General features: G+C 37.5%; 86 protein-coding genes and 1 pseudogene. 29 read left to right on the top strand and 58 right to left on the bottom strand.

What is annotated here, in order from left to right:
* Positions 1 to 422 precede the first annotated feature (422 nt).
* The 9 genes from spoVIF to D1953_RS15935 all read right to left on the bottom strand — a co-directional run bounded on the left by spoVIF (position 423) and on the right by D1953_RS15935 (position 5,014).
* On the bottom strand, positions 423 to 677 hold the full coding sequence (gene spoVIF / locus D1953_RS15975) for a sporulation-specific transcription regulator SpoVIF (RefSeq protein WP_119118179.1): 255 nt from the start codon (positions 675 to 677) through the stop codon (positions 423 to 425).
* Between the two features lie 111 nt (positions 678 to 788).
* Positions 789 to 932 carry a YjcZ family sporulation protein gene (locus D1953_RS15970; protein ID WP_119118178.1) on the bottom strand — a complete coding sequence of 48 codons (144 nt, stop codon included), beginning with the start codon at positions 930 to 932 and terminating at the stop codon, positions 789 to 791.
* Positions 933 to 1,030: 98 nt separating this feature from the next.
* Positions 1,031 to 1,387 carry a stage V sporulation protein AE gene (gene spoVAE / locus D1953_RS15965; protein ID WP_119118177.1) on the bottom strand — a complete coding sequence of 119 codons (357 nt, stop codon included), beginning with the start codon at positions 1,385 to 1,387 and terminating at the stop codon, positions 1,031 to 1,033.
* An 18-nt stretch (positions 1,388 to 1,405) separates the two neighbouring features.
* Complete coding sequence (gene spoVAD, locus D1953_RS15960; protein ID WP_119118176.1) at positions 1,406 to 2,431, bottom strand: stage V sporulation protein AD; 1,026 nt, start codon at positions 2,429 to 2,431, stop codon at positions 1,406 to 1,408.
* A 3-nt stretch (positions 2,432 to 2,434) separates the two neighbouring features.
* Positions 2,435 to 2,902 carry a stage V sporulation protein AC gene (gene spoVAC, locus D1953_RS15955; RefSeq protein WP_119118175.1) on the bottom strand — a complete coding sequence of 156 codons (468 nt, stop codon included), beginning with the start codon at positions 2,900 to 2,902 and terminating at the stop codon, positions 2,435 to 2,437.
* A gap of 22 nt (positions 2,903 to 2,924) precedes the next feature.
* Complete coding sequence (locus D1953_RS15950; RefSeq protein WP_245980189.1) at positions 2,925 to 3,419, bottom strand: YhcN/YlaJ family sporulation lipoprotein; 495 nt, start codon at positions 3,417 to 3,419, stop codon at positions 2,925 to 2,927.
* Positions 3,420 to 3,785: 366 nt separating this feature from the next.
* On the bottom strand, positions 3,786 to 4,151 hold the full coding sequence (locus tag D1953_RS15945) for a DUF1360 domain-containing protein (protein WP_119118174.1): 366 nt from the start codon (positions 4,149 to 4,151) through the stop codon (positions 3,786 to 3,788).
* 4 nt (positions 4,152 to 4,155) lie between these two features.
* A complete protein-coding gene (locus tag D1953_RS15940) occupies positions 4,156 to 4,725 on the bottom strand; it encodes a hypothetical protein (protein ID WP_119118173.1) in 570 nt (189 codons plus the stop codon).
* Between the two features lie 10 nt (positions 4,726 to 4,735).
* On the bottom strand, positions 4,736 to 5,014 hold the full coding sequence (locus tag D1953_RS15935; protein WP_119118172.1) for a hypothetical protein: 279 nt from the start codon (positions 5,012 to 5,014) through the stop codon (positions 4,736 to 4,738).
* A 171-nt stretch (positions 5,015 to 5,185) separates the two neighbouring features.
* On the opposite strand from D1953_RS15935, the gene D1953_RS15930 reads away from it, so the two are divergent.
* Genes D1953_RS15930 through D1953_RS15920 form a run of 3 tightly spaced genes read left to right on the top strand, consistent with a single transcriptional unit; the run spans position 5,186 to position 8,989 of the window.
* Complete coding sequence (locus D1953_RS15930; RefSeq protein ID WP_119118171.1) at positions 5,186 to 6,307, top strand: GerAB/ArcD/ProY family transporter; 1,122 nt, start codon at positions 5,186 to 5,188, stop codon at positions 6,305 to 6,307.
* On the top strand, positions 6,276 to 7,826 hold the full coding sequence (locus D1953_RS15925) for a spore germination protein (protein WP_119118170.1): 1,551 nt from the start codon (positions 6,276 to 6,278) through the stop codon (positions 7,824 to 7,826). The genes D1953_RS15930 and D1953_RS15925 overlap by 32 nt, the downstream gene beginning before the upstream one ends.
* Entirely contained in the window at positions 7,826 to 8,989 is a 1,164-nt protein-coding gene (locus tag D1953_RS15920) for a Ger(x)C family spore germination protein (protein WP_119118169.1), read from the top strand. Before D1953_RS15925 ends, D1953_RS15920 begins: the two co-directional genes overlap by 1 nt.
* Positions 8,990 to 9,076: 87 nt before the next feature.
* Here the strand turns inward: D1953_RS15920 and fabI are convergent, their stop codons facing one another.
* On the bottom strand, positions 9,077 to 9,850 hold the full coding sequence (fabI, locus tag D1953_RS15915) for an enoyl-ACP reductase FabI (protein WP_119118168.1): 774 nt from the start codon (positions 9,848 to 9,850) through the stop codon (positions 9,077 to 9,079).
* 182 nt (positions 9,851 to 10,032) lie between these two features.
* Positions 10,033 to 11,409: a magnesium transporter gene (gene mgtE, locus D1953_RS15910; RefSeq protein ID WP_119118167.1), complete on the bottom strand. Its 1,377-nt coding sequence runs from the start codon at positions 11,407 to 11,409 to the stop codon at positions 10,033 to 10,035.
* Between the two features lie 108 nt (positions 11,410 to 11,517).
* On the opposite strand from mgtE, the gene prpE reads away from it, so the two are divergent.
* Positions 11,518 to 12,261, top strand: coding sequence for a bis(5'-nucleosyl)-tetraphosphatase PrpE (gene prpE, locus D1953_RS15905; protein ID WP_119118166.1), 744 nt, complete (start codon positions 11,518 to 11,520; stop codon positions 12,259 to 12,261).
* Positions 12,262 to 12,348: 87 nt separating this feature from the next.
* Here prpE and D1953_RS15900 read toward each other — a convergent pair whose 3' ends face one another.
* Genes D1953_RS15900 through yjbM form a run of 3 tightly spaced genes read right to left on the bottom strand, consistent with a single transcriptional unit; the run spans position 12,349 to position 14,731 of the window.
* Positions 12,349 to 13,251 carry an RluA family pseudouridine synthase gene (locus tag D1953_RS15900; protein WP_119118165.1) on the bottom strand — a complete coding sequence of 301 codons (903 nt, stop codon included), beginning with the start codon at positions 13,249 to 13,251 and terminating at the stop codon, positions 12,349 to 12,351.
* A 15-nt stretch (positions 13,252 to 13,266) separates the two neighbouring features.
* A complete protein-coding gene (locus D1953_RS15895) occupies positions 13,267 to 14,061 on the bottom strand; it encodes an NAD kinase (protein WP_119118164.1) in 795 nt (264 codons plus the stop codon).
* Between the two features lie 40 nt (positions 14,062 to 14,101).
* The gene (gene yjbM, locus D1953_RS15890; RefSeq protein WP_119118163.1) at positions 14,102 to 14,731 is read right to left on the bottom strand and encodes a GTP diphosphokinase; all 630 of its coding nucleotides are present in this window, start codon (positions 14,729 to 14,731) and stop codon (positions 14,102 to 14,104) included.
* Between the two features lie 323 nt (positions 14,732 to 15,054).
* On the opposite strand from yjbM, the gene D1953_RS15885 reads away from it, so the two are divergent.
* The 5 genes from D1953_RS15885 to D1953_RS21400 all read left to right on the top strand — a co-directional run bounded on the left by D1953_RS15885 (position 15,055) and on the right by D1953_RS21400 (position 18,598).
* Positions 15,055 to 15,633, top strand: coding sequence for a CYTH domain-containing protein (locus tag D1953_RS15885; protein ID WP_119118162.1), 579 nt, complete (start codon positions 15,055 to 15,057; stop codon positions 15,631 to 15,633).
* A 28-nt stretch (positions 15,634 to 15,661) separates the two neighbouring features.
* A complete protein-coding gene (locus D1953_RS15880) occupies positions 15,662 to 16,285 on the top strand; it encodes a lytic transglycosylase domain-containing protein (protein ID WP_119118161.1) in 624 nt (207 codons plus the stop codon).
* Positions 16,286 to 16,562: 277 nt separating this feature from the next.
* The gene (locus D1953_RS15875) at positions 16,563 to 16,967 is read left to right on the top strand and encodes a globin domain-containing protein (protein WP_119118160.1); all 405 of its coding nucleotides are present in this window, start codon (positions 16,563 to 16,565) and stop codon (positions 16,965 to 16,967) included.
* On the top strand, positions 16,964 to 17,863 hold the full coding sequence (locus D1953_RS15870; protein ID WP_119118159.1) for a ClpXP adapter SpxH family protein: 900 nt from the start codon (positions 16,964 to 16,966) through the stop codon (positions 17,861 to 17,863). The genes D1953_RS15875 and D1953_RS15870 overlap by 4 nt, the downstream gene beginning before the upstream one ends.
* Before the next feature lie 567 nt (positions 17,864 to 18,430).
* Positions 18,431 to 18,598 (top strand): hypothetical protein, encoded by a 168-nt coding sequence (locus D1953_RS21400; protein WP_182480650.1) that lies wholly within the window; start codon positions 18,431 to 18,433, stop codon positions 18,596 to 18,598.
* Positions 18,599 to 18,649: 51 nt separating this feature from the next.
* Here D1953_RS21400 and pepF read toward each other — a convergent pair whose 3' ends face one another.
* From pepF to D1953_RS15855, 3 genes are all read right to left on the bottom strand, one after another.
* Complete coding sequence (pepF, locus tag D1953_RS15865; RefSeq protein ID WP_119118158.1) at positions 18,650 to 20,455, bottom strand: oligoendopeptidase F; 1,806 nt, start codon at positions 20,453 to 20,455, stop codon at positions 18,650 to 18,652.
* Positions 20,456 to 20,582: 127 nt separating this feature from the next.
* Positions 20,583 to 21,794 carry a competence protein CoiA gene (locus D1953_RS15860; RefSeq protein ID WP_119118157.1) on the bottom strand — a complete coding sequence of 404 codons (1,212 nt, stop codon included), beginning with the start codon at positions 21,792 to 21,794 and terminating at the stop codon, positions 20,583 to 20,585.
* 381 nt (positions 21,795 to 22,175) lie between these two features.
* Entirely contained in the window at positions 22,176 to 23,003 is an 828-nt protein-coding gene (locus tag D1953_RS15855; protein WP_119118156.1) for a TrmB family transcriptional regulator, read from the bottom strand.
* Between the two features lie 141 nt (positions 23,004 to 23,144).
* Here D1953_RS15855 and D1953_RS15850 point away from each other — a divergent pair, with 141 nt between their 5' ends.
* Entirely contained in the window at positions 23,145 to 23,774 is a 630-nt protein-coding gene (locus D1953_RS15850; protein ID WP_119118155.1) for a homoserine/threonine efflux transporter, read from the top strand.
* Positions 23,775 to 23,916: 142 nt separating this feature from the next.
* Here the strand turns inward: D1953_RS15850 and D1953_RS15845 are convergent, their stop codons facing one another.
* From D1953_RS15845 to D1953_RS15820, 6 genes are all read right to left on the bottom strand, one after another.
* Positions 23,917 to 24,153, bottom strand: a complete 237-nt coding sequence (locus D1953_RS15845; protein WP_119118154.1) for a hypothetical protein — start codon at positions 24,151 to 24,153, stop codon at positions 23,917 to 23,919.
* 22 nt (positions 24,154 to 24,175) lie between these two features.
* Entirely contained in the window at positions 24,176 to 25,648 is a 1,473-nt protein-coding gene (locus tag D1953_RS15840) for an NCS1 family transporter (protein ID WP_119118153.1), read from the bottom strand.
* 90 nt (positions 25,649 to 25,738) lie between these two features.
* Positions 25,739 to 27,025 (bottom strand): NAD-dependent dihydropyrimidine dehydrogenase subunit PreA, encoded by a 1,287-nt coding sequence (gene preA, locus D1953_RS15835; protein ID WP_119118152.1) that lies wholly within the window; start codon positions 27,023 to 27,025, stop codon positions 25,739 to 25,741.
* 22 nt (positions 27,026 to 27,047) lie between these two features.
* The gene (locus D1953_RS15830) at positions 27,048 to 28,421 is read right to left on the bottom strand and encodes an NAD(P)-dependent oxidoreductase (RefSeq protein WP_119118151.1); all 1,374 of its coding nucleotides are present in this window, start codon (positions 28,419 to 28,421) and stop codon (positions 27,048 to 27,050) included.
* 52 nt (positions 28,422 to 28,473) lie between these two features.
* Entirely contained in the window at positions 28,474 to 29,892 is a 1,419-nt protein-coding gene (hydA, locus tag D1953_RS15825; RefSeq protein ID WP_119118150.1) for a dihydropyrimidinase, read from the bottom strand.
* Positions 29,893 to 29,946: 54 nt separating this feature from the next.
* On the bottom strand, positions 29,947 to 31,188 hold the full coding sequence (locus D1953_RS15820) for a Zn-dependent hydrolase (RefSeq protein ID WP_119118149.1): 1,242 nt from the start codon (positions 31,186 to 31,188) through the stop codon (positions 29,947 to 29,949).
* A 147-nt stretch (positions 31,189 to 31,335) separates the two neighbouring features.
* On the opposite strand from D1953_RS15820, the gene D1953_RS15815 reads away from it, so the two are divergent.
* The 3 genes from D1953_RS15815 to D1953_RS15805 all read left to right on the top strand — a co-directional run bounded on the left by D1953_RS15815 (position 31,336) and on the right by D1953_RS15805 (position 35,202).
* On the top strand, positions 31,336 to 32,502 hold the full coding sequence (locus tag D1953_RS15815) for a PucR family transcriptional regulator (RefSeq protein ID WP_119118148.1): 1,167 nt from the start codon (positions 31,336 to 31,338) through the stop codon (positions 32,500 to 32,502).
* A gap of 119 nt (positions 32,503 to 32,621) precedes the next feature.
* On the top strand, positions 32,622 to 33,989 hold the full coding sequence (locus tag D1953_RS15810) for an aminotransferase class III-fold pyridoxal phosphate-dependent enzyme (protein ID WP_119118147.1): 1,368 nt from the start codon (positions 32,622 to 32,624) through the stop codon (positions 33,987 to 33,989).
* Positions 33,990 to 34,071: 82 nt separating this feature from the next.
* Positions 34,072 to 35,202, top strand: a complete 1,131-nt coding sequence (locus D1953_RS15805; RefSeq protein WP_119118146.1) for an iron-containing alcohol dehydrogenase family protein — start codon at positions 34,072 to 34,074, stop codon at positions 35,200 to 35,202.
* Between the two features lie 95 nt (positions 35,203 to 35,297).
* Here D1953_RS15805 and mecA read toward each other — a convergent pair whose 3' ends face one another.
* Entirely contained in the window at positions 35,298 to 35,966 is a 669-nt protein-coding gene (gene mecA, locus D1953_RS15800) for an adaptor protein MecA (RefSeq protein WP_119118145.1), read from the bottom strand.
* A gap of 383 nt (positions 35,967 to 36,349) precedes the next feature.
* Positions 36,350 to 36,745 carry a transcriptional regulator SpxA gene (gene spxA, locus D1953_RS15795; RefSeq protein WP_119118144.1) on the bottom strand — a complete coding sequence of 132 codons (396 nt, stop codon included), beginning with the start codon at positions 36,743 to 36,745 and terminating at the stop codon, positions 36,350 to 36,352.
* A 497-nt stretch (positions 36,746 to 37,242) separates the two neighbouring features.
* Here spxA and D1953_RS15790 point away from each other — a divergent pair, with 497 nt between their 5' ends.
* Positions 37,243 to 37,437, top strand: a complete 195-nt coding sequence (locus D1953_RS15790; protein WP_119118143.1) for a hypothetical protein — start codon at positions 37,243 to 37,245, stop codon at positions 37,435 to 37,437.
* 142 nt (positions 37,438 to 37,579) lie between these two features.
* Positions 37,580 to 38,569: a tryptophan--tRNA ligase gene (gene trpS, locus D1953_RS15785; protein WP_119118142.1), complete on the top strand. Its 990-nt coding sequence runs from the start codon at positions 37,580 to 37,582 to the stop codon at positions 38,567 to 38,569.
* Between the two features lie 71 nt (positions 38,570 to 38,640).
* Here the strand turns inward: trpS and D1953_RS21395 are convergent, their stop codons facing one another.
* The 8 genes from D1953_RS21395 to D1953_RS15750 all read right to left on the bottom strand — a co-directional run bounded on the left by D1953_RS21395 (position 38,641) and on the right by D1953_RS15750 (position 45,136).
* Positions 38,641 to 38,793 carry a YfhD family protein gene (locus D1953_RS21395; protein ID WP_182480648.1) on the bottom strand — a complete coding sequence of 51 codons (153 nt, stop codon included), beginning with the start codon at positions 38,791 to 38,793 and terminating at the stop codon, positions 38,641 to 38,643.
* A gap of 142 nt (positions 38,794 to 38,935) precedes the next feature.
* Positions 38,936 to 39,691 (bottom strand): YjbA family protein, encoded by a 756-nt coding sequence (locus D1953_RS15780; protein ID WP_119118141.1) that lies wholly within the window; start codon positions 39,689 to 39,691, stop codon positions 38,936 to 38,938.
* Positions 39,692 to 39,801: 110 nt separating this feature from the next.
* Positions 39,802 to 40,566, bottom strand: a complete 765-nt coding sequence (locus D1953_RS15775; protein WP_182480647.1) for a DUF2268 domain-containing putative Zn-dependent protease — start codon at positions 40,564 to 40,566, stop codon at positions 39,802 to 39,804.
* Positions 40,567 to 40,866: 300 nt separating this feature from the next.
* Complete coding sequence (fabF, locus tag D1953_RS15770; protein ID WP_119118139.1) at positions 40,867 to 42,105, bottom strand: beta-ketoacyl-ACP synthase II; 1,239 nt, start codon at positions 42,103 to 42,105, stop codon at positions 40,867 to 40,869.
* Positions 42,106 to 42,150: 45 nt separating this feature from the next.
* A complete protein-coding gene (locus tag D1953_RS15765) occupies positions 42,151 to 43,086 on the bottom strand; it encodes a beta-ketoacyl-ACP synthase III (RefSeq protein WP_119118138.1) in 936 nt (311 codons plus the stop codon).
* A gap of 190 nt (positions 43,087 to 43,276) precedes the next feature.
* Positions 43,277 to 43,459: a ComZ family protein gene (locus tag D1953_RS15760; protein WP_119118137.1), complete on the bottom strand. Its 183-nt coding sequence runs from the start codon at positions 43,457 to 43,459 to the stop codon at positions 43,277 to 43,279.
* Positions 43,460 to 43,532: 73 nt separating this feature from the next.
* Positions 43,533 to 44,345 carry a hypothetical protein gene (locus D1953_RS15755; RefSeq protein ID WP_119118136.1) on the bottom strand — a complete coding sequence of 271 codons (813 nt, stop codon included), beginning with the start codon at positions 44,343 to 44,345 and terminating at the stop codon, positions 43,533 to 43,535.
* 71 nt (positions 44,346 to 44,416) lie between these two features.
* Positions 44,417 to 45,136, bottom strand: a complete 720-nt coding sequence (locus D1953_RS15750; protein ID WP_119118135.1) for a hydrolase — start codon at positions 45,134 to 45,136, stop codon at positions 44,417 to 44,419.
* A gap of 231 nt (positions 45,137 to 45,367) precedes the next feature.
* Between D1953_RS15750 and D1953_RS15745 the strand changes: the two genes are divergently transcribed.
* Positions 45,368 to 45,556 (top strand): YjzD family protein, encoded by a 189-nt coding sequence (locus tag D1953_RS15745; protein ID WP_119118134.1) that lies wholly within the window; start codon positions 45,368 to 45,370, stop codon positions 45,554 to 45,556.
* 48 nt (positions 45,557 to 45,604) lie between these two features.
* Here D1953_RS15745 and clpB read toward each other — a convergent pair whose 3' ends face one another.
* The 5 genes from clpB to D1953_RS15720 form a co-directional block, all read right to left on the bottom strand.
* Positions 45,605 to 48,196, bottom strand: coding sequence for an ATP-dependent chaperone ClpB (clpB, locus tag D1953_RS15740; RefSeq protein ID WP_119118133.1), 2,592 nt, complete (start codon positions 48,194 to 48,196; stop codon positions 45,605 to 45,607).
* Between the two features lie 219 nt (positions 48,197 to 48,415).
* Entirely contained in the window at positions 48,416 to 48,595 is a 180-nt protein-coding gene (locus tag D1953_RS15735; protein ID WP_119118132.1) for a YjzC family protein, read from the bottom strand.
* A gap of 81 nt (positions 48,596 to 48,676) precedes the next feature.
* Positions 48,677 to 49,534, bottom strand: a complete 858-nt coding sequence (locus D1953_RS15730; protein ID WP_119118131.1) for a hypothetical protein — start codon at positions 49,532 to 49,534, stop codon at positions 48,677 to 48,679.
* An 82-nt stretch (positions 49,535 to 49,616) separates the two neighbouring features.
* Positions 49,617 to 50,231 (bottom strand): nucleotidyltransferase family protein, encoded by a 615-nt coding sequence (locus D1953_RS15725; protein WP_119118130.1) that lies wholly within the window; start codon positions 50,229 to 50,231, stop codon positions 49,617 to 49,619.
* Complete coding sequence (locus tag D1953_RS15720) at positions 50,224 to 51,276, bottom strand: XdhC family protein (protein ID WP_119118129.1); 1,053 nt, start codon at positions 51,274 to 51,276, stop codon at positions 50,224 to 50,226. The genes D1953_RS15725 and D1953_RS15720 overlap by 8 nt, the downstream gene beginning before the upstream one ends.
* Positions 51,277 to 51,422: 146 nt before the next feature.
* Here D1953_RS15720 and D1953_RS15715 point away from each other — a divergent pair, with 146 nt between their 5' ends.
* Entirely contained in the window at positions 51,423 to 52,190 is a 768-nt protein-coding gene (locus tag D1953_RS15715) for an SH3 domain-containing protein (RefSeq protein WP_119118128.1), read from the top strand.
* Positions 52,191 to 53,090: 900 nt separating this feature from the next.
* Here D1953_RS15715 and D1953_RS15710 read toward each other — a convergent pair.
* Positions 53,091 to 53,858, bottom strand: coding sequence for a TSUP family transporter (locus D1953_RS15710; protein ID WP_119118127.1), 768 nt, complete (start codon positions 53,856 to 53,858; stop codon positions 53,091 to 53,093).
* 110 nt (positions 53,859 to 53,968) lie between these two features.
* Here D1953_RS15710 and D1953_RS15705 point away from each other — a divergent pair, with 110 nt between their 5' ends.
* The 3 genes from D1953_RS15705 (at position 53,969) to D1953_RS21390 (ending at position 55,363) form a co-directional block, all read left to right on the top strand.
* Positions 53,969 to 54,754, top strand: a complete 786-nt coding sequence (locus D1953_RS15705; protein ID WP_119118126.1) for a TrmB family transcriptional regulator — start codon at positions 53,969 to 53,971, stop codon at positions 54,752 to 54,754.
* Positions 54,755 to 54,914: 160 nt separating this feature from the next.
* On the top strand, positions 54,915 to 55,082 hold the full coding sequence (locus tag D1953_RS15700; protein ID WP_119118125.1) for a XapX domain-containing protein: 168 nt from the start codon (positions 54,915 to 54,917) through the stop codon (positions 55,080 to 55,082).
* Between the two features lie 122 nt (positions 55,083 to 55,204).
* Complete coding sequence (locus tag D1953_RS21390) at positions 55,205 to 55,363, top strand: hypothetical protein (protein ID WP_182480646.1); 159 nt, start codon at positions 55,205 to 55,207, stop codon at positions 55,361 to 55,363.
* Between the two features lie 183 nt (positions 55,364 to 55,546).
* Here the strand turns inward: D1953_RS21390 and D1953_RS15695 are convergent, their stop codons facing one another.
* Positions 55,547 to 56,749, bottom strand: coding sequence for a YhgE/Pip domain-containing protein (locus D1953_RS15695; protein WP_119118124.1), 1,203 nt, complete (start codon positions 56,747 to 56,749; stop codon positions 55,547 to 55,549).
* 166 nt (positions 56,750 to 56,915) lie between these two features.
* On the opposite strand from D1953_RS15695, the gene D1953_RS15690 reads away from it, so the two are divergent.
* Complete coding sequence (locus tag D1953_RS15690; RefSeq protein WP_119118123.1) at positions 56,916 to 57,533, top strand: TetR/AcrR family transcriptional regulator; 618 nt, start codon at positions 56,916 to 56,918, stop codon at positions 57,531 to 57,533.
* Positions 57,534 to 57,746: 213 nt separating this feature from the next.
* Here D1953_RS15690 and D1953_RS15685 read toward each other — a convergent pair whose 3' ends face one another.
* The 3 genes from D1953_RS15685 to D1953_RS15675 all read right to left on the bottom strand — a co-directional run bounded on the left by D1953_RS15685 (position 57,747) and on the right by D1953_RS15675 (position 60,160).
* Positions 57,747 to 58,562: a glycerophosphodiester phosphodiesterase gene (locus D1953_RS15685; RefSeq protein ID WP_425454285.1), complete on the bottom strand. Its 816-nt coding sequence runs from the start codon at positions 58,560 to 58,562 to the stop codon at positions 57,747 to 57,749.
* A gap of 183 nt (positions 58,563 to 58,745) precedes the next feature.
* Positions 58,746 to 59,711 carry a 2-hydroxyacid dehydrogenase gene (locus D1953_RS15680; protein ID WP_119118121.1) on the bottom strand — a complete coding sequence of 322 codons (966 nt, stop codon included), beginning with the start codon at positions 59,709 to 59,711 and terminating at the stop codon, positions 58,746 to 58,748.
* Positions 59,712 to 59,743: 32 nt separating this feature from the next.
* A complete protein-coding gene (locus D1953_RS15675) occupies positions 59,744 to 60,160 on the bottom strand; it encodes a PH domain-containing protein (protein ID WP_119118120.1) in 417 nt (138 codons plus the stop codon).
* A 282-nt stretch (positions 60,161 to 60,442) separates the two neighbouring features.
* Here D1953_RS15675 and D1953_RS15670 point away from each other — a divergent pair, with 282 nt between their 5' ends.
* Positions 60,443 to 61,141, top strand: coding sequence for a pirin family protein (locus tag D1953_RS15670; protein WP_119118119.1), 699 nt, complete (start codon positions 60,443 to 60,445; stop codon positions 61,139 to 61,141).
* A gap of 240 nt (positions 61,142 to 61,381) precedes the next feature.
* Here D1953_RS15670 and D1953_RS22230 read toward each other — a convergent pair whose 3' ends face one another.
* The 4 genes from D1953_RS22230 to allD all read right to left on the bottom strand — a co-directional run bounded on the left by D1953_RS22230 (position 61,382) and on the right by allD (position 64,650).
* On the bottom strand, positions 61,382 to 61,924 hold the full coding sequence (locus D1953_RS22230; RefSeq protein WP_119118118.1) for a CBO0543 family protein: 543 nt from the start codon (positions 61,922 to 61,924) through the stop codon (positions 61,382 to 61,384).
* A 275-nt stretch (positions 61,925 to 62,199) separates the two neighbouring features.
* Complete coding sequence (hxlB, locus tag D1953_RS15660) at positions 62,200 to 62,748, bottom strand: 6-phospho-3-hexuloisomerase (protein ID WP_119118117.1); 549 nt, start codon at positions 62,746 to 62,748, stop codon at positions 62,200 to 62,202.
* Positions 62,749 to 62,764: 16 nt separating this feature from the next.
* A complete protein-coding gene (gene hxlA, locus D1953_RS15655) occupies positions 62,765 to 63,382 on the bottom strand; it encodes a 3-hexulose-6-phosphate synthase (RefSeq protein ID WP_119118116.1) in 618 nt (205 codons plus the stop codon).
* Positions 63,383 to 63,639: 257 nt separating this feature from the next.
* On the bottom strand, positions 63,640 to 64,650 hold the full coding sequence (gene allD / locus D1953_RS15650; protein ID WP_119118115.1) for an ureidoglycolate dehydrogenase: 1,011 nt from the start codon (positions 64,648 to 64,650) through the stop codon (positions 63,640 to 63,642).
* Positions 64,651 to 65,361: 711 nt separating this feature from the next.
* Between allD and D1953_RS15645 the strand changes: the two genes are divergently transcribed.
* The 4 genes from D1953_RS15645 (at position 65,362) to D1953_RS21385 (ending at position 68,000) form a co-directional block, all read left to right on the top strand.
* Positions 65,362 to 66,051: a GntR family transcriptional regulator gene (locus tag D1953_RS15645; RefSeq protein WP_119118114.1), complete on the top strand. Its 690-nt coding sequence runs from the start codon at positions 65,362 to 65,364 to the stop codon at positions 66,049 to 66,051.
* 280 nt (positions 66,052 to 66,331) lie between these two features.
* Positions 66,332 to 67,267, top strand: a complete 936-nt coding sequence (locus D1953_RS15640) for a hypothetical protein (RefSeq protein ID WP_142920458.1) — start codon at positions 66,332 to 66,334, stop codon at positions 67,265 to 67,267.
* A gap of 130 nt (positions 67,268 to 67,397) precedes the next feature.
* Positions 67,398 to 67,829, top strand: coding sequence for a MarR family winged helix-turn-helix transcriptional regulator (locus tag D1953_RS15635; protein WP_182480644.1), 432 nt, complete (start codon positions 67,398 to 67,400; stop codon positions 67,827 to 67,829).
* A gap of 3 nt (positions 67,830 to 67,832) precedes the next feature.
* Positions 67,833 to 68,000 carry a hypothetical protein gene (locus D1953_RS21385; protein WP_182480643.1) on the top strand — a complete coding sequence of 56 codons (168 nt, stop codon included), beginning with the start codon at positions 67,833 to 67,835 and terminating at the stop codon, positions 67,998 to 68,000.
* A 34-nt stretch (positions 68,001 to 68,034) separates the two neighbouring features.
* On the opposite strand, the gene D1953_RS15630 is transcribed toward D1953_RS21385, so the two are convergent.
* The 3 genes from D1953_RS15630 to D1953_RS15620 all read right to left on the bottom strand — a co-directional run bounded on the left by D1953_RS15630 (position 68,035) and on the right by D1953_RS15620 (position 70,601).
* A complete protein-coding gene (locus D1953_RS15630; protein WP_119118111.1) occupies positions 68,035 to 68,724 on the bottom strand; it encodes a DUF421 domain-containing protein in 690 nt (229 codons plus the stop codon).
* A gap of 110 nt (positions 68,725 to 68,834) precedes the next feature.
* Positions 68,835 to 69,668: a hypothetical protein gene (locus tag D1953_RS15625; RefSeq protein ID WP_119118110.1), complete on the bottom strand. Its 834-nt coding sequence runs from the start codon at positions 69,666 to 69,668 to the stop codon at positions 68,835 to 68,837.
* 96 nt (positions 69,669 to 69,764) lie between these two features.
* A complete protein-coding gene (locus D1953_RS15620) occupies positions 69,765 to 70,601 on the bottom strand; it encodes a protein-glutamine gamma-glutamyltransferase (RefSeq protein ID WP_119118109.1) in 837 nt (278 codons plus the stop codon).
* A gap of 210 nt (positions 70,602 to 70,811) precedes the next feature.
* Here D1953_RS15620 and D1953_RS15615 point away from each other — a divergent pair, with 210 nt between their 5' ends.
* The gene (locus D1953_RS15615; protein ID WP_119118108.1) at positions 70,812 to 71,207 is read left to right on the top strand and encodes a (deoxy)nucleoside triphosphate pyrophosphohydrolase; all 396 of its coding nucleotides are present in this window, start codon (positions 70,812 to 70,814) and stop codon (positions 71,205 to 71,207) included.
* 29 nt (positions 71,208 to 71,236) lie between these two features.
* On the opposite strand, the gene D1953_RS15610 is transcribed toward D1953_RS15615, so the two are convergent.
* The 6 genes from D1953_RS15610 to D1953_RS21380 all read right to left on the bottom strand — a co-directional run bounded on the left by D1953_RS15610 (position 71,237) and on the right by D1953_RS21380 (position 79,836).
* Complete coding sequence (locus D1953_RS15610; RefSeq protein WP_119118107.1) at positions 71,237 to 74,047, bottom strand: DEAD/DEAH box helicase; 2,811 nt, start codon at positions 74,045 to 74,047, stop codon at positions 71,237 to 71,239.
* Between the two features lie 132 nt (positions 74,048 to 74,179).
* Complete coding sequence (locus D1953_RS15605) at positions 74,180 to 74,545, bottom strand: hypothetical protein (protein ID WP_119118106.1); 366 nt, start codon at positions 74,543 to 74,545, stop codon at positions 74,180 to 74,182.
* Positions 74,546 to 74,807: 262 nt separating this feature from the next.
* Positions 74,808 to 77,228, bottom strand: coding sequence for a DEAD/DEAH box helicase family protein (locus tag D1953_RS15600; RefSeq protein WP_119118105.1), 2,421 nt, complete (start codon positions 77,226 to 77,228; stop codon positions 74,808 to 74,810).
* 2 nt (positions 77,229 to 77,230) lie between these two features.
* A complete protein-coding gene (locus D1953_RS15595) occupies positions 77,231 to 77,554 on the bottom strand; it encodes a nucleoside triphosphate pyrophosphohydrolase (RefSeq protein ID WP_119118104.1) in 324 nt (107 codons plus the stop codon).
* A 165-nt stretch (positions 77,555 to 77,719) separates the two neighbouring features.
* Positions 77,720 to 79,516, bottom strand: a complete 1,797-nt coding sequence (locus D1953_RS15590) for a GmrSD restriction endonuclease domain-containing protein (RefSeq protein WP_119118103.1) — start codon at positions 79,514 to 79,516, stop codon at positions 77,720 to 77,722.
* Between the two features lie 170 nt (positions 79,517 to 79,686).
* On the bottom strand, positions 79,687 to 79,836 hold the full coding sequence (locus tag D1953_RS21380) for a hypothetical protein (RefSeq protein WP_182480642.1): 150 nt from the start codon (positions 79,834 to 79,836) through the stop codon (positions 79,687 to 79,689).
* 740 nt (positions 79,837 to 80,576) lie between these two features.
* Here D1953_RS21380 and D1953_RS15585 point away from each other — a divergent pair.
* On the top strand, positions 80,577 to 80,849 hold the full coding sequence (locus D1953_RS15585) for a hypothetical protein (protein ID WP_119118102.1): 273 nt from the start codon (positions 80,577 to 80,579) through the stop codon (positions 80,847 to 80,849).
* Positions 80,850 to 80,986: 137 nt separating this feature from the next.
* On the opposite strand, the gene D1953_RS15580 is transcribed toward D1953_RS15585, so the two are convergent.
* Together D1953_RS15580 and D1953_RS15575 are read right to left on the bottom strand one after the other, a co-directional pair.
* Positions 80,987 to 82,666: a putative bifunctional diguanylate cyclase/phosphodiesterase gene (locus D1953_RS15580; protein ID WP_119118101.1), complete on the bottom strand. Its 1,680-nt coding sequence runs from the start codon at positions 82,664 to 82,666 to the stop codon at positions 80,987 to 80,989.
* A 517-nt stretch (positions 82,667 to 83,183) separates the two neighbouring features.
* Positions 83,184 to 83,546 (bottom strand): hypothetical protein, encoded by a 363-nt coding sequence (locus tag D1953_RS15575; RefSeq protein WP_119118100.1) that lies wholly within the window; start codon positions 83,544 to 83,546, stop codon positions 83,184 to 83,186.
* A 293-nt stretch (positions 83,547 to 83,839) separates the two neighbouring features.
* On the opposite strand from D1953_RS15575, the pseudogene D1953_RS15570 reads away from it, so the two are divergent.
* Positions 83,840 to 84,173, top strand: a pseudogene (locus D1953_RS15570) (DUF1259 domain-containing protein); the annotation flags it as partial.

Here is an 84,173-nt window from a genome sequence, read left to right as displayed (position 1 = left end):
TTCCCGACTGGATTCCTCCTTTTGGGCCTTCATAACCCCGATGAACGACTTTTCCCTAGCAGGATTTCTCCTTTTGGGCCTTCATAACTCCAATGAACGACTTTTCCCTGGCTAGTTTCCTCCCTTTTGCCCTTCAACACACTTTAAAGACCGCCAAAAAGGCATTATGTAACGAAAATGATTGTTCAACTAAACAGAGGGGCTATCCTAAAAGTCATTTTTCATGACTTTTAGGATAGCCCCGTTTTTGTGAACGAACTATAAAATTTGCGATATATTTGGCGCCTTCCGCTTTTCTTATTGTCTAGCTTCAGGCGCCATCGGCTCGAGGTCATAAATTAATCGCTTCGGAAGGCAAAGAACGCCTTCTGTCAGCGCTCACCTTATGCTTGTCGCCGATAAGTGGGCACCCTCCACTTTTCTTATTTTTTATTAATCATTTGCGAAATCGTGCTGAAATCCAGTTGTTTTCCATCTGCGATAATAGATTGAACAATTTTGTCTTCCATTTCTTGATTAACCGGTTTATTCGCTATTTGAGAAACACGTTTAATGACATTTCGTACCGTTGCTTCATCCTTAAAATTTGCACCTTGAAGAGAGCTAGCTAATTCAAAGATATCCTTCATGTTCACACCTGTTTTACTTTCAATGTTCTTAAAGAGATTTTGATCCATTCTTTAAGACCTCCTTTTCTGTACCTATCCTATGATATCCAGAAAAAAAGGTGCTTGAACTTCTTATGTAATCACAAAAAGGAATAGGCTATCTACCTATTCCTTTAGGTGTTAACAAAATGATGCACCAACAATGATTAAAAGGATAAACAACACAACAATTAAAACAAATGTAGAGCCTCCGCTGAATCCGCCGCCATATCCATAACCTTGGCATCCATATCCAGCGCCACCACCCCAACCGTAACCGAACATATTCATTCACCTCGCTTCTCGCGTAGCTTATCAATAACATATGAGGAGAATAAGAATATGTATGGGCTTAGTCACTAACGAGGCCGGCCTATTTCGATTTAACCTTTTGGTTTAAACAGTAATGCGCCAATAAAACCAAAAACAATGGCGGCTGAAATTCCTGAACTTGTTACTTCAAACATACCTGTTAATACGCCGATAAGCCCATGCTGCTCCGCCTCTTGCAGCGCTCCATGTACGAGGGAGTTACCGAATGAAGTAATCGGAATCGTTGCACCAGCTCCGGCAAAATCAATAAATGGTTCATATAAACCGACTCCATCTAATATAGCCCCGATAACAACGAACAAACTTAAAGTATGGGCAGGAGTTAACTTGGCTACATCAAAAAGCAATTGTCCAATAACGCAAATAAGTCCCCCAACGACAAACGCCCAAAAAAACATCGCTAGCATTTATGTAGCTCCTTTCATTTAGCAAACTGTTCCATATTCAATAGCAACTGCATGCGCAATGCATGGAATGCTATCTTTTTGCTGAACGGACAGCGGTGATAAAAGCGCTCCCGTGGCAACAACTAATATTTTCTGATACTTGCCTTTCTTCATCTCATTTAAAAGATGACCATATAAAACAACGGCAGAGCAGCCAGCACCGCTTCCACCGGCTAGAACAGGCTGATCAGGCTTAAAAATAAGTAATCCGCAATCTTGAAACTTTTCCTTATCCATCAAGCATCCTTGTTGCTGCAATAAGTCATAAGCTGTTTCTCTTCCTACTTCCCCTAAATCTCCTGTTACAATTAAATCGTAATCATCCGGTGTTAGACCTGTATCCTCAAAATGAGCCAAAATCGTATCCACAGCAGCTGGAGCCATTGCTCCCCCCATATTAAAGGGGTCCTTCAACCCCATGTCGATGACTTTTCCAATCGTCGCTGATACCGCATAGGGAAACTGACCGGTAAGCCCCTCTGAACGAGCGACAAGCGCAACTCCCGCTCCTGTAATCGTCCATTGAGCGGTCGGCGGCTTTTGCCCTCCATATTCAGTCGGATAACGAAACTGCCTTTCAGCCGCTGCATTATGACTGGATGCACCTGTTAATACCTGATGGGCTCCTTTATAATTAACGATAAATGATGCTAGTGCCAGCCCTTCCATCGACGTTGAACAAGCTCCATATAATCCGAAATATGGAATCGCATTCGTTCTTGCTGCAAAGCTTGTCGGCGTAATTTGATTCGTTAAATCACCCGCAAGAAAGAATTGGATATCTTCTTTTTGTATGTTTCCTTTTTGCAGAACAATCTCGACTGCCTTTTCCATTAAGAGCCGATGTGCCTTCTCATAAGAATCCTGCGCCATCCATAAGTCATCATATAAAAGATCAAAATCTTCCGGAAGGGCACCATTGGATTCAAACGGTCCTCCCGTCACGCCTGTTTCAAGAATAACGGGTTTATTCTGAAACACCCATGACTGTTTTCCAATTAGCATCGTTTACCCTCCAACTATATTTAGATAAATCGTTTTAATAAGCGCAACGACAAAGGCTGAAAAGACCCCAAATAAAATAACTGAGCCGGCTAACTTAAATATATTCCCCCCGACGCCTAATACCAGGCCCTCGGTACGATGCTCAATTGCAGCTGATATAACAGAATTTCCAAACCCTGTCACAGGAACAGCACTGCCTGCACCAGCAAATTGACCGATATGGTCATATACACCAAATCCTGTTAATAAAAGAGAAAGAAAGACCATCGTAGCAACCGTAGGATTTCCGGCTGTCTGCTCAGTGAAATCAAAATAATAAATGTAGAAGTACGTAATCGCTTGTCCAATTAGACAAAACGTTCCCCCTACTAGGAACGCCTTTACACAGTTTTTAAAAACAGGCCGCTTCAGCTCATGCTTGCTTTGCAACTTTTGATAGGTTTCCTGTTTAGCTGTTTGATCTTTTGACACAGTAACGCCTTCCTTCTGACACTTATGTTAATTCCTCATGCAATTTAACAATTTCCTCATATTTTTTCTTTGCTTTTTTCTCAGGAACATCTTTTGCTTTCAACATTTCATTTAAACGATATAATTCTAAGAAGATTTTATAGTCGCTAGACACAATAAAATGAAAATCTGGATACTTATCGTTTAACTGTTTTTTCACTTTCTTTTCAATCTTTTTCATATGAAATCGTTTCATATGCTTCACTTTATACGCTACTAAAACGTCTTTGTCCTTTTTCACAACAATTACATCATAGATTTCTTCATCCTTTGCTATGATTTTCTTAATATCGGTAATTAGCCCTTCATTAGGATTTTCTTTCCCATAGTCGTCGTTGTCCATCCCATAAATAACATCCATCGGCTTTGGATTTGTTCGTTCTATTAAGACTAACTCGTCCTTCTTTCCTCCCTCCTTATTGGCACATCCCGTTATCATTAATAAAACAGCAATCCAAACCATGACTATCTTCTTCATCCTGTCACTTCCTAAATCATCATTCTATCTATTATTTTCTTGTTTATAACGCATTTTATGAATGGTAGGATTCGGTAATTAGAACAGGTTAGCAAAAGCATGGAGCAAATGAAGAGAACTGCTTTGAGACACAAATAAAAAAGGCTGCTCCAAAATTCATTGTTGGAACAACCTTTTATTATTTAGTACGTTTGTTTTTTGTTTTTATTTTTATTACATCCGCAATCCTTCTTGATTTTGGTCGGTTCTGCCTTTTTTATTGGTTTTGCATAGGTCCATACTTCCGGTCTATTCGTGTTCAACAAAAACGCCTCCTTTTCTTTACCTATACCCTCATACTATGAAAAGGGAGACAAGTTGGTCTCGTCAATCACCTAGCCATTTCGAAACAAGAACTTCGAGAATTGAAGCAACGGCAGCTATGGCTAGAATTAAAATGATAAATTCCCCTGCCGGCCACTTACTCATATACAGACTAAATAGCAATATGCTCATCCATACACCTGTGCACCAATAGCAAGCTAATAATTCACCAATCCAACCTCGAATTCCCCGCTCTTTAGGAACTAAATAAACGACAACGTTCCCTTCTTCATCTTTTTCCTTCACTTCATTAAAGAAGGGGCGCCGCATAGGCTCTGTGATTTTGTCAAACACAATTAATCGTGTTAATCGAAATGCTGCTAATCCTAATATAAGAAGAACTGCAATCCCTATCTCATGCAACAGCATCCATTCACCTCTTTATGACTTTGACTGATTTCAGATCCGACAGCCTAATAATGCGCACGCGGTGACCGATTCTAATTTTGACCATTTCTCCGCGTATCCCTAATACTTCAAACTCTCTTTCTTCACCGAATAAATGAGCCACACACGTCGGTCTTGGTTCTTCCCTTGAATGAGCCAGTCGAGTAATCGTCTCAGCGACCGATTCTTGTTTTTGTTTTGGTTTTGGTTTTGGTCTTCTCTTCTTCTTTTTACTTACTACTTCTTCTACAACAGGCTGTTCTTCCTGTATCACCTGCGGCTCGGGTTGTTTTGGTTCACGATAAGGTTCAACCCATTGTGAAGCAGTACGAATTTCTCTTTCTATTTCCGCCATCGCCTCATATACACCGAATTCACGTTTAATTTTTTCGATTTTTTCCTCTTTATTTAACGTCTGCTCTTGCTCACTCTCTTCTCGTTGTTCTTGCTCCTGCAAACGATTTTCTTGATTTGAAAATACTTGTTTTGTACTCTCTGGCCGTACATCATAAATAAGCGGCTTCGCTTGATTATTACCTTTCTCGTTATTTAACATATGACCACCCCTATAAATGTAGAATATCAATTGCCTGCAGCTTCTCCATCTTATATGGTATGGCCTTTTTCCCAAAACGGTGTTTAATAAAGAGAGTCGATTGCTGTTTATGAACAAGCCTGCCAACGAGTATTTGACCTTCAATCGTGAATTTACATACCGGTTGTCGTGCATATTTCGATAGTCGTAGTAACAACTCAATCATCTCTTCATTACTAAAGCGCTGCTGTTTCCTATTCACTGTTTGCACTCCATCGGTAACAGAAGAACTTTCCTTATTACCGTCCATGATGTCCCTCCTCAGATGATGTGAAATCAAGTCAGAAGCAAACAGATTTCTTATCTCTCTCTACTATGTATCAAATGTATGCTCCATTTCTTTCCTTAATGACAAAATTGGATAATCATACTCGCTTTGGATAGGCTAGAAAATAATGATGAACAAGGGAGTATTTTAGCAATGAAAAGATATGATACCATTTCAATTCTCCAAGTTTCTTTTTTATTTATGACCGCTATTGGCTTAAAAAATCATGTGACCGTCATCCCCCATTTAGTAAGTGCAGGTAAAAGAGACGCTTGGATGTCTGTCGTATTCGCTGCCCTATGTATCCTGATTTGGGGTTTTCTACTCAGATATATTTATAAAGCAACCGAACCACAGAACATTTTTGAGTGGATTGGAGAACAGATCAATAAAAAAGTTGGCAGAGTACTATCTATGCTCACTAGCCTTTTCTGTATTTTCTTAGCTGCTGTATCTTTGAAAGAACTCGTTTCATGGACAGCTGTTACCTACCTCCCTTTTACACCTAGTTTTGCTCTTGTCACTTCACTCGCTGTTCTATGTTTATTTCTCGCTTTGACGAGTTTACAAACAATCGTCATGGTAAATACGCTTGTTCTTATGGGTGTCATCGTCTTTGGTTTCTTTGTAGGCATTGCAAACTTTCAACACAAAGATTTCACCCTTTTAAAACCTATTCTGGAACATGGGTTTGAACCCGTTATAAAAGGGATTATATTTCCGTTATCTGGACTTGTTGAATTAATTGCATTCCTATTTCTTCAACATAAACTCCATAGCAAAGTAACATATAAAACGTTTATGATTAATGTTTTCATTCTTGCTTGGTTAACCCTTGGTCCATTACTGGGCGCAATTATTGAGTTTGGTCCATTAGAAGCGGCACGGCAAAAATATCCTGCTTTTGAGGAATGGGGAATTGTCTCCCTTGGAAGATTTATTGAGCATGTTGACTTTTTATCTATCTATCAATGGATTACCGGTGGCTTCATTCGAATTACGTTCTTTTTATTTCTTGCAATAGAAGTTCTAGCATTAAAAGATAAGCGAAAAAGGAAATGGGTCATGATTATTTATTCAGTGATTATGATCGCTGCTAATTTAATTCCAACTAATGATATTGTGCTTCGTCATTTTATTGGGAGGGTTTTTATGCCAGTAACCTTTTATTTCCTTTTCGCTTTATCCATTCTCATTGGTTTGTTCGTCTTCATGAAAAATCGAAAAAAAAGGAGGATGAATTATGTACAAGATCAAGAAAAAACAACCACTTAAACTGAAAGAAATAAAGAAAAAAGAAACAGAGAAAACAAAAGAGAAAAAGAAAACAAATTCATCCAACTTTTCAATCACAGAAGAAGAGTTGCGAAAAATCTTTAAACCGACAGAAGATGTGTTTTTAAACCCTAACACCTATCGTCCTACAGCACCGGTTACAATCACTTTAGTTGGCTGTGAGGGAATGGTGGATAGTGAATTATTGAATTCTTTAGTATTTGAACGCTTAAACTTATTTTTCGATAAACATCCAACCGAGAATTTAACAAAAGACATGATTTCTAAATCTCTTTACTTGCCACAGCTAACCGAAATTAAAGATAAAGAAACGATGTTTGCTGATATTTATTCTGGCCGAGTACTACTTTTCTTTCACGAGTATCAGTTTTTGTACTCCATAAATATCGCCAAGCGTCCACAACGAAACCCAGAAGAAACGGCTACAGAGGTAACCGTTAAAGGTCCTAGAGATAATTTTATTGAAGATGCATCAGTTAATATTGCGTTAATTCGAAAAAGATTGCGCACCAATTCGTTACATATCAAAAATTTTGAAGTAGGGAGGCGGACATTAACAAGAGTCTCCGTTCTCTATATGAATGAGATTGCAAATATGGATATGGTAGCTTCTCTTATAAAAGAAATTGAGGCAATCGATGTAGATGGAATTTATTCTGGTAATCAATTAATGGAGTTGATTGAGAAAACCTCTCCGTTCATACCGCGTCATCATTATACAGGGAGACCTGACTTCGCTGTTCAATGTTTACTAAAAGGTCGAATCGTTATCATTATCGATGGAGTCGCTTATGCGAATATTACACCAATCAATATCTTATTTCTCTTTAAAACGAGTGAAGATGTAGAATATGCAACTGCATTTACTTCTTTTGAAAGATTAATTCGTCTAACAGGTATTGTAATGGCTACTTTATTACCAGGTTTTTGGGTTGCCCTTTCAACGTTTCATCAAGACCAGATGCCTTTAATTTTACTAGCAACAATCGTTGAAGCAAGGCGCGGGCTCCCACTGCCTACCGCATTAGAAGCGATTATTATGCTTATGCTCTTTGAACTGTTTAAGGAAGCCGGGATGAGAATGCCTTCAGCGATTGGGACAACGCTAAGTGTTCTAGGAGGACTCATTATCGGGGATGCGGCCATTCGTTCAGGTTTAACAAGCCCGGCGATGCTTGTCGTCGTTGCCGGATCTTCCATTGCTACCTTTACACTAGTTAATCAATCATTAATTGGGGTCATCAGCCTTTTCCGAATTGGCTGTATTCTATTGTCATCTTTTTTCGGTTTATTTGGATTTCTCTATGCGATCCATTTTTACATCACGTTTATTGCCAATATCCGTATTCTTGGAACGCCATTTTTAGAAATGTCAGCAAATTTAAATATTAAAACGCTTTTCAAAGGGCTGCTTCGACTACCTAGTAAACTCGACACAACAAGAGCTCAAGCTTTTTTTTCAAAAGATTCAACTAAACAAAGGAATGATGGACAATAATGAAAAAAAAGAAACTATGTTTGCTGGTGATTGTATGTAGTTTATTGTTATCAGGTTGTTGGGATGCAAATGAACCGGAACGTTTTGTCTATGCCAATGGAATTGGCATAGATTATAAAGATGGAAAAATCGTTGTCTATATACAAATCATCAATTTAGGCAGCCTTGCCAAAGCAGAAAGTGGTGCAGGCGGTTCAACGAGTAAAGCAGATGTTGGGAGAGCTGAGGGAAATACATTTGAAGAAGCCATATTTAATTTATATCACACATCGGATCGCCGAATTTACTTGGGGCATCTTTCCTTTGTTATTTTCTCTGAAGAGGCTATAAAGGTAGGAGGGATCAAACATATAGCCGATTTTCTCGATCGTTTTCGTGAAACCCGATATCGAATGTATTTCTTTGCAACAAAGGATTCAATTAAGGATATTATGTTAATCAGTCCGATTGAAAATATTTCACTCGCATTTTCTAAGTTAAGTGACCCGCATGACAATTATCATCAAAGTTCCTTTATCCCGCCGACCGACTTAAGAGAGCTTATTATCGCTCTTGATGAACCACCTCATCAAGCGCAGTTACCGTTTCTTCAAATTTCCAAAAGGTGGACCGCTCAAGATGGACCAAAAAAGGAACTGCTCATTGAAAAGGCTGCTATCATCTCAGATAATAAGTTAATAAGCATCTTATCTAAGGAGATTATGAACGGAGCAAGACTCACTAATAAAGAATTTGTTCGTGATAGTGTATACCTGTCTAAGAGGAGGAACGCTGATATCTCGGTTCTTATTTATGATAAAAAAGTAAAAATCAAACCTATAATAGATAAAGATGGAAAGGTGCGCTTTGATATAAAACTGAAACTTAACGCGAATATTCAAATGATAAAAAAACAAGAAACAGTAAACAAATTGAAAAAAGAAATTGGCCAAGCAATCCGTGCTGAAGTCTATAGAACCTATCATTTTACACGGAAACAAAAGATTGACATCTTTAATTTGTCTGAAACCCTTTATCGGGATGACAATAAAACATGGAAAAAGGTGCAGAAAAACGGAGTTATTCCTTTAGAGGAAGATACCATTAAATCACTTTCTGTAAACGTTCAATTGAAAAACTCCGGTAAAATGGAATTATCACCAATATTTAGGGACGGACAATGAGAAAATCTCTTTTAATTGATGTGTTAGTTAAATAAGCGAAAAGAAAAAGGACCAATTTGGCCCTTTTTCTTTTGACTGCTATCTTTATTAACCTAGAATATGATAACCGGAATCTACGTGAATGTTTTCGCCTGTAATTCCTCGTGATAATTCACTAAATAAAAATAGCGCTGTATCGCCTACTTCTTCTGGCGTTGTCGTTCTTCTTAGCGGTGCTTCTTCTTCAATTTTCTTTAAAATTGTATTGAAGTCACGAATTCCTTTTGCTGATAAAGTACGGATTGGGCCAGCTGAAATCGCATTTACGCGAATATTGTGCTTACCAAGAGAGCTAGCTAAATAACGAACGCTCGCTTCAAGAGACGCTTTTGCAACACCCATGATATTATAATTCGGCAGCACTCGCTCACCGCCTAAGTAGGTCATCGTAACGATGCTTCCGCCTTCTGTCATCATATCTTGAGCGGCCTTAGCAACCGCTGTTAAAGAATAAGAGCTAATATTATGAGCAAGCAAGAACCCTTCACGGCTTGTATCAACGAACTCTCCATCCAGTTCTTCTCTGTTCGCAAACGCTACACTGTGCGCAATTCCGTGAATGACACCATATTGTTCTTTAATCGTTTGGAAGCACTGAGCAATGCTTTCATCCTGTGTAACATCGCATTGTAAAATTAAAGGCTCTGCTCCTTCAAGAGTTGCTGCCAATTCTCGCACGCTTTTTTCTGTACGCTCTTTACCATAAGTAAAAATCAACTGTGCGCCAGCATTATGTAAGGAACGTGCCACTCCCCAAGCAATGCTTCGCTTATTTGCAACTCCCATTACGATATATGTTTTTCCTTTTAATGAAAAAGTCATTAATTGATGACCTCCTATATTTTAATACAAGTTATTAGTACCTGATACTAAACTCAGTATAACAAATGACGAGCTAGAAACAAACTATTTTATATATTTTAGCTTTGTTAAACAATCTTCTGACAACAGGCCAAACAGACCTACCTTCTCTTCTAGGGTAAGCCTGCTTCGTTCTTTCATCTCTATAATAAATAATGCATAAACGTTGTCGCTAGTCCGAAGTAAATTAAAATGCTAATAATATCATTAATCGTCGTGATAAAAGGCCCTGAGGCTACAGCTGGATCAATCTTCATTTTATGCATAAATAAAGGAACGAGCGAACCTGCCAGTGTCGCGACAATTAATGTAATAAAGATAGAAGCCCCTACTAATGCCCCAAGCAGTAAATCTTGCTGCCACACATAGACAATGCCTGTTACAACCACGCCGCAAATAGCACCTGTAATCAACCCTGTTCCTGCTTCACGCATAACTAGTTTCCACTTGTTTTCATGTATTAAATCACCTGTCGCAATCCCGCGAACCGCAACAGCCAAGGCTTGTGTACCTGTATTTCCTGCCATCCCCCCGATTAACGGAATAAACACGGCTAAAATCGCTTTTTGACTGAGCGTTTCTTCAAACTGACCGATTAAGCTTGCAGTCATCATTCCTAGAAACAGCAAAATAATAAGCCAGGGCAGCCTTTTTTTGGCCGCAGAAAGCGGACTTTTATCCACGCTATCTAAATCGCTCACACCCGCTAATTTAGAATAATCATCCGAGGCTTCTTCATCCATTACATCAATAATATCATCGACTGTAATAATACCGAGCAAATGATGTTTTTCATCGACAACAGGAACAGCAAGAAGATTATAATCCCGCATCTTATGAGCGACTTCTTCCTGATCTTCTGTTACTAGAACCGATACAACCCGATCATCCATTAAGTCTTCAATTACGGCATCATCAGGAGAAACGATAAGAGTACGAAGAGATAGTACGCCTAGTAATTTCTTGTTAGTATCTGTTACAAATACATAGTAAATCGTCTCTGCATTTGGAGCTTCCTGTTTTAAGGTTTTCATCGCAAAGGAGACGGTAGCATTCGCTTCAACAGAGATAAACTCTGGTGTCATCAAACTACCTGCTGTATACTCTTTATACCCAAGCAGCTCTTGGACCTCTTGAGCCGCTTCATCATCCATCATCGTTAAATAATTACTAGCCTGTTCTTCATTAAGCTCATGCAAAACATCAGCCGCATCATCGGCATACATATGCGAGAGCATATCTGCTACATAAACAGGATCCATCTCGGCTAAAAACTTTTCATAATCTTCTTCATCAATCTCAATATTCTCAAATAACTCGGCCATTTCCTTCGGTGCAACATAGCGGTATAAAACAGCACGTAACTCTTCAGAAATATGCGTATAAAACTGGGCTTGATCATATGGATGAAGCTCGGTAAACTCCGCTCGAAATCGATCGAGATTTTCCGTTTTTAACGCCTCTATTAATAAGCCCACGTTAATTAATGTCGCTTCTTTCTCCTCTAACTCCACTAGCATGCCTTGCCCTCCTTTCATGCTGTAAAAATCAATCTATGTTTTATATTCATAAAAAAACACTATACTAATACCATATACATTATACAAATGAAACAAAGGATGTGAATTATGAAAATTGATATAATTGGTGACATTCATGGCTGTTTTACCGAACTGGAGCAATTAACAAAAGAATTGGGGTATTCTTGGGAAAGCGGTGTACCGATTCATCCAGATGGTCGAATTCTAGGTTTTGTCGGTGATTTAACAGACCGAGGCCCCAATTCGCTAAAAGTAATTGACGTCATTCATCAGTTAGTCGTCGTTCACCAGGTAGCTTTATATGCTCCTGGAAACCATTGCAATAAACTATATCGATATTTCTTAGGAAATAAAGTAACTATTTCTCACGGCCTAGAAACGACTGTTGCAGAATATAAAGCTTTATCCACTCGGGAACAAAAAAAGATCCGCAAAAAGTTTATGGATTTATATGAACACGCTCCCCTCTATCAAGTAACCGATGGAGGGAAACTCGTCATTGCCCACGCTGGCATCCGCCAAGATTATATCGGGCAGACTCATCATAAAGTAAAAACCTTTGTTCTTTACGGCGATATATCCGGAGCTAAGCATCCGGATGGCTCTCCTGTTAGGCGGGACTGGGCAAAGCAGTACAACGGAGATGCATGGATTATCTATGGTCATACACCTGTTCCAGAAGCCCGTCAAGTGAATCATACGTATAATATTGATACAGGATGCGTCTTTGGCGGTAAATTAACAGCCCTTCGCTATCCAGAGTTTCAGTTATTTTCCGTGCCATCCACCATGCCTTATGTACCAGAAAAATTCAGAACATCCTTTGATTGAGAGTCTCTGTTAGTATAAGAATTTTCCATGACTATCAATCGCCGTTCAACATAAAAAACTCGCTTATGCGAGTTTTTTATGTTGAACTTATTTCTTTACTACTAACATTTTCATATCCTCTGGAAGGTCTTCCGTGAAACTCATCGTGCGCCTTGTTACGGGATGTGTGAACATTAAGGCATAGCAATGCAGGGCTTGACGAGAGATTTTATCCCGCGTCCCGCCATATAAGTCATCCCCTGCGAGCGGATGACCGATATACGCCATATGAACACGAATTTGATGCGTTCGACCAGTGAGCAGCTGAAGTTCTACAAATGTATAGTCAGGCAATCGCTCTAAAACACGATACAACGTACACGCATATTGTCCATCCTCACGCACTTCTCGTTCCATAATGCTCGTTGTTTTCCGGCCAATTGGTTCCTCAATTCTCCCCTGCTCAAGAGCAAGTGTCCCTTCCGCAACAGCTTGATAACGTCGTTTAACATCCCCTTGCTTCTGTTGTTTGCTTAACAAGTGATGAATGTGACGATGTTTAGCAATTAGAACTAAACCTGATGTATCACGGTCCAGACGCGTTGCAATATGAATCGTTGCCGCTATATTTTGTTCCTTATAATAGCCTGCTAAAGCATTTGCTAGACTTCCATATGGATGTTCTCTTGAAGGAATCGTATTCATGCCGGCTGGTTTTTTTACAACTAAAAGATACTCATCCTCATAAATTATATCGAGTGGCAGTGATTCGGCACGCAAGCCTGAACTCGGTTCTTCTTTCGGAAACGTGACAACAACTTGATCGCCCGCTTTAAGCTTTTCTCTTACCGTCACTTCTATCCCGTTTACCTCGATTCTACCGCCCTTAAATTTAATATCCGTTAAAGCCGCTTTTGAAATCTCCTGCTTCATCAAAAATTCTCGTAATAGACTTGCTGCCTCTTCTTCTGTGACCGTCCAGCTTAAGGAGAAACATGATTGACTAGACATCGGTTGTAAACTCCTTTAGTTTGCAATAAATGAATCGTGTACCCTTTTCCAAAATGGAAATGGTCTAAATCTTGCAAAACGAATTTTTTCATCCGCTACACGACATTGAATCGATTTAACATCTTCCTGAAGCAATGTTAAATGGTCGACCGTAATTTGGAAATTCACATCATTGACCGGACGCAGCGTACATGTATGATGTGCAGGAAGCAATAATGGGGAACCAACCGTTCTAAACACCCGATTGTTAATCGAGGCAAGTTCCGTTACTTGAATGGCATCAATAGAAGGATGAATAATAGCCCCTCCTAATGCCTTGTTATACGCCGTACTTCCTGAAGGCGTTGCAATACATAAGCCATCGCCGCGGAATCTTTCGAAATGCTGACCGCGAATTTCTACATCCATGACAAGCGTCCCTTCCACGCTCTTTACCGTTGATTCATTTAAAGCAAGAAATCTTGCTTCACGTCCGCCGTGCTGGTAACGCACAATCGTTTCAAGCAATGGATATTCAACAACTTGAAATGGCGTTTTTGCCAAGGCAATCACTAATTTTTCAATCTCATCAGGAGTCCAGTCCGCATAGAATCCAAGATGACCTGTATGAACACCGACAAAAGCTGTTTTATCCAGACGGTTTTTATAGCGATGAAACGCATATAATAATGTCCCATCCCCTCCAACGGATATCACGATGTCTGGTTGATCTTCATCATATTTCAAATTAAAATCTTGAAGATACGTTCTCATCCGCTGCATTAAATTATTCGATTTTGTATCTCCTTTTGAAGTAATTGCAAATTTCATACATCCACACCCTACTAGTTATATTTGTTTAACTAAACTATCAATGGTCCTTTGAGTCTTTTTTTCTAGAAAAAAGCCGTTGTGCTTCTTGAATTTCTAATCGAATTTGAGACATTTCTTCATCCAATAAAAAGGCCGCTTCTGCTGCGCGCTTCAAACGAATTTGAATGTCTTTCGGGAAATCACCTTTATATTTATAGTTTAAAGAATGTTCAATTGTTGCCCAGAAATTCATGGCTAATGTCCGAATTTGAATCTCTGCTAAGATTTTTTTCTCTCCATTAATCGTTTGAACTGGATAACAAATGACAACATGATATGAACGATAGCCGCTATTTTTTTGATGCGAAATATAATCCCGCTCTTCTATAATCTCAAAATCATTTCTATTTCTCAGCAACTCGACAACTTGCTTAATATCATCAACAAACTGGCACATCATTCTAAGCCCTGCAATATCTTGTATTTCTGTATCTAACTTATCGAGCGGAATATTTTTTTGACTAGCCTTATCTAATATACTAGAAATGGGCTTAACCCGACCTGTCACAAATTCAATCGGAGAATGAACTTGTGCACGTTCAAATTGTACTCTCAATCCCTTTAATTTAACCTTCAGTTCCTCAACAGCCTGTTTATAAGGCGCCAAAAAATCATCCCATTGTTCCATTGCTGCACCACCTAATTCTCTCTAAACAAAATCTACTATTTGTTATAGCAGTTTCCCCTATCATTCACTCACAAACAGCCTAATACTTTTAAGCCTGCAAATATATATGTATATTTATCCTTCTCTTCTAGAATCTTTTCGGGAGAACATAATTCTACATAATCTGAGACATTATTTCTCCACTTAACGATTATATTTTATCATATCCTGCAGGTCATGCCTAAATATTGAAAGATTATCTGGAAAAATAATTGAAGAACATTTGACAGAAAAGTTGGTTCTTATATCATTAAAATAAAAAGGCTCAAAGAAAGGAATTACAGATGGACCAGCATATTGAAATTGAATTTAAAAACCTGCTCTCTAAAGAAGCATTTGAGAAGCTTGTACACCATTTCCAAATCACACCTGATTCTTTTATCACGCAACAAAACCATTACTTCGATACGAAAGATTTTGATTTAAAAAAACAATATTCCGCTCTACGGATTCGCGAGAAAAACGAAGCATATGAGCTCACTTTAAAACAGCCGGCAAAAGAAGGCTTATTAGAATCTAACCAAGCATTATCTAAACAAGAAGCCGAAGCTTTTCTACAGGATGGACTATTCCCTGAAGGTCCTATACAAGCACTTATTATTCAAGCTAAGCTGAACCCGTCGGATTTCATATGCTTCGGTTCATTGCGGACAGATCGCGCTGAACTCCCCTTTCAAGATGGATTGCTCGTCGTTGACCATAGTTTTTATGCAGGGAAAGAAGATTATGAACTGGAATATGAAGTGCAAAATGCAGAAAGTGGAGAAAAAGTTTTCAGGGAACTGCTGGAAACACTTCAAATTCCGCTTCGAGAAACCGAAAATAAAGTTAAGCGCTTTTACGAAGCAACTTTTGGCGAATAATTTCGCTTCATAAATGGGGGTGAAATGGATGAATGTCCAGACTATTAAAACGCTTATTGAGCTACAAGCTCTTCAATCACTTTCAAGCACGAATTCTACAGGCAGTAGTTCTAATTCCCTTTTTCAAGATATGCTGACAGACGTGCTGTCAAGTGACACACTAGGAGAAAAGGCGACTCAATCATTAGGTTCTGTATGGAGCACGCTTTCTAACAATATACACATGCCGTCACAATCTGACGCAATTCCGCAAACGAGTTCAACTCCAGACAAAAAAACAGATTATGATGCAATTATTACAGAAGCTGCTGCTTTATATAAACTGCCTGAGAAATTAATTAAATCTGTGATTCAACAAGAATCTAATTTTAATCCAGATGCCAAAAGCTATGCAGGTGCTAGCGGATTAATGCAATTAATGCCTGCCACAGCGAGAAGTTTAGGGGTGCAAAACATTTTTGACCCAGCAGAGAATATTATGGGAGGCAGTAAATATTTAAGCAATATGCTCACTAAGTATGATGGGGACCTTGAAAAAGCTTTAGCAGCCTACAATGCCGGCCCTGGAAATGTTGATAAATACGGTGGCATCCCTCCTTTTAAAGAAACACAAAATTATGTAGCTAAAATCATGGATACATATTTAAGCTAAGCTTTTACAGTCGACTATGAAATGAGTCGACTTTTTTATCGTTATTTCTGTTAAATTCTGTTATTGATTTCAGGCTCATTCATATGAAATAATCTTATAAACTTATAATCGTTTGAATTCAATCGATCACACAAAATCTAATTCCAAACATTTCTGTGTAAAATTTTCACCAAGCTAGAAATTTGTGATATTAAGTGTCCATTGTTAAAATAATGATTAAATATCCGGCTAAACTAAAACAACGTCGGATTATCTTTTCATAAAAGGAGTAATCAGCATGACGCAAGGGAACCCTACACCATATGAAGCCATTGGAGAAGGGCAATTACACAGGTTAATTGATGCATTTTACTCCAAAGTTCAAAAACATCCCGATTTGCATCCAATCTTTCCTGATGACTTAAGTGAAACCATTCGAAAACAAAAACAATTTATGACTCAATACTTGGGAGGTCCTTCCCTTTATACAGATGAACATGGTCATCCAATGCTAAGAGCTCGACATCTTCCATTTGAAATTACACCAGAACGAGCAAAAGCATGGCTTTCCTGTATGTATGAAGCCATGGATGAAATCGGTCTTGAAGGTGAAATTCGTGATTTTTTCTATCATCGCCTCTTCTTGACAGCACAACATATGGTTAATACAGCTTCCACTGATGGGAAAGGAGAAGACAGTTGAGCGTCCATAAATCCGTTTTCAACATTTCCGATTGGAGTAAACGACAACATTGTTATGATATTGGAAAAAAGCCAATTGAGATTTATGTGTTTATTGACCCTCTTTGTCCTGAATGCTGGGGATTGGAACCAGTTATTCGAAAACTACAAATTGAATACGGTCAATTATTTAGCTTACGACATGTAGTAAGCGGAAAACTAGCTTCTCTTAATATCGGGAAAAATAAAAGTTTTGAACAAATCGCTCAAGCTTGGGAAAAAACAGCGAGCCGTTCCGGCATGTCTTGTGATGGTGATGTATGGTTGGAAGATCCTATCACCTCCCCGCATATCGTATCTATTGCGATAAAAGCAGCCGAACTTCAAGGAAGAAAATTGGCTACTCATTTTTTAAGAAAATTACAAGAATACATTTTTATTAAAAAGAAAAATATATCCAATATCGATGTGTTAACGGAGTGTGCCAAAAGCGTGGGACTAGATGTCAATGAATTCATGCATGATATCACTTCATCAAGCGCTTCGAAAGGATTTCAATGCGATCTAAAAATTACAACAGAAATGGATGTTCAAGAAATTCCATCATTAGTCTTCTTCAACCAAAATATCGAAGAAGAAGGCATTAAGCTATCGGGCGTGTATCCTTATGAAGTATACGTTCAAATTTTGGATGATATGTTAAAAGGTCTGCCCGAACCAAGCGCTCCCCCTTCTCTCGAACAATTCATGAGTTGCTTTAAATTGGTCGCTACAAAAGAAATTGAAGCTGTCTATAATATGAATAAAAGCACGGTCGAACGAGAAATGAAAAAACTTGTTCTCAAACAAGTCGTTAAAAAAATTCCCGCTAAATACGGGACATTTTGGAAGTATACAAAAAAGCAGTCAGCTGAATGACTGCTTTTTTTTACAAATAAAGAGCCATACATTTTATATGCATGGCCAGTGTATAGAAAATAAGGGGTAGGAGAAATCCTTCACAATTAAACAAAAAGGTATAAGTTTGTTTGTGACTCATTTCACAATAAATATAACAGAAAACAAGACCGTTTATCAAGTAGTTTGTGCACGATTTCACAAAACGTTCACTTATTATATTTATATATTGTATAACAGTATGTCTCCTTCTCTACTTCCTATTTTACAAACGCTATATGTAACGAAAAAGCCATGTAAATCTATGATTTACATGGCTTTTTATCTATTCATACGAACAAAGGGGATGGGAGAAATTTCACATGCAAACAAAGGGGTATAAGTTTGTAGTGATTTATTTCATATCTGTACTATATCAGATAAATGCTGTTTTTTCAATAAGTATGTGCGAAACTTCACATATTTGTCATAATCATATTCATTTATTATCTACATAAACTGTAAAATAAAGCTTTCTAAATCCATTATTTAACTATATATGAAGATAAAGTTAAATGTTATTTTAATATGATAAAGGAGAGACATACAATGTTTAAATTTATTATTTTATTTGTCCTTCTATTCCTCTCTATCTTTTTCCAACTGCTAGGATTTATGAAATTAATGCCTTTATATATTACCTCCCCTATTTTATTGTTTGTTCTGTTTCTCTTTTTACATAATATGAACGAACGTAAACGTTTTAAAGGGTTTTAACTAAAATAAACGAGGCCCTCCTTTTGTTCTAGAGGGCCTCGCTTTATGTTTTTATTTTAATAAAAGTGATTCTAATTCATTTAATTTCTCTTCAAACACTTTTAATGCTTCACGAACTGGCTCGGCTTGCGTCATATCGACTCCAGCTTTTTTCAATACTTCAATCGGATAATCGGAGCTGCCTGATTTTAAGAATTCAATATATCGTTTAACCGCAGGCTCCCCTTCTTCAAGAATTTGTTTACTTAATGCTGTAGCCGCGCTAATACCTGTCGCATATTGATATACATAATAATTATAATAGAAATGCGGAATTCTCGCCCATTCTAAGCCAATTTCTTCATCAATCACCATGTTATCGCCAAAATACTTCTTATTTAACGCATAGTACTCTTCCGTAAGCATATCCGCTGTTAATGCCTCACCATTTTGAGCTTTTACGTGAATGGTATGCTCAAACTCTGCAAACATTGTTTGACGGAATAGTGTGCCTCGGAAGCCTTCTAAATAATGATTTAATAAATAAATTCGCTTCTTCTCGTCCTCAATTGTATTTAATAAATAATCATTTAATAAGTTCTCATTACATGTCGAAGCTACTTCCGCTACGAAAATTGAGTAGTTTCCATACGGATATGGCTGATATTTACGCGTGTAGTAACTATGAACAGAATGACCGAATTCATGAACAAGGGTAAATAGATTATTCACGTTGTTTTGCCAGTTCATTAAAATATACGGATTTGTGCCATATGTACCTGAAGAATACGCACCGCTGCGTTTTCCTTTATTCTCATGCACATCGACCCAACGATTTTCAAATCCTTCTTTTAGAACTTGTAAATAATCTTCACCAAGCGGCGCAAGACCTTTTAAAACATAGTCTTTCGCTTCTTCATACGTTACTTCCATCTTCACTTCTTGTACAAGCGGCGTAAATAAATCGTACATATGAAGTTCATCAAGCTTTAGAACTTTCTTGCGTAAATCTAAATAGCGGTGTAGTAAAGGAAGATGCTCATTCACTGTTTCCACTAGATTATCATAAACCGCTTCTGGAATATTATTATTGCTTAGAGCTGCTTGACGGGCATTGTCATATTTACGAACAGATGCATTAAAGTTTTGGCTTTTCACTTGCCCAGCCAGCGTGCTCGCAAATGTATTACGGAACTTGCCATACGTGCTATATACTCCTTCAAAAGCGTCCTGACGAACACGACGATCCGTACTTTCTAAAAAGCGAATATAGCGGCCATGCGTAATCTCTACATCATTGCCTTCTTCATCTTTAATCGTTGGGAATTTCAAATCGGCATTATTTAACATTCCAAACGTATTACTAGAGGCATCAAACACTTCTGAAGCTTGAGCTAACAATGCCTCCTCTGTCGCAGATAACACATGCGGACGTTGTAAATTAATTTCCTCAATCGCATGTTCATATAATTTCAATTCACTCTTTTCAGCCATAAACTGAGAAATTGTGCTTTCCTCGATGCTTAACAGTTCAGGTACAATATAAGCAAATGCACTGGATGCTTGTGCATATAAATTTTTCGCTCGATCATCAAACCCCTGATAAAGAGAGTTCGTTGTATCTTGATCATAACGCATATGGGAATACGCATAGACTTTTCCTAGCTTCTCTAACACATTATCTTGAAATTGCAGCGCATTATATAATTGGTCTGCACTTTCGCCTAACTTGCCTTGGAATTGATTCGCTTTCTTCAGTTCTTCTTTTACTTCCTGGTAAGCCGCTTCCCAATCCTGATCTGATGCAAAAATATCCTCAAGTCTCCATGTATCCTCAACCGCAATATCTTGGCGTGATGGTAATGTATTCTTTGTCATTTCACATTCCTCCATTCAAAAGTACTTCCTCGATATGGATCCTTGATCATGTATAGCTTCTCCATACTAACTATTTCTTCATTCACTAGGAAACTCCTGCTCTTATGCCCTTATGACACGAAGTAGATCAAGCTTTTTCATTATAAATGATATTGTTCTTCTCAAGCATCCATTTATACTCATGATAGAACATCTTTTCCAACTCTTCCTGTTCCATCATCGTTTTGGGAATGGTGATTTCTTTCGTTAGCTTATAACAGCCTGCTGTCGTCTCTGTTAAATAACCTGCTTGTACTAAAAAGGAGATGTATTCATAAACAGGATGCAACGCATCACGCTTTAATAGCGGTAATGTCCTTAATGCAATCACACCTTTCGCGACTCTTTTTTGAAAAGACTGCAGAAACGTTCGTAATTGCACGAATTGCCCTACTTCCCTTTTATGCAAAACATCTAAATAGAGCCAGGCTTGCCATTCAATCGCTGCCGTCTTAATCAGCGTCATGCCTTTCACTGGAATTCCGACTTCAATAGGCAATGTTGCCGCGGTTAAACGATTTCTATATAAAGCGAGAAAAAGTGAATCGTGTAGATTAGCCGTTTTTGCTCGATGCAGGCACCAGCTTTTCCGTTTATAACGCCATAGTGTAATAAATGGGAACTGTTCATGAATTCGAGGAATAAGGTGTTTAGGTGAAAGAAACTGTAACGGAGCAGCGGTCATTTCTGCAAACACCGTTGCAGGAGAAAAAGGCGTGATTCCTTTAAGGGCAAATAATTGATTACGCTCCGGACAATACGTCCATAAAAAAGGATAGGCACTGCCCCCTGTTACAAACAGCCATTGAAAAGCGGATAGTCGAAACTCTTGAACATCAATTCTTTTCATATTTTTCGCTGCTAAAATCCAAATTGGCATAATATCGATGCTTTTATAGGATTCTGTTCGTTCGATAAATACAGCTTCGCTAATCGTTGAGCACTGAAATTCGAAGGCGTATGTTTGTTCTTCAACCTTTACTAGAATATCCGCCCGCTTCTTAATAGCCGGCAAGTACGCTTCTAATTCTGCTTGATAACCATGCTCCTTCAACCAAGAAAAAAGTTGTCGTTTCGCAAGTAAATGATAGGGAGACTCAGGTTCTGATGAGGCATGACAAGAGGTGTTACTTTTGTGGGCAAAATGAGGGATTTTCATAGCTCCCGCTTTAATGACAAGCTCCGTTGCACAGCAAGGACAATAGTAGGGAGCGGATGCCTTAATCAAAGCGAGCATGTTCGCTGTAAGTATTTCCGGCAAGGTGATTAACGTCCCATCGCGGCTTTTCGCAGTTAGCATACTTTACCTCCTTATATAGGATGTATACATACTATAACATTTATCATCCATTATTTCCCTACAAATTAGTTCTGTTCGATAACATTCAAAAAGTTGTTGAATATTGCTGCGAAAAACCCATTTATCAAGTAAGGAAATGCCTATATACCTCTCGAATTCGGTTTTGAAGTACAAAACTCGAATTAACGGTGCCTTTCTCCTAAAAATTAGCAGGGAATTAGGAAAGTAAATCAGCAAAGAAAAATGCTTTGAGCATATAGCTCTAAGCATTATATATATCAATCTTTATTGAAGGTAAGCATCCATTAAAGAAGAACAGTCTATTTACTATGAAGAAATGCTATTCTTCTTATTTTGTATAAAACAAACAATAGTACAAATTTATTTTACATAATGTTTTTTAAAATCTGGGTGAATGGAAAATTTACGGCGTAGATTCACGAGGTTTTCCCCAAAACTTTCTTCTAAAAGGTCTCTATGTCTCTCCATGACTTCCATGAGATACAAATCATGAATCATAACTTCTGTAATTGGCATTACTAAACCTACATGCCTTGTCCATGCTGCACGGCTATCTTTCCCCAGTGAGACAATACCTGCTACTACTTCTGAATCATCTGCACTAATAACGATCCATCGTCCACCATACTCTTCTGTAATTTCATGACCCATATAATGAAGGTAAACATTCGCAAAATCAGAGTCGATTTCCCCATAAGCAATAATTGTTACGTTGACTCCTCTTTTTTCTGCCTGTCTTAGTTCAGACTCCAATTCCTTGAATTCTTCTTTCCAGATCTCTAAGAGAATTCTTTTTTTTGCAGATAATATACACTCTTTTACCTTATCGAGTATTTCATTGCGTCCCGTGATATTCCAGATATTTTCACGGTCATTTGCAGAACGTTCGAACTCCGCTAATGATTTTTCTGCCAGTTCGAAATTCTCTTCCGCTTCCCTTCGGCGGTTTTTAATTAGCTCCTTTGCAGGAACAGGGGTATACTGTGGCGTGTTTCCAGGACTAACCAAAATATCTCCTCGTACGGTGAGACTATCTAGAACTTCATATATTTTTGAACGTGGTACACCAGAGTTTTTCGCTACTGCATATCCAGTTAATGGAGATTCCTCCAATAAGGTAAGATATGCTTTCGCTTCATATTCGGTAAAATTTAGCTTCTTTAATGTTTCGAAAATGACTTCTTTCATAAACCCTCCAACATAATATTAGTCGCTACCTTAGTAACTGATATTTTATCAAAATCTGTTGATTGTTTCCAACTGCTTCTGATATACTCACATAAGTAGTTACTTTGGTAGTCACTATTAGAAAGAGAAGGGAGAAGTAACATGGATAGCTTACTAACATACATTTCAATTGCTGCAATGATGGTTGTTATACCAGGAGCAGATACTATGCTCTTGGTGAAAAACACACTCCGCTATGGTCCAAAAGCTGGACGTTATACGGTTCTCGGAATGGCAACAGGACTTTCTTTTTGGACACTTATTGCTATTCTTGGATTATCTGTTGTCATTGCAAAGTCTGTAATTCTCTTTAGTACAATCAAATATTTGGGAGCTGCTTACTTAATTTATTTGGGTATAAAAAGTTTTTTTGCTAAAAGTGTGTTTTCTTTAGAGGAAATTCAAGCACAAGCGAATGCACCTACTAATTCTTCAGGTCGGCATAATACAGAGTCCTTTATGCAAGCATTACTTAGTAATGTTCTTAATCCAAAGACTGTTTTGGTTTATATAACTGTCATGCCTCAATTTATCGATTTGAACGGAAATGTAAATCAGCAATTGATTGTATTAGCATTAATCCTTACTTTACTTGCTGTATTGTGGTTTCTAACCCTTGTTTATGTAATTGATTACGCAAAAAAATGGTTGAATAACTCCAAATTCCAGAACGTATTCCAAAAATCAACTGGCTTAATTTTAGTAGGTTTTGGTGTTAAAACAGGGATTTAAATTTCGTTTATTAGCACTCCAAATTCAAAGTTGATAGCGACTATACAGGACAAGGATGAATTTACTCACTACAATAAAATCAAAGAAAAGGGAGCCCATATTGTATAATATGAGCTCCCTTTTCTTTATATTTAAAGCTTTGTTATAAAACGCTGTTAGTTTCTTTTTGTTGTCCTAGTAGCTTAGCAGAAAGATATTTTCTTGCATTAGGAGTTAAAATGTTTAGAATCTCCTTTTTTCTTTCAGATGAGTTCTCACTCTTTTCAAATTCTACTAAAGCACCATCCAAATTCTCGGTAATATACTTAACCCTATACCCATTTTGGATAAGGAAATCTATTTGATCTCGTTCTTTTACATATTCTTGATACTCTGACATACAGCCTCCCCCTTCCGTACATCTACAATTTTTCATTCACAACTTGAGGTGCCGTCACCGTTTCTGGCTCCACCTCAATTTCCCAATCACGCCCAACTGTTATGCCTAAATATTTTTCATCATTAGGCTCTTCAATCTCCGCTTGCGGATATTTTTTAAACCACCAATACTTAGCTAAAACATAATAAACAATAGCTCCAACGGCAAACCCAACTAAAGAAGAATAAGCTGGTAATAAATTAGCGATGACTCCTCCGATAATCCATGCAATCATTCCGGCCCAGTTAAATCCTTTCATATATTTAAACTGTCCGTCTACTTCATAAAGATCGTGCACATTAACACGTCTTTTTCGAAGCAAATAATAGTCTGCAAATAAAATACCAACAATAGCGGTTAAGATGCCTCCAATAACGAGCAAAGCAGAATTAAGAATATCAAATAGACTCCAAGGTTGAGCAAGTATACCGATAATTCCAGCAATAATAACACCTACCCAAAATGGAACCTTTGGCCCGCCTACATTGGAGAAGATCGTCGCGGCAGGAATGACATTGGCTGAAGTATTTGTCGACCATTGTGCTAATACAATCATAAGCAGCAAGATTCCTAGTATAAATCCATTTGCAGCTTCTTGTAGAGCGACGACAGGATCAGCGGTTGATACCGCCATATAACAAACGGCACCAATGACAACCATAAATGTGTTCACAATTGGCATAACAATAATTGAACCAACTAGTTGCGTTTTATTTCGTTTAAACCAGTTTCTTTCATTTTTAGGTGCTTTAAAAAATCTAGATAAGGAAGGCATATCCGCTGCAAGCGTAGCCCAGAATCCCATATTTGCCATCACGACTACCATAAATGCTGTAAACGCAGCAGCACCTGTTACTGGGCTTTCCACCCATGCCCAAATATCTTTTCCTTGCCCTGTTGCATTATCAGCTAAAGCAATATACATCCAGCAAGAAATGATAATGATAACTGGTGCAGCCAAATCGGCAAAGCGTTCAATCGATTTAATCCCTAGTGATGTATTAATCAACTGAGCAGCTGCAAAAAACAGAAAGCAAATAAACCAATTATCAAAACCGAATAGTAAGTTTAAAATTCCATTGATAGCTGTTGATCCAAAATAGGTGTTAATCCCAAACCAACAAGCGGCCGTTACTCCACGTATAATAGATGGAATATGCGTACCAATCGTTCCAAATGGAGCTCTCATATAAACAGGGAAGGAAAGACCATGTTCAACTCCTATATCACCGATAATTGTCATAAAAATTCCGATTGTAATAGACCCAACTAGAGTGGCAAGGATAACGATTGGAAGTGGCAAATTGATTATAGCAGCACCGCCAATAGCAAAGGCTGCTAACACAATAGCCATACCGACCCAAATCACTGAAAATCCAAAGGCACTTATATTTCTGTCACTATAAGAAATAGGAAGCAAATCAGGAGATTTTAAATAATTACTATTCTTTTTCATGGCGACACCTCTCCTCTTTTTTGAATTTTCAGTTTTATTTTTATATAAGAAACTCTAACTCTTTCAACCGATAATATAGACCTATACTATTTACTTAGCGACGGGATCAATAGCACCGGAAGCAGCTCCAATCACCGCTTGATGTTCATTCCATGTCATAGGCGGCAGTTCACTCGGAACCTCCAGCATTTCAATTGCCCCTTCAACCGGACAGACAATCGAGCATAAATTACAGCCAACGCAGTCTTCTTCTCTTACCTTTAACTGACTGTTTCCATTCGCATCCTTTAATAAATCGATACATTGATGCGACGTATCTTCACATGAAATATGGCATTTATTACACTTAATGCATACGTCATTGTTAATTCTAGCTACGACTTTATAGTTGAGATCAAGTTCACCCCAATCCGAATATTTAGGAACAGATTTCCCAACTAAATCCATGACGGAAGTTAAACCTTTTTCATCTAAGTAATTATTTAATCCGTCAATCATATCCTCCACAATTCTAAATCCATGATGCATAGCCGCTGTACAAACTTGCACACCCGTTGCGCCCATTAACATAAATTCGACGGCATCTTTCCAATTCGAGATTCCTCCAATTCCAGAAATTGGAACGTTAATTCTCGAGTTTCGAGCACACTCTCCTACCATATTCAAGGCAATCGGTTTAACCGCTGGTCCGCAGTAGCCTCCATGAGCTCCTTTACCGGCAACATGAGGAATTGTATTCCATGTATCAATGTCAACACCGGCCAAACTGTTAATCGTATTAATCATACTAATCGCATCTGCACCGCCATTTACCGCCGCTTCCGCTGTAACGGTAATATCCGTTATATTAGGGGTCAGCTTGACGATTACTGGGGTTTTCGCCATTTCCTTTGCCCAATAGGTTTGTTTTTCTACTAATTCCGGCACTTGACCTGAGGCAGCTCCCATTCCTCTTTCTGCCATTCCATGCGGACATCCAAAATTCAATTCCAGACCATCCACACCTACATCTTCTACTCGTTTCACAATTTCATGCCATTTCTCTTGCTTCGGTTCGACCATCAAAGAGGCAATGATTGCATGATTCGGAAATCGCTTCTTTGTTTCGTATATTTCCCTTAAGTTCACTTCTAGCGGACGATCCGTAATTAATTCAATATTATTAAATCCAGCCACCTTTTGACCGTTAAAATGAACGGCAGCAAATCTCGATGAAACATTTAGGATTGGATCCCCTAACGTCTTCCAAACAGCGCCCCCCCAACCAGCTTCAAAAGCACGTTGAACTTGATACCCTGAATTTGTTGGAGGAGCAGAAGCCAACCAAAATGGATTCGGTGATTCAATTCCCGCTAAATTAATACGTAACTCTGCCATGACTTTTCCCTCCCTCATTTTCTTATGCAAGTTCAGATACTGGATTTGACAATACTTGATGAATGGCGTAGGCACTCTCTTTCCCTTGCTGTGCAGCAGATACGACCATCGCCTCTCCCTGGCCTTTTCCAAAAATCACATCCCCGCAGGCAAATACTTTTTTATTGGATGTTTGAAAAGTACCCGGATCAATTTTTACGACTCCATCCATATGTTCTAATTCGAATTGTTCAATCAGCTCGACATATCTTGATTGACCGATAGCTTTGATAACTGCATCGACTTCCAATGTAAATTCGGATCCTTCAATCGGTACAGGACGGCAGCGGCCATCTTCTCCTTGTTCGCCTAATGCCATTTTGATACATTCGATTGCTTTCACATTGCCTTCTTCATCACCTATGATTCGTTTCGGAGCGGTCAGCCATCTAAATTCCACTCCATCTTGTTTCGCAAATTCATACTCAAACTCATAGGCTGTCATCTCACTCATTGTACGTCGGTATAAAATTTTCACATTGTCTGCACCTAAACGGACGGAACATGTCGCTGCATCAATCGCTGTATTTCCTGCTCCAATTACCGCAACTCGCTTTCCAAGCAATCGATTGGAAATAGGCTTCGTTTTCGTTTCTTTCACAAATTCGATTGCATCGTAAACTCCCGACAGCTCTTCCCCACTTATCCCGATATCCGGCACCTTCGACATGCCAATTGCCAGGAGAACCATGTCATGTTCGTTCATAATTTCATCTACAGATATATCCTGACCAACCCTCGTGCTTGTTCGAATATTCACATGTAAGCTTTTGACTTGATTCACTTCCCAATAGGAAACTTCTTTCGGAAGTCTAAAAGAAACAATTCCGTACGTATTTAATCCTCCAGCCTTTTCTTCCGCTTCAAAAATCGTAACCTCATATCCTAATCGAGCAAGTTCTCTTGCGGCAGCTAAACCAGCTGGCCCTCCTCCAACAATTGCGACGGTCTTTCCGTTCCTCTTCCCTGCTTCGAATAAAACCTGCTCGTTTTTTATCGCCCAATCTGTTGCATAACGCTGTAGATTTCCAATCCTAATCGGTTTAGTAGAATGATTCAGAACACAGGCTCCTTCACATAATTCCTCCGTCGGACAAACACGCGCGCAGCTTGCTCCAATCGGATTGGCCTCCATGATAGCCTTAGCGGATCCTTTCAAATTGCCGGAAGCAATTTTTTTGATGAAACTTGGGATATTAATTCCCGTAGGACACGCATTGATACATGGAGCATCATAACAATAAAGGCATCGGTTCGCTTCTTCAATAGCCTCCTGCTTTGTTAATCCTGGATATGCTTCTTGAAAATTTTCATGTAAATGATCTAACGAAACTCTTAATTGATTGACAGAACTCAATTGAACGAACCCCCTTTTAAATTAGCCTTTATTATTATCAATGTTTGACTCATTACTTAGATATGACTGTTTCACTTACTTTTTTTAGAGGATCAGAATTCACAGATCGCTTCAAGTACTTACCGCTTCCTAACTGTCCTACAAATTGTTTATCTTTAATGACATATTTCCCGCGAGAAAGAACGCTAACAGGTTCACCCATGACTTTCATTCCTTCAAAGGCACTGTAGTCCACATTCATATGGTGGGTTTCAGCCGAAATTTCTCGTTCAACATTTGGATCAAATATAACGATATCGGCATCTGAACCAATGGCAATCGTACCTTTTTGAGGGAACAAGCCGAATATTTTTGCTGCATTCGTTGAAATACTTTCTACGAATTCATTGATTGTAATACGCCCTTTATGAACACCTTCAGAGTATAAAACACTAAAGCGGTCTTCAATAAATGGTCCGCCATTTGGGATTTTTGAAAAATCATCTTTACCTAGCTGTTTTTTTCCATTGAAATTAAATGAGCATTGGTCGGAGCCAATCGTTTGTAGCTGTTTTGCTTTGAGGGCATTCCATAGAGGTTGTTGATGATCTTTAGGCCGAAGTGGAGGTGACCAAACATATTTAGCTCCCTCAAAGTTCGGCTTTTCGAGTGCGGTTTGATCAAGCGTTAAGTAAGGAGGACAAGTTTCCCCGTAGACCTCATATCCTTTTTCTCTTGCTCGAATAATTTCATCGACAGCTTCTTTACAGGTCACATGAACGACATATAGCTTAGCACCTGCAATATGAGCCAGCTCAATCGCTCGTTTCGTTGCTTCTCCTTCTAATTCAGGCGGCCTTGTTAACGCGTGATAAATAGGTTCTGTGTGCCCTAATGCTTTAGCCTCTTCTACTAACTCATCGATGACCGAACCATTTTCACAATGAACCATCACTACCGCACCGGTTTCTTTTCCTACTTTAAAAGCTTGAAAGAGCGTGCGGTCAGTTGCTTGAAATTCCTTTGCATATGCTAAAAAGATTTTAAGAGAAGTAATGCCTTCTTCCTCAAAAATTGCCGGTAATTGTGCTAAAGTTTCATCGTTCAACTCCGTTACCATCAAGTGAAATCCATAGTCAATGACCGCCTTCCCCTCCGCCTTTCCATGCCATTTTTTCACAGCATCTGCTAACGTTTTTTCACCTGAAGTTAAACAAAAATCTAAGATGGTCGTCGTTCCGCCGAAAGCGGCGGCGATTGTGCCTGTTTCCCAGTCATCATCTGTGACAGTATTGTTAAAAGGCATATCTAAATGAGTATGAGGGTCAACTCCTCCGGGAAAAACGTATTTTCCAGTGGCGTCAATAACTTCAGCATCTGGTACTGAAAGATTTACACCGATTCGAACGATTTTTTCATCTTCAATAAGAATATCCGCTTCAAATACATCCGTAGCTGTCGCAATAGTTCCGCCTGTAATTAATTTCTTCATTTTGTTTCTCCCCTTTTTCATTTAGTTAGACACCCAGCATGAACGATTCACCATTCAAATGCATTCTTCTTTCTTCATGGAATAGTTACTTTGAAGGGCCAACACAGTTTCTAGCAGCACATTTGCCCCTTTTGCACAATCTGCGTAGCTTGTTTCTTCCTCTTCACAGTGACTTTTCCCATTCACACTGGGAACAAAGATCATGGCCGACGGAATATAGCTAGCGATAAACTGGGCATCATGACCAGCGCCGCTGTACATGCGACGATAAGAATAATGATGATTCTTACAAGATACCTCTAATTGATTACAAATCGCTGAATCGAATACGACGGTGTCTCTTCCCCAAAGTTTCGTAGATTGTGTCGTACAGCCTTCTACTTCTTGTGGAATCTTCTGAATCACATCGACGACTTGTTCTATTTTGTTCGGATCTTTATGTCTAGCTTCTAATGTGAATACCACTTTGTTCGGGATAACGGTATGAATATTCGGTGTAACATTCATTCTTCCTATTGTGTACACCAGTTCTTCATCAATCTGACTAAGGTTTTGACGCAGATTAGTAATAATAGAGGCTGCAAGAAATAAAGGGTCTTTTCTCATTGACATCGGTGTTGTTCCGGCATGATTTGATTCTCCATTAATCGTAATCTCATAACAAACCATTCCTAGCACACCCTCGACAACCCCAATATCGATTTGCTGCCTTTCCAATACAGGTCCTTGCTCAATATGTAATTCTAAGTAGGCAGTGGCTTCTGTTAAACGGTTTTCCACACTACCTTCATAGCCGCTTTCCTTTAGAGCTTCTCCAAAAGAAATACCTTCCTTATCTAACGATTGCAACATCTTACTTTTCTCAAATTTATTCGCTAGCACCCCGGAGCTCATCATGGCTGGGTCAAATCGTGCTCCTTCTTCATTCGTAAAGTTAACAATCATAAGTGGAATCTCTGGTTCTATATTATAATGTCTGAACGTTCTGATTACTTCAAGCGCAGTTAACACTCCTAATACTCCGTCGAATCTTCCACCTTTCTCTACAGAATCAAGATGAGATCCCATTACAATAGGCGGTACATCTTTCTTTCCTGGTAATATGGCATAAATATCCCCCATGTCATCAAATCTTACATCCATATTTAATTCTTTACAGCATTCACAAAAATAATTTCTAGCGATGATATCTTCATCTGACATAGAAAGCCTTGTAACACCGCCATTTTCGGTAGCTCCAAATGTACTGAATGCTTCAATGGTCTTACGCAATCTTTCTTCATCGCAACTTATCATAACATTTCCTCCCTCAAATGGTGATATAATGTAACATGTAGTTATCTTACTATTAATAAATTAAATTGTATATATTCATTAGTCTAAAAAACATTGTGCAGTCGCACATAGAACTTCAGCGTCTGATTTAGAAAGGAGATTCATATTATGATTACGTTAAAAAAAATGATCGACTCGCCTGAATTCACTGCCCTCACATTAGTGGCCGGTGAAGAAGGACTAGCCCGAGAGATTACGGGTATCAATATTACGGAAAGCGTACATTTAGCTGAATTTTATAGACCGAACGAGCTCCTTATCTCTACCGGCATCAACATAAAGGGCGATACAAATCAGTTAATTCATTTAGTTGAATCTGCGTTTCATCATCAAGCATCTGGTATCGTGTTCAACATTGGCCCTTATATCCCTAAAATCCCCCAGCAAGTCCTGCACTTCGCCACTGAAAATCAGTTCCCTGTCTTTCAAATGCCATGGACCTATCGCGTAGCTGATTTTTTAACAACAACTGTTCAGTTTTTATCTTCTCATCAGCACACTCAATCGAAGACAGAACAACTTCTGTCCAACATCTTATTTCACGCAGAACAGAATGAAGAAAAGATTGCACATGAACTAGCACACCTGGGGTACAAAAAGGATGCAGAATTAGGAATTATCGTGTGCACTGTTGCTAATACGAAGCGTCCTATTACAAAATTTACAGATGCCATCGAAAGTGCATTCACCAATAGATATAAACATTTCTTATCAACCGTGTATCAGAACCAAATGATTTATATGGTCAGCCGTTCAAATGTACAAACACCTAATATCCCTTTCTTAAAAACAGTAGAAAGTATTTATACCCGAGTCAATAAAGAGAATTCAAAAACAAAACTAGTCATTGGTATGGGAAACTTCTATAAACACATTACCAATCTATCAAAAAGCTACCACGAAGCACTTACTGTCATTCATCTGTCCCAACAACATCAAAATCCATCACTATGTAAATATAAAGATATCGGGGCCTATAAAATCATTATGGGGGTACAAGATCGAGATATTATAGAAACATTCCATCACGATATGTTAGGACGTCTTTATCGTTATGACAAGCTGCATGATACAGATTTTGTTCACTTCCTCCGCGTTTTTCTCGAAGAAGATGGAAGCACATCACATATTGGACGCCGGGAGTTCATTCACCGCAACACCGTTCTCTATAAAATTAAGAAAATCGAATCGTTATTAGATGTTGATTTGAGCAATTCTTTTACAAAAACGAATATCTCACTCGCCTTTATGATTGAGGATATTCTGAAGGAATAATGAAAAGTTGTGCATATGCACAACTTTTTTTGTTTGAATATTCATTGTTTTCAGATAGATAAACAGTTATGATGATGTTAAGTAATGTAACATCAATAAGGAAACGGAGTGGTTATTTTATGAAATCAATGGACGCTTCACAAATTAAACAAGAGAATCAGCAATATGTCTTACACTCATGGTCTAAACAAAAAAACGTAAATCCTAAAACAATCTCAAAAGCAGAAGGAGTTTTTTTCTGGGATGAAACCGATAACAAATATATCGACATGTGCTCACAACTTGTTTATTTAAATGTTGGACACCAGCACCCAAAGCTGCTCGAAGAATTTAAACATATCGGAGAAATTCCATTAGCTGCTCCCGGCTTCGCTACCGCTTCCAAAGCTGCTCTTGCACGCAAAATCGTTAAAGCAGCCCCTTCCAATATGGCTAAAGTGTTCTTTACGAGCGGAGGAGCCGAATCGAATGATCATGCTATTAAAATGGCCCGCATGGTTACAGGGCGTTACAAAATTTTCTCTCGCTATCGTTCCTATCATGGAGCGACATTCGGCGCTGGTAATTTAACTGGAGAGAGCCGTCGTTTCGAAGTAGAGCCAGGAATCCCCGGATTTATCAAGTTTGATACCCCTTATTTATATCGTGAAGTCGTCGATTTCCCTAGCGAAGAAGAAGCGACTCAATTTTACTTAGCTCGATTAAAGAACCAACTATTATACGAAGGACCACAATCTATTGCAGCTATCTTTATTGAACCGATTCCTGGAAGCAACGGCGTTCTTATTCCACCAAAAGGGTATCTCGAAGGAGTGCGGGCACTATGCGATGAGTTCGGTATTCTAATGATTTGCGATGAAGTCATGACAGGGTTTGGACGTACAGGAAAAATGTTTGCAGTCGATCATTTTAACTTCGAGCCTGATATGATTACCTTCGCCAAAGGAGTTACATCTGGTTACGCTCCGCTCGGCGGTGTGATTGTAAATGACAAGGTGGCAAACTATTTCGATGACCACGTACTCATGACAGGTTTAACTTATAGCGGACATACCGTTTGTACTCAAATTGGCTGTACGACCCTTGATATTTATCAAGAAGAAAATCTGATTGAACACGCAGCAAAAGTCGGCGAGCAATTAGCAAAACGCTTAGAGCAGCTTCTTTCATTTAATTCCGTCGGCGATGTCCGTTATATCGGGCTATTCGCAGCCGTAGAACTTGTGAAAGATAAAACGACAAAACAACCTATTATCGAATACGGAACGGATTACGGAAAAGACAAAGTAGGTTTGATGAGTAAATTTATTAGCTTATTAAGTGAAAACGGCTTCTATACGTACTCCCACGAATCCAGCGTCATTATCGCTCCCCCTCTCGTCATTACAGAACAGCAATTGAATGAAGCAATGGATTTATTCGAAAAAACATTAATTCAATTCGAACAGCAATATCTTTTCACAGATCAAACATTACTTACAAAATAAACCGTGTTATAATAAATGTTAATTTTTAGTTCCAGACCATTATATTAACATAATCGCATAACCTAAAGGGGGAGAAACAACAATGGAGAACTTTTTCTATGTGCAACCTGTCCCGGTTGATTTCGGAGTAGGCAAACTAAATACATTACCTGATATTTTAAAAGACTCTAATCTAAAAAACGGCATATTAATCAGCGCCCCTTCCATGATTCGAAATGGAATCGCGCAAAAGATTATCGATCAATCAGAAGGAAGAATTACTACTCTCTTTTCTGATATTCAACCAAATCCAACCATTCACAATACGGATGCCTGCGCAGATATGATTCGTAAATATCAATGTGAATTTGCTATTGCACTTGGAGGCGGCAGCATTATAGATTGCGCGAAGGTAGCTTGTTTTGTTGCTAAAACACCGTACCCGACAGCTGATTTCTTCTCTAGGAAACGCCCCGTCAACAAACCAGGTATTCCGTTGATTGCGATTCCAACAACATCAGGGACAGCCAGCGAAATCACTACTGTTTCGGTACTAACGGATACCGAAAATGATATAAAAGCACCCATTGGCAGTGATTACTTCTATCCAACGTATGCACTTGTAGATCCTGAATTGACCGTCACTTGCCCGCCATCCGTTACAGCGATAAGTGGTATTGATGTCCTAGCTCATGCTCTTGAAGCATACTATGGCAAGAAACATCAACCGCTTACAGATTTAGCAGCAGAAAGAGCGGCCTCTCTCGTGTTCGAGTACTTATTAACCGCCTATCACGAACCGGATAATTTAGAAGCAAGGGCAAAAATGAGCGAAGCATCTGTTACAGCTGGCATGGCATTTAATCTCACTCAAACAGCAGCAGCTCATGCTTGTTCGTATCCATTAACACAAGATTTCGATATTCCGCACGGCGAAGCTTGCGCCTTTACACTTCCTTCGTTTTGGAAGCTAAATAGCCAATCCGAACCTGAAACAGAACGTCTACACGCTTTTAGTCAGCGTCTAGGATTTAAGGATGCGGAAGAATTAGCCGACCGTATTGACGAAATGAAAAAGGAAATGGGATTACGAACAACACTAGAAGAAATTGGTGTCAAAACAGAAGCTGATCTAGACCAGCTTGTTGCCAATAGCTTCGCACCGAATATGGCGAATAACCCTGTTACGGTGACGAAAGAATCCCTTAAAGCTTTATATAGTGAGTTAAAATAAGAAAAGCACCCAATTATAAAACTTATATAGTCTTATAATTGGGCGCTTTTTTCTATATACAAAAAAACCGATCTCTATTTGAAATCGGCATAATTTTATGAAAAATAATTGGAGACTGTTTCGAACACATTGCCGTCAATCACCAGTTTGCCATACTCTTCAAGAACATGAACCGTCACCGGAGATTCATGACTGTACTCCAACAGCACACTCAATACATTATCGATATCTTCTTCTTCAATACTATCTTCAGCAAATTCAATATATAGAAAATATTTACCCTCATACGCATACAGTTTAGTCGTCCATTGATCTAAGCCAGAACGCTTACTGAGAGAAATTACATCCTCGAAGTCTGGGAACTCCGTGATAAATTCAATCATACCATCTTCAAAGGCCACGCCGCTATAATCTTCTTTTCCTTGGAAATGCTCTTCAAGGAGACTCTCGACTTTATCGTCCATCTGGAAGTTTTTCAGTTTTTCATCTGAAAAAGCTAAATCCAGCTTTTGTCCATCTTTCCCTAATTGTGCTCGCGTCACAAGAATTTCTAGACCTTTTTCAAGAGCTTGAACTTGAATCCACAATGGGCCTTCAATAACAAATTCCTCTTCTTGATGAACTTCATCCATCATTTCCCAGAAAAGTTCTTCACTTCGTTCGCGGCTGTACCAAATTTCTTCGCGATCGAAACCTCGTTCCTCAATATCTATATAGGAAATATAAAATTTCACTGTATCATCGTTAATACGTTCAATTTCCATAAATCTCCTCTCCCTTCCTTTCACATTTTGAAGGGATAAAAAACCCCCAAGCAAAAATTACTCTAAAACCAGCTTTAGTCAATGAGGACTTGATAGGAATATAAGTGTTACTCTATTTTATGATAAAAACTACAAGAAGGGAAATAAAAAACTTCATTAATTAAAAAACAATTGTTTGCCTAATATGCCATTTATTTTATAGAAAAATTCCTCATTCTGCAACTTTATGACATTTTCGACGACAAATATTTAAATTCATTATCTATTATATACTCAAAATTTCCCTTACCCATACATTGTACTCTTAAAAAAATAAAGATTCTCAAAACTAAGTAAAGAAAAAGCTCTGCAGACAATCTCTAGCAGAGCAATCAAATACATTATTAATTAACTAATCGTTGTGCTTCTCGAAGATGGAACGTACGAACTTTACGCGGCAAGAAGCGACGAATCTCATCTTCATTGTACCCAACTTGAAGTCGCTTTTCATCAAGAATAATAGGTCTTCTTAATAATCCAGGATTTTCTTTAATTAATTTATACAACTCTTGAAGTGGTAACGTTTCTAAATTTACATTCAGCTTTTGGAATGTTTTTGATCTAGTTGAGATGACCTCATCCGTACCATCTTCCGTCATGCGCAGAATTTCCTTAATCTCTTCAATTGTAAGTGGTTCCGAGAAAATATTCCGTTCTTTATATGAAATTTCATGTTCTTCTAACCATGCTTTTGCTTTTCTACATGAAGTACAACTTGGTGATGTATATAATGTTACCATATTCACTCACACTCCCTAAGTATAGAATCGGCGATCTATGATGGGACTAATATATTTTCATATTTACCATTCTAATTTGAAATAACTTTAATTAAATAATTCTTATTTAAATTATACACTAATTAATTAAAAATGAACACCCTTTTTAAAAATTGCAAAAATCCTTTTATTACATTGGTTTTTCTGTACTATAGTACATTTTCAAATTCTTTAAATACACTATGACAGGCCTATACTAATTGAAAAAATACATACATATTCTCAATTAAACCTTATGTAATTGCAATTATGTTGGAATGAATATAATAAGTTTTTAAAAAATACATCCACCTAAGCTTTAAAGGTAAACAGCTGCTTATCTTGTACTATAAATATTCTTCAAAAAAATGGTAAATCCTCTTGTTTTTTATAAAATATGTTCTTTTATTACCTATATAGTACAACCCGAACATATAATGAACTAATTGAACGAAATCACCATATAAGGAGTTGTTTAAATGGCTCTTTTTTTCATCGATTTCCTTATTGTCGCTAGTTTAATTATCGGGATTACAGCTGTAAACGGTGTACTGACAAACGGCATTGCGGAGAAACTATTTGGAGGCAAACGTCATGCGCATATTTATCAGCACTCCCAGAGGATTCAAACAAATTGGAATCAAGTAGGCGGAAATACAGAAAAAACTTCCTGATCCTAAGAAACTGAATAGCTCCTTCTCTTATTAAGCAAACGTTTTTTTCGCAAAAAGCTGGATTCATAAGCCATTTATCTCTACAATAATAAAGTAGAAGCAGAATTTATTATTGACGTTTAATTAGAGGAGTGACTAGTACTTGAAAAGGATTTTCTCCGGCATTCAGCCATCTGGCTCTGTGACACTAGGAAATTATCTCGGAGCAATGAAGCAATTTGTAGAATTACAAAATGAATACGACTGTTTTTTCTGTATTGTTGACCAACACGCTATTACCGTTCCCCAAGATCGTTTAGAGTTACGAAAAAACATTAAAACACTTGCGGCACTATACTTAGCGGTCGGTTTGGATCCAGAAAAAGCGACGATTTTCATTCAATCTGAAGTTCCTGCTCACGCACAAGCAGGATGGATTTTCCAATGCGTTTCAACAATTGGAGAATTAGAAAGAATGACACAATTTAAAGACAAATCACAAGGAAAAGAAAGCGTTTTAGCTGCGCTTCTTACTTACCCGCCATTAATGGTTGGTGACATTCTTCTGTACAATACAGACCTTGTTCCTGTAGGTGAAGATCAGAAGCAGCATATTGAGTTAACTCGTGATTTAGCTGAACGATTTAATAAAAAATATAACGACATTTTCAAAATTCCTGAAATCAGCTTACCAAAGGCAGGAGCACGTATTATGTCGCTTCAAGAGCCGACTAAGAAAATGAGTAAATCGGATCCGAATAAAAAATCGACGATTGCCATCTTAGACGATCCAAAGCAAATCGAGAAGAATATTAAAAGCGCTGTCACTGATTCTGAAGGAATTGTTCGCTATGATAAAGAGAATAAGCCAGGTGTCTCTAACTTAATGGCGATTTACTCTATCTTCAGCGGCAAGAGTTACGATGAAATTGAAGCGATGTACGAAGGCAAAGGCTACGGCGACTTCAAAAGCGATTTAGCTCAAGTTGTTCTTGCTGAGCTTATTCCAATTCAAGAACGTTTCTACAGCTTAATTGACTCAGAAGAGCTGGATGAAATTCTGGATCGCGGTGCTGAGAAAGCAAACAGAGAAGCAAATAAAATGCTTAAGAAAATGTATAACGGCATGGGACTTGGTCGAAAAAGAAAATAAGACAAGCCTCGTTGCATGCAGAAAACCCACGAAAAAATTTTTCGTGGGTTTTTTAACACTAAAGAAAAGCTTCACTTAGGTCTTGTAGGTCTTATTTTTGGAAATTCACAGAGCTCCCGAGCGAACTCTTCGTCCACACAGTCCGGAGCTATTTTTAAGTTCCTCGGAGTTTGAGGTAATGAACGTTTCTTACTGGATGTTGCTGGAGTATCTGCTCTTCCCATACTATTGCCTCCTAACGGAATTTTAATCTTTCTTAGTATGGCTAGGAATCACGTTTCTATCTCCTTTACACGAGCAGTTTTTATAGAAAATCCTTTCCATTCAGCATAAAAAATAGTGCCAGAATGACCTGGCACTGTTTTTTTATAGTATCGATGGACTGTCTCCAACTTCCATTTCCCATAACTTCTCGAAGAACGGCTGTCCTTTTACTAAGTTTTCACAAAGCTGCAAATGTTTATCGGACCATCCTTCTTTAATTTCTTCATACAGTTGAAGCCATGCTAAATCAAAGTTTAATTCTTGAATCATCGCATACTTTTCTGGAGCCCACTCCGTATACCAATAACGAATTTCAGCTACATTCTTCGCATTAAATAATTGATCCATTGCCATGAACAATAATTGTTTTAATTGACGCTCTTTTCGCGTTAACCCATTCATAAATGAAGGATCTGGCGACAAAATATGATATTCCTTCTCAGATGTCGGTTTTTCAGTAAATGTATAGTCGGACGCTTCATGGTTTTCAACCATCTCATAGACAATTTGTTCTTGGCGTGGAATCAGGCGACTTTTACGAATCGGAATATGATACCCAATCGTATCCACTGCTAATATTCCGTTGCCGTCTGTCACAACAAAGCAGTATTCTAATTGAATTCGTTCATGATTTTTTCTAGCATATGCTTTTTGATATACATCATCGAGCAAAGATTTCGGTAACTCAGATAAGTCATTTTCTATGTAATGAAACATAGAGGCGGAGACTTTCAAAAGCGGGACTTGATCTAAAAGCTCAATTCCATCATCTTTTCTCCATTCATGAAAATGGCAAACATTATAACCATTTTCTTCTCCTTCAAACCAATTCACCCATACATCATGAAGATATAGCATATTCTATCCCTCACTTACAAAATTCTGTTTGTCCATCAGTATAGGCAAAATGCATGGAATTTATTCCATTAGAAAGAAGGATTTTTCCAAAATTGGATGAGGAAACTCAGCTATAGCACTTGGTTCTTTAACATGTCCTCCGCGGAAATAACAAACGATTGGCGTACAGACAATGGAGAAGCCTGTTTAACAAGCTGGTATCCCATCCAATACCCAATCATGTGCGGATACCCCTTTTTTCCAAGCATAATCGAATCATGCAAAGGATTAGAACGATTAATGTTCAACTTCCCCTCTATATACCGATTCCATAATCGTTTATAGTCGGACTCGGGATATAACGCAGTCCAATGAGCTAAATATTTACTTCCTAGATATTTGGCGACCGTTCTTTCTGCTACCCCCTCCATAACCATCGCATCTAACAGCGTATAGTCCTTCGCTTCTTTCTTAGTACGATGCAAGCGGCAAACATGATGATATTCATGAATCAACACAGCTTCTAGCTCTTGATCAGTAATATGGCTATCTAAAAAAAGAAATACGGCATGTTGAAACGCAAGGCCAGACTTCGCTTCCTTTGCCTTTTGCAAAAAACCCGGTGCCTGCAGCGGAAAAATATAAACGGGAACATCAGGGCCATTCCACAACTCATTGTACCTAGTAAATAACTGTTCAGCTTTTGTCCAGACGTCTTGTTTCACTAAATGCTGATAGACTTTTCTCGCTTTCTCATTTGGTGTGTACATTCCATTCGCTTGTAAATGACGATACAGTTGTTCCGGTTTGACATCGATGATATCTAGATTTTTCATCATCGTTAACGGGCGGTCAAACTCCGAAGCCATCCATTCATCTGTTTGAATGATTCCCATATCCTTCACCTCACACATTTAGGTATGTCATTTTATGCGTGTGGCTGCTAGTAAGTGAATTGGCGGCTTTTTTCATGAAATTGGCGGGATTATCTATTTACAAAGCAAAATAGAGGCTGTCTCGACCTCGAGACAGCCTCTTCTTTTTAATAAGAAAGTATAAAATTTCCGACATGTTTTAGTGTCTAGCTCCGATGCCTAGCTCGCTGTGAAAAAGATGATTGCCCTCGAAAGGCAAAGAGCGCCTTCCGGGTCAATCCCTATTTTCTTCGCGAGCTGACCAAGGCATCTCCGCTTTTCTTATTGATATTTCTTAAATAAAATCGTTGCGTTATGTCCGCCAAAACCTAATGAGTTACTGATAGCAGCTTGAATATCTGCCTTGCGTGCCTCATTTGGTACATAGTCCAAATCACATTCTGGATCTGGTGTTTCAATATGAATCGTCGGCGGCATAATTCCCTCTTGAATCGCTTGAACCGTGAAAATTGCTTCCACTCCGCCTGCTGCGCCTAGTAAATGGCCAGTCATTGACTTTGTTGAACTAACCGCTAGTTTATAAGCATGATCACCGAATACTTCTTTAATTGCCATCGTTTCATATTTATCGTTATATGGCGTACTTGTTCCGTGTGCGTTGATATATTGAATATCTTCAGGTTTTAATCCTGCATCCGCAATCGCAGCCTTCATTGCACGTGCTCCGCCTTCACCGCCAGGAGCTGGAGCTGTAATATGATAAGCATCACCTGTTGCACCATATCCAGCAATTTCAGCGTAAATTTTCGCACCGCGTTTTAGAGCATGTTCTAGTTCCTCTAAGACAACGATTCCTGCTCCTTCACCGATAACAAAACCATCGCGGTTAACATCAAACGGTCTGCTTGCTGTATTTGGATCTGGATTTGTTGAAAGTGCTGTATTCGCACAGAATCCTGCAACAGACATTTTCGTAATTGGCGCTTCTGCTCCACCTGAAATCATAACGTCTGCATCACCGCGCTGAATAACTTTAAACGCATCCCCAATGGAATTCGTACCTGTCGCACAAGCTGTTACCGTACAAGAGTTAACTCCTTTTGCACCTAATAAAATCGATACTTGACCTGTAGCCATATCAGGAATCATCATCGGTACGAAGAATGGACTTACTCGTTTATAGCCTCGTTTTAAAAACGTTTCATGTTGAATTTCTAACGTTTCAAGACCGCCAATTCCAGAACCAATCCATACCCCAACACGGTCAGCATTTGATTCATTAATATCAAGCTTTGCATCCTCAACAGCCATAGTTGCAGCAGCAATTGCATAATGTGTGAAGCGATCCATTTTTCGCGCTTCTTTTCGATCTACGTATGTTTCAATATCAAAATCTTTAATTTCTGCAGCAACTTTTACCGGAAATTCATCCGCATTTAAGCGAGTTAACGGGCCTACACCCGACTTACCTGCTTTAATATTTTCCCATGCTGTATGTGCATCATTTCCTAATGACGATAAAGAACCAATTCCAGTCACAACTACTCGACGATTTGTCATACTAACCTTTAACTCCTTTCAAGCCTCACGATCATGTTATTTGTTTTATTTACCCCATTTTAAGGCAATGGCTCCCCATGTTAAGCCGCCGCCGAATCCGACCATGACCAATACATCATCATCTTTAATTCGACCTGCTTCTAACTCCTCCACAATCGCAATTGGAATGGATGAAGCCGAAGTATTTCCATACTTATGAATTGTTTTCGTCATCTTTTCCACAGGTAGATTTAATCGTTCACGAGCGGACTCCATAATGCGAATATTCGCTTGATGCGGGATTAGTAAATCAACATCCTCGCGAGTTAAACCAGCCTTTGTTAGTACATTTAAGCTGGACTCTCCCATTTGACGCACCGCAAACTTAAACACTTCGCGACCATTCATCGCAATAAAGTCGCCTTCTTGTAATAAGTACTTGCCGCCTGAACCATCAGCACCTAGCTCAAAGGATAAAATCCCTCTGCCTTCTGATACAGGACCCAAAACAACGGCTCCGGCTCCATCGCCAAATAAAACAGCTGTATTTCGATCTTCCCAATTGGTGATTTTAGATAACTTTTCAACACCGACAATAAGGACGTGTTTATACACACCATTCTTAATAAATTGTTCACCTGTTATCATTCCGTACATAAATCCAGCACAAGCCGCGCTTAAATCCATCGCAGCCGCTTTCTTTGCACCTAACTTCTCTTGAATCATGCAGGCAACAGACGGAAAAGGCTGATCCGGTGTAACCGTTGAAACAAGAATTAAATCAATATCTTCTGCTGTAATGCCAGCGTTTTCAATTGCTTGTGTAGCTGCTCTATATGCCATGTCCGACGTATTCACATCATCGCTTGCTATTCTTCTTGCTTCAATTCCTGTTCGTGTTCGAATCCACTCATCAGAAGTATCCATTACTTTTTCTAAATCACTGTTCGTTACTATTTTTTCTGGTAAATAACGACCAATTCCTATAATTCCAGCATTCATTATGCCAACCCCTTATTAATTTTCAAAAAATTAATATCAAATATTATTACCTGGTACTAATTTTATATAAAAAATGCCCGATATGCAACAATAAAAGTAAAAGGTATCTAAAGATTGGTATAAAAACCATCTTAGGCATCTTATATGTATCTTAAAAAAGCTGTCCCTTTTAGAACAGCTCTTCATTCTCTTACTGCTGAGCGTCGCTTTTCCCTAGCTCATATGCTTCTTGCATGACTTTTTTAAATAAATCCATAAATGGAGCCGCCATTTCCATTGAAAAAGGAATGCCGTTTGCCTCTAATTGCGCTTTCGCTTCTGGGAAGTACTTCATCGCAATCGCCATAAATTCAAGCGTTTTATCTTCACTCATCTCAATTCCTCCTACTCATTTGACACTTTTCTTTCATATCCATTTTAGCCGTTCTATATTTGAAAGAAAAGAGCTATTCAAGCTCTCGCCATTTTTTCAACAGCTGCCAGCGCCGAAAATGCTTTTGCTGCATAGTAATCCCATCAGCTGGGGCTGTTTTGTTTTGTATCGTATAAATCATTCCTCGCTGCTTCCTTGAGCACTCCTTATATATACCCGTATACGCATCTTCTAATACTAATTGAGCACACTCTAACCATTGATTGCTTGCTTCACTTTGCACTTGAATGTTCTTTTCATCTCGAGATGCGAGTTCAACTAACACTTTTGGAAGATCCGCAACAAACAGAGCATCTAATCGATCCTCCGCTTCAATCGCCTTCTCTACTTCTGACGGAGCTTTCTTGCGAATCGCTGCTTCAAAACTCATTGTTTCTGGCTGCCAAGGTCCATAAACCGTCGGTAAAAACACGACTTTGACTGTACTCATTTCCTCCGCTTTTTGCAAAAGAGCTTGATACATCGAACGCTCTTCTTCAATTGGCATAAGCATAATGATGTGTGACTCCTTACTCAGGTGTGAGTCTTTCAAAAAAGCCGCAATTACCTTAATAATTTCAGCTTGATTGTCTCGTTTGCTTTTACTTAAATCATAACAAGACACATAAATGTTCTTTTGCTTTTCCAGCGATAAATACTTTAGCTTATGTATCGGTATATATAAGAAGTTACTATTTCTCCCTATTTCCATTTCCTTGTCTTCTATACTTTCTTCGGACATGTCTTCCCAATCTACACCAAGTACTTCCTCTCCTTGGTCAAGCAAGTACTTGGCAAGATGAAACCCAACAAACTGATAAGCCCCAATCACAACGGATGTTTGCATAGTTCAACTCCTCCCCGCCTGCCCTCATGTATCCTATATCGTATGCGGCAAACAGAGAGAATATTTTCATATTATAAATATGTTTCATGTTCTTTATAAAACTTATTTATAATATATGGAATTTTATAGCGTTTCTCCGGAAGTAAATAGGCCAGTTGCACATTTTTATTATATCGCTGCAAGCGACGATAAAGAGCAGCTTGACCTTTTTGAAAACTATTTAATACATGAATAATCTGTACAGGTGTATCGGTTAAACTCGGCATTGCCTCTGAATTGTTTATAAAGGACTCACTTTCTGTATAATCAATTTCAAACGCTTCTGCCACTTCATACAATACTTTCTTATAAAACAATTTGTTTTCTTTCTCTTTGTCCAGCTGCCATTTTAATGATAAACACGGGTTCTTTAACACAACCGAACGAATTTTCGAACCAAGTTTTTTCATTAATTCAAAAGCAACAAGCGCTCCTGTACCTTCAGCTAATATGTGTATTTTGTCGTTGGCAATCTCACTTTTCATAAACTTATCATACAGCTTCGTTGCAAGTTCAACCGACTTTACGCTTCCCCAATTAGCTCCGTAAAAATTCGATGAAAATAACGTATATCCATAGCCTTTCAAATGTTCTAAAATACGTAACCTCCCGGGGTGCTGGAGCCAAAAGCTGCTTCCTTGTTCAACAAAATGACCACGGTCACCGATTATAAGTACAGCAAAACCACTCGGCTGCTCAGCGTAATGAATCATGCACCACTGGTCATCAATTTGAAAAGTTCGCTGTTCCATTTTGTCTACTCCTTTGCAGGAAAATTACTTCTATTAATGTATGTGAACATGTAAGAAATGTAAGGGGGAGGTGCCTATTTACATAAAAATGTATATTAGAATACATTCGATTTTTATTCCCCATCTCCCTCCATAGACGCAACTTTTTAACAGTCTTATAAAAAACTCGTTTTAACTGTATATTAATTATGATAAGATGAAAATGATTGTACTAGAGTGAGGTGAAATTCAATGAGTTATATCTGGACATTTTTTTGGTCATTTTTATTAATTCATATGGCTACATATGTAGTTTCTTCTATGTCAGGAGTTGCGTACGATTTTACTATTGCAACAATTTTAAGCGTAATTGTTACAATTCTTGTTATCATCGTAGCAAGCATCCTTCCAAACGAACCTGTGGAAAAGAGTCATCATTAAGAGCACAAAAAGGTATCCATGTTATATCTGGATACCTTTTTTGTATAGTTAGGACCGTAATGTAAATTGCTCGTCAACGAAATCAATCGTAATCGTTGATTGGCCAGCTAGTGTACCCGCAATAATTTCACGAGCAATTTTCGTTTCGATATGTTTTTGAATAAATCGTTTTAATGGTCTTGCTCCGTATACTGGATCATAGCCTTGTTCAGCAAGCTGTTCTTTTGCAGCCTCTGTTAATTGTAAAGCAAAGCCTTGCTCCGCTAATCGACTTTGTAATTGCTTCATCATTTTCTCTACGATTTTTACAAGGTCTGCTTTTGTTAATGGTTTAAAGAGAACAATATCATCGACTCGATTTAAAAATTCCGGACGGAAATGACCGCGCAGTTCTGCAAATACTTGGTCTTTAATCTCCTCTTCTAATCCTCCATCTGTTGCCGCTGATTGCAATAAGAAATGAGAGCCGATATTTGATGTCATAATAATGACGGTATTTTTACAGTTAATCGTTCTCCCTTGTGAATCAGTGATGCGGCCATCATCCAACATCTGCAGTAAAATATTAAATACTTCAGGATGAGCTTTTTCAATTTCATCTAATAGAACAACGGAATACGGGTTTCGGCGAATCGCTTCTGTTAATTGTCCGCCTTCCTCAAAGCCGACATATCCTGGAGGTGCTCCAATAAGGCGAGACACCGCATGCTTTTCCATATACTCCGACATATCAATGCGAATCATATGCTCTTCACTATCAAATAATGTTTCTGCTAATGCTTTTACAAGCTCGGTTTTCCCTACCCCTGTTGGTCCAAGGAAAATGAACGAACCAATTGGTCGGTTTGGGTCTTTAATACCTGCTCTCGCTCGTAATACTGCATCCGATACTAGGTCGACTGCTTCTTCTTGTCCGACAACGCGCTCGTGAAGAATTTGTGATAAGCGCAGTAATTTCTCCCGTTCTCCTTCGACAAGCTTGCTGACTGGGATACCTGTCCAACGAGCAACGATGCTTGCGATTTCTTCCTCTGTTACTTCTTCCCGAAGAAGCCTTGACTCCTGTTTGTCTTTTACAACATCATCTTCAAGCTTGGCCAGTTCCTTCTCAAGCTCAGGAATTTTACCATGACGTAATTCAGCAGCACGATTTAAGTCATAGTCATTTTCCGCTTGCTCTAATTCACGGCGAAGCTTCTCCAGCTGTTCGCGCATATCTTGTACTTGCTGCAGCGAAGCTTTTTCCATTTGCCATTTTGCTTTCATACTATTCGCTTTATCTTGCAGTTCAGACAGCTCTTTTTGCAGCGCTTCAAGACGTGCTTGGCTTTGCTCATCTGACTCATTTTTTAACGCCGCTTCTTCAATTTCTAACTGCATCAATTTTCGTGTAATTTCATCAAGCTCTGATGGCATAGAGTCAATTTCCATACGAATCATCGCACAGGCTTCATCGACCAAATCAATTGCTTTGTCTGGTAAAAAACGCTCGGTAATATAACGATTAGACAGAACAGAAGCAGCTACAAGCGCTCGGTCATGAATGCGCACACCATGATGAACTTCAAAGCGTTCTTTCAATCCTCGTAAAATAGAAATCGTATCTTCTACGTCTGGCTCAGGCACAAGCACTTGTTGAAAACGTCGTTCAAGCGCTGGGTCTTTCTCAATATATTGACGGTACTCATCTAATGTTGTGGCGCCAATACAATGCAGCTCTCCGCGCGCAAGCATAGGCTTTAACATATTTCCTGCGTCAAGAGCCCCGTCTGTACGTCCCGCTCCAACAATCGTATGCAGCTCATCAATAAATAAGAGAATATTTCCTTCGCTTTTTTTCACTTCATTTAATACGGCCTTTAAGCGCTCTTCAAACTCACCGCGGAATTTTGCACCTGCTACAAGCGCACTCATATCAAGAGCGAACACAATTTTATCCTTTAATCCTTCTGGAACATCTTTACGAACAATTCGTTGGGCAAGCCCTTCGACAATGGCTGTTTTCCCAACACCCGGTTCTCCAATTAATACAGGGTTGTTTTTCGTTTTTCGAGACAAAATACGAATCACATTTCGAATTTCAGCGTCACGACCAATAACGGGATCGATTTTTCCACTGCGTACTTCCGCAACGAGGTCGCGGCCGTATTTCTTTAATACTTCATATGTGCTCTCAGGATTTTGACTTGTCACGCGCTGGTTCCCCCTTATTCCTTGAATGATTTCCTTTGCTTGACGATAATCTATTTGAAAGGCGGCAAACAACCGCTGCACATTTGGTTTATTTTCTTTCAACATCGCTAACAATATATGTTCAACTGAAAGATATTCATCTTCCCACGCAGTCATTTCTTGCTCAGCTGCCGTTAAGATTTGCTGCAAAGAGGCTGACATATAGACTTGACTCGCCGTGCCGCTCACTTCAGGCAACCCATTCAATTCCTTCGCTAACGCTGACTGGAATGTAGAAAAAGGCTCATTGGATTCCGATAATATGCGCAGCAGCATGCTTTCATCTTGTTCAGCTAAAGCGTGCAGCACATGCAGCTCTGTTAATTCAGGGTTATGGCGCTTTTTAGCTAACTCCTGACCTTGTATTAACGCTTGCTGTGTTCTTTCTGTCATCTTATTTAGATCCATCCTAATCCCTCCCAAATAAGATTTTGACCATCTTTGACCTTTATATTTTTTATTATACTCGCTTTATGGATTATGTAAAGTTTGGAATTATTATTATCGACAACTTTTTCCTTATTTATCGACGAATTTTTCCATTTATCAACGACTTTTCTTTACTTATCAATTTTTACATAAAAACAGGGTACGAAATCATATATGATTTCACACCCTATGTTGTATTCATGGTTTGCGCTTATATGTCCAAATCCGATTGTGATTAGATGTTTCAGGAAAAGAGTCCCCGGCATCTAATTTGATTTGTTTTGGATTATTCACTGTGCTTCCTGTTTCACCAATCTCGACATATATTCCATTATTCGGCGCTTTTTGTCCTGGTTTAAACTGACGATTTTGTCCCATCCGTAACCCCTCTTTCTTTAATATGTTGCATTTTTTATTATTTCCGATAATCGACTCATCATGTCTTTTAATTTTAGGAGTTTAACCCAACATCGAAGCTAATTGCTGATAAAGAGCGTCTTGGTCAATAAACCAGCGATCTGTTACACCTTCTCTTCGAATAATAAAGTGAATCGTATCTTTTACCTTGCCCCTCTTCTCTGTATAAATAGCCACCTGAGCTGGTATATCAATGAGCAATAACTCATCCTGACCTTCACGGCGCTCCTTCGACAGGTTCAAATATGTGATATCTTTAACAATACTATTCAAATATTTCATCCGATGCGCATTAGATACCGTTTGTGCTAATATTTTGGAATCTCCTTGATTGACGGCCGTTGCAAACATATCAATCAATTCAGAAGGACTAAGCGTTGCTGCATAGTCATCCAGCTTACCAGCCGCTTTCAAAATCATTAATTTATGAGCAAGGTCTTCATTTCTCAAACGATGTGTGATACTTCCTGAGAAGTGAATACAAAAGTGACCGGAAAAACCATTATCAAGAGCACCCGCACCATGAGGCATGCCATGCATCGAAGCCGCAATCACTTGATCTTTTATGACAATCACAATCGCTCTTCTTTTCCAACTCCATTGATTATGATAAATCTGCTTCATAATTCGAGTATCTTTTCTTGTTAACGGCTGTACATCGGCATGCTGGCTCCCTGCTCTTCGTTGAACACTAAATCTTTGTCCAGTTTCAACATCGATAATGGTAAATTTCGCTTTATTAGGGATTATTTTATTCACTTCTTCCCAGGGCAGCATTTCAATTTTAAAGCTAATGGGAGTATCTTCGTCTTCCCATTTCATCGCATAAGCGGAGGGAGTACACGCGAGAGTTAACATGAAAACAATCAATAATAGTAGGTAATTTTTCTGGCTACTCATTTCACTTCTCCTATGTTTTTCCTTATTATTTCAAGATATGATGAATTGAATAGCCTTTAATATTTGGAAACTGTTTTCCCACTCACTCCTTTTGTTTCAAATACGCCTCCATTTGCATCAAGTCTTCAGGAGTATCCACATCTCTCCCCCACATAGACTGATCGAAAGAGACGATTTTCATTCGATCCTGATGTGCTTGAATAATTGATTTTCCCCCTTGATCTCCTTCCATAAAATCAAAATGCCGAAACAATTCACCATCAAACAAAATGGGATGACCTACTACACCGTCATAGGCAGGTCGTACAATCCTAATTCCCTCTTTTCTCGTTTTCTTATATTGTTTGATTAACGTTTGAACAACCTCAATTGAAACAAAAGGCTGATCCGCTAAAAAAATAATCGCCGCATCGACGCGGCCTTTCATCGCTTCCATACCTAGTTTTAAAGAAGAAGCCATTCCCGTTGCATAGTTTGGATTGTATAGAACTTCAATTTGACGGAATTCATGAGACAGCTTACGCATTTCCTCAATATATGGGCCTGCAATTAAAACGATTGGATCTAGGGAATGATAAATAGACGCTTTAAGCGCATAATGAAAAAGAGGTATACCATGCAACGGTAATAAAAGTTTAGGCTTGCCCATTCGTTTGGACATACCAGCAGCTAGGATAACAGCTCCAATCTTACTCATGAATTTTTGCCTTTCCGTGGAGCGGCCTTGGATTTCTTCCGCTTCTTACAGCCATTAATTCAGAAACAATACTAATCGCCACTTCCTCCATCGTTTCCGCTCCTAAATCTAAGCCTAATGGAGAACGAATCGGGCCACTGGAAAAACTCCGTCCAATGTTGGAAAGCATCTCTTCCGTTCGAGACATCGGTCCGAGAACACCGACAAAGCGCGGATGACTGCTAAGCGCAAGCTGTAAGGCATCTTCATCATGCTGCTGATGATGATTCATAATAATCCACCAGCAATCCATCATTTCCTTAGAAGAGATGGCTGTAGAATGTTTAACAATATGATGTGCAGCACTAGGGAAAAAGCGAGGATTATTCAACTCTTCACGCGGGTCTAATACCGTCACCGCAAAGCCAGCTTTAGTCGCAAGCTCCACAACCGGAATCGAATCTCGTCCAGCACCCGCGACGATAAGTGATTCACTAGGTTTTACGGCATCAATCCAATATGAATAGCCTTTATATGTAAATACTTCAGCACGCGTTTGCTTCTCCATAACACTTCTCGCCCGTTCAACTACTTCATTTGGCACACTTGCCGCATCCCCTAGCCTCTTTCCATCTTTTTGAACGATTAACCGTCTTCCAGTCGGAATCTCCAACACAAGTGAAAAAGCTTGATTCCTTTCGAGAACTCCATTTATTTTCAGCCAAAATTCATCCTCACGTTCAATCGGCAATATAAGTATATTCAGTACTCCTTTGCAACCGATTCCTAGTCCCCAAATGTCCCGCTCGCTTAAATTGTACGTTTGCACATGTGGAGTTTTCCGGTCCATCGCCTGTTCAGCCCATCCATATAAATCACTTTCTAAACAGCCCCCGCTGATGGTGCCAAACATCTCTCCAGCTCTTGTCATCATCATTTTTGCTCCCGGAAGTCTATAGGCAGAACCGTTCGCACTAATCAGCATCACGAGAGCAGCCTGCTCATTCCGTTCCCATGCTTGTTTCATTTGTTGAAACAACTCCTTGAACTCTTGTAACCGCGACATACTTCCCCTCCTCATTGACTACGTTGTTACATAGTTATTCAAAAACTACATAAACATGTATGAATGTGATTTTTTAGTCATAACAAAAGGAAAATTCTCATATAGTAGTAAATTGTGTAAAAATAACAATCTATAAGGAGGCCCTAATGAAGGCAAACAAACTATTAAAGTGGTTGATTGCATTCGCCCTCATCTTTACAGTCTATATCCCGCTATCCAAACAAGCAGAAGCGGCACAAACCCTCACCGCAACAGTTAATATTAAATCTGGTACATTAAATGTCCGGGAAAAACCATCAACCTCATCCAAAAAGGTCGGTTCCCTGAAAAAAGGAGCCAAAGTGACCGTTTATGCCAAAACGAAAAGCGGCTGGTCTGAAATTCGCTACAATAAGAAAAAAGCGTTTGTGGCGACTAAGTATTTAACATTCACCTCCACGCAAGCTAGTTATGAACAAGATCCAAATAAAATTTATGTGTATAAATACGAAGATGGATTGTACACCGAGAAAAGCAACGGCAAGAAATATACTCACGAATACTTCGGAAAAGGCTGGTTGCTCTGGACCACGACAATGCCTGACAAAACAACGTATCAATGGTATCTAAGAGAAACAAAAGATGGACTATATACCGTTCATCCCGATGATCCACACACTCATAACGCGCTCATTAAATATCCGGTCAAAGTAGGTTACTCTTGGAAAATCATCTATGAAGGCGACGTACTAAACACGTATAAAATTACGGCCGTGAATAAAACGGTTAAAACGCATGCCGGTACGTTCAAACAAGTAGTCGAAGTAACGGCTGAGGAAGGTGTGAAAATGTATTACGCTAAAAACGTTGGGCTAATCAAAACGACTTACAAAGGAAAAACGACTGGGGAGTTGTATCAGTTGAAGAAAAAGTAAAGGGATTCGACATGGATGAAGGACATTTTCCTGAATGGATTTCTTCTGGATTTTGTCCTTCATACCCCTGATGAACGACTTTTTACTAGCTAGATTTCTCTCTTTTGGCCTTCATAGCCCTAATGAAGGACTTTTTACTAGCTGGATTTCTCTCTTTCGGCCTTCATAACCCTGATGAACGACTTTTTACTAACTCGATTCCTCTCTTTTGTCCTTCATAACCCTGATGAACGACTTTTTACTAGCTAGATTTCTCCCTTTCGGCCTTCATACCCCTGATGAACGACTTTTTACTAACTCGATTCCTCTCTTTTGGCCTTCATAACCCTGATGAACGACTTTTTACTAGCTAGATTTCTCTCTTTCGGCCTTCATACCCCTGATGAACGACCTTTTACTAGCTGAACTTCTTTCTTTCGGCCTTCATAGCCCTAATGAACGACTTTTTACTAGCTAAATTTCTCTCTTTTGGACTTCATAACCCTGATGAACGACTTTTTACTAGCTCGATTTCTCTCTTTCGGCCTTCATAACCTTGATGAACGACTTTTCCCTAGTTCGATTCCTCTCTTTCGGCCTTCATAATCCTAATGAACGACTTTTTACTAGCTCGATTCCTCTCTTTCGGCCTTCATAATCCTGATGAACGACTTTTTACTAGTTCGATTCCTCTCTTTCGGCCTTCATAACCCTGATGAACGACTTTTTACTAGCTCGATTCCTCTCTTTCGGCCTTCATACCCCTGATGAACGACTTTTTATGAGCTCGATTCCTCTCTTTCGGCCTTCATAACTCCGCAAAAAAGGAAGGCTGCCCCAAAAGCCATTTTTCATGACTTTTGGGACAGCCTTCTCAGGTTCAATTAAATAACATTGTCGATCACACCTATAACATAGCCCTCATTTAAGATAATCATAAGCATTTTTGGCTAACAATAAAAAAGTTACTACGATAAATAGTGCACGTACATAGCCGCTCCCTCGTTTAATCGCAAATTTTGAGCCGCAGATTGCTCCAGCAATTTGCGCAAGCCCCATCACTAAACCATAGGCATAATTGATTTGTCCTAAATACATAAACATTAATAAGGCCGCAATATTACTGCCAAAGTTTAAAAACTTCGCATTCCCTGCCGCCTTTAAAAAATCAAAGCCCATTATTAAAAAAGCAAAGATTAAAAACGAACCTGTTCCAGGACCTAGAAATCCATCGTAGAAACCAATAGCAGTAAGCAAAATCATAAAAATAATAAAGTCGCGAATAGATAATTTTTTATAGGTAGAATTATTGCCCCAATCTTTCTTGAAAATCGTATAAACGGCAACGGCTGCAAGCATAACAAGCATCAATGGCTTTAGTACTTCAGGGTTCATCAAATGAACGGTCCAAGCCCCAATCATCGAGCCAATAAAAACAAGCGGAAAGAACTTATAAACCGATTTTAAATCAAGCTTCCCTGAACGATAAAACATAATGGTACTTGTTAAAGAACCTATTGTCCCTGCTAATTTATTCGTTGCTACAGCTCCCGCTGGTGTCAAACCTGTAAATAACAATGCAGGTAAGGCAATCAGTCCGCCCCCACCGACAACTGAATCAATAAATGCGGCTAAAAAACCAAAGACAAGCAAAATTATTAATAGCGATGGATCTAATTCAAATAGCATCTAACTCAGCCCTTTTCTTAGTTACTACTTTAATAGTAACTAAGGTATTTATTATTGTAAATAGTTATATTTTGATATGATAATGATAAATAACTATTGGGGGAAAAGAAGTGGAAAACATAGTACAGCAGCTAAAAAAACTAGGCTTTAACGAATATGAAGCTAAATCCTATGTTTCTCTTGTTAAACAAGGAACGGTTACCGCTTATCAAGTTAGTAAAGATTCGGGCATTCCACGCGCACGAGTGTATGACGTCTTAGGCAATCTTGTTGAAAAGGGAATTGTCCTGAAGGAAGAAATAAATAATAATACGCAATATTCACCGCTGCCTGTTGAGATTTTTTTAAAGAAGGCTCAATCAGACTGGCAATCTAATTATGAAATTGTCAGCGATTCATTGAAGCAGCTCGAACTAACAGACAAAAAGCCCGACAATCGTGTCATGACGTTAAAGGATCGTGAAACGATTATTAGCTACTGTCAAGTATTGCTCAAAAAAGCAGAAAAACGCGTTGTTATTTCAATGTGGGACGATATATACGATGTGTTGAAGGAGGATTTGAAAGAGGCAGCTTCTCGAGTTACCGTGCAAGGCATCACACTGCATGTTGAAAATCCTATTGAACACGTAGACGCTCACCGTATCACCCCTTTTACGGAAGCCGCTTCTAGTGAGCATTGGTTCATTCTTTCGATAGATGCAAAAGAAATGATTTATGGGCCTTCCTTTAAAGAGCGCAGCATGGCCTTTTATACAGATGACCCAATTCACATTTATTTATTAGAGGATTATGTATGGCATGATGTATTAGTCAATCGACTCGTCCAACGCAGTCAGGACGATTTACAGCAATGGATTACTGCAGAGAGAAAAGCTTTTTTTATGGAAAACTAAAACTTCCTTGTACAGCTGCCTATTCAACAATTGAGTGCTTCCCTTCAAAATTCAGCTTCCATTTCAGGAGGCTTTTTTTAATGCACTAATAGGGAAATTAATAAGAGTTACAAAATTGGGCCACTATTAAGATGTCATATATCTTAAAGGTGGTGCTTTTATGAAAGAAATTATTTTAAGTATTGTAGCCGGTTTAGCAGTGGGTATTGTATTTAAATGTTTAAAACTTCCGCTTCCAGCTCCCCCTGTTTTAGCAGGAGTGTTAGGTATCGTCGGGGTCTACCTTGGCGGGTTAGCTGGAGAATGGATCATGAACTATTTTAAATAATTAAAAAGACCTCAAAAATTAATCTCTAGCTATTGTGCTAATGCCGTTCAAATTCTCGGGATATACCGAGTGTTTTTTTGTAAATAATAAGATTGTTAAACAAGAAATTAAGGAGGATTTGTATGCAACAGAATCAACAAGCAAAAGAGAATTTGAGTTCTATTATGAAACCAGAATTTGCTGGAACCGATGCACAAAAAGTAAAACAACAAATTCAAAAAGATGTAAGCGAAGGACAAGGTGCAATGACTTCCCGAGAGGCGGGAGCAATGCACGATTAAAAAACCACTCTGAGTGGTTTTTATTTTTCTGCTTCAAAATAAAACACTTAACATCTCCTATTTCGACTTGATAGAGATGTTAAGTGTTTTATGACTAAAAACGTTTGGTTTGAAAGATCACCTTAAGCCATTGACCATGAATATCTACTAAAGAAACAACGAAATAAATAAATTTGGCAACTCTTATTTGATTGAACTAACCCGTTGAGAATCAGATACTGCTTCCTCCACCCTATTACGTTTTAAAGCGGTACCTAGTATGACAATCATGCTTACTAAGCCAATCCAAACAAGGACAGAAACAGGAGTGTTCCAAGTTAATCCTTCCCCAAAGAAGAATAATTCTCGAAGACCTTCCACCATGAATCGCATTGGCAACCAAGAGTGAATCCAATCTCGATAAAATGGAGACATCATTTCTGGAGCCACTGCAAGCAATGGTGCTCCAAAGAAAAGCATTAAAACAAAGATAGGTATACCTTTAAAACCTAATAATGAAAGCACAGCTGATATCATTAGGAAAAAGCTAAAGGAAGTAATCGTTAGAAATAAAGCTGTATCCGTAAATTGCGGAATATTGAATCCTACCATCCCATCTGCCAACCATGTTAATCCAAATCCGATGAAAAGAGCAACGATTGCTCCCATTAAAATTTGTGCAGATTTTGCAGCAAGGTTCTCTTTTCGATTAGTAATTGATAATTTACTAACAGCGATAAAGATAATAGCTGCACCCGCTAAGCTTCCCATCCATAGTGGTTGGAATAAGGAGACAGGAGAATTGCCGTTTGCACTATTAGAACCAATTTCATTCACATTCGTAACTGTTTTTGTAATAGGCGTTGCTAAGCTTGCAGCTTGTTTTGTTGTTAAAGTTGCTCCTTGTTTTTCAAAACCATCAAGGAGTTGTTTACGGACATTATTGTTTATATTATCAACTACTCCATTCAAGACCTGTCCTGCCATTGTTGAAGCTGCTGTATTCATTCCCTGATTAATATATATTTGAACTTCAGGCGAAGAAGGTGCTGGTGTCCTTAATGATGCCTGTTTAACACTGAAATCTTTTGGAATGACCAATGTTGCATAATATTTTTGGTTATCCATGCCTTTTTGTGCATCCTCTGCCGTTTTTACTTTAATCCATTTCACAGCAGGGTCTTCATCCTTTGTCGCTTTTGAGTTTTTTTGCATCATTTCAACAATCGTTTGACCCATATTCATTTTTGGTTGATTAGGAATTTCCACTCCCTCATCCTCATTCACGATTGCAATAGGAAGATTTTTCGGTTGTGGTTGAACCGATGGAAATAATGTTAGTGAAAAAATAAAAATAACTGCTAATGCGATAATCGGTGATAACCATACGAGTTTGTTTTTAAACATATTTCATCCTCCTTGATTTCGAGTTATAATAACGAACAACCTGTTGTTTATTTCATTTCAAATTATAAAATTGAATCCTTTTCTGTTCAATAATCAAAAATCGTAGATGTGTCGGTTATAAGACACCTTTTACAAATGTGTTGGTTAATAATAAGGAGGGCGTAACTTGCGGGATAGTAATACGGATCTAAGGGTCATTCGGACAAGAGAATCAATCCGGAATGCACTAGTAGAATTAATAGAAGAAAAAGGCTTTGAAGCAATATCCGTTAAAGATATAACAACTAGAGCAAAAATTAATCGAGGTACATTTTATGCACATTATCAAGATAAATTCGATTTAATGACTAAATGCGAAGAAGAAATTATGCTGGAAATGTCCAGAATTGCAAAACAGAACTTCCCAAGTGTTATTGCCGCACTTGAAACGAACTCACCAACTGTAACACCATTTCCTCTTGTAGTTTCAGTATTTGAGTATCTAAATGAAAATAGTGGATTTATGAAAGCTGTGTTAGGTCCCAAAGGAGATTTATCATTTCAAACAAGACTGAAAGACTTTATGTGGAAAACAATGTTTGGAAATAATTCAGAGGCACTTGTTAAGGAGGAAAATTTACTTGTTCCAGGACAATATTTAGCTTCTTATATTTCATCGGCACATATAGGGGTCATTCAACAATGGTTGAATAGCGGCAGGAAAGAATCCCCTCAAGAAATGGCTCGTATCCTATCGACCATTACAGCTAATGGTCCCATGTTTGCAGCTGGTTTAAAAAAATAAATCCGGCTGTTTATTTTGATTAAGCTCCTTCTTAAATGTTTGAAAGACGAGGAAGAGTTCTCCCTAGAACGGGAAGATAATATAATTTTCTATAATCTACTCATTTTATAGGCTGTCCAATATTCGAAGGGGAAGTACTGCTAACAGCAGGAAAAGGGGACTACATATTCGTCATATGTAATCCCCTTGTTAATAATATTATGATTGGTTGCTTTATTTCCCTTTCTTCACTTCATGAAGCTTATCTGGAAAGTTTGTAAACATTCCCGTTACTCCCCAGTCAATAAGCTGCTTCATTCTGTCCTTATCATTCACTGTGTATGGATGAAGTTCCAGGCCGCTGTTAACGACTTTTTGTACATATTCTTCGTTCAAATATGTATGATTAGGTCCAACTCCCATCGCATATTCTTTAATTGCTGCAATTTCATCATCCGTAATAACGGCATCATTTTTATACGAGATTAATTGAATAAGATTAACGGATGGATCCAGTTCATTCATGATCTTTAAGCTCTGAGGGCTAAAAGACTGAATAAGAAGAGTCTTTTTATTAATGTCATATTTATCGATTAAGCGTAAAAGTTCTTTTTCCATGCCTGGATACGTTTCAGGTGATTTTGTTTCAATATAGTAGCGAGCATTTTTTCCGAACTTTTTAAACACTTCTTCGAGCGTTGGCACTTGCAGCCCTTCATAGTTCGGATTAGCACTCTCTGGATATTTTTCATTAAACCAACTGCCTGCATCAAGCTGTTTAATTTCAGCTAATGTATAATCTTTAACAAGACCTGTCCCGTTTGTCGTCCGGTCCAATTTCTCATCATGCATCGCGATTAGCTGTCCGTCCTTTGTCATTTGCAAATCTATTTCAATATAGTCGCCATGCATTTTTTCTCCCATTTGATAGGATACTAGAGTATGTTCCGGTGCATAACCTGAAGCACCTCGATGGGAAACATTTACGATATCTTTATGTTTTTCCTTAGCCAAAGCCTCTCCTCCTCCTGTCATCACACCAATTGCCATTACAAGAGCACCACAAGCTGCTAACCATTTTCTTTTCACTCTACACATCTCCTATCTCTTTGTCTAATAGATTACTTCTTAAAAATACCAGTAAACTATTAATTTTCATTTAGGAGAACGTGAAGATTGATAAAGAATATATTAAGAATTGTAAAATAGAGGTATATATGTCCTACTGAACATTCACTTATTCACCAAATGAGGCGGAGTTCTCCCCTCCAAAGCTTCAATTAGATTTCGCGCTGCCAGTTCCCACATTTTCGTTCTTGTTTGGACACTTGCACTGCCGATATGCGGAAGAGCGACTACATTTGGTGCTGTTAATAATGGATGATCCACTGGAATGGGCTCCTCTGCAAATACATCTAAGCCCGCCCCCCAAATGATTCCTTCTGTTAAGGCCGTTACTAAATCGGCTTCATTCACAATGCCGCCTCTTGCTGTATTAATGAGGATGGCTGTTTTCTTCATCGTTTTTAATTCTTTTAAGGTAATTAAATTCTCTGTTTCTTTCGTATATGGAGTTAATACACAAACGAAATCCGATCTTCTCAGCAGCTCTTCTTTCGAAACATAGTGAATGCCTAGCTCCTGTTCTAATGCAGGCTTTTGCGTGCGATTATAATACAATAACTCCATTCCAAAACCTTTTGCTCTCCTAGCAACGGCCGCTCCAATTTCCCCTAAACCGATGATGCCAATTGTCGCTCCGTACACATCCATTCCCGTTAAAAACATCGGTGACCATGTTTTCCATTTCCCTTCTCTTAGCACATCGGAAGCTTCTACTAATCTTCTAGAAGTCGCCATTAACAGAGCAAAGGTTAAATCAGCCGTCGTTTCCGTTAAGACACCTGGCGTGTTCGTGACCATGATCCCCTTTGACGAAGCATATTCCACGTCGATGTTGTTATAGCCGACAGCTAAGTTGCTAATGACCTTTAACCCTTTCCCTTTGTTGATCACTTCCTCGTCGATATGTTCCGTTAACAGACAAAGAACTCCATCTACTTCTGAAATCTGTTCTAACAAAAATTCACGCGGAATCTGCTCTTCCTCACAATCCCAAAGCATTAATTCAAAATGATCATTCAGTAATTGTAAAATATGCTCTGGCGGTTTTCTCGTAACCAACACTTTTTGTTTCATGGAAATCTCCCTCTCTTTCTAGAAGCAAGGCTCTATTCGTTACCCATAATTCGAATTTTAGGATTCAGCTTTTGCAATTCTTTTATAAATCGTTCTTGATTGATAGGAGAAATAGAAATGGTCTTATACTTCCGATAATTAATTTCAATTTTATACATCGAAAGGGCTGGAGCGGTAAATGGATTGACTGTTAGACGAATCGATTGAATATCTTGGATAGCAATACTCTTTTTTATCGGTCCATAGGAAATCTTTAGTATACCTTGTTCAATTTTGTAACGTGTCCAAAACCAAATCGATAGCAACAGCCCAATCATTATTGTCATTACAATGATTCCCACAAGATTAAATTCAATAAATGTTGATTCATAGAAAATCCAAATAAACACTCCGATTAAAGCCCAAATAATCATTCGCATCCACATATCTTTTTTTGACGAAAATTCCATAGCATCACCTCTACACTGCATATACACATTTCTCAAACTCTTTATAACCTTAACAAAAAAGAGCTTTTCAGCTCCCTTAAACATATTAACGTTCTATTTCCAATCTTTCCGCCAGCTTTTGATGAACTTATCTACACTATAAATTATACCTAATTGTACAAATACAGGAAATAACTATTCACAAACTGCACATACTATCTTTAATTGACCTGTACTAAAATAAGGTATATAATTTATCTCGAATTAAAGATACTTAAATAAAATATAAAAGGAAGTTTTACGATGCTAAGAAAACTAGACCACAACAATATGGGCAGAAGCAATCTCGGTTGGCTGCAAAGCTTATTCCACTTCTCTTTTGCCGAGTACTATAATCCAGAAAACATCCACTTCGGCGCTTTGCGAGTGATTAACGACGATTTAATCGCTGCTCAAACAGGATTCAATATGCATCCTCATCAAGATATGGAGATTATTTCTTATGTTGTAGATGGCGAGCTGACTCACCAAGACAGCATGGGCAACAAAAGTACAATCACTCGCGGACAAGTTCAATATATGAGTGCTGGAACAGGCGTGTATCATAGCGAGCATAATATGGGTGACAACACATTAAGAATGCTGCAAATTTGGATTATTCCCGATCGAGCGGGCCATACTCCTCACTATGGCGATTTTCGATTTGATATGGAAGCAAGACATAACAAGTGGCTTCATATGGTATCGGGTAAAGAAGGTTCTGCACCGATTCAAATTAATCAAGACGCTAACCTTTACGCTCTAGAACTTGACCCAGGTAAAGAAATCAGCTTCCCTGTCAAAGAAGGCAGACAAGCGTATCTCGTTCAAATCGAAGGCAGTTCAACTATTAATGATTTAACGTTAAACGCTAGAGATGCTTTGGAAATCGTTGAAGAAGATATTCACATTAAAGCAAATGACACTTCACATGTATTAGTTATTGAAATGGTAAAACTATAGTCGTAATGAAAAAGTTATTTAATTTTTAAAATCAAACAAGCATAACCCCGCTCTACATGTAGAAAGGAGTTATGCTTATTTAATCTTTGATGTAAAATACTTCACTACACTAAAAACTATAACAATAAAGTCATTTGGAAATCTAAGTTTTATTCAATAATTGCGCCCGGTTGTTTAATAACAATAGTTAGGAAATTCATTTTTAGTTTGAAACTGCATAACTAAGAGAATCGACTTATTTTACTTCAATTCAGTAATCGGGATATTGAAATATATAATCATAAAAACAGTAAGTAGAAAGCATAACAACCACGTTAACAATGGTCTAGTAAAATGGAGCCTTATGCCACTGAACATACAAAACCAAATAAAAGTTGACCACCCAATGGTCCAACCATTATGATGTGTATTTAATCCTACAAGTACGTAAAGTACTTCTGCTGCTGCCCACATCAATGTCCATAGTAATATATAGCTTATTTGATTAATTAAACGTTTTTTGAAAGGATAGTGTGAGAGATATATTAAAATCAATGGGGGATAATAAAGATAAACCATAAATAAATCAGTAAGTGTATGATTAGGAAGAAATGACGTCCCAGCAAAATACCATAATGATTTATTGTACGTTAGAAGGCTAACAACCACACTCAATGTCATTACAAAAAGCACGGTTGAATAATATTTTTTCCAATTTCTCCAATCGCTGAAACGCCAAGCTACGATTAATACTATACATTCAAAAATTATTGTTAAATAGTTTAAAAATCCCAAACCTTTCACCCCAAATTTAACTCTTATAGCCTCCCCTGATTATGTATATAACCATTGCTATTAGTTTATATAGTTTCCTTTGTTTAGGGGTTTAATTCAAATTCATCCATATTTAAACTTTTAAAAGTCTTCTTTGTTAAAATTCGACTTTGATTATGTATTCTTGTTCAGCAAAATCGACTGATTGTGAAATTTAAACTCTGAATTTCTCCATTACAAACATCAGTTGGGGCAATGTCAACAGATGCAGTCTGCCGATTGTGAGAGAATATATCCACTTTTCTCTATTCCATATTACTGTGCTTTTGAAAAGCTTGTTCGTGGCTGACTTGTTTTCTGGCAGCATATTCAAGACAAATTCCATCGAACAGGATGTGAGTGCATTGATCGAATAATGATCCGAGTGGCTGAATCGTTGTATGTTCCCCTGCTTTTCGGTATTTTGTAGCTGCTGGAACATGGATGATAAGGGATGCATAGGAGGCTAAAGGAGATTCAGTGTCCGTAGTGACCGCAATAATGTGACATCCAATCGATTTTGCCTTTTCTGTCGTCCACACGACATTTTGGGTTGTTCCGGAACCAGAAACAGCCACTAGAATATCTCCTTCTGAAATAGAAGGTGTAATAGTCTCACCTATGACATATACGTCAGCACCCAAATGCATTAAGCGCATCGCAAAGGATTTGGCCATGAATCCCGAACGTCCCTCACCTATGACAAAAATCCGTCTCCCTTCCTGTAAGAGAAGAGCTAACGCTTCAATGTCCTGAACGTTTATTTTTTTCATAACAATCGAAATCTCCGATAGTATCGTTTCTAATTGATTCATCGCTTTTCTACCTCCCTTATCCGATTATTTCTTTAAATGCTGCTGCTATCTTTCCAGGGTGATCTGCTTTCGTGATGGCTGATCCAATAATGACAATATGAGGACGTGATTCTGATTCTATCATGTTCTCAATTGAATCTATCGTAATACCACCTGCCACAGCCCATTCCAGCGAAGGAACAAAGCTTACCTTATCCATGTTGTTTCTCCCTGCCATTTCTTGTTCGTCTTTGCTGATATGCTCACAAAAAATTGCCTCTTTATATTGAAACAGGGAAACCCTTTGCTCAATCGTTGTATTTAATAAATCAATCATTGCTTTCTTGCCATGTTTAGCTGCTGTATTTAAACATGCATCAATTGTATGAATGGACGATACTCCCATTACAGTCGCAATGTCACCGCCCGCGTTGAAGCAAAGATCAAATTCATATATCGCATTATCTATTGTTTTTATATCCCCGACAATTGTTTTATTAGGAAAGGCCTCTCGTATCTTTGATACAGCTTCCATACCAAACTCTTTGATTAATGATGTTCCGACTTCGATTAGATCAATTGATTTTTCTGCCTCTCGTGTAATCCGAATGGCTTCCTCAATTGATAAGCGATCCAAGGCAAGCTGAATTTCCACTATACCACTCCTCCAAACCCATTTAATAATTCGGTTGATCAAACAATGCGTTTCATTGACTATTCATAAGTCTTTTACATAGGGCAAACTGAAGGAAGCAAAAGACGAATTCCCTCAGCCTGCCATCTTCATGTATACCACAAACAGACAAAGTTTCGCTCACATGTTAGTCAGCTTTACGAGAAGCATTACGCTCTTCATCATAACTGATAACAATCTGAGGTATTTCTACTTCTTGAGTGACAAGCTCATCGGCTTTACATACGTAAAAATTCATACACACTTGATGCAATTGTGATACCTTGTTCAAGGTTTCTTGCTTCATGCAGCTGCTCAATCTCTCCCGGTACATATACGCGATCAACCCCTGGAGCTGGCGGAACTTGCTGAAGTTCTTCCATCATTCGGTCCATTTGCTCCAAAAACAGATCTATATCCGTAAAGAAGGAAGGATTAATGACACAGAAATAGTGGCCGAGCTTTCGTTTTTTATCAAGATCATCATACATTTTTCCAATGTGTGGACCGAATGCCGCACCTGCTAATAATCCTGAGAAAACATCAACAATTACAGATAAACCGTAACCTTTTGGACCTCCAAAAGTAGAGAGCGCAACGACTTTGTTTGGATCCGTAACAGAAGCGCCAGTTTCATCGACTCCCCACCCTTCTGGAATTTCCTTTCCTTCTTCACGTGCCTGAAGGATTTTACCCAGTGCTACATTGGATGTAGCCATGTCAAGGATCAATGGTTTCTTTGTTTTTGCAGGCACTCCATAAGCAATAGGATTGGTTCCAAGAAACGATGTCTTTCCTCCAAATGGAACAACGATTTTATCAGTGTGTGACATCGCCACCCCGATTAGCTTCGCATCTGCAGCTTTTTGAACAAAATAGCTTAAAGCTCCGCAATGGCTGCTATTCATAACCGTTACCATACCCACTCCATTGTTGCGGGCCATTTCGATCGCATGATCCATGGCAATATCCCCGATAACGTGTCCAAATCCATCATCCCCGTCAACAATCCCTGTTACAGGTCCGGTCGACTGAAAGGAAATTTGTGCATCCGGGTTAATTCCGCCAGCTTGTAAACGATTTACATAATGCTCTGTTCGCAATACACCATGGGAATTCACATTCCTAAGATCCGCATGGACCAAAACCTCCGCGACTTTCTCTGCGTGCCCCTCATTTAACCCTGCTTCTACTAGTTTCTTAATAACTAATTGTTTAGCTTCTTCTGCTTGTATTGTTACTGTCGTCATTCTAACATCCCCTTATTCTAAGTTTTATGCTGTTTTCGTAATGATTCTTCTATTTATCTTTCTGATAAGCTATCAGTAATTGCAGCATCTAACAGATTGGTCAAACCAACCACCTGAAATTCCCAATAAACTAACAAGTTTCTTACCTCTATCTTTCGAATTAGACCTATGATAAAAGGCATCCTATCTTTTTAAATAGATTGTTTGATAGTTGCTAAAACTAGGATATAGATGGAGAAAACGAAGAATTGTTCCCTTTTACTTTAAGCTAATTATTTTTCATCTATTAATTTAGTTAAAGTAATTACGTAATCTTTATTTATTAAAAGAACCTCTGTCTTTAAAACTAGATGCACAATTAATCCCTTCTAAACCCATCCTATAAAATGTAACATTTCACATTTTACATTTATATGTTATGTTTTTCTTAATAGTTAGTCAATTCTTTTATTAACATTTTTTCTCATATTCATAACAAATAAGAAATTGACGCCATTTAATATAGTCACCTATAATTTATTACTAGTGTTACATAAAATATTTGTTGGATTATCAAAGAGGAATGTTTGTATTTCTCAAAGAGATTTGTCAGTAACTCAGAAGATTTATTCGACCACAAGTCACCATAATATTCAAAATGTGCTGCAACGCTGCTGATCATTTATATAGAATGGTATATCTTAAACTATTAAAGTAACAGGAGGTTCTGCTGTGAATAATATAATTGAAACCTCTGCCCTAGCAACACAAGTATACAGGGTTCTTCGAGGAGAAATTATTAGTGGAGTATTTGCTCCTGGTGAAAAGCTCGATATTAATAAATTAGCAGAGAAGTTTGGAGTAAGCCGCTCTCCAGTCAAAGAGGCCATTAATCAATTAGTTCATGAAAGTTTAATTGAAATATTGCCGCGTAAAGGAACTTATATTACTCAACTGAGATATAAAGATTGTATGGAAGCGCTCGATGCTCGTTTCATGGTTGAAACGTGGGCTGCACGTATGATTATCTCTCATGTATCAGATGAGCAAATGGATACATGGAAACAACTACTTACCGAGATGGATTCATTATTAGAAATACAACCATTTCCTTTCGAGACCTACACTAAACTTGACATGAAGTTCCATCAGCTTTTAGTTCAATGGGCCTCGAATCAAAAGGTGCAAGATATCTATAATTCAATTAATCCCCAGGTCTCACTAGCTCGAGTCGTATATAGTACACTTTTTGAAAATAGTTCAAAGCGGCATAAAGACCATCATCATATGTATGAGGCGTTAAAAAACCGAGACCTCTCCGCTCTTATAAATGCCTTACAACAACATAATGATAGTTTAAAAGAAGATACTACATTGAACTGGAACGAACAATTACACGGCCCAATTGATGAACAAATTTAATATAAAACTTCATCTGGCTAGTATGAATTTCGATATAAAAGTGGAGAAAGCAAATTCGAATGAGAATTTGCTTTTTTATTTAGGGGCTTACAGCATGAAAACTCATTCAATATACGGGTTTTTTCTAAAATATACATTTTGCACAACAAAATGAATCGCTTTCAGCCTAAAAACCTTTTTGAACCACTTTTTATCATCTGCTATTTTGTAGATAACGACAGGTCATATTAACCTGTTCGACAGGTCAAAAGAAATCTTTCAAATATAAATGGAGGTAGACATGATGAAAAACCTAGTAAATGAGAAAAAGATGGTGATTTTATATCCAAGATTAGCGGCGAAAATCGGGTTAAACCAATCGATTATGCTACAGCATATCCATTATTGGCTAAAGGAAAGCAAGCATGATCGAGATGGACGACCGTGGGTGTACAATACATATCAAAGCTGGCAGGAGCAATTGCCCTTTTGGTCTATTGAAACGATTAAGCGAATTATTAGAAGCTTAGAGAAAAACGGGTACTTACTCTCTGCGAATTATAATCGACTCAAGATAGACAAAACGAAATGGTACACCATTAATTATGAAAAGGTTGCCGAACTCGAAGCAAGCGAGACCCCTTCGACAGGTCAAGATGATCCTTCCAACCATACACCTTGCCCTGCTGGGGGAGCTACATTTACCCAAGCAATATCAGAAAGTACTTCAAATAATCCTACAAAGAATACTTCAAAAAAAGAAATCCATCATCATCCACTCACCGAAGAACCTGCTGCCTTAACAAGGACTACTGACACATCTAAAACAGATGAGATTGACTCTATCATTCGTGACGTATTTCCTTATGGATTAAAACAAGATCGGAAGAAAAGTATTCATACCATTTATCAAGCTTATTGTGAAGAACTCTCTTTACCTGCCTATAAACGCGTTTTAAAAAACATAAGTGAACATGCCGCTCAAATTACACGATTTGAAAAGTACTTAGAACAAGCGGTGAAAAACGAATTATCTCCTGCATCAACGACTACAAAAGAATCTCCTTTGCCTAAAAAGACAGCAAGTAAAGAAATCGTACCGCATTGGCTGAGGGAAGACTATGTTGATCCCTATCAAGACCTCTCTCCTGTTCCAGAGAAAGATCGGGATGCTAGGTACTTTGAATTGATGGAGATGATTAATTCATCGAGCGGAAAAAAATCTAATTGTTCTTAGAAGTTTAGTGAGCGAAACATTTATAATATGCATCCATTTAGTAAATAAATTATTACTATTTTATTTAAAAAACATTGATTCAACTTTTAATTAGCAATAAAATAATTACTAATTAAAAGGAGGTCTGTTAATGAACGCAGAAATTGCTAAAGAGTATATCGCTTTAATACCCAATCTGTTTAGTAGTTTTAGTGAATTAAACAAAGACTCAGTAGAGTTAACACATATGCAGAATCATGTCATTGAGTTTATGTATATGCAACAAAGGGCTTTGAACCTTAAAGAAATCAGCACTGGTTTAAATATAGCCAAGCAACAACTAACGAATATCATTAGTGATTTAGAAGCTGGCGGCTATGTAGTGAAGATGCCTGACACGAAGGATAAACGGGCAGTTTTAGTGTCGTTAACACCTGCAGGCAAGGAAATTGAGGAGAAAAAATGGACTGAGCTTTATCAAAGATTTAGCAAAAACCTGGCTAAATTAAGCGATGAAGAGAAACTAGATCTAAACTTTGCTCTTCATAAGGTAAATATATTGTTAAAGAAAATGGAGGATTAAAGAATGAATCAACGTGAACGAGTCTCTATCATCAGTTTAGGCGTGATTATTGGTGTAGTATTAGGCTTAATCTTTAAAGATATGTACAAATGCTTGGTTACTGGTATCCTAGTATCTTCGGCAATCACAATCATGTTAGACCGACAAGCAAAAAAGACCACTCATAGATAAGCCTAATGCGAACAGTGCCTGTCACTGTTCGCTATTAACTTAATTCATCCCTAAACAAATCAATATACAAATTCCCTTTAGTCCCTACGACCGCATACGAAATGTCAGAAACAGCAAGATTTCTTTTTTTAAGCTCCGCCATTAACCATTCTTCATCGTAGGTGTTTTTTAATAAGTTCTCATATAAGATTTTCCCATTATAGACGAGCTCTACCGGTATGGTTTCTGCTGAGGGAGATACATTTAAATCCTGCTTGGTTGTATGTTGGTACTGAGGTTTTTTTAATACAGAGAGTGCGCCACTTGTCTCTAAAATGGCGCACTCTACCTCTTCTATGTTGAAGATATCTTTAGCCCGCAAAGCCTGTTTCAAAGAATCAATTGAATACCCCATTCGTTTCATTGATTGTTCGAGAATTTGTCCTTTTTCAATTAAAGTAGTAGGTTTTCCTGCAATCCATTTCCGGAATCGCGCATTTCGAACCGCAACAAAATTCAGTATAAACACGATAATCCCCATAATCATGAATGCGACGATAAAATACGGGAATTCAATTCTAATATTGAAGGCGAGATTTCCTGCAATGGTCCCCATCGTGATTGAGGCGATATAAAGGTGATAAGACCTTTGAGTAATCGTCTGTTTACCGAGCAAATGAACAAATATCCATAACAAAATAAAGGCGGTAAAGGTTCGAAAGATGATTTCAACGGATAGCTGCATCGCTTACTTCCCCCTTACAACAATCCAGACAGTTCGTTTGTGATAGTATGTTCTTGTGGAGAGCTCTTTATTCCGCCAGAAAAATAGCGAACAGTGCCGGGCACTATTCGCTATTCTTTGTAAATTTTTTTATAAAAAAGTCTTGAAACAAATGTCATTGGTAAGTATCGAAAGCAATTAACTAAAAATCGGTTAATATTCACTTTTAAGATACCCATTTTCACCCAAATTATATCGATAATAATATGGCTTAATGGCAGGAGCATTCTATAAAACAACCCAGCCTTTGAAGACGTAATAAGAGCAATAAAGGAGAGTATCAAACTGTATAAAGGTACTATTTTAAAATGTTCAGTCCACGTATGGAAATATCCACGCCCAAATCGAATATAACGTTTCACTGCAAAAATATACGCTAAAGTACTACAAACTATTTCAATAGCCAAGTAATGGGCAATGACCATTGCCCATCTTTTTTGAGTTGAAAGCGCCTTGTAAAACACATCACTAATATTAAAATATACATTTAATAAGACTAAAGTATATATAGGCCTCCACCAATATACTTTATAAATATTTAGTCGTAAAAATAAGTGCTCAATACAATAATAAAAAAGGCTGAAACCGACTTTCCAACTCCAGTTTTTGTTCAGTAAAGTTAGAAAAGTAGATGCAATTGGTACATAAATCGCTTGAGAGAAGATTGCTCCTAAGATTGAATCAAAAGCACTCTTTTTCATAATTGACGGTTTGTATCTATAACCGTGAAATAAGTTGAGAACGACATACTCAAATAAATAAGCAAACCCCATATTTGATAATAGTAAAGTCCACGTATCCTTTTTTTTACGCTTTAACACTAGCAAAAACATACCTAAGTGAATAACTGCTAACAACCAAAAAGGAAGTGAGTCCTTATTGAAACGCTTTTTCTTTTTTCCCATTCTTTACACCGTTTTACTTTTTGACATTTATTTTTATTATTGTTCATTTGAAGGAAAATATTTATGAGTTAGATCTGATGAGTTTTAAATGTCTAATCACCTGTAATGACAATAGACTAGATATCGATTTCCTGAAATCGAACTTTCGTTATGGTGTATGACGACAGGTTGAATTTTATAAGCCATGTAACTTCGTGGCAGCATCGAAAGTTTCGCTAAATGTTTAAAAGATGGTCTCATAACTAAATTTGTCAAATAGGCTGATTGCTTACTCCCTGGCCTTCTCGCTTTATTTAGCGCTTGAATCATTTGTTCCGCAGTCCCTATTCCTACTCCATGTGCAAAATATGCACCATCTTCGAGAACAACCGCATTTTCTCCTCTCCACCAAGGGGTTTCTGGATGAAATTCCGGATTATTAAAATAAACAACATCTCCAGGTATGAAATAACTCGTGTTAAGGGGGTGTATTCCGAGTTCAGGATCGGCATGCCAGCTGTATAAATAAAGATCTTTGAATACCCGATTAAATACATACTCACCCAGACTATTTAACACCGCATGGTAATAGATAATGACTTGTGCTGTAGCACATTCAAACGCATATAGCGAGCTGTTGATGTAAATATCTTGAATCGCATCAGATGGCCTTACACCAGGCTTCAGTTGGAATCCGCCGGCATTTGTCAAATACCAGTATTCGGGATTACAACGAGAATGGGAAAAGGGTTGGAACTGAGCATAACCTTGATTCATAGCTCTTGCACTTACTATGATGTTTTTGCGTAATTTCAGTTCAAACGATAACTCACCGAGAGACTGATACGAATAAACGACCGGATGTTCATGCATTTGTTGAACAATTAACCTTTCAGTACTGCCAAACGGCCACATGTTACTTGGTTGAAAATTCATCTCCGCTATGTGTATCATACGATCCCTCATTTCAACCTTAAGTATCATTCTTATTATTTAGTGTATTGGGGATTTGTTTTAATGTGTATCGCCTATAATCTAAATTTCCGATAATCTCTATATAACTTCAAAAGCATTTAAAGTGTGGTTGCTCACTACAAACTTTCCTCTAAGCTACTAACAAAATGGTATGATAATAATGTCATTAACACTATACAGGAGGACTCCATGAAAAAAACTGTCAAAGTAGTAGCTGCTATTATTGAAAATAATGAAAATGAAATTCTTTGTGCGTTAAGATCGCCTAATATGAGCCTTCCTAACATGTGGGAATTTCCAGGAGGAAAAGTCGAGCAAGGAGAAGACCTTCATTCTGCTATCGAAAGAGAAATAGCCGAAGAACTAGGATGCACTATTAAAGCGAATGATGTATTTAATGAAAATACACACGAATATGATACATTCATCATTACGTTAATTTGCATGAAATGTACAATTGTAGAAGGCACACCTATTCCAAAAGAGCATTCCAAATTGATTTGGTTGAAACGTGAAAACTTAAGTTCACTTAAGTGGGCTCCTGCGGATGTTCCGGCGGTCGAGGAATTAATAATAAAAAAATAGTCCTCTCTTCTGAGAAGACTATTTTTTGTTTAAACTTTGATTGTAAATTCTTTATACAAGTTTGCAGGTACTTCATGTTCCAACTCTATTTTTACTGTAATGGGCTTTTCTCCTTCAAATGACACGGTATTCCCTTTGCCGATATAAATGTAAGGCTCCGTTTTCCCATCAATTTGTTTATACTTTCTGATAAACAAATGTAAATTAATATTTCGATCTTTATTATATATAATATTCTTCCCTCGTTCAGAACTTTGTGCTGTACTGTTTGGGCTTTGCCATTGAAAGAATCGCTCATTAATGAATTCATCTTGATAATTAATGCTTTCTTTGATATCTGCTTCCTTATGCAAATCAATAAATAAGAAATAGTCATTTTCGTTCGACAATAAACCTGATCCCCTAAAGGAGCTATGACTTTTTCGATAATTAGATAATAAAGCAGCATCTGCCATTTGATATTGCTCATACAATTTAAAATGTGGTAAACCATAGTCTTTTTCTTTAAATTCTTTTTTATAACGTGAAATGCCGTAATTTAATAAGTCTTCGATATACATTCTGCACTCTTCATTCTCAAGTACATTTATGAGTGCTTGTGTCTTCTCTAACTTCCCACCACTATAGGTGAATAATTTGAGATTACGTTTCAGCTGACCGCTATCATAATAATCTTGATTTAAACATTCAAAAGCATGTACCACACTATCTTCTTGAACGTCTTGAACAATCTTCAAAATTTCGCTTCTAGCCGTTGTGAGAGAAATTTCCTGATGTTCTAATAAATATTTAGCAATAACAAATTCATAAACCCGTTTAATTGGTAACTTACTTGATAGTTCTTTCAGTGCTCCTTCAAATAACTCATTTTCAAGTAATTTTTTCAAGGCATCCTCTTTCTCTACTGAAGCAACAAATTCCAAATAAGTTTTCTTTAAATCAATATATTTAATAGGGTCAGGAGCTCCATCATACTTCATATAATCCATTAAAAAGTAAGGTATTTTTCCCGAGTTCAGTTTCTTAAATTCAAAGTACTCTTCCTTCAAATATTTCAATGATTTAAAGTTTTCTTTATCAATTTGCTCCAAAATTCTTTCCTGAGCAATCTTATCCATTTGAATATGTGTACTTCCAGGAATATTCGCAAATTTAGTAGCAATAGCAACTTTCAAGCTTTCTTTATCGTAGTATCTACTTCCATTTAGTGCGATAGCAATCAAAAACGTCTTATTATGGTTGCCAATAAAATCAAGCACTGTTAAAAAAGTCTTACTATCATGTTTTCTAAGTCCTCGTCCTAATTGTTGAATAAATACAATCGGAGAATTTGTTGGTCTTAGCATTAACACTGTATTTACAGAAGGAATATCTACACCTTCATTAAAAATATCGACCGTAAAAATACATTGTAGTTCATCCTGATCATCTTCTAATTTATTTACATAATAGGCACGTTGATCTACTGTATCTCCACCAAATAAGCATACACTTTTATATCCTCGGTTATTAAATTCTTCAGCCATATATTTAGCATGTTCTATAGAAGCACAGAAGCCTAAAGCTTTTCTCTTCTTCCCATCATGACCATAAAAATTCATTTGGCTAATAATATAATCTACGCGCTCATTGACTTTTAATCTCTTCGTAATTTCAGCTACATCATCTATATTAACATCACTTAAATCAACACCTTCAATGTCCGTGATTCCAAAATAATGAAAGGGTATGACTAAATCATCCTCTAAGGCATCATGTAAACGAACCTCTAGTGCCACATTATTATCAAATAAGTCAAAGACATTAGAATGATCACTACGCTCAGGAGTCGCAGTCATTCCCAAAGTGAACTTAGGTTTAAAATAGTCTAAAACAGATTGATAGCTTGGACTTGTTGCATGATGAGCCTCATCAATAATTAAATAATCAAATTCATCTTGCTTAAATTCAAGATAGCACTTAGATATGGTTTGAATCGTCCCAAATATATAATCGGCATGACCTTGCTTATGATTGCCAGTAAGCAAACCGAATGTCAGCCCTCTATTTGTAATTAATTTCTCAAAGGTCTCTTTGGCTTTTTTTAATATTTCTTCCCTATGTACAATAAATAGGATTCTTTTTGGATTGTAGCTTTTTACATCGAAGGCTGACATATACGTTTTACCTGTACCGGTCGCTGCTACAACTAATGCTTTCTTTTCACCAAATGAGCGAATTCGATCTAAATTTTCTACAGCTTGTTTTTGCATCCTATTCGGAACGATATATTCTGCATTTTCATAAATCATCTGTTTCTTCGGTTGAAAAGCAGATAAACTTTGTATAAATTCTTCATATCTTCGAATAAACTCATCATCCGCTTCTACGCTACTATTCCAAAGGTAATCGTACTCCTTTAAAACATCTTGAATAAACAATGCGTCGTCCTTTGTGATCAGCTCTACATTCCATTCAATATTACTCTTAAGAGCACTTTGTGTAATATTAGACGAACCAATAATGACCTTATAATAATCTTTAAATTCAAATATATAAGCTTTCGTATGAAATCCAATCTCTTTATCTGTAACAAATACCTTTAAATCAATATTATTAAATTTCTTAATTTTCTTAAGCGCTTTACCTTCAGTGAAATTGAGATACGTAGAAGTAATGATTTGCCCTTTTACCCCTTTTTTCTCTGCTCCCTTAAATGCATCTAATAATAGTTGAAGTCCACTAAAATTGATAAAAGCTACACTAAAATAAAATTGCTCACACTCATCAATCGCTTTTGTAAGCTCATTTAATAAATTTCCTTTTTGAGAATTAACAATTAGTTTTTTTGTAACGTTCATTATGTACTCCTAAATTAAAGTTTATTTAACTTTTACCATTATTTTCACCTTCAGTTAAAATACATATGCAATCGTCTCACTGAAGTCAACTACTCACCTAACATTCGTACAATGTATAATTACAAAAGGAAATTAATTCTTTAAAATATGTACAAATGCATTGCTTCTTACTTTCTTGTCATGTAGTTCTAGCAATTCACCTAATTTATCCAGCAGTATAGAACTTCTCTCTGATTCTAATGATAATTTGATAAACCACTGTTTAAGGACTTTCTCCGTATCTACGCCCGTTTTATTCTGTCCTCTTGCATATCTCGAAGTGTTCATAGCCTTATATCCTATATACTTACTTGGCCCAAATGCATCTAAAGAGGGAATGTAATACCAATGCTTAAATTGAGTAAGCTGAGTAACAATATCCGTATTTTCTTCAAGATCCATATTAAATTGTTTCACATTTTCTATAACTTCTTCTAGATTTACAACTAATTCATCCATAGAATTCACCTTCTCTCCTATTCTTAGAAACTGCTTTTCCATACTAAAGACCTATTATCTAATTTTATTATATGACAATGGGACATTTTGTCGAAATACGTCATTTCCCTGCAAAGTTTATATCCATATCTCTTCAAAAAAGCTCCATAATATCATAATTATTAATAAAAAGGAGCATGAAGAAAGTTTCCTTCTACAAGACCTATTTTGGTAAAACAAAAATCCCTCCCCCCTCAAGAATGAAGGGTTTTTTTCTAACCTTTTAAATATTCTTCGCCTTACGTTCAAAATGATAATGTAATCGATATTCACAAACTTCCTTCGTCATATCAAACAAGGCTTCTTCATCTTCAGAATCTATGTCAAATTCTAGTTTAAGGATACCATTATCAAAAGATAGTAAACCTTTCGAACTGCCGCTCCATTTCGTCATTGGCATAGTAGCTATCAGCTTACTGACACCCTTTTCATCATATTCCCATAATTTCTTCGATGCCTTATCTGAAAAATCAATTCGTTTTCGATATTCTGTTTCCGTTAAATACTGATAAAAATAAGGAGCAACTTCTGTTGGTGTAACTGGTTTATACCAATCAGATTTTCCTTTTTGAAGCATAGCTAATAAGACCACCATTTTATAGCTTTTGGCCATTCCCGTTTTTTCAGTTTCTTCTATCCATGGTTTATATCTATTGAAGACATCCTTCTCAAATGGTGTAAGTTCATCTATCCGCTCCAAAAATCCAAAGTATGAAGAAAACTCTTGACGATACTGAACAGATTCTACAGCACCTTTTAAATGTAACTCTAAATAAGACGGTCTTCTTCCTAACTCTTGTTTTAATGAAAAATAAGCTGATGCAAGATACTCTTTCCGTGGCTGTTTCTTCTTCATCATCTCTTCTAATAAATTGATAGCTTGAATATCAAGATTTATCTCACACAATTCAGGTACCACAGGTTCGATTTTTCCTTTCTTCTTACTAGGCTTTGTATCGAATAGACTCATTTTAATATCTGCATTTCGATAGTTTCCAATCAAATCTATAATGACACAATGCTGCTTCCCTTCATGTAATCGTAACCCCCGACCGATTTGCTGAGTGAAGACGGTAAGCGACTCTGTAGGTCTCACAAATAGTAAAGTATCAACCGCTGGAATATCTACTCCTTCATTAAAGAGATCCACCGTAAAAATAACGTCTAGTTCTCCTTTTTCAAGTTGATCTATCGCCGCCTTCCTTCCAACACCTATTTGTTTTGTATGTAAACTAACCGTTTTATAGCCTTTACGATTAAAATAATTCGAAAGAAAATCTGCCTGTCTAATAGAAGAACAAAATCCAATCGTTCGTGTTTGCTTTTTATCTATCCATACTTGCAGGATTCTCTCTGCATGATCATCTCTCAATTGAATTTGTAATAACTCTTCTTCATCATATCGATTCCCTAGCCAAGTAATTTGACTATAATCATTTTCATCATAAACACCAAAGTATTTAAAAGGGGATAACCATTTTCGCGAAATAGCCTCCAGGAAGTCCATTCTAAAAGCGACGTTTCCATCACAAATAGCATAAACATCTTTATTATCATTTCGATCTGGTGTTGCCGTAATACCCAATAAAAACCTCGGATCAAAGTAATCTAATACTCTCTGATATGAATTAGCAGCTGCATGATGAAATTCATCAATAATAATAAGATCAAACTCTTTAGAATCAAATGTCTCCAAGTGCTTCTTCATACTAAGCGTATAAATAGAAGCAAAAATCGCATCACCATTATTTTCTTTCACATTGCCGTTAAAAATGCTAAACGTTCTATCAGGCATAATGATTTGAAAGGATTTTTTTGCTTGTTGTAATATTTCTTCACGATGTGCAATAAACAAAATTCGATCAAAATTTTGTGCAAAGAAACCAGCAAGATAAGTTTTTCCTAAGCCAGTTGCCATCACTACTAAAGCTTTATGATAATCTTCTTCTAATGTTTTGTTCAATTCCTCCAACGCTTCTAATTGAGCAAATCTCGGTTTAATCACGCCATTATATGAAGCCTTCGAATCATGGATGATTTCTGAATTTGGGACATACTCATTTTCACTTGGAAGCATTAAGTCTAACTCTTCTGCCTTTGTCCAAGTTTGCGCAAGATTAGGTGTCTTTCTATGAAACTGTTCATAACGCTGTTGATACAGTTTTAATGTTTCTCTATTTAACGGAACCGTTTGTGAAGCATAAAATGTATTCGTAAATTGATTCATCGCTTCCTTAAACACTTCTTTTTCATTACTCACTGCAATATTCCACTCGACACCATTCATTAATGCTGATTTTGAAAGATTAGAAGAGCCAACAAATAGGCACTCCTTTTCATCGCCTTCAAATAAATAAGCCTTTGGGTGAAAGGAAGTTCCATTACTTTTCCATAAACGAATTTCAATTGTGTCATCAATACTTAAAAGCAAGTCTAGTGCTTCCGGTTGTGTAATAAATAAATAATCGCCCGTGCAAATTTTTATTTCTACACCACGCTCTGCAGCCTCTTTTAAAGCTTTATGTAAATAACGAACCCCCGATTTCATGATAAAAGAAGTTAAAATATTAATAGAAGTTGCAGTTTCAATATGCTCTAATATATGCTTTCCAAGCTGACGAGTAATTAACTGAACATCCTTCATTCTTAATCTTCAACCTGTATTAGAAAGATTTTCTCCCTAAAGCCACCGCGCTTTGCTGCTTTCTCTTGACGTACTCTTTCCACTTCTTCAATTGATGAGCCATGACATTCCGCTAAAGCATGCATAATTTCTAATAAATCTGCTAGTTCCTCAATAGCATCACTATTATTAGCCGCCTCCATATACTCTTGCAGCTCTTCAAAACTCTTCTTTTTTAATTCGGTTATGTATTCTTCTTCATTTAAAATACGCGTTGAAAACTTTTTACTTGCCGATTCAATAATCTCAGGAATTCGATCTCGGACTAGTTTATTGTGGATTGGCATGATAGATCCTCCTTGGTAAATGAAAAATTGTAGTTGATTTTATACTATCAAACACAATAGAAATATGGATAATATAAAGAGTTTAAATTCCAAAAAATCAGCCACCTATAAAGCGAATAGCGTTAGACACTGTTTGCTTTATAGGCAACTACATGATTATAAAATTTATAATTTTTCATAAAAACGGCGAATTTTATTAGCCATTAGTTGTCTTCTTTCTTGTAAAAATGCGTTGTAATTCGAATACTCGAGGGTAAATAAAGACTCTGGAATACAGTTCATTTCCATGTTATATTTTAATTCATTCAGATCTTTAATTTCTCCGATTACTCCTTCTTTATTTTCACACTGTTGTTTTACTTGAGCCATATAAACAGACGGTGCCTTGTCCTTTATAGCAAGATTAACAATCTGTTCAGTGTACACATAATTTGCAATTTGATTATATATTCCCCGATTATTGATCCCGTTTTTTTGTAAGTATTTTTTAGGGAAGATATGATGAACATCACCTCGTTCTTCTATAAGGTGGCTAACTTTAATGGATTTTGACAGAAAGGCATCATCTTTATCATAAACTTGAGCCATTATAAACAAATTGAAATATGGACTGCTCTTCACAGAAGTATTTAAATTGGTCACCAAAATATTATTCCAATACGCATCAGAAAGTTCTCCAGCCTCAATACTTTTAAGATATTCATCAGGAGTGATTGCATTATTAAATCGACGAATGTCAAATTCAAACATGGTTTCAGGAGATGCTGAATAGCGTTCCGTTAACACAGATAGAACGAGCCATTTACGAACAATTCGATTAATTTCACTTCCATCTATTTCTTTTTCTCTTAATAACAGAAAAAGTGTATAGGCGAAATTCAAGGCATTTTTAGAACGGATAAGTTGTGGTGTAATAATACCTGCTGATTTTACAATCATCACAAACCTTTTAAAATTTGTTTCATTTATAAAGGCCAAAACGCCATCATTTAAAGACTTAAACGAAGAAGTAATGATCTCCTCTTTATATTCACGTGTCTCAAAATCACGCCCTGATAATAAACTAACTAGATTAGACAGTTTCCCTCTGAGAAACTTAAAGGTAAATGCTACTCTTATTAAATCAGAGTAGCTTGGCTCATAAATAGAAGAATGATAATTCTTTACCCATTTTATTTTTTGAAAATGATCCGTTGAAGCAAAAGATGTATCGTTATTTTCAATATTGGAATAATCAGAAGGATTTTTCATCAAGTGACAAAAATAATCAATTGTCTTACGAATGACTGGACCATCGTAAGTTTCATTAACAGTAATTTTAGACATAGCAAAGTCAGCTTGACTCAAAACAACACCTGCTGAATTGATACGAATGAAAATTTCCGTTACAGTTTCAATATCTAATTCGTGTGAAAGTTCAATCATCCCGATACTGCTATACTTAATTTGCATTAACTTTTGTAAAACACGATTCATTTCATTTTGATCTATTTCAAAATTTTTTTCGCAATATTCATTAATATAACTAAATGAATTAAAATCTATGGAAAATACTTCTGCAATATCCGGAATCCATTTTGGATTTTTTAAAATCGCAGGGTTTGTAACCTCAAATTTCTCTTCTATGGGGTTAAAAGCAATACGAATTCTTTTTTTCTTATAATTGGAATCAACCACTTCTTGACCAGTTATAGCTGCTGTTACAGCTGTAATACGCTGCTGACCATCAATTAAAATCTTTTTGCCCATAGAAATGGAGCCGTCCTTAAGCTTCGTATCTGGGTTCTGCCAAGTAATAATGTAACCCACTGGATAGTTCTTATAAAGAGAATCCATTAAATCTCTAACCTTCGTGGCATCCCAAACAAACGGTCGCTGTATTTCCGGTATAGCAATCATTTTATTTTTTATCCAGCTAATAATAGATTCAACTGTACTATTATTTACAATATAATTCGACAAACCACTCACCCTTTTTATGAAGAATTTTACTTTTTATTATGCCTTTATTTTAAGTAAAGAATCATAACGGCACGAGAACTTACAGTAAGGAAATATTAATCATTTATAATTCAAAACAAAAAAGTGCATTTCCAAGTAAAATCACTCGAAAATACACTCTTCACCTTCTTCTACAAATCAATCGAAACTAACTTACCATTTGAAAAATATAAATACTGTGCATCATATTCACCATAGTAGTAAATCCACTGTTCCCATATGCCCCAGCTATCAATCGTGATATTTTTATCGTCTGGTGCTCCCCATTGTGTGTTTAACACCTTCTTTCTTCGTCATACCAATTTCAACATATTTGGTTGTGTACACTCTTGTAGAATCAGTATCTAATACCATTCACTATAATCTCGCTTCTTATATACTTCAACCCCATCATAATTCCCACCTCATTAACCAAATATATAGTTCCAATATAATCAAATTTTTCTCTCCATAGGGGTACTCCTGTATCAAAAAAGGAAGACAAGACATTTACTTACTAATTGCGGGAAAAAAGAAGTTGGAACAAAGGAGTTAGAAAGATGGGAGAACCCCACCCTTAACGAACGAACCGTTTACAAGTTAGACAAGTGATCTCGTTATCCGGTTTAAACGCTATTTGTTTTAGATCATATCTTGTGAAAGTAACATACACGTGATATTTTTCTCCACATTCACTTTTAATAATATAGTAGGAAAAAACATGTACATCCCCTCTTTTAATAGGCTTTTCTTCTACGATGTCATCAAAATTGCAGCATAAAAAACTTTAAAGGAGCGAATTAACAGAAACCATATATTTTCTTAATAAGCAAATAATATTCCTCTTTATCATGGGTGTGAGAAAGTCATCTTGCACTTTTCTATAGAGATTAAGCAACTGCGTTGTTTTTTATCTAAAATTGACTATTCTTGCCGAAAACATTGACTTCATAACCTCTAGATTATAATATTGATTATTAATCCAATGTAAATTTTAGGTAAAATTTACATTAAACCATTGACAAAAGAGGGGGTATATATTATGACAGTGAACGAATATTGTGGCAGCATGGAATCCTCCATTCTGGATTTTATCTTTTCCCTAACAGATGACATTATTGAGAAAATTCAATACAGAAAGTTATTTTACCAAGAACAAATTGCACGCTATGTACAAAAACAAATCGATTTCTTCTTCAACGGCTATAATTTAAAAACGGCTCTTTTATACAGCTATAAGCACGAGGCTTATAACACGATTATGTTTAAATTAAAAAATCATTTAAAGGAGCATAATATCCTCCAATGTATCTAAATAAGAGAATTATATAAGAAGAGAACTTTCCTTTCTACTCATCAAAAGTAAAAAGAAAAGTTCTCTTTCGTATTTTATCCCGCTTTTCTACATGCGATCTCCCCGTCGTCATTAGAAAAACAACAATATTCTTTTGTCTAAACTTTCACTGCTAAAACCTTTTCTTCCACCTCATCTGCAGGAAGCGGCGGACTCAAATAATAGCCTTGTACCCTTTCCAAGCCAAGAGAACGAATGGTAGTAAATTGTTGTTCATCTTCAACCCCTTCAGCTACTACTTTTAGACCTATGCTGTGGGCAATGTTCGTGATGGATTTGACAATTTCCTTTTTCATTCTATTATTAATGTCATCGATAAAGGATTTATCAATCTTAACAGATGTGATTGGAAGCATACTTAAATAACTAAGCGAAGAGTATCCTGTTCCAAAATCATCTAACGCTATATGTACCCCAAAATCCCGTAACTGCTTTAGTTTATGAAGCGTATCTGCCAAGTTTATGATGGCCATACTTTCCGTAATTTCTAAAATTAAATGTTTAGGGTCAAGTTGGTGATGACGCAGCGCTGTTTTAATCGTTTCTACAATATTTTCGTTCATAAGCTGTCGATTAGATAAATTAACGGAAATCGAAAGATCAAACCCTTGATCTCGCCACATGCTAGTTTGCTTACACGCTTCATTTAAAACCCATTCACCGATAGGTAAAATTAAACCAGTTTCCTCAGCTAAAGGAATAAAATCCGCAGGGGAAATAAATCCTTTTTCCGGATGCTCCCAGCGAATTAATGCTTCCGTTGATACGATTCGATTGGTTCTCAAATCTAACAGTGGTTGATAATATATTTGGAATTGTTGTTCTTCGATTGCTTTTCTTAATTGATTTTCTAATACTAACTTTTTTAAAATTTCTTCATTCATTTCTCTATTGAAAAATTGATAATTATTTTTCCCTTTTTCCTTTGCTTTGTACATCGCCAGATCCGCGTACTTAATTAATGTCTCCGCATCCGTTCCATCCGACGGAAAACAACTGATTCCTACACTCGGAGTACAGTGAATTTCATTTCCCTCTAATATAAAAGAGGAAGATAGAGACTGGGTGATTCGCTTCATTATTTTTCCCATTTCAACACAGGAAATATCTCGAAGTAATAAGATAAATTCATCGCCGCCTTGTCTAGAGACGATATCTCCTTCTCTAACGCTGCTTACGATTCTTTTAGAAACTTGTTGAAGGAGAAGATCACCAACTCCATGTCCATATGTATCATTGATTACTTTAAATCGATCAAGATCCATAAATACTATGGCTAACCGATACTGGTTTTTCTTCGCTTCGCTAATAGCTTTCTCTATTAGGATATTAAAATAATTGCGATTAACTAAACCAGTCAGCGTATCATAATGAGCTAAATGAAGAATTTCTTTGTTTGCTTTCTCCAATTCAGCAGGACTTGGTATTGTTAGTAGTTTGGGAATGATTCTCCAAAGTAATATAGCTGTTAATATTGATACTGCAGCAGTTAATGCGTTTAGTATATTATCTACTATATAGAAAGCTTTAGGTGGATTCAGGTACTTGATAACATGCATCAAGTGCCCGGTTCCACATAGCATAATAAACAATATGAAAAAACTAAACATCCATCTAAACTCAAAATTTCGCCTTTTCTTCATGAAAACTATCATAGTTATAGGTATCGAGAAATAAGCGAGACTCGTTAACATGCCCGCAATCGCGTCTACTGAGAAAATCTCTTTCATATATGTATGCACTGATAACATTGTCAAGCTACTTAATAGTTGAACCATCTACTAGACTCTCCTCTATGGTGCTTCACGTTTTATCTTAAACTCAAAATGATGAATCTTAACTTACTGTGCCATCCTTTAAATGAATAAATCCAAACCTAATGCAATCTATTTTCTAGAATTGCATTGACCCATTATATATTACAATATCTTTTGTTGTACACCGCAAATTAATTATGAGTTTAATCCTATAATAAGGTAAATAGTCCTATAAACTCAAATCAAATTACCTATAAATACAATATTAACTATATAAAATAACTAACATTTAAAGATAACAAACTAAAAGAATGCACATCTCTAATTTAAACAAACAAATACATATGTCAGATGAGCTTCCTTTTAACACACCAAAAAAAGGATTGAGGTCAAAATCACTCAATCCTTTTTTGGTTGCTGTCGCCTAAGAGTAAGCGTCCAATCATTTCTTCTTTACTGTTTGATTCTTTTCGAACGATGTTTATCTTTTAATTAAAGAAGAGATAAGTATTTCACCTCAACCTCTACTCTGTATCAGTTACCATTCTCTATTCGGATACATTTGGTGCCACTGTTGCCAAGTACCGTGAGGGTGTTGTTGATGCCACTGCTGCCAAGGTACGTAAGGATGATGGTGCTGAGGTTGTTGATATTGCTGATGCCATTGTTGCCAAGTACCATGAGGATGGTGCTGATGCCATTGCTGCCAAGGTACGTAAGGATGATGATGCTGAGGTTGTTGGTGTTGTTGATATTGTTGATGGTGTTGATGTGATTGGTGTTGTTGATGATGTTGAGGTTGTTGATGGTGTTGATTCCATTGTTGCCAAGTACCGTGAGGGTTCTGCTGATGCCACTGTTCCCAAGGTACAGATGTAGAAGGCGATTGACCAGGTTGCATTAAGTTCACCTCTTCTTCCTATTTATTCTTTACAGCTTATGAAAATTAGTTTTTAAAGAGCTTATCCATAGTAAATACGGGCTTATACTAGTTAATTTTGCTGAATCAAAATCTATAATTAGGTAAAGGTCTATACCTCTAAAGTTTGAATACATACATTGCTTTATATGGTTTGAGTTTTTAGGAGGATGGATTATTCTTTTTCAATTCAGCTAATTGGTGGAATTGCCCTCCCTTCCAACCTGAATTACCAATAAAGATGAGGAGATGTATTTTACACGGAAAGTTCCGGAATGAATCCATCTGATCTTTGTGAAGAATTCGCGGAGATTCTCGATTCAACCGCTAGTGTTGTTAATGGTGTTTGTTTAGCGACTCGTTCAAGAACGAATATTCATCCAGTAGTATTAGGCAGAAAAGCCGAATCCTTTATGTTCATTCCACAAGCTTTTTCATTTGAAAACATAGATAGAGATGGAAGGGCCTTATGTTTAGGCGAGACCGTCCTATTAGAAGAAGAAATTAATCCGTTCCTGGTCAGCTTCGAAAGCATGGAATTATTGTGACTGCTTTGCATAATCACTGGCTGTTTGTTGAACTACCCCCACCTACTCCACTACGTTTCGT

This window comes from Peribacillus asahii (genome assembly GCF_003570725.1).
GTDB lineage: Bacteria > Bacillota > Bacilli > Bacillales > DSM-1321 > Peribacillus > Peribacillus asahii.
The sequence above is the reverse complement of the archived record's forward strand: the minus strand, read 5'-3'. Positions and strand labels throughout refer to the sequence as shown.

Coding starts and splice junctions, on each gene's coding strand:
- spoVIF (WP_119118179.1), bottom strand. CDS start 677: ATGGATCAAAATCTCTTTAAGAACATTGAAAGTAAAACAGGTGTGAAC.
- D1953_RS15970 (WP_119118178.1), bottom strand. CDS start 932: ATGTTCGGTTACGGTTGGGGTGGTGGCGCTGGATATGGATGCCAAGGT.
- spoVAE (WP_119118177.1), bottom strand. CDS start 1,387: ATGCTAGCGATGTTTTTTTGGGCGTTTGTCGTTGGGGGACTTATTTGC.
- spoVAD (WP_119118176.1), bottom strand. CDS start 2,431: ATGCTAATTGGAAAACAGTCATGGGTGTTTCAGAATAAACCCGTTATT.
- D1953_RS15950 (WP_245980189.1), bottom strand. CDS start 3,419: ATGAAGAAGATAGTCATGGTTTGGATTGCTGTTTTATTAATGATAACG.
- D1953_RS15945 (WP_119118174.1), bottom strand. CDS start 4,151: ATGCTGTTGCATGAGATAGGGATTGCAGTTCTTCTTATATTAGGATTA.
- D1953_RS15940 (WP_119118173.1), bottom strand. CDS start 4,725: ATGTTAAATAACGAGAAAGGTAATAATCAAGCGAAGCCGCTTATTTAT.
- D1953_RS15935 (WP_119118172.1), bottom strand. CDS start 5,014: ATGGACGGTAATAAGGAAAGTTCTTCTGTTACCGATGGAGTGCAAACA.
- D1953_RS15930 (WP_119118171.1), top strand. CDS start 5,186: ATGAAAAGATATGATACCATTTCAATTCTCCAAGTTTCTTTTTTATTT.
- D1953_RS15925 (WP_119118170.1), top strand. CDS start 6,276: ATGTACAAGATCAAGAAAAAACAACCACTTAAACTGAAAGAAATAAAG.
- D1953_RS15920 (WP_119118169.1), top strand. CDS start 7,826: ATGAAAAAAAAGAAACTATGTTTGCTGGTGATTGTATGTAGTTTATTG.
- fabI (WP_119118168.1), bottom strand. CDS start 9,850: ATGACTTTTTCATTAAAAGGAAAAACATATATCGTAATGGGAGTTGCA.
- mgtE (WP_119118167.1), bottom strand. CDS start 11,409: ATGCTAGTGGAGTTAGAGGAGAAAGAAGCGACATTAATTAACGTGGGC.
- prpE (WP_119118166.1), top strand. CDS start 11,518: ATGAAAATTGATATAATTGGTGACATTCATGGCTGTTTTACCGAACTG.
- D1953_RS15900 (WP_119118165.1), bottom strand. CDS start 13,251: ATGTCTAGTCAATCATGTTTCTCCTTAAGCTGGACGGTCACAGAAGAA.
- D1953_RS15895 (WP_119118164.1), bottom strand. CDS start 14,061: ATGAAATTTGCAATTACTTCAAAAGGAGATACAAAATCGAATAATTTA.
- yjbM (WP_119118163.1), bottom strand. CDS start 14,731: ATGGAACAATGGGATGATTTTTTGGCGCCTTATAAACAGGCTGTTGAG.
- D1953_RS15885 (WP_119118162.1), top strand. CDS start 15,055: ATGGACCAGCATATTGAAATTGAATTTAAAAACCTGCTCTCTAAAGAA.
- D1953_RS15880 (WP_119118161.1), top strand. CDS start 15,662: ATGAATGTCCAGACTATTAAAACGCTTATTGAGCTACAAGCTCTTCAA.
- D1953_RS15875 (WP_119118160.1), top strand. CDS start 16,563: ATGACGCAAGGGAACCCTACACCATATGAAGCCATTGGAGAAGGGCAA.
- D1953_RS21400 (WP_182480650.1), top strand. CDS start 18,431: ATGTTTAAATTTATTATTTTATTTGTCCTTCTATTCCTCTCTATCTTT.
- pepF (WP_119118158.1), bottom strand. CDS start 20,455: ATGACAAAGAATACATTACCATCACGCCAAGATATTGCGGTTGAGGAT.
- D1953_RS15860 (WP_119118157.1), bottom strand. CDS start 21,794: ATGCTAACTGCGAAAAGCCGCGATGGGACGTTAATCACCTTGCCGGAA.
- D1953_RS15855 (WP_119118156.1), bottom strand. CDS start 23,003: ATGAAAGAAGTCATTTTCGAAACATTAAAGAAGCTAAATTTTACCGAA.
- D1953_RS15850 (WP_119118155.1), top strand. CDS start 23,145: ATGGATAGCTTACTAACATACATTTCAATTGCTGCAATGATGGTTGTT.
- D1953_RS15845 (WP_119118154.1), bottom strand. CDS start 24,153: ATGTCAGAGTATCAAGAATATGTAAAAGAACGAGATCAAATAGATTTC.
- D1953_RS15840 (WP_119118153.1), bottom strand. CDS start 25,648: ATGAAAAAGAATAGTAATTATTTAAAATCTCCTGATTTGCTTCCTATT.
- preA (WP_119118152.1), bottom strand. CDS start 27,025: ATGGCAGAGTTACGTATTAATTTAGCGGGAATTGAATCACCGAATCCA.
- hydA (WP_119118150.1), bottom strand. CDS start 29,892: ATGAAGAAATTAATTACAGGCGGAACTATTGCGACAGCTACGGATGTA.
- D1953_RS15820 (WP_119118149.1), bottom strand. CDS start 31,188: ATGATAAGTTGCGATGAAGAAAGATTGCGTAAGACCATTGAAGCATTC.
- D1953_RS15815 (WP_119118148.1), top strand. CDS start 31,336: ATGATTACGTTAAAAAAAATGATCGACTCGCCTGAATTCACTGCCCTC.
- D1953_RS15810 (WP_119118147.1), top strand. CDS start 32,622: ATGAAATCAATGGACGCTTCACAAATTAAACAAGAGAATCAGCAATAT.
- D1953_RS15805 (WP_119118146.1), top strand. CDS start 34,072: ATGGAGAACTTTTTCTATGTGCAACCTGTCCCGGTTGATTTCGGAGTA.
- mecA (WP_119118145.1), bottom strand. CDS start 35,966: ATGGAAATTGAACGTATTAACGATGATACAGTGAAATTTTATATTTCC.
- spxA (WP_119118144.1), bottom strand. CDS start 36,745: ATGGTAACATTATATACATCACCAAGTTGTACTTCATGTAGAAAAGCA.
- D1953_RS15790 (WP_119118143.1), top strand. CDS start 37,243: ATGGCTCTTTTTTTCATCGATTTCCTTATTGTCGCTAGTTTAATTATC.
- D1953_RS21395 (WP_182480648.1), bottom strand. CDS start 38,793: ATGGGAAGAGCAGATACTCCAGCAACATCCAGTAAGAAACGTTCATTA.
- D1953_RS15780 (WP_119118141.1), bottom strand. CDS start 39,691: ATGCTATATCTTCATGATGTATGGGTGAATTGGTTTGAAGGAGAAGAA.
- D1953_RS15775 (WP_182480647.1), bottom strand. CDS start 40,566: ATGGGAATCATTCAAACAGATGAATGGATGGCTTCGGAGTTTGACCGC.
- fabF (WP_119118139.1), bottom strand. CDS start 42,105: ATGACAAATCGTCGAGTAGTTGTGACTGGAATTGGTTCTTTATCGTCA.
- D1953_RS15765 (WP_119118138.1), bottom strand. CDS start 43,086: ATGAATGCTGGAATTATAGGAATTGGTCGTTATTTACCAGAAAAAATA.
- D1953_RS15760 (WP_119118137.1), bottom strand. CDS start 43,459: ATGAGTGAAGATAAAACGCTTGAATTTATGGCGATTGCGATGAAGTAC.
- D1953_RS15755 (WP_119118136.1), bottom strand. CDS start 44,345: ATGCAAACATCCGTTGTGATTGGGGCTTATCAGTTTGTTGGGTTTCAT.
- D1953_RS15750 (WP_119118135.1), bottom strand. CDS start 45,136: ATGGAACAGCGAACTTTTCAAATTGATGACCAGTGGTGCATGATTCAT.
- D1953_RS15745 (WP_119118134.1), top strand. CDS start 45,368: ATGAGTTATATCTGGACATTTTTTTGGTCATTTTTATTAATTCATATG.
- clpB (WP_119118133.1), bottom strand. CDS start 48,196: ATGGATCTAAATAAGATGACAGAAAGAACACAGCAAGCGTTAATACAA.
- D1953_RS15735 (WP_119118132.1), bottom strand. CDS start 48,595: ATGGGACAAAATCGTCAGTTTAAACCAGGACAAAAAGCGCCGAATAAT.
- D1953_RS15730 (WP_119118131.1), bottom strand. CDS start 49,534: ATGAGTAGCCAGAAAAATTACCTACTATTATTGATTGTTTTCATGTTA.
- D1953_RS15725 (WP_119118130.1), bottom strand. CDS start 50,231: ATGAGTAAGATTGGAGCTGTTATCCTAGCTGCTGGTATGTCCAAACGA.
- D1953_RS15720 (WP_119118129.1), bottom strand. CDS start 51,276: ATGTCGCGGTTACAAGAGTTCAAGGAGTTGTTTCAACAAATGAAACAA.
- D1953_RS15715 (WP_119118128.1), top strand. CDS start 51,423: ATGAAGGCAAACAAACTATTAAAGTGGTTGATTGCATTCGCCCTCATC.
- D1953_RS15710 (WP_119118127.1), bottom strand. CDS start 53,858: ATGCTATTTGAATTAGATCCATCGCTATTAATAATTTTGCTTGTCTTT.
- D1953_RS15700 (WP_119118125.1), top strand. CDS start 54,915: ATGAAAGAAATTATTTTAAGTATTGTAGCCGGTTTAGCAGTGGGTATT.
- D1953_RS21390 (WP_182480646.1), top strand. CDS start 55,205: ATGCAACAGAATCAACAAGCAAAAGAGAATTTGAGTTCTATTATGAAA.
- D1953_RS15695 (WP_119118124.1), bottom strand. CDS start 56,749: ATGTTTAAAAACAAACTCGTATGGTTATCACCGATTATCGCATTAGCA.
- D1953_RS15685 (WP_425454285.1), bottom strand. CDS start 58,562: ATGGCAATTGGTGTGATGACAGGAGGAGGAGAGGCTTTGGCTAAGGAA.
- D1953_RS15680 (WP_119118121.1), bottom strand. CDS start 59,711: ATGAAACAAAAAGTGTTGGTTACGAGAAAACCGCCAGAGCATATTTTA.
- D1953_RS15675 (WP_119118120.1), bottom strand. CDS start 60,160: ATGGAATTTTCGTCAAAAAAAGATATGTGGATGCGAATGATTATTTGG.
- D1953_RS15670 (WP_119118119.1), top strand. CDS start 60,443: ATGCTAAGAAAACTAGACCACAACAATATGGGCAGAAGCAATCTCGGT.
- hxlB (WP_119118117.1), bottom strand. CDS start 62,748: ATGAATCAATTAGAAACGATACTATCGGAGATTTCGATTGTTATGAAA.
- allD (WP_119118115.1), bottom strand. CDS start 64,650: ATGACGACAGTAACAATACAAGCAGAAGAAGCTAAACAATTAGTTATT.
- D1953_RS15640 (WP_142920458.1), top strand. CDS start 66,332: ATGATGAAAAACCTAGTAAATGAGAAAAAGATGGTGATTTTATATCCA.
- D1953_RS15635 (WP_182480644.1), top strand. CDS start 67,398: ATGAACGCAGAAATTGCTAAAGAGTATATCGCTTTAATACCCAATCTG.
- D1953_RS21385 (WP_182480643.1), top strand. CDS start 67,833: ATGAATCAACGTGAACGAGTCTCTATCATCAGTTTAGGCGTGATTATT.
- D1953_RS15630 (WP_119118111.1), bottom strand. CDS start 68,724: ATGCAGCTATCCGTTGAAATCATCTTTCGAACCTTTACCGCCTTTATT.
- D1953_RS15625 (WP_119118110.1), bottom strand. CDS start 69,668: ATGGGAAAAAAGAAAAAGCGTTTCAATAAGGACTCACTTCCTTTTTGG.
- D1953_RS15620 (WP_119118109.1), bottom strand. CDS start 70,601: ATGATACACATAGCGGAGATGAATTTTCAACCAAGTAACATGTGGCCG.
- D1953_RS15615 (WP_119118108.1), top strand. CDS start 70,812: ATGAAAAAAACTGTCAAAGTAGTAGCTGCTATTATTGAAAATAATGAA.
- D1953_RS15610 (WP_119118107.1), bottom strand. CDS start 74,047: ATGAACGTTACAAAAAAACTAATTGTTAATTCTCAAAAAGGAAATTTA.
- D1953_RS15605 (WP_119118106.1), bottom strand. CDS start 74,545: ATGGATGAATTAGTTGTAAATCTAGAAGAAGTTATAGAAAATGTGAAA.
- D1953_RS15600 (WP_119118105.1), bottom strand. CDS start 77,228: ATGAAGGATGTTCAGTTAATTACTCGTCAGCTTGGAAAGCATATATTA.
- D1953_RS15595 (WP_119118104.1), bottom strand. CDS start 77,554: ATGCCAATCCACAATAAACTAGTCCGAGATCGAATTCCTGAGATTATT.
- D1953_RS15585 (WP_119118102.1), top strand. CDS start 80,577: ATGACAGTGAACGAATATTGTGGCAGCATGGAATCCTCCATTCTGGAT.
- D1953_RS15580 (WP_119118101.1), bottom strand. CDS start 82,666: ATGGTTCAACTATTAAGTAGCTTGACAATGTTATCAGTGCATACATAT.
- D1953_RS15575 (WP_119118100.1), bottom strand. CDS start 83,546: ATGCAACCTGGTCAATCGCCTTCTACATCTGTACCTTGGGAACAGTGG.